General features: G+C 39.7%; 115 protein-coding genes, 4 pseudogenes and 2 riboswitches (1 of these 121 running past the window's edge). Of the genes and pseudogenes, 45 read left to right on the forward strand and 74 right to left on the reverse strand.

The genetic code is table 11. The features are described from left to right. Positions 1 to 286: 286 nt before the first annotated feature. A complete protein-coding gene (locus ACJ004_RS15235; RefSeq protein WP_410893944.1) occupies positions 287 to 904 on the forward strand; it encodes a LysE family translocator in 618 nt (205 codons plus the stop codon). A gap of 152 nt (positions 905 to 1056) precedes the next feature. Here ACJ004_RS15235 and ACJ004_RS15240 read toward each other — a convergent pair whose 3' ends face one another. Beyond that, entirely contained in the window at positions 1057 to 1749 is a 693-nt protein-coding gene (locus tag ACJ004_RS15240; protein WP_410894317.1) for a YheC/YheD family protein, read from the reverse strand. Positions 1750 to 1960: 211 nt separating this feature from the next. Between ACJ004_RS15240 and ACJ004_RS15245 the strand changes: the two genes are divergently transcribed. From ACJ004_RS15245 to pseI, 12 genes are all read left to right on the forward strand, one after another. Beyond that, positions 1961 to 2221, forward strand: a complete 261-nt coding sequence (locus ACJ004_RS15245; protein ID WP_410893946.1) for a hypothetical protein — start codon at positions 1961 to 1963, stop codon at positions 2219 to 2221. A 129-nt stretch (positions 2222 to 2350) separates the two neighbouring features. Next, a complete protein-coding gene (locus ACJ004_RS15250; RefSeq protein ID WP_410893948.1) occupies positions 2351 to 3304 on the forward strand; it encodes an NAD-dependent epimerase/dehydratase family protein in 954 nt (317 codons plus the stop codon). A gap of 247 nt (positions 3305 to 3551) precedes the next feature. After that, positions 3552 to 3983 carry a hypothetical protein gene (locus ACJ004_RS15255; protein ID WP_410893950.1) on the forward strand — a complete coding sequence of 144 codons (432 nt, stop codon included), beginning with the start codon at positions 3552 to 3554 and terminating at the stop codon, positions 3981 to 3983. A 208-nt stretch (positions 3984 to 4191) separates the two neighbouring features. After that, positions 4192 to 5163 (forward strand): CgeB family protein, encoded by a 972-nt coding sequence (locus tag ACJ004_RS15260; protein WP_410893951.1) that lies wholly within the window; start codon positions 4192 to 4194, stop codon positions 5161 to 5163. Between the two features lie 156 nt (positions 5164 to 5319). After that, complete coding sequence (pseB, locus tag ACJ004_RS15265; protein ID WP_410893952.1) at positions 5320 to 6288, forward strand: UDP-N-acetylglucosamine 4,6-dehydratase (inverting); 969 nt, start codon at positions 5320 to 5322, stop codon at positions 6286 to 6288. A gap of 20 nt (positions 6289 to 6308) precedes the next feature. Continuing rightward, positions 6309 to 7481, forward strand: a complete 1173-nt coding sequence (gene pseC / locus ACJ004_RS15270; protein WP_410893953.1) for a UDP-4-amino-4,6-dideoxy-N-acetyl-beta-L-altrosamine transaminase — start codon at positions 6309 to 6311, stop codon at positions 7479 to 7481. Between the two features lie 67 nt (positions 7482 to 7548). Then, the gene (locus tag ACJ004_RS15275) at positions 7549 to 8505 is read left to right on the forward strand and encodes an aldo/keto reductase (protein ID WP_410893954.1); all 957 of its coding nucleotides are present in this window, start codon (positions 7549 to 7551) and stop codon (positions 8503 to 8505) included. A gap of 13 nt (positions 8506 to 8518) precedes the next feature. Next, positions 8519 to 9310 carry an SDR family NAD(P)-dependent oxidoreductase gene (locus ACJ004_RS15280; protein ID WP_410893955.1) on the forward strand — a complete coding sequence of 264 codons (792 nt, stop codon included), beginning with the start codon at positions 8519 to 8521 and terminating at the stop codon, positions 9308 to 9310. 48 nt (positions 9311 to 9358) lie between these two features. After that, positions 9359 to 10105, forward strand: coding sequence for a cytidylyltransferase domain-containing protein (locus ACJ004_RS15285; protein ID WP_410893956.1), 747 nt, complete (start codon positions 9359 to 9361; stop codon positions 10103 to 10105). Next, positions 10102 to 11181, forward strand: coding sequence for a UDP-2,4-diacetamido-2,4,6-trideoxy-beta-L-altropyranose hydrolase (pseG, locus tag ACJ004_RS15290; RefSeq protein ID WP_410893957.1), 1080 nt, complete (start codon positions 10102 to 10104; stop codon positions 11179 to 11181). Before ACJ004_RS15285 ends, pseG begins: the two co-directional genes overlap by 4 nt. Positions 11182 to 11191: 10 nt before the next feature. Next, positions 11192 to 11734 carry a UDP-4-amino-4,6-dideoxy-N-acetyl-beta-L-altrosamine N-acetyltransferase gene (gene pseH / locus ACJ004_RS15295; RefSeq protein WP_410893958.1) on the forward strand — a complete coding sequence of 181 codons (543 nt, stop codon included), beginning with the start codon at positions 11192 to 11194 and terminating at the stop codon, positions 11732 to 11734. A gap of 4 nt (positions 11735 to 11738) precedes the next feature. Further along, positions 11739 to 12794 (forward strand): pseudaminic acid synthase, encoded by a 1056-nt coding sequence (gene pseI / locus ACJ004_RS15300; RefSeq protein WP_410893959.1) that lies wholly within the window; start codon positions 11739 to 11741, stop codon positions 12792 to 12794. Between the two features lie 83 nt (positions 12795 to 12877). On the opposite strand, the gene ACJ004_RS15305 is transcribed toward pseI, so the two are convergent. From ACJ004_RS15305 to ACJ004_RS15335, 7 genes are all read right to left on the reverse strand, one after another. Further along, on the reverse strand, positions 12878 to 14287 hold the full coding sequence (locus ACJ004_RS15305) for a capsular polysaccharide export protein, LipB/KpsS family (RefSeq protein ID WP_410893960.1): 1410 nt from the start codon (positions 14285 to 14287) through the stop codon (positions 12878 to 12880). Beyond that, positions 14284 to 15063 (reverse strand): glycosyltransferase family 2 protein, encoded by a 780-nt coding sequence (locus ACJ004_RS15310; protein WP_410893961.1) that lies wholly within the window; start codon positions 15061 to 15063, stop codon positions 14284 to 14286. Before ACJ004_RS15310 ends, ACJ004_RS15305 begins: the two co-directional genes overlap by 4 nt. A 100-nt stretch (positions 15064 to 15163) precedes the next feature. Continuing rightward, positions 15164 to 15880 carry a sugar phosphate nucleotidyltransferase gene (locus ACJ004_RS15315; RefSeq protein WP_410893962.1) on the reverse strand — a complete coding sequence of 239 codons (717 nt, stop codon included), beginning with the start codon at positions 15878 to 15880 and terminating at the stop codon, positions 15164 to 15166. Between the two features lie 99 nt (positions 15881 to 15979). Then, the gene (gene rfbB, locus ACJ004_RS15320) at positions 15980 to 16999 is read right to left on the reverse strand and encodes a dTDP-glucose 4,6-dehydratase (protein ID WP_410893963.1); all 1020 of its coding nucleotides are present in this window, start codon (positions 16997 to 16999) and stop codon (positions 15980 to 15982) included. A 16-nt stretch (positions 17000 to 17015) separates the two neighbouring features. Next, complete coding sequence (rfbD, locus tag ACJ004_RS15325; RefSeq protein ID WP_410893964.1) at positions 17016 to 17855, reverse strand: dTDP-4-dehydrorhamnose reductase; 840 nt, start codon at positions 17853 to 17855, stop codon at positions 17016 to 17018. 3 nt (positions 17856 to 17858) lie between these two features. Continuing rightward, positions 17859 to 18419, reverse strand: coding sequence for a dTDP-4-dehydrorhamnose 3,5-epimerase (rfbC, locus tag ACJ004_RS15330; RefSeq protein WP_410893965.1), 561 nt, complete (start codon positions 18417 to 18419; stop codon positions 17859 to 17861). A 461-nt stretch (positions 18420 to 18880) separates the two neighbouring features. Beyond that, positions 18881 to 19021 carry a hypothetical protein gene (locus tag ACJ004_RS15335; RefSeq protein ID WP_410893967.1) on the reverse strand — a complete coding sequence of 47 codons (141 nt, stop codon included), beginning with the start codon at positions 19019 to 19021 and terminating at the stop codon, positions 18881 to 18883. 158 nt (positions 19022 to 19179) lie between these two features. Here ACJ004_RS15335 and ACJ004_RS15340 point away from each other — a divergent pair, with 158 nt between their 5' ends. Continuing rightward, positions 19180 to 19347, forward strand: coding sequence for an acyltransferase (locus ACJ004_RS15340; protein ID WP_410893968.1), 168 nt, complete (start codon positions 19180 to 19182; stop codon positions 19345 to 19347). 81 nt (positions 19348 to 19428) lie between these two features. On the opposite strand, the gene ACJ004_RS15345 is transcribed toward ACJ004_RS15340, so the two are convergent. Then, positions 19429 to 19860 carry an SRPBCC family protein gene (locus ACJ004_RS15345; RefSeq protein ID WP_410893970.1) on the reverse strand — a complete coding sequence of 144 codons (432 nt, stop codon included), beginning with the start codon at positions 19858 to 19860 and terminating at the stop codon, positions 19429 to 19431. A 158-nt stretch (positions 19861 to 20018) separates the two neighbouring features. After that, a complete protein-coding gene (locus tag ACJ004_RS15350) occupies positions 20019 to 20183 on the reverse strand; it encodes a hypothetical protein (RefSeq protein ID WP_410893971.1) in 165 nt (54 codons plus the stop codon). Between the two features lie 49 nt (positions 20184 to 20232). Further along, a riboswitch (cyclic di-GMP riboswitch) is annotated at positions 20233 to 20318 on the reverse strand. Positions 20319 to 20606: 288 nt separating this feature from the next. On the opposite strand from ACJ004_RS15350, the gene ACJ004_RS15355 reads away from it, so the two are divergent. Then, complete coding sequence (locus ACJ004_RS15355) at positions 20607 to 21329, forward strand: M15 family metallopeptidase (protein WP_410893972.1); 723 nt, start codon at positions 20607 to 20609, stop codon at positions 21327 to 21329. Positions 21330 to 21410: 81 nt separating this feature from the next. On the opposite strand, the gene ACJ004_RS15360 is transcribed toward ACJ004_RS15355, so the two are convergent. Both ACJ004_RS15360 and ACJ004_RS15365 read right to left on the reverse strand, forming a co-directional pair. Then, positions 21411 to 22589 (reverse strand): toxic anion resistance protein, encoded by a 1179-nt coding sequence (locus tag ACJ004_RS15360; RefSeq protein WP_410893973.1) that lies wholly within the window; start codon positions 22587 to 22589, stop codon positions 21411 to 21413. Then, positions 22586 to 23242, reverse strand: a complete 657-nt coding sequence (locus ACJ004_RS15365; RefSeq protein WP_410893975.1) for a 5-bromo-4-chloroindolyl phosphate hydrolysis family protein — start codon at positions 23240 to 23242, stop codon at positions 22586 to 22588. Before ACJ004_RS15365 ends, ACJ004_RS15360 begins: the two co-directional genes overlap by 4 nt. A 422-nt stretch (positions 23243 to 23664) precedes the next feature. Here ACJ004_RS15365 and ACJ004_RS15370 point away from each other — a divergent pair, with 422 nt between their 5' ends. After that, entirely contained in the window at positions 23665 to 24387 is a 723-nt protein-coding gene (locus ACJ004_RS15370; protein WP_410893976.1) for a hypothetical protein, read from the forward strand. A gap of 162 nt (positions 24388 to 24549) precedes the next feature. Here ACJ004_RS15370 and gloA2 read toward each other — a convergent pair whose 3' ends face one another. Then, positions 24550 to 24936: an SMU1112c/YaeR family gloxylase I-like metalloprotein gene (gene gloA2 / locus ACJ004_RS15375; RefSeq protein ID WP_410893977.1), complete on the reverse strand. Its 387-nt coding sequence runs from the start codon at positions 24934 to 24936 to the stop codon at positions 24550 to 24552. A 172-nt stretch (positions 24937 to 25108) separates the two neighbouring features. Beyond that, a complete protein-coding gene (gene wecB, locus ACJ004_RS15380) occupies positions 25109 to 26251 on the reverse strand; it encodes a non-hydrolyzing UDP-N-acetylglucosamine 2-epimerase (protein WP_410893978.1) in 1143 nt (380 codons plus the stop codon). 236 nt (positions 26252 to 26487) lie between these two features. Here wecB and ACJ004_RS15385 point away from each other — a divergent pair, with 236 nt between their 5' ends. Next, entirely contained in the window at positions 26488 to 27852 is a 1365-nt protein-coding gene (locus ACJ004_RS15385; protein ID WP_410893979.1) for a S1C family serine protease, read from the forward strand. A gap of 114 nt (positions 27853 to 27966) precedes the next feature. Beyond that, a pseudogene (locus ACJ004_RS15390) lies at positions 27967 to 28624 on the forward strand (ZIP family metal transporter). Positions 28625 to 28677: 53 nt separating this feature from the next. On the opposite strand, the gene ACJ004_RS15395 reads toward ACJ004_RS15390, so the two are convergent. The 3 genes from ACJ004_RS15395 to ACJ004_RS15405 are packed head-to-tail and all read right to left on the reverse strand — an operon-like array spanning position 28678 to position 30764. Further along, positions 28678 to 29076 carry a magnesium chelatase subunit ChlI family protein gene (locus ACJ004_RS15395; RefSeq protein ID WP_410894318.1) on the reverse strand — a complete coding sequence of 133 codons (399 nt, stop codon included), beginning with the start codon at positions 29074 to 29076 and terminating at the stop codon, positions 28678 to 28680. A gap of 9 nt (positions 29077 to 29085) precedes the next feature. After that, positions 29086 to 30171, reverse strand: a complete 1086-nt coding sequence (locus ACJ004_RS15400; protein WP_410893980.1) for a YifB family Mg chelatase-like AAA ATPase — start codon at positions 30169 to 30171, stop codon at positions 29086 to 29088. Then, entirely contained in the window at positions 30156 to 30764 is a 609-nt protein-coding gene (locus ACJ004_RS15405) for a transposase (protein WP_410893981.1), read from the reverse strand. Before ACJ004_RS15405 ends, ACJ004_RS15400 begins: the two co-directional genes overlap by 16 nt. Before the next feature lie 338 nt (positions 30765 to 31102). Here ACJ004_RS15405 and ACJ004_RS15410 point away from each other — a divergent pair, with 338 nt between their 5' ends. Beyond that, positions 31103 to 31372: a hypothetical protein gene (locus ACJ004_RS15410; protein ID WP_410893982.1), complete on the forward strand. Its 270-nt coding sequence runs from the start codon at positions 31103 to 31105 to the stop codon at positions 31370 to 31372. An 81-nt stretch (positions 31373 to 31453) separates the two neighbouring features. On the opposite strand, the gene ACJ004_RS15415 is transcribed toward ACJ004_RS15410, so the two are convergent. Further along, entirely contained in the window at positions 31454 to 31897 is a 444-nt protein-coding gene (locus tag ACJ004_RS15415) for a ferritin-like domain-containing protein (protein WP_410893983.1), read from the reverse strand. Positions 31898 to 32264: 367 nt separating this feature from the next. Here ACJ004_RS15415 and ACJ004_RS15420 point away from each other — a divergent pair, with 367 nt between their 5' ends. Continuing rightward, positions 32265 to 32711: a DUF6376 family protein gene (locus ACJ004_RS15420; protein ID WP_410893984.1), complete on the forward strand. Its 447-nt coding sequence runs from the start codon at positions 32265 to 32267 to the stop codon at positions 32709 to 32711. Positions 32712 to 32816: 105 nt separating this feature from the next. On the opposite strand, the gene ACJ004_RS15425 is transcribed toward ACJ004_RS15420, so the two are convergent. Next, positions 32817 to 33314: a hypothetical protein gene (locus ACJ004_RS15425; protein WP_410893985.1), complete on the reverse strand. Its 498-nt coding sequence runs from the start codon at positions 33312 to 33314 to the stop codon at positions 32817 to 32819. A 242-nt stretch (positions 33315 to 33556) separates the two neighbouring features. On the opposite strand from ACJ004_RS15425, the gene ACJ004_RS15430 reads away from it, so the two are divergent. Continuing rightward, complete coding sequence (locus ACJ004_RS15430) at positions 33557 to 35617, forward strand: molybdopterin-containing oxidoreductase family protein (protein ID WP_410893986.1); 2061 nt, start codon at positions 33557 to 33559, stop codon at positions 35615 to 35617. Positions 35618 to 35738: 121 nt separating this feature from the next. On the opposite strand, the gene ACJ004_RS15435 is transcribed toward ACJ004_RS15430, so the two are convergent. The 3 genes from ACJ004_RS15435 to ACJ004_RS15445 form a co-directional block, all read right to left on the reverse strand. Beyond that, a complete protein-coding gene (locus tag ACJ004_RS15435; protein WP_410894319.1) occupies positions 35739 to 36575 on the reverse strand; it encodes a YitT family protein in 837 nt (278 codons plus the stop codon). Between the two features lie 11 nt (positions 36576 to 36586). Then, positions 36587 to 37915: a putative bifunctional diguanylate cyclase/phosphodiesterase gene (locus tag ACJ004_RS15440; RefSeq protein WP_410893987.1), complete on the reverse strand. Its 1329-nt coding sequence runs from the start codon at positions 37913 to 37915 to the stop codon at positions 36587 to 36589. A gap of 136 nt (positions 37916 to 38051) precedes the next feature. Then, complete coding sequence (locus tag ACJ004_RS15445) at positions 38052 to 39320, reverse strand: dicarboxylate/amino acid:cation symporter (protein WP_410893988.1); 1269 nt, start codon at positions 39318 to 39320, stop codon at positions 38052 to 38054. Between the two features lie 251 nt (positions 39321 to 39571). Between ACJ004_RS15445 and ACJ004_RS15450 the strand changes: the two genes are divergently transcribed. Then, positions 39572 to 40297, forward strand: a complete 726-nt coding sequence (locus ACJ004_RS15450) for an SH3 domain-containing protein (RefSeq protein ID WP_410893989.1) — start codon at positions 39572 to 39574, stop codon at positions 40295 to 40297. 133 nt (positions 40298 to 40430) lie between these two features. Here the strand turns inward: ACJ004_RS15450 and galE (ACJ004_RS15455) are convergent, their stop codons facing one another. The 9 genes from galE (ACJ004_RS15455) to ACJ004_RS15495 all read right to left on the reverse strand — a co-directional run bounded on the left by galE (ACJ004_RS15455) (position 40431) and on the right by ACJ004_RS15495 (position 48902). Further along, on the reverse strand, positions 40431 to 41402 hold the full coding sequence (gene galE / locus ACJ004_RS15455) for a UDP-glucose 4-epimerase GalE (RefSeq protein WP_410893991.1): 972 nt from the start codon (positions 41400 to 41402) through the stop codon (positions 40431 to 40433). Positions 41403 to 41546: 144 nt separating this feature from the next. After that, positions 41547 to 42068, reverse strand: a complete 522-nt coding sequence (locus tag ACJ004_RS15460; protein WP_410893992.1) for a PepSY-associated TM helix domain-containing protein — start codon at positions 42066 to 42068, stop codon at positions 41547 to 41549. Between the two features lie 237 nt (positions 42069 to 42305). Beyond that, positions 42306 to 43472: an ABC transporter permease gene (locus ACJ004_RS15465; protein ID WP_410893993.1), complete on the reverse strand. Its 1167-nt coding sequence runs from the start codon at positions 43470 to 43472 to the stop codon at positions 42306 to 42308. Continuing rightward, positions 43450 to 44160, reverse strand: a complete 711-nt coding sequence (locus ACJ004_RS15470; protein ID WP_410893994.1) for an ABC transporter ATP-binding protein — start codon at positions 44158 to 44160, stop codon at positions 43450 to 43452. The genes ACJ004_RS15465 and ACJ004_RS15470 overlap by 23 nt, the downstream gene beginning before the upstream one ends. Then, on the reverse strand, positions 44160 to 45137 hold the full coding sequence (locus tag ACJ004_RS15475) for an efflux RND transporter periplasmic adaptor subunit (RefSeq protein WP_410893995.1): 978 nt from the start codon (positions 45135 to 45137) through the stop codon (positions 44160 to 44162). Before ACJ004_RS15475 ends, ACJ004_RS15470 begins: the two co-directional genes overlap by 1 nt. 211 nt (positions 45138 to 45348) lie before the next feature. Beyond that, on the reverse strand, positions 45349 to 46278 hold the full coding sequence (locus ACJ004_RS15480) for a phosphate ABC transporter substrate-binding protein (RefSeq protein ID WP_410893996.1): 930 nt from the start codon (positions 46276 to 46278) through the stop codon (positions 45349 to 45351). 281 nt (positions 46279 to 46559) lie between these two features. After that, positions 46560 to 46736, reverse strand: a complete 177-nt coding sequence (locus ACJ004_RS15485) for a hypothetical protein (RefSeq protein ID WP_410893997.1) — start codon at positions 46734 to 46736, stop codon at positions 46560 to 46562. A 495-nt stretch (positions 46737 to 47231) separates the two neighbouring features. Then, complete coding sequence (locus tag ACJ004_RS15490) at positions 47232 to 48539, reverse strand: ammonium transporter (protein ID WP_410893998.1); 1308 nt, start codon at positions 48537 to 48539, stop codon at positions 47232 to 47234. Between the two features lie 3 nt (positions 48540 to 48542). Beyond that, positions 48543 to 48902 (reverse strand): P-II family nitrogen regulator, encoded by a 360-nt coding sequence (locus tag ACJ004_RS15495; protein WP_410893999.1) that lies wholly within the window; start codon positions 48900 to 48902, stop codon positions 48543 to 48545. 314 nt (positions 48903 to 49216) lie between these two features. Here ACJ004_RS15495 and ACJ004_RS15500 point away from each other — a divergent pair, with 314 nt between their 5' ends. The 4 genes from ACJ004_RS15500 to ACJ004_RS15515 all read left to right on the forward strand — a co-directional run bounded on the left by ACJ004_RS15500 (position 49217) and on the right by ACJ004_RS15515 (position 54107). Then, positions 49217 to 49720 carry an Lrp/AsnC family transcriptional regulator gene (locus ACJ004_RS15500; protein WP_410894000.1) on the forward strand — a complete coding sequence of 168 codons (504 nt, stop codon included), beginning with the start codon at positions 49217 to 49219 and terminating at the stop codon, positions 49718 to 49720. Next, positions 49717 to 50931, forward strand: a complete 1215-nt coding sequence (locus ACJ004_RS15505; protein WP_410894001.1) for an aminotransferase — start codon at positions 49717 to 49719, stop codon at positions 50929 to 50931. The genes ACJ004_RS15500 and ACJ004_RS15505 overlap by 4 nt, the downstream gene beginning before the upstream one ends. Positions 50932 to 51149: 218 nt before the next feature. Then, entirely contained in the window at positions 51150 to 52613 is a 1464-nt protein-coding gene (locus ACJ004_RS15510) for a sensor domain-containing diguanylate cyclase (RefSeq protein WP_410894002.1), read from the forward strand. Between the two features lie 192 nt (positions 52614 to 52805). Further along, on the forward strand, positions 52806 to 54107 hold the full coding sequence (locus ACJ004_RS15515) for an NCS2 family permease (RefSeq protein WP_410894003.1): 1302 nt from the start codon (positions 52806 to 52808) through the stop codon (positions 54105 to 54107). Positions 54108 to 54162: 55 nt separating this feature from the next. Here the strand turns inward: ACJ004_RS15515 and ACJ004_RS15520 are convergent, their stop codons facing one another. Then, positions 54163 to 54354, reverse strand: a complete 192-nt coding sequence (locus tag ACJ004_RS15520) for a hypothetical protein (protein WP_088089707.1) — start codon at positions 54352 to 54354, stop codon at positions 54163 to 54165. 151 nt (positions 54355 to 54505) lie between these two features. On the opposite strand from ACJ004_RS15520, the gene ACJ004_RS15525 reads away from it, so the two are divergent. From ACJ004_RS15525 to ACJ004_RS15550, 6 genes are all read left to right on the forward strand, one after another. Beyond that, positions 54506 to 54724, forward strand: coding sequence for a DUF1659 domain-containing protein (locus tag ACJ004_RS15525; protein WP_410894004.1), 219 nt, complete (start codon positions 54506 to 54508; stop codon positions 54722 to 54724). A 45-nt stretch (positions 54725 to 54769) separates the two neighbouring features. Further along, the gene (locus ACJ004_RS15530; RefSeq protein ID WP_410894005.1) at positions 54770 to 54988 is read left to right on the forward strand and encodes a DUF2922 domain-containing protein; all 219 of its coding nucleotides are present in this window, start codon (positions 54770 to 54772) and stop codon (positions 54986 to 54988) included. Between the two features lie 61 nt (positions 54989 to 55049). Beyond that, positions 55050 to 55193: a YvrJ family protein gene (locus ACJ004_RS15535; protein WP_410894006.1), complete on the forward strand. Its 144-nt coding sequence runs from the start codon at positions 55050 to 55052 to the stop codon at positions 55191 to 55193. A gap of 405 nt (positions 55194 to 55598) precedes the next feature. Beyond that, positions 55599 to 56399 carry an N-acetylmuramoyl-L-alanine amidase gene (locus ACJ004_RS15540; protein WP_410894008.1) on the forward strand — a complete coding sequence of 267 codons (801 nt, stop codon included), beginning with the start codon at positions 55599 to 55601 and terminating at the stop codon, positions 56397 to 56399. A gap of 146 nt (positions 56400 to 56545) precedes the next feature. Next, positions 56546 to 58072, forward strand: a complete 1527-nt coding sequence (locus ACJ004_RS15545) for an N-acetylmuramoyl-L-alanine amidase (protein WP_410894009.1) — start codon at positions 56546 to 56548, stop codon at positions 58070 to 58072. A 209-nt stretch (positions 58073 to 58281) separates the two neighbouring features. Further along, positions 58282 to 58698 (forward strand): VanZ family protein, encoded by a 417-nt coding sequence (locus ACJ004_RS15550; protein ID WP_410894010.1) that lies wholly within the window; start codon positions 58282 to 58284, stop codon positions 58696 to 58698. A gap of 254 nt (positions 58699 to 58952) precedes the next feature. Here ACJ004_RS15550 and ACJ004_RS15555 read toward each other — a convergent pair whose 3' ends face one another. From ACJ004_RS15555 to ACJ004_RS15595, 9 genes are all read right to left on the reverse strand, one after another. Continuing rightward, positions 58953 to 59966, reverse strand: coding sequence for an SIS domain-containing protein (locus ACJ004_RS15555; protein WP_410894011.1), 1014 nt, complete (start codon positions 59964 to 59966; stop codon positions 58953 to 58955). 200 nt (positions 59967 to 60166) lie between these two features. Next, positions 60167 to 61132: an SIS domain-containing protein gene (locus ACJ004_RS15560; RefSeq protein WP_410894012.1), complete on the reverse strand. Its 966-nt coding sequence runs from the start codon at positions 61130 to 61132 to the stop codon at positions 60167 to 60169. A 13-nt stretch (positions 61133 to 61145) separates the two neighbouring features. Further along, positions 61146 to 62366, reverse strand: coding sequence for an MDR family MFS transporter (locus tag ACJ004_RS15565; protein WP_410894013.1), 1221 nt, complete (start codon positions 62364 to 62366; stop codon positions 61146 to 61148). 60 nt (positions 62367 to 62426) lie between these two features. Continuing rightward, a complete protein-coding gene (locus ACJ004_RS15570; protein WP_410894014.1) occupies positions 62427 to 63260 on the reverse strand; it encodes a TIM barrel protein in 834 nt (277 codons plus the stop codon). A 193-nt stretch (positions 63261 to 63453) separates the two neighbouring features. Next, on the reverse strand, positions 63454 to 64356 hold the full coding sequence (locus ACJ004_RS15575; RefSeq protein ID WP_410894015.1) for a carbohydrate ABC transporter permease: 903 nt from the start codon (positions 64354 to 64356) through the stop codon (positions 63454 to 63456). Between the two features lie 4 nt (positions 64357 to 64360). Then, entirely contained in the window at positions 64361 to 65248 is an 888-nt protein-coding gene (locus tag ACJ004_RS15580; RefSeq protein ID WP_410894016.1) for a carbohydrate ABC transporter permease, read from the reverse strand. A gap of 52 nt (positions 65249 to 65300) precedes the next feature. Next, complete coding sequence (locus ACJ004_RS15585; protein WP_410894017.1) at positions 65301 to 66593, reverse strand: ABC transporter substrate-binding protein; 1293 nt, start codon at positions 66591 to 66593, stop codon at positions 65301 to 65303. Positions 66594 to 66698: 105 nt separating this feature from the next. Continuing rightward, complete coding sequence (locus tag ACJ004_RS15590; RefSeq protein WP_410894018.1) at positions 66699 to 67541, reverse strand: fructoselysine 6-kinase; 843 nt, start codon at positions 67539 to 67541, stop codon at positions 66699 to 66701. Between the two features lie 69 nt (positions 67542 to 67610). Next, the gene (locus ACJ004_RS15595; protein ID WP_410894020.1) at positions 67611 to 68348 is read right to left on the reverse strand and encodes a GntR family transcriptional regulator; all 738 of its coding nucleotides are present in this window, start codon (positions 68346 to 68348) and stop codon (positions 67611 to 67613) included. 399 nt (positions 68349 to 68747) lie between these two features. Here ACJ004_RS15595 and ACJ004_RS15600 point away from each other — a divergent pair, with 399 nt between their 5' ends. Together ACJ004_RS15600 and ACJ004_RS15605 are read left to right on the forward strand one after the other, a co-directional pair. Further along, positions 68748 to 68966, forward strand: a complete 219-nt coding sequence (locus ACJ004_RS15600) for a DUF1659 domain-containing protein (RefSeq protein WP_410894021.1) — start codon at positions 68748 to 68750, stop codon at positions 68964 to 68966. Positions 68967 to 69006: 40 nt separating this feature from the next. Continuing rightward, positions 69007 to 69225 carry a DUF2922 domain-containing protein gene (locus ACJ004_RS15605; RefSeq protein WP_410894022.1) on the forward strand — a complete coding sequence of 73 codons (219 nt, stop codon included), beginning with the start codon at positions 69007 to 69009 and terminating at the stop codon, positions 69223 to 69225. Positions 69226 to 69330: 105 nt separating this feature from the next. Here the strand turns inward: ACJ004_RS15605 and ACJ004_RS15610 are convergent, their stop codons facing one another. Then, complete coding sequence (locus tag ACJ004_RS15610) at positions 69331 to 70128, reverse strand: serine/threonine-protein kinase (protein WP_410894023.1); 798 nt, start codon at positions 70126 to 70128, stop codon at positions 69331 to 69333. 161 nt (positions 70129 to 70289) lie between these two features. Here ACJ004_RS15610 and ACJ004_RS15615 point away from each other — a divergent pair, with 161 nt between their 5' ends. Beyond that, positions 70290 to 70460 (forward strand): hypothetical protein, encoded by a 171-nt coding sequence (locus ACJ004_RS15615; RefSeq protein WP_410894024.1) that lies wholly within the window; start codon positions 70290 to 70292, stop codon positions 70458 to 70460. 47 nt (positions 70461 to 70507) lie between these two features. Here ACJ004_RS15615 and queF read toward each other — a convergent pair whose 3' ends face one another. Further along, positions 70508 to 71008: a preQ(1) synthase gene (queF, locus tag ACJ004_RS15620; RefSeq protein ID WP_410894025.1), complete on the reverse strand. Its 501-nt coding sequence runs from the start codon at positions 71006 to 71008 to the stop codon at positions 70508 to 70510. A gap of 124 nt (positions 71009 to 71132) precedes the next feature. Then, positions 71133 to 71179: riboswitch (PreQ1 riboswitch) on the reverse strand. A 214-nt stretch (positions 71180 to 71393) separates the two neighbouring features. Here queF and ACJ004_RS15625 point away from each other — a divergent pair. The 3 genes from ACJ004_RS15625 to ACJ004_RS15635 all read left to right on the forward strand — a co-directional run bounded on the left by ACJ004_RS15625 (position 71394) and on the right by ACJ004_RS15635 (position 78171). Next, positions 71394 to 74669 carry an Ig-like domain-containing protein gene (locus ACJ004_RS15625; protein WP_410894027.1) on the forward strand — a complete coding sequence of 1092 codons (3276 nt, stop codon included), beginning with the start codon at positions 71394 to 71396 and terminating at the stop codon, positions 74667 to 74669. A gap of 172 nt (positions 74670 to 74841) precedes the next feature. Continuing rightward, positions 74842 to 75765: a DMT family transporter gene (locus ACJ004_RS15630; RefSeq protein WP_410894028.1), complete on the forward strand. Its 924-nt coding sequence runs from the start codon at positions 74842 to 74844 to the stop codon at positions 75763 to 75765. A gap of 252 nt (positions 75766 to 76017) precedes the next feature. Beyond that, positions 76018 to 78171, forward strand: a complete 2154-nt coding sequence (locus ACJ004_RS15635) for a methyl-accepting chemotaxis protein (RefSeq protein WP_410894030.1) — start codon at positions 76018 to 76020, stop codon at positions 78169 to 78171. A 46-nt stretch (positions 78172 to 78217) separates the two neighbouring features. Here ACJ004_RS15635 and ACJ004_RS15640 read toward each other — a convergent pair. The 3 genes and pseudogenes from ACJ004_RS15640 to ACJ004_RS15650 form a co-directional block, all read right to left on the reverse strand. Further along, positions 78218 to 78943, reverse strand: a pseudogene (locus ACJ004_RS15640) (RNA-guided endonuclease TnpB family protein); the annotation flags it as partial. 262 nt (positions 78944 to 79205) lie between these two features. Next, positions 79206 to 81236, reverse strand: coding sequence for a peptidoglycan recognition protein family protein (locus tag ACJ004_RS15645; RefSeq protein WP_410894032.1), 2031 nt, complete (start codon positions 81234 to 81236; stop codon positions 79206 to 79208). 128 nt (positions 81237 to 81364) lie between these two features. Continuing rightward, entirely contained in the window at positions 81365 to 81658 is a 294-nt protein-coding gene (locus tag ACJ004_RS15650; protein ID WP_410894033.1) for a hypothetical protein, read from the reverse strand. A 188-nt stretch (positions 81659 to 81846) separates the two neighbouring features. Here ACJ004_RS15650 and ACJ004_RS15655 point away from each other — a divergent pair, with 188 nt between their 5' ends. Beyond that, positions 81847 to 82473: a GNAT family N-acetyltransferase gene (locus ACJ004_RS15655; protein ID WP_410894034.1), complete on the forward strand. Its 627-nt coding sequence runs from the start codon at positions 81847 to 81849 to the stop codon at positions 82471 to 82473. 65 nt (positions 82474 to 82538) lie between these two features. Here ACJ004_RS15655 and ACJ004_RS15660 read toward each other — a convergent pair whose 3' ends face one another. Next, on the reverse strand, positions 82539 to 83048 hold the full coding sequence (locus ACJ004_RS15660; RefSeq protein WP_410894035.1) for a DoxX family protein: 510 nt from the start codon (positions 83046 to 83048) through the stop codon (positions 82539 to 82541). 206 nt (positions 83049 to 83254) lie between these two features. Between ACJ004_RS15660 and ACJ004_RS15665 the strand changes: the two genes are divergently transcribed. Then, positions 83255 to 83473 carry a spore germination protein gene (locus tag ACJ004_RS15665; protein WP_410894036.1) on the forward strand — a complete coding sequence of 73 codons (219 nt, stop codon included), beginning with the start codon at positions 83255 to 83257 and terminating at the stop codon, positions 83471 to 83473. Between the two features lie 140 nt (positions 83474 to 83613). On the opposite strand, the gene ACJ004_RS15670 is transcribed toward ACJ004_RS15665, so the two are convergent. Both ACJ004_RS15670 and ACJ004_RS15675 read right to left on the reverse strand, forming a co-directional pair. Further along, entirely contained in the window at positions 83614 to 84138 is a 525-nt protein-coding gene (locus tag ACJ004_RS15670) for a YfiT family bacillithiol transferase (RefSeq protein WP_410894037.1), read from the reverse strand. 177 nt (positions 84139 to 84315) lie between these two features. Further along, entirely contained in the window at positions 84316 to 84831 is a 516-nt protein-coding gene (locus ACJ004_RS15675; RefSeq protein WP_410894038.1) for a DoxX family protein, read from the reverse strand. Between the two features lie 180 nt (positions 84832 to 85011). Here ACJ004_RS15675 and ACJ004_RS15680 point away from each other — a divergent pair. Further along, a pseudogene (locus ACJ004_RS15680) lies at positions 85012 to 85206 on the forward strand (BCCT family transporter); the annotation flags it as partial. A gap of 130 nt (positions 85207 to 85336) precedes the next feature. Here the strand turns inward: ACJ004_RS15680 and ACJ004_RS15685 are convergent. Beyond that, positions 85337 to 85582 (reverse strand): hypothetical protein, encoded by a 246-nt coding sequence (locus ACJ004_RS15685; protein WP_410894039.1) that lies wholly within the window; start codon positions 85580 to 85582, stop codon positions 85337 to 85339. Between the two features lie 157 nt (positions 85583 to 85739). On the opposite strand from ACJ004_RS15685, the gene ACJ004_RS15690 reads away from it, so the two are divergent. Further along, on the forward strand, positions 85740 to 85892 hold the full coding sequence (locus ACJ004_RS15690) for a hypothetical protein (protein WP_410894040.1): 153 nt from the start codon (positions 85740 to 85742) through the stop codon (positions 85890 to 85892). Between the two features lie 171 nt (positions 85893 to 86063). On the opposite strand, the gene ACJ004_RS15695 is transcribed toward ACJ004_RS15690, so the two are convergent. From ACJ004_RS15695 to ACJ004_RS15735, 9 genes are all read right to left on the reverse strand, one after another. Further along, a complete protein-coding gene (locus ACJ004_RS15695; protein ID WP_410894041.1) occupies positions 86064 to 87302 on the reverse strand; it encodes a C40 family peptidase in 1239 nt (412 codons plus the stop codon). Between the two features lie 492 nt (positions 87303 to 87794). Then, a complete protein-coding gene (locus tag ACJ004_RS15700) occupies positions 87795 to 88940 on the reverse strand; it encodes an ABC transporter permease (protein WP_410894042.1) in 1146 nt (381 codons plus the stop codon). Next, on the reverse strand, positions 88940 to 90052 hold the full coding sequence (locus tag ACJ004_RS15705; protein ID WP_410894043.1) for an ABC transporter permease: 1113 nt from the start codon (positions 90050 to 90052) through the stop codon (positions 88940 to 88942). The genes ACJ004_RS15700 and ACJ004_RS15705 overlap by 1 nt, the downstream gene beginning before the upstream one ends. Positions 90053 to 90064: 12 nt before the next feature. Beyond that, a complete protein-coding gene (locus tag ACJ004_RS15710; protein ID WP_410894044.1) occupies positions 90065 to 91003 on the reverse strand; it encodes an ABC transporter ATP-binding protein in 939 nt (312 codons plus the stop codon). Between the two features lie 148 nt (positions 91004 to 91151). Beyond that, positions 91152 to 92261 (reverse strand): sensor histidine kinase, encoded by a 1110-nt coding sequence (locus ACJ004_RS15715; RefSeq protein WP_410894320.1) that lies wholly within the window; start codon positions 92259 to 92261, stop codon positions 91152 to 91154. Between the two features lies 1 nt (position 92262). Further along, on the reverse strand, positions 92263 to 92904 hold the full coding sequence (locus ACJ004_RS15720) for a response regulator (RefSeq protein WP_410894045.1): 642 nt from the start codon (positions 92902 to 92904) through the stop codon (positions 92263 to 92265). A gap of 288 nt (positions 92905 to 93192) precedes the next feature. After that, positions 93193 to 93357: a Spo0E family sporulation regulatory protein-aspartic acid phosphatase gene (locus tag ACJ004_RS15725; RefSeq protein ID WP_410894046.1), complete on the reverse strand. Its 165-nt coding sequence runs from the start codon at positions 93355 to 93357 to the stop codon at positions 93193 to 93195. A 177-nt stretch (positions 93358 to 93534) separates the two neighbouring features. Further along, positions 93535 to 94074: a hypothetical protein gene (locus ACJ004_RS15730; RefSeq protein WP_410894047.1), complete on the reverse strand. Its 540-nt coding sequence runs from the start codon at positions 94072 to 94074 to the stop codon at positions 93535 to 93537. A 3-nt stretch (positions 94075 to 94077) separates the two neighbouring features. Next, entirely contained in the window at positions 94078 to 94857 is a 780-nt protein-coding gene (locus ACJ004_RS15735; protein WP_410894048.1) for a hypothetical protein, read from the reverse strand. Between the two features lie 132 nt (positions 94858 to 94989). Here ACJ004_RS15735 and ACJ004_RS15740 point away from each other — a divergent pair, with 132 nt between their 5' ends. After that, positions 94990 to 95523, forward strand: a complete 534-nt coding sequence (locus ACJ004_RS15740; RefSeq protein WP_410894049.1) for an NUDIX hydrolase — start codon at positions 94990 to 94992, stop codon at positions 95521 to 95523. Positions 95524 to 95578: 55 nt separating this feature from the next. Here ACJ004_RS15740 and ACJ004_RS15745 read toward each other — a convergent pair whose 3' ends face one another. From ACJ004_RS15745 to galE (ACJ004_RS15785), 9 genes are all read right to left on the reverse strand, one after another. Continuing rightward, on the reverse strand, positions 95579 to 96004 hold the full coding sequence (locus ACJ004_RS15745) for an OsmC family protein (RefSeq protein WP_410894321.1): 426 nt from the start codon (positions 96002 to 96004) through the stop codon (positions 95579 to 95581). A gap of 319 nt (positions 96005 to 96323) precedes the next feature. Further along, positions 96324 to 97802 (reverse strand): glycoside hydrolase family 32 protein, encoded by a 1479-nt coding sequence (locus tag ACJ004_RS15750; protein WP_410894050.1) that lies wholly within the window; start codon positions 97800 to 97802, stop codon positions 96324 to 96326. A gap of 65 nt (positions 97803 to 97867) precedes the next feature. Continuing rightward, complete coding sequence (locus tag ACJ004_RS15755; RefSeq protein ID WP_410894051.1) at positions 97868 to 99223, reverse strand: glycoside hydrolase family 172 protein; 1356 nt, start codon at positions 99221 to 99223, stop codon at positions 97868 to 97870. Between the two features lie 28 nt (positions 99224 to 99251). Further along, positions 99252 to 100160, reverse strand: coding sequence for a carbohydrate ABC transporter permease (locus ACJ004_RS15760; protein WP_410894052.1), 909 nt, complete (start codon positions 100158 to 100160; stop codon positions 99252 to 99254). A gap of 5 nt (positions 100161 to 100165) precedes the next feature. Continuing rightward, complete coding sequence (locus tag ACJ004_RS15765; protein WP_410894053.1) at positions 100166 to 100981, reverse strand: carbohydrate ABC transporter permease; 816 nt, start codon at positions 100979 to 100981, stop codon at positions 100166 to 100168. Positions 100982 to 101128: 147 nt separating this feature from the next. Next, positions 101129 to 102424 carry an ABC transporter substrate-binding protein gene (locus ACJ004_RS15770; RefSeq protein ID WP_410894054.1) on the reverse strand — a complete coding sequence of 432 codons (1296 nt, stop codon included), beginning with the start codon at positions 102422 to 102424 and terminating at the stop codon, positions 101129 to 101131. A gap of 28 nt (positions 102425 to 102452) precedes the next feature. Further along, positions 102453 to 103472 (reverse strand): LacI family DNA-binding transcriptional regulator, encoded by a 1020-nt coding sequence (locus ACJ004_RS15775; RefSeq protein ID WP_410894055.1) that lies wholly within the window; start codon positions 103470 to 103472, stop codon positions 102453 to 102455. 413 nt (positions 103473 to 103885) lie between these two features. Continuing rightward, positions 103886 to 104512 (reverse strand): YesL family protein, encoded by a 627-nt coding sequence (locus ACJ004_RS15780; RefSeq protein WP_410894056.1) that lies wholly within the window; start codon positions 104510 to 104512, stop codon positions 103886 to 103888. Positions 104513 to 104810: 298 nt separating this feature from the next. Continuing rightward, the gene (gene galE, locus ACJ004_RS15785) at positions 104811 to 105839 is read right to left on the reverse strand and encodes a UDP-glucose 4-epimerase GalE (RefSeq protein WP_410894057.1); all 1029 of its coding nucleotides are present in this window, start codon (positions 105837 to 105839) and stop codon (positions 104811 to 104813) included. 469 nt (positions 105840 to 106308) lie between these two features. On the opposite strand from galE (ACJ004_RS15785), the gene ACJ004_RS15790 reads away from it, so the two are divergent. Both ACJ004_RS15790 and ACJ004_RS15795 read left to right on the forward strand, forming a co-directional pair. Then, entirely contained in the window at positions 106309 to 108249 is a 1941-nt protein-coding gene (locus ACJ004_RS15790; RefSeq protein WP_410894058.1) for a BglG family transcription antiterminator, read from the forward strand. Between the two features lie 324 nt (positions 108250 to 108573). Next, a pseudogene (locus tag ACJ004_RS15795) lies at positions 108574 to 110429 on the forward strand (fructose-specific PTS transporter subunit EIIC). Positions 110430 to 110466: 37 nt separating this feature from the next. Here the strand turns inward: ACJ004_RS15795 and ACJ004_RS15800 are convergent. The 6 genes from ACJ004_RS15800 to ACJ004_RS15825 all read right to left on the reverse strand — a co-directional run. Beyond that, positions 110467 to 111429 (reverse strand): VOC family protein, encoded by a 963-nt coding sequence (locus tag ACJ004_RS15800; RefSeq protein WP_410894059.1) that lies wholly within the window; start codon positions 111427 to 111429, stop codon positions 110467 to 110469. A gap of 28 nt (positions 111430 to 111457) precedes the next feature. After that, positions 111458 to 112243, reverse strand: a complete 786-nt coding sequence (locus ACJ004_RS15805) for an SDR family NAD(P)-dependent oxidoreductase (RefSeq protein ID WP_410894060.1) — start codon at positions 112241 to 112243, stop codon at positions 111458 to 111460. 26 nt (positions 112244 to 112269) lie between these two features. After that, the gene (locus ACJ004_RS15810; RefSeq protein WP_215010381.1) at positions 112270 to 112779 is read right to left on the reverse strand and encodes an aromatic-ring-hydroxylating dioxygenase subunit beta; all 510 of its coding nucleotides are present in this window, start codon (positions 112777 to 112779) and stop codon (positions 112270 to 112272) included. A gap of 55 nt (positions 112780 to 112834) precedes the next feature. Next, entirely contained in the window at positions 112835 to 114139 is a 1305-nt protein-coding gene (locus ACJ004_RS15815) for an aromatic ring-hydroxylating oxygenase subunit alpha (RefSeq protein WP_410894061.1), read from the reverse strand. 103 nt (positions 114140 to 114242) lie between these two features. Beyond that, positions 114243 to 115025, reverse strand: coding sequence for an aspartate dehydrogenase (nadX, locus tag ACJ004_RS15820; RefSeq protein WP_410894062.1), 783 nt, complete (start codon positions 115023 to 115025; stop codon positions 114243 to 114245). A 15-nt stretch (positions 115026 to 115040) separates the two neighbouring features. Next, positions 115041 to 115343, reverse strand: the final stretch of a protein-coding gene (locus tag ACJ004_RS15825; RefSeq protein WP_410894063.1) for an aldehyde dehydrogenase family protein. 1143 nt of this gene lie beyond the right edge of the window; the window shows 303 of its 1446 coding nt (coding positions 1144-1446); the start codon falls outside the window, past its right edge — the gene reads right to left on this strand; its stop codon occupies positions 115041 to 115043.

A 115343-nucleotide genomic window follows, 5' to 3' on the forward strand; every position in this document is an offset into this window, starting at 1 on the left:
GACGGGACAACTTTTATATCTTATCATTTTCATAAATCACTGTCAACAACTTTTTAATATTTTCTTAGAAAAGATTAATAGTTCTGATGACAACTTTTATACTTTATCATTTCCAGATGATGCTGTCAACAACTAATTAAAAAATATGAAGCGTCTCGCTGACAACTTTTATATCTTATCACCCAAGCATATAATAAGGCAACTAAAATTTTCCCCAAAATTAATCTTTCTTTATATATTATGATAGAATGAGATATACTTTATCCATTTAAAGGGGTGCAGAGAATTGCTGTCATTTATATTAGTTGTTATCGTATTGTTTCTTATTCCCGGTCCTGCTGTTTTACTAACCATCTCTCAAACCGCCCAAGGCGGGAGGAAAACTGGCATCATCACCGGCATCGGAATTGCTGTGGGGGATTTAATCCATACGGTTGCCGCCGTGCTTGGCCTTTCAGCCATTCTAATGACTTCAGCCCTCGCTTTTGAAATCGTAAAATATCTAGGTGCTGCTTATTTAATCTTTTTAGGGATTAAGTCAATCCTTGAAAAATCCAAAAAACAAGAGCAGACGGCCTTTAAAAAGAGTTCCACAGTCACATCGTTTCGTCAGGCCTTATTAATAGAATTACTTAATCCGAAAACAGCTCTTTTTTTCTTAGCCTTCTTACCTCAGTTCGTTCAAAACAATGGAACCCCTGTTGTCAATCAGTTGCTTACTCTGGGGCTCACTTTTGTGTTAATGAGCATCTTGTACACCACCCTGCTCGCCTTCCTAACCAGCTCCATAGGTGCACGAATTTTCGCAAACAAAAATGGCAAACTTGCACGCTGGCAAGGGAAGGTTGTGGGCTCTATCTATATTGGCTTAGGGCTGCAGCTTGTACTTCAAAATCAAAAATAACCTTACACGAATAAACAAGAAAAGCGGTACCATCGATGTACCGCTTTTTTTATGTATATAAAAATGTCCACCAGGGATGGACAAACTTATGATTTGTCCATCCGCGGTGCCTGACACCTTAATTGTATTCTTAGCATCCTATTCTTAACATCTTATTCTTTTAATTTCTTAAATAGGCCCCAGCTTGGTTTGAGGTTTGCTTCGATGATGTATAATTTCCCCTTGTCTGTGATTCCGATGTCTAGTCCAAATATTTGTGAGTTTGGGTAGTATTCATTTAGTTGAGAGGCTGTTAAGATTGCAATGATATCAAGATCGTCGCTTATAACTCGAAAGTCTACGTCTTCTAGCAGGCTCGATTTTTCAAGTGCAGCATTTAGTTCAATTATTTCAGGTGAAACGTTGGTAATAAAGTATCCCCTTGCCACCACCTTTACAAGCTTCCCGGTAACACTCCATTCATTCTTCTCCTCTTGACGTTGGACCATTACCCGGATATCAAACGGACGGTCACCCACCGTTGCCAACGGAATCTTTTCTTGGACAATATAAATTTTCCTTCTGTATTTCTCCTTATCTAAAAATTCTGTCAAACCATTCCTCTTACAAATAATCTTCTTGTTGCCACTATGAATTTCAAAACGTTCTTCTCTTAGTTTAGTAACTTGGACAACACCATATCCTTGAGAGCCCTCACTTGGTTTGATGACGACCGCTCCAAATTGGTTTAACATCCTCCAAAAATCCGTTTCTGTTAAAATATGCGTTTCTGGCAAGTATCTAGCAAGCGTATCATTCTCCTTCATAATATGATACTTTGTCCATTTGCCGTATGAATAACTAATAACGGTCCCCTCCTTCCTTTATTAAGTCTGATTTTCTACATTATGTTATTCAAGGCTTGGTTAGGATGTTTGGGAAGATTAAACAATATAAACTTTAATGAAGATTCACCCCATTAAAAATATGGACGAAAAAACTCAATAAATGCCCTGTCCATTTTTTATTATATGAATATATTAAAGTTGAGATTTTTTTTTGAAAGGAGGTGATAAAATGGGATGCCGTGTGGAAAAAAAACATAACTGTTCCTGCAAAAGCGATTGTTTATGCCGAATTTTAAAGAAATTTAAACAAAACGAAGTAACGATTAGAACAAAATCTGGAGATATCATTATGGGAGTATTACTACGTGTTACAAAGGACTGTTGTGTGAAAATTCTTGAACAGGAAATGGTTACACCGTTCGTCAGCGACCGATTAACGGTCATCCGTTGCGAGGATATTGAAAGCTTTTCCGTAGAATTGTTAGTGTAGGAATAAAGCTTTTAATGCAAATAATGCAAGTTTTACGATCCCTTCTATATCTACAATATTAAAACTGACTTAAAGTAGGAGGGATTCCTTTCCATAATATGTGAGTTTTTAAAGAAATCGAGGTGACTCATGAGAAAAAAAGTGCTAATTACCGGAGTAGCAGGACTCCTCGGTTCACACCTTGCGAAGGAATTAATTATAGAAGGATACTTTGTTATCGGTGTAGATTCTCTGACTTCAGGGAAAATAACCAACATTCGAGGCCTTCCAGAAGATCAGTTTATTTTTAAAGAGATGGATGTTTGTTCGCGGAAATTACTTACAGATCCCGACTTAAAAAATGTAAAAGAAATTTACCACCTCGCCTCCCCAACATCTCCAAAACACTTTCAAACTTACCCCTTTGAAACGATTGGTGCTAACACGATAGGAACCAAGAATATGCTTGAATTAGCTAGAAGGTATCAGGCAAAAATCGTTTATGCGAGTACAGGTGAGCTTTATGGTAACACAGAAGTTCACCCGCAGCCTGAAAACACCCATGCAATTGGAAATACGTGGGGGCCTCTGGCTTGTTACTATAGAGCAAAACGGTTTGGTGAAGTCATTTGCTACGAACATTTTAAGCAATATCAAACGAATGTAAGGGTAGCCCGTATTTTTAACACGTATTCTGCCAGAGTAGCAAAGGATGACGGCAGTGTAATCTCCAAATTCGTCTCACAGGCGATAAAAAAAGAGGACATTACCGTTTATGGGGACGGGACACAGACTCGTTCGTTTTGCTACGTCACTGATACAATAAAAGGCTTGAAGCTATTAATGGAAAAGAATACAGCAAATGGGGAGATTATTAATCTAGGAAACCCTATTGAATATTCAATTCTAGAATTAGCGCATCTAATTAAGTCGCTATCAGCCTCTACTAGTAAAATCACCTTCCATCCACTACCCGAGAGTGACGCAAAACGGATAAGCCCTAATATCGAAAAAACAAAAACCTGCTTAGGATGGGAGCCCAAAGTAACACTAGATGAAGGACTTAAATTATCTATAGATGAATACAAAAAAAGAAACAAATAAGCGACCCCAATGAGACTGAACAAAAGGATTAGGGCTATTAATAATTTATATAACCAAGCCATCACTATTATATAAACATAATATAAATCAACGAATTTCAATTCGAACGATTAATAATTTCTATATATGATAAGTTCTTATTTATTTACATTTATTAGTAATATTTTATAAAAATAATACTTTTGACTAAACATTTTTTTGAAAATTGCATTTAATAACAATATCAAATATGAAAGGGGGTGAAAAAATGAGTCTATTAAATGAGTTTAATTCTGCTTCACCACCTAGTAATACTTCTGGAGCAGTTAATAAACCACTACTACCAACTAGACGTGTAATCTCTTCATTAAATGGTCCTAGAACAATGACGATCGACAGTACTAGTAACAAAGTACAACTAGAAGTAGTGGTTGGCTGGGAAGCAACATTTGGTGTTCCAATTGTGGAGTTTTCAATCCTTAGAGATGACCCAAATACAGGAACAGTCATTTTCACAACACTTGAAAGAGGGGATTTCATTTTAAATCAATTTATAACAACTTCTTTTGAGCATGTAGATCTGCCAGGAGAGACTGGTGATGTACTTTATTACTTGGAAGCTAGAGTTGTTTCAGGGGGCACCGCTACAGTTATCGGACCTGTAACGTTCTCAGGTACAGAAATTCTGCCAAATCCGTAGGCTTAAAGCTAGACATTAAAGCCCTACTTCCTTAATAGTATATGGCCAAAGATAAACTCCCTTTGTATACTATTAGGGTTTTTTCATTGTTTGGGCAATTACCATAGCAAAATCATATTCCTTGAATAATGTATTTTGATACACAAGTTGAATTTGTTTAAAGATCTTATCCTAAAGTAACAAAAGGATTAAAAGAGGGCTATTGACGATGAGAATTTTATTCATTTCTTCAGGGTTTTTAGGAATCTATCCATTTTTTGAAGATTCCTTAGTAGAAGCCTTTAAATCATTGAACCATTCTATATCTCTAATTGCTCCGAATTATACAAATGAAACGGTCGAAATGATTGAAAGCTTCAATCCTGATTTTGTATTATCATTTGTTGGATATAAAACCGATTATCAGTTATTACAAGTTCTCAAGAAAAAAGGGATGGCTCTTGGTGTTTGGTTAACCGAAGATCCCTATTACATCGATCAGTCCATGCTCCTAATCGAGGATTACGAATATATATTTACCATTGATCTAGCAGCATACGAATTTTATAAAGGAAGGTTCCCTCATAAACACATTCATCATCTTCCTTTAGGAACGGACCTCTCACTATATCATCCTTCCATTCAAGTAAATCATCCTATATATGATGTATGCCTAGTTGGTTATCCATATCCGAACAGAATCAAATTAATCAAACATATCCTTGACCAAACCCCCTATTCGATAGTAGTCGCAGGACCCGAATGGCATAAATATTTTAATAAAAAAAGTGATAGATTGAACATCGTTAACAAATGGTTGGAGCCAGACTCAGTAAATAAAGTCTATTCTCTCGCTAAAATTATCCTGAATCCCCACCGTTCCTATAACTTTTATAAGAATCAAAACACGCTGGGCATTCAGGGGAAAAGCATTAATAACCGCACGTTTGATATTGCTGCTTGCGGCGGATTTCAACTTATAGAAAATAAAATAGATTTAATCCAACATTTTGATACCTCACAAGAAATAGTACCCTACTGCAATTTTGATGATTGTGTTCATTTAATCCACCATTTTTTATTGAATGAACAATCCCGGCTTTTTTTTAGCAAAAATGCAAGAGAGAGGGTATTACACAATCATACCTTTACTCATCGAGTTGAATTTATCCTTAACCAACTAAATGTGAGCGAAAAGTGACAAAAACGGTTTATCCAAATAAGCAAATTCAGGCGAATATAATGGACAACTATACGCTCCAGAACATAAGTATAAGAAATATCATAATCACTTTGTCCTAAGTTTTATTACATTTCTTAAACCAGATGAAATTTTACAAGTAAAAGAGGGAGAAAATTGTATGAATTAAAAGGAAAAACCATTCTAATAACTGGTGGTACAGGATCGTTTGGGAAAAAATTTGTTAAAAAGGTCTTACAAATGGATGTTAAAAAGGTTATTGTCTTTAGCCGAGATGAATTAAAACAATATGAAATGGCTCAGGAATACACCGATCCTAGAATTCGCTTTTTTATTGGCGATGTACGTGATAAAGATAGGTTAATTCGTGCTTTTGACGGCGTAGATATCGTCGTCCATGCTGCTGCATTAAAACATGTCGGCATATGTGAGTACAATCCATTTGAAGCCATTAAGACAAATATTCATGGAGCACAGAATGTTATTGAAGCAGCAATTACCAGAGGAGTAGAGAAAATAATTGCTTTAAGTACGGATAAGGCTGCAAATCCGATCAACCTGTATGGGGCCACTAAGTTAGCATCCGACAAATTGTTTGTGGCCGCAAATTCTTACGCCGGTGGCAAAATAACGAGATTTGCTGTTGTCCGTTATGGAAATGTAGTTGGCAGCCGTGGCAGTGTAGTCCCTTTTTTCCAAAAAATGAAACAAACAGGTAAAATACCGATTACAGATGAGCGGATGACTCGTTTCTGGATCACCCTAGACCAAGGGGTTCAATTTGTGATTGATAGTCTGAACAGAATGAATGGCGGAGAAATTTTTGTGCCTAAGATCCCGAGTATGAAGGTAACAGATCTCGCGAAAGCAATTGCTCCTGATTGTGAAGTAGAGGTTATTGGTATTCGACCAGGTGAAAAATTACATGAAACTATGATCACGGAGGACGATGCCCGCCGTACCGTAGAATTTGGCACTTACTATGTCATTCAACCAGAATTCCCGTGGTGGAATGATAAATATACAAGCAGCGGCAATCCATTACAGGATGGCTTCAGCTATGTGAGTAATACCAACGAACAGTGGCTATCGGTAGATGAGCTAAGGAATTTAGTGAACGAGTAGATCAAAGGAAGGAGCTTGAAATGGACCATAAACCAATGAGAAATACTTATCTTCCTTACGGCCGACAATGGATTGATAACGATGACATCGAGGCTGTCGTCAATGTATTAAAAAGTGATTACCTTACGACAGGTCCGGCAGTTTCTAAGTTTGAACAGGAAATCGCAAACTATGTGGGAGCCAAATACGCAGTAAGTTTTTCTAATGGGACAGCAGCATTGCATGGAGCATGCTTTGCTGCAGGGATTAGCATAGGAGATGAGGTCATTACAACCCCAATAACCTTCGCTGCCAGCGCTAACTGTGTTTTATATCTAGGAGGAAAACCTATATTTGTAGATATTGATCCTAAAACTTACAATATCAATCCAAAAGAAATAGAAAAACAGATTACCAATAAAACAAAAGCGATTATCCCTGTCGATTTTACAGGACAACCTGTCGATTTAGAGGAAATTTATGCAATTGCAAAAAAGTATGGACTAGTAGTAATTGAAGATGCGGCACATGCTCTTGGGGCCAAATATAAAGGAAAAAAAGTTGGATCGATAAGCGATATGACCATGTTTAGTTTTCATCCCGTAAAACATATAACTTCCGGTGAGGGCGGAATGATCACAACAAACAATAAAGAGTATTATGAAAAAATGCTGCAATTTCGATCTCATGGAATTACAAGAGACCCAAATAAGATGATAGAAAATCATGGTCCCTGGTATTATGAGATGCAGTTCCTTGGATTTAATTATCGATTGACAGACATTCAAGCTGCACTAGGAACCAGTCAGTTGAAAAAGATTGATCAATTTATTGAATTAAGAAAAAAGTATGCAGAAATGTATAATGCTGCTTTTGCAACTATTCCACAAATAACGATTCCTTACCAGCATGCCGAAGCAGAATCAAGCTGGCATCTTTACATTATTCGCTTAAACCAAGATTTATTAAAAGCGAAGAGAAAAGAGATAGTTGAACATTTATTATCCATGAACATCGGTGTAAATGTTCATTATATTCCAGTCTACCTTCTTCCCTACTATCAACAACTAGGATTTCAAAAAGGACTATGCCCACAAGCCGAAGCACTTTATGAAGAAATAATCACTCTCCCCTTATTCCCCAAGATGAGCGAATTAGATGTATCCGATGTCATTCAAGCTGTTAAAAAGATTGTATCCTACTATTCTATCTAACTAAACAATTTCCCGATACTACAGAAAAAAATTAATCCGCAGTTGAAGCATTTTCCCGCGGATCCTGATGAAGAAGGGATTACTAAGCATGGATCACGTAAATCAAAAAAATCACCCTAAATTGACTTTGGGAACAGTCCAGTTAGGACTAAAATATGGTATCGCCAATAAGACAGGTAGGCCCAATGAGCAAGAGTCTGCCGAAATCTTAAACTACGCTCTTTTAAAAAACGTCACAGAATTCGACACCGCTCCAGATTATGGTGAAAGCGAACTCTTAATTGGACGCTTTTTACAGGAACAAAAAAAACATTCACAAAACTCACCCAAAATCTTTTCAAAACTGCCAGATGTAAAAATGGCTGACACTACTTCTTACCCTGAATTACTCCAAGAGGTGGAACGGAATCTTAGAACATCGTTAAATAAATTGGCGATCCCATCGATTGACGGCTATTCACTTCATCATGAACGGAATTTGACATCGCATCAAGGCAAACTGATTGAATGCTTGGTCACATTAAAAAAACAAGGGCTAATTAAAAATATCGGCGCCTCTGTTTATACACCGGAAGCGGTAAGACAAGTAATTGAGTCAGGCTGTTTTGATATGATTCAAGTCCCTATTAACGTTTTTAATCAACAGTTAATCCACGCTGGATTACTGGCAGAATTGTCAAAGCACCACATAAAAATTTATGTGCGAAGTGTTTATTTACAAGGTTTACTGTTAATGAAAATCGATGAATTACCTGACCAGTTAAAATTCGCAAAAAAGTGGCTCGGTTCCTTTCATGAAATTGCTTCAGAAAACAAAATAGACCCTTCTGTACTTGCGTTTTGTTTTATTAGAGATTTACCTCAAATTGACAGCATCGTGATTGGTTGTGAAACATTAAGCCAATTAAAGAATAATATTAATATGATGACATTACCAAAATTGCCAACTTCGGTTGTACATCAATTAATGGAGCTATTCAGAGACGTTCCTGAAAGAGTGAGCAATCCAACGCTATGGAAATAGGAGGCTTAATCGAGTGTCAATAAATGATTTGTTTAGTCTTAAAGGTAAAAATGCTCTGATTACTGGTGGTGCAGGCCATTTAGGAGCAGCGATTTCAGAAGGATTAGCGGAGGCCGGGGCAAATCTTTTTATTGTCAGTAAAAATCAAAAGAAGTGTCAACGATTAGCTGATTTATTAAACCAGCGTTTTCAACTGAACTGCCAAGGTCTATATATGGATGTAAGTGATTCTGACTCCATTGCTGAATGTTATGCGGAGATTCATAAATCAGGAAAAACAATTGATATCCTTGTCAATAATGCTTATTTTGGTTCCGGTGGGACATTAGAGACAATGAAGGATGTGGATTGGTATAGCGGGATGGAAGGAACCATTAATAATGTATATAAATGTACTAGATTAGTGTTGCCTTATATGGTTTCTCAAAAAAGCGGAGTCATCCTTAATGTGGCTTCGATGTATGGCGTTGTATCTCCTAATCCCGATTTGTATACTGGTAATCCCTATAGTAACCCTCCCCAATATGGTGCAGGAAAGGCAGCTATTATCCAATATACACGTTATCTTGCCTGCCATTATGGGAATAAGGGGATAAGAGCAAACTGTATTTCACCAGGTCCATTTCCAAATTTAGAAGTACAGAAAGATACAGAATTTATTGATCGATTAAGTGAAAAAAACCCCTTAAAGAGAATCGGGCAGCCAGACGACCTAAAAGGTGTTATTGTCTTGTTAGCCTCAGAGGCTTCAAGTTATATCACCGGGCAAAATATTTCGATCGACGGCGGTTGGACGGCTTGGTAGATCACCAGAACTCTGGAAATATAAAGTCCTTCATTAGGAGGTGGATGATTGAACATTGTAGCAATTATTCAAGCAAGAATGGGTTCAACAAGATTACCGGGAAAAGTCATGAAAGAAGTTCTGGGTAAACCATTGCTTGAATTCCAAATTGAGAGAGTTAGAAAATCAAAGTTAATTACTCGAGTAGTGGTTGCAACAACGAAAAAGGAAACGGAACAGCCAATTATTGACCTATGCAAGAGGCTGTCAGTGGACTATTTCAGAGGCTCGGAAATGGATGTGTTGGCGAGGTATTTTGAAGCGGCAAATCAATATAAAGCTGATGTGGTGGTCCGCCTCACGTCTGATGATCCATTAATCGATCCAACTATTATTGATAAAATCATTACAGAATTTTTATCCAATCCAAGTAAATATGATTATGTTTCCAACTCGATTGACAAAACCTACCCTCTTGGTTTGGATACTGAAGTATTCTCAATGAATGCCTTAAAGCAAGCCTATCAGGAAGCCAAAAGTCCAGCATTTCGTGAACATGTCACACCATATATACGTCTTCACCCTGACAAATTTAACATAGGAGTTGTTTTACACCCGGTCGATTTAAGTTCTTATCGCTTAACGGTGGATACAAAAGAGGACTTAGAGTTAATATCACGAGTGCTGTCAGAGCTTTATGAAAAGAAAAGGGAATGTTTTACCCTGGAAGATATTATTGTTTTATTACAGCAACACCCGGAGTGGATTTTACTAAACTCTCATATTGAACAAAAAAAGTTAGAGGACGAATTATGAAGGTATATATACGTGTAGACGCCTCATTCGAAATTGGAACAGGCCATGTGATGAGATGTTTAACCCTCGCAGATAAACTACGTGAACAAGGGGCAGTTGTCTGCTTTATTTGTCGTGAACATCCTGGACATTTATGTGGATTAATCGAACACATTGGATATCAAGTTTTAAAACTCCCTGCCCCGCAAATGAATCAACAGATTGCTAAAGCCCCTTTGCACTATCACTGGTTAGGTGTTCCCATAAGTGTCGATGCTGCGCAAACAAAAGAGCTATTGAAGGGTAAAGTCATTGATTTGTTAATCATCGATCACTATTCCCTAAACATAGATTGGGAATTACGTTTAAGAGAAAATGTAAACAAAATCATGGTGATTGATGATTTGGCTGATCGGAAGCACGATTGTGACTATTTATTAGATCAAAACTATCTTGAACATTATCAATATAGGTATCTTTCATTAGTCCCTCTCCATTGTAAAACATTTCTCGGACCAAGCTACGTTCTGATAAGAAGTGAATTCTATAAGCAGGCAAAGCGGTTTCGAAGTGGAGCTGTGCGGAGAATTTTCCTGTTTTTTGGCGGGATTGATCAAACCAATGAAACAGGAAAAGCACTTGCAGCTTTTTTGGAATTAGGCCGCCAGGACATTGAAATAGACGTAGTCGTTGGACACTCCAACCCTTTTAAAAAAGAACTTGCCTCCCTATGTCAATTGCATGATCATCTCCATTTTCATTGTCAGGTAAATAACATGGCAGAATTAATGTCCTATGCTGATTTGTCTATTGGGGCAGGCGGTACAACCACTTGGGAACGATTGTATCTAGGACTTCCTAGTATTGTCATCAGTATCGCCCCCAATCAGGAAAAGATTTGCGAAGGTCTTGCCAAGGAAAAAGTGATTAAATACCTCGGAAAAAAGGAAACTGTTAAGCAATCATTTCTAACCCTTCAATTGAAAAAATTGATTGAAAATGAAGGCGAACGATTGGAAATGGCAAGATTAGCAAATCTTTTGTTCAAAGATGCAAAATTTAACCAACAAACAATGATAAAACAAATACTGGAGTAGGTAGAATCATATGGACTATTTTTTAAGAGAATTAACAGAAAAGGATAAAGATATCCTCTTTCAATGGAGAAATAGAGAGTCCATTCGGATAAATATGTATAATGATCAGTTGATTCCTTATGAACAGCATTGCAAATGGTTTGCGAACGTTTTACAAAATCATGCTGATTTATATCGACTCTTTATTCATCAAAATATGCCATTAGGACTCATCTCATTTCATAATATTAACCAGCAAAATCAAACCTGTTCCTGGGGTTTTTATATTGGTGAAAAAAACGCTCCAAAGGGTGCCGGTACCATCATGGGCTGTTTGGCGCTCGATTACGCCTTTTATCATTTAAAGATAAGGAAAGTCATTGGTGAAGTTTTATCCTTTAATAAACGAAGTGAACGGTTTCATCAGAAATTAGGATTTATCCAAGAAGGATTTTTTAAAAAGGAAATATGCAGAAATGGCCAGTTTATTGATGTGATCCGATTGGCTTTATTTGGAGAGGATTGGCAACTACAAAAACAGCAGTTAAACTTCCAGTTTCCTGCAGAGGAGTGATTAAATGAAGGAGATAAAACTTGGAGATCGAATGATTGGACCCAATCATCCTCCATTTATTATTGCGGAAATGTCAGGTAACCATAATCAATCATTGGAACAGGCATTGAAAATCGTAGAGGCTGCAGCAAAATCTGGAGCACACGCCTTAAAAATTCAAACCTACACCCCAGATACGATGACCCTAAATTTAGAGAATAACGAGTTTAAAATTGATGATAAGGATAGTTTATGGAATGGAAAAAATCTCTATCATCTATATCAACAGGCCTATACACCTTGGGAATGGCATAAACCAATCTTTGAACGTGCTCGTGAATTGGGGTTAATCCCATTCAGTACCCCCTTTGATGAAACAGCGGTAGACTTTTTAGAAGAATTAGACGTGCCTATGTATAAAATTGCCTCATTTGAAAATAACCACATCCCACTGATTAAAAAGGCAGCAGCAACCGGAAAACCTTTAATTATCTCCACAGGGATGGCAACCATTCAAGAGCTGAATGAAACCGTTCGTGCAGCCAGAGACGCTGGGTGTAATGATTTGGTTCTGTTAAAATGTACGAGTACTTATCCCGCCACCCCTAAAAATACAAATATCACCACAATCCCTCACATGAGCGAATTATTTAAATGCCAGGTAGGGTTATCTGACCATACAATGGGGATTGGTGTATCAGTTGCCAGCATAGCCTTAGGGGCAACCGTCATCGAAAAGCACTTTACTCTCAGCAGGGCCGATGGCGGCGTAGACGCTGCTTTTTCCATGGAACCTGCCGAAATGAATGCTTTAGTTTTGGAGACCCAACGTGCTTGGGAAGCTTTAGGAAAAGTAACTTACGGTCCAACTGAAAAAGAGCTAAAATCAATGAAATTTAGAAGATCCCTCTATATCATAAAGGACTTAAAAAACGGTGACGTTCTGACAAAAGAGAATCTAAAAGTCATTAGACCAGGCTATGGATTACCACCTAAATATTACGAACAGCTATTAGGAAAAAAAGTTCAGAAAGATGTATCTGCCGGTACTCCTGTGGATTGGAGTATTTTGAAGGAGTAGTCAATTCTAAAAAAAGTAAGATATCTTATTTTGATATCTTACTTTTTTTAATGGAACATTTATCAACTAAAGCGGTTAAAACTTTACTTAGTAGCGAGTTTTATTAAATTAATTAATTTCTTCCCGGAAGAGCCATCATTATAGAATTTGGATAAATATTGATTTCTAATAGAAAGATATTTTTCTCTCTCCTGATTAGAGTTATAATATCTATTCACAATTTTCGAAAGTGCGTCAGGGTCTGTTTGAATGTAATCTCCGAAACTGTCGTAATAATCATATGTCCGATTGCTAATTAAAAAATTAAAGATAAACACAGGTTTATTGAATAGAATACTTTCTGAAACCACGGTAGATAGTGATGAAACCACCCCATCCGCATGAGAAATTAATTCATATAGATTATCTACTCTTGACGTTAACACTTTAACAGACTGGTATTGTTTTTCAAAATCCAAATATACATCATATTTCCTCTTTCCAATCTCCCATGGATGGGGTTTTATAACGATTTGGAATCTAGGATTATCCACAATATTTTTAATAAGTTTATTGAATTTAATGAAATCAATATTGGGCCCAGTTATCACTAATAACGTCAGCTTATTTGCGTTTAATCCGAAACTTTTTAAAAAAGCTTCTTTATTACCAGGAGAATAGGTGAAAATATCATCATATTTGGGATGACCCACTGCCGCAATTCGCTCTGCCGTAACCCCTCTTTGTAAATACCACGTTTTCTCATACTCTCCATATACACCCACGATTGATGTAAACACAGGCATAAATGCTTCTTCCCCCATTAATATGCCGTGCTGTAAACAAATACTCTTGATCCCTTTTGCCGCTCCAACAATGGCAAGACATCTACTTAGGATATCTTCAGTTGTTCCCACAACGATAATAGAAATATTACTCTTGTTGAAAAGGTTGAATACGGAACTAATCGTTTTAACAATTAAGGGAATTCGGTTTAAAAAGGTCTTTTGAAAGTATTCATTTTCAAATGCAGGATGGCCCTTATATTTTTTAAATATTAGGGCGGCATTTGTTTCTAGTTCTTTTAAAATTTTAGCATTGTCTTCCTGATAATTTTCAATATGTTCAGTTGGAATCCCAAAAACTTGTGTACTTTTTGAACGAGTAAGAATGAGCGTTCTTTGGGGATTAATCCACCTTTTATACGTCAGTGCAGTCATTCGCGTATAATCTGCATTTATTAAAATTTTCCCCGTATTCTCCTTACTAACTATAGGCGCCCTAACCTTTTCTAAAAATGATTCAAAGTAAGGCTGAATCATCGTCTGCTTCATGACTGGAGTTTTTAATTCTGTGTAAAAATCATCCTTCTCCATTTTTGCCTTTAGGGCATCATCGATTTGTTGATAAAAGTTTGTTACCATCGCAATAGGAATACCCCTGAATTTAAGCTCATGAAATGTGTCCATAAACTCTTGATAGAGAGTCCAATAATTATTTAAATAAATGCTCATTCTTTTCTCACCCGCCTCATCACTTTCAGAGATTCTCTCAGTTCCTTACAGGTTCTCTGTTGCGGCATCAGCTTGGCAAATTCATTGGGTTCCTGTTGAAATAATTGAGCATGGATTGATTTAGGAGTGATAAAATTATAATCTAATATCTCATTTAAAGGATAAAATGGCCAAAAGTGATTGATTCTCCAAAAGAATCTTGCGTCTCCCAATCGATAGAATTGTGGATCCTCGTCCCAATTAGAGCCAAACTGTTTTTTTATCTTAGGAAGAATGGACTTTCGATGCATAATGGAACAATGGTCTGTCATACAAGGTGCGAGCCAAGAAACAGTATTTGCAGGTCTAACAGCCGTACGCGTGATTTCGCCCTGTTCATTCAGATAACTGGTTTTTGATGCTGTATATACAACCATCACCTCCGGGTTTTTGTCCAAATAGTCTACCATTTTCTCTACTTTTTCCACGTGAAATACGATATCATCCGTTGCATACATCACATATTCTCCCTGTGCTAATTCTAATGCCTGATTGATTAAAACTGCGTATCTTGTTTTTTCTACTCTTTCCTTTATTGTTTTAATTTCACTCTTATAAAATTTTACTCTTTTATCTTTTAAAAATGGTTCTATCACTCTTAAAGTTGCGTCATTTGAATTATCGTCCATGATAAATAATTCAAAATCACCATATGTTTGGTTTAAAATGGACTGAATAGACTTAGCAACATATTCATGTTTATTAAAACTTGTTAAGATGACTGACACCTTCGGCAAAATTCCCACCCCTTTTTATATATTCATTCTCACGGATTTTAAATTTTTGTAAGAGCACAAAGGATCGAATCGATAAGTTGTCCATTAAGAAAAAATAGTCTCATCCTTCATAGAAATGTTTATTGGCTTGATATAATGCTTCATGGGTTCCTGCATCCATCCACCAGCTAGTTAAAATATCATATTTCAATGCTTTTCTATTAATATAAAGATTATTTAAATCAGTAATCTCTTTTTCTCCTCGACTTGAGGGCTGCAAGGTACGAATGTACTCAAAAACATTTTTATCATATAGGTAAATTCCTGTTACACAGTAATTGGTTTTTGGATTTTTTGGCTTTTCAATAATCGATAGGATTGTACTATTTTTTTCATCCAATATCGCAATGCCGTATCGTTCTGGATCGGTTACTTCTTTTAAGAGTACTCTCGCCATATTTGGTTCTTTTAGAAACTCCTCTATCACCGGACTTAAATCTTCGTCAAAAAGATTGTCACCTAATAAGACGACAAATTTATCATCTACAAAATCCTTTGCACATTCCAAGGCATCAGCAATTCCCCCGCCTTTTTCATTTTGAATGCTATAGGATAAGTGAACGCCTAACTCCTCACCCTTACCAAAAATGTCCTTAAATGAGGCTATATGTTGTCCATTAGTAATAATTAAAATTTCTGTGATTCCAGCCTCTTTTAACCTACTAATGGGCCAATAAATCATCGGGTATGGGCCAACAGGGAGTAGATGCTTATTCACCACCTTCGTAAAAGGCTCCAAGCGGGTGCCTTTTCCTCCAGCCAGTATTACTCCTTTCATCACTACACTCCTTTTAAAAGATATTCTAATCTATTCAAGTTATGAAAAATGTACTGTAATGGGAACAGATTTCGACGTTTATAGTTAAAAATGGTCAATTTACTCGATTGTTTTTTTTAAAGAGGGATTGTTTTCCAACTTACTAACTAATTTCCCCCACCACCAGTTGTTATCAAGGTACCAATTAATCGTCTCTTTAATTCCTGTTTCGAAAACATAGGTCTGTTTCCAGCCTAACTTCTCCAATTTTGTTGCATCAATCGCGTAACGCTTGTCGTGACCTAAGCGATCTGGTACAAATTCAATTAATTCTTCAGATTTCCCTAAGAAGTTAATAATCGTTTTAATCACTTCAATATTTGTCCGTTCATTATGTCCGCCGATATTATAAACTTCCCCATTCGCACCTTGATGAAGGATAAGGTCGATGGCTGCGCAATGATCGACAACATGGAGCCAGTCACGGATATTTTGACCGTCCCCAAAAACCGGTACTTTTTCATTATTTAATACTCGTAAAATCGTTAGAGGAATTAATTTTTCAGGAAATTGGAAGGGTCCATAGTTATTGGAACAACGAGTGATATTGATTGGCAGACCATAAGTTTCATAATAAGCTCGTACCAATAGATCGGATGCTGCTTTACTCGCACTATAGGGACTATTAGGTTTCAGTGGGGTATCTTCCGTAAAGAAGGAGGACGGCTCAAATTCTAGTTCACCATAGACTTCATCAGTGGAAACATGAATAAATTTCTTCACACTATATTGTTTGGCTGCATCCAATAACACCTGTGTTCCTAACACATTGGTCCGGACAAAGATCTCTGGATCGGCAATCGAGCGGTCGACATGACTTTCTGCAGCAAAGTGAACAACGTGGGTAAATTTCTCATTTTTAAAAGTCGAAAAAATTAGGTTCCGATCCGTTATATCTGCTTTTATAAAGTGGTAATTCTCCCTTTTCTCTAAATCACGATGTTTAGTAAGTTCACCTGCATAGGTTAATGCATCCAAATGATAAATTTGATAATTCTCGTATTTTTTCACCATGTATTGGACAAAGTTTCCACCAATAAACCCGGCCCCACCAGTAACAAGAATTTTAATCCTTTCCATAGATTTTCACCTCAGCTTATAAATTGTGTAAAAAACGTTCTAATGAATCTTTCCAGGTCGGCAATGGATTAAATCCCTGCTCCATTAATTTTTGTTTAGACAGACGTGAATTTTTTGGACGAATCGCCACAGTAGGATATTCCTCGGTTCGAATAGAATGGACTTTTACTTTTTTTCCAGTGATTTGAAAAATTTCTTCCGCAAATTCCGCCCAATTGCAATATCCTTCATTCGTTGCATGGTAGATTCCAAATTTGTTCGTTTGAATCATATCTAATAATAAAGGGGCTAAATCCAATGTATAGGTAGGTGAACCAACTTGGTCCCCTACTACATTTAATTCATCCCGGGTTTCCGAAAGCCTAAGCATCGTTTTAACAAAATTGTGTCCATTTATCCCATAAACCCATGAAATCCGGACAATGAACCAATCAGTTAATAAGGACTTTACCACTTTTTCTCCTTCATATTTTGTTAGTCCATAAAAGCCTGCAGGATTTGGTTCATCTGTTTCCTTAAACGGGACCTCGCCGATTCCATCAAAAACATAATCTGAACTTATATACATAAACTTAGCCTTTAATGCTTTTGCAGCATTTACTAAATATCTCGTACCATTCACATTAACATCCCAACAGTTTTCCTGATCACCTTCTGCCTTATCAACAGCCGTATAGGCAGCACAATGAATAATAGCATCAGGGTTAATTGCGTTTACTCGATCATATACCACATGTTCATTCACAAGGTTTAAATCCTTAGAACCAAAACCAATCATGTCTAAGCCACGTTTCAACCCTTCGCGAACAACATCATATCCGAGCTGACCAGTAGATCCGGTTACTAGAATTTTCATCGTTTACACTCCATAGATAAAATTATTGTTAGCTTTTGATAGGGGCGGGGCATTTTCATCTTTCACCGATATTATTGGGGTAAGATCATGAGGCCACTTGATGCCAATCACCTGATCATTCCAACTAATTCCACAGTCAAATTCTGGTGCATATAACTCATCGACCTTGTATTGGACTTCCACATCATCCATCAATGTCATAAATCCATGGGCAAATCCTTTTGGAATGAATAACTGTTTTTTGTTATCTGCACTGAGAGTAATCCCAAACCATTTGGCAAACGTCGGGCTTCCCTTTCGAATATCAACCGCTACATCAAAAATGGCCCCTTTCGTACAACGAATAAGCTTGGCTTGTGCTTTAGGATTCAATTGATAATGTAAGCCCCTTAAAGTCCCCTTAGCTGCGGAAAAAGAATGATTATCTTGTACAAAATTGCAGTCCATCCCGGCTTGTTGAAATATTTGATGACTATACGTCTCCATAAACCAGCCGCGATGATCGCCATAAACCTTAGGATCAATAATTTTAACTCCTGGCAAAATAGTTTCCACCACATCCAAATTGCAACACCTCGTATTACTGTATGCGGACTCCTGCTATTTTGACAAAACATGTCTCAAAAAATATTCCTCTATTTTAAGAAATTTTTTTAAAATAAAAAAGGACCAAAGAGGTCCTTATGTTTTTATTATCCGAACTAGATTCAGCCTTTTTGTTCAACGATGTCTCGTGGGTAGTATTCGAGGATATTAACAACGTTATTAACATTTATTCCAGTGATATCCACATATTTAAGGTGGATATCCACAGTTTCTCAATATTTATACCCAGATAATGTGCATAAATGATGGATTCATCCGAAAGCATCTACAGGCGGATGAAATTATCCACAAAACCCACAGTTTTATCCACAAAACCAACAAGTTTACCCACATTTTTCATGATTATATCCACATTATTGCTGGTTATTATCCACATTTTTCATTACAAAAGGCCTAGCGCAATGACTAGGCCATTGTGATTATCTGGTCGTTTCTTCTTCCGGATTTTCACTTTCATACCGTTCAACAATTTCCGTTAGCTCGCCCGTATCGCCTTTGGCATTAATGATCTCAAAGATTTCATTTAAGCCTTCACTAGTGTTATCCTCATTCTTTTTCATCTCGGGACCCCCTTTTTTTATAGGATGGCCAACGATTAAGGAAACTATTTCTGGCAGAATTATGTCGAAAACATTCTTGTCCATGTTGACAGCATTCTTCTTTTTTCCGCGCATGTTTTTGCTACCTTAGAAGAAATCAGCGATTGGAGGGTCATTGCATGTATTTTGAATGCTTATTAGATGCCGTATTAGGAGAACGACAAATCTTTCATATTATCGATTGCTCTATCTGTGGTTTTGAAGAGATCTATTATGAAAGTCCTGCTGCCAAGAACCTGATTGGACGAGCCTGCTCTCACTGTAACTTTGTTCAGAGATTTGAATAACCTAAGAACGCATTCGCCCATTGTTTGACTAAGAATGCTCTAACTATAAAAGAGCTTGGATTCCTCCAAGCTCTACTTTCATCATTTTACGATGGCTCCTCGTAACTGGTTAATTCCAAACTCCAAATATCCCTTTAGACAAGTCAGCATAAAAACCCAGCCTTCTTTATTATCGATCAGATGACTGATTAATTCATCATCATCTTCTTTAAATCCTTCTTCGGTAATTTCAATGATCGTGCTCGCATGATCCAATTCTTCGAGAGAAATGGTGACAATATTCCCTTCTCCATCTGTCCCCCAACGGTACATGATTTTCTTATTGGGCTCGACCTCGATAACTTCGATTTCGACTTCAGCATTGTATTCCTCATATCTAAGTGTAACGGTCTGACCCTGCTCCCATCGTGCGCCAGATGAGAACCAGAAATTTTTGATTTTCGCAGGGTCCACGAAAGCTTCAAATACTTCATTAGCAGGTTTCTTGATTTTAAATTTTGTAAGATTGTACATTCGAAAAAATCCCCTCTCATTCAATAACGTTTCTATACCTAATGGTTGTCCTCTAGATATATTTTATACCCTTCTGTCTATAAAAAAATCCTAATTTTGCTATGAAAAAGCCAGTATTCATTAACAATACTGGCTTTTGTTTAAATATGTAGTTATGCTTACATTTTTAAAGCAAACTCGACCACTTTACTATTATGATAACTGGCTTTAACTTTTAGCTTTGCTAGTAATTCTTTATCAAGACAATCTTGCTTTAAAAGCTCGTTGTGGCGGTGCTGGATTAAATGATAGTAATATTTAATCTTTATAAACATTCTCAACACAAAAAATCCCCCTTACTAGTTATTGACATAAATCGCAGGAGTTATCGTGTTCGGTAACTGGCAAGCATCGTTATTAAAACCTTAGCCCCTGTAGTTTTGCGTCACCACTTTTCAATGGTTTTGCCGTTTCGTACGATTTATGTGTTTAATATGAATATAATCAACTGTTTTATAAATTAAAAGTGTCTTTGGACCCACAATTTCTGAATAGTTGATAAATTAACTTCCTTTTCAGCTTTATTTCCAGTCAATTTCTACCAGCAACTGGAGGACTGAAACAGCTTACGATTCACAAGCGTTTATGCATATGGGGAACACAGTGTTTAGAATGAGGTTTTAAAGCCTTTATTCCTGTCCATGATGTTACTGAGGTGAATTTTTAAGCGAAGGAAGTTAATTATGTTAAAAATACGATTCGTTTTTTTGTTTCTTATTGTTATTGCACTCTCTTTAACAGGCTGTGCCGAGACATTGCATTTTTTGCAGGACGAAGGAAACTTGGCCAAAAATGCTGTTCCTCGTAATGAAAAACAGCAGCAGGATGCCAGCAACCAAGTGGCTCCCCCTCCAGAAGCTATACCAGTACTTGTTAATAAGAGCAATAAACTGCCAGATAATTATCAGCCAAGCGATTTAATTTATCCTGATATCCCTTTTACGTTTAAACAGAAAGCAGAAAAACGGCAAATGAGGGCCGAAGCAGGCGCTGCTGTCGAAAGATTATTTGCTGGAGCAAAAAAACAGGGAGTGAAGCTGTTAGGTGTTTCTGCCTACAGGTCCCATGATTCCCAAGCGGCATTGTTTAACCACTATGTGAACCAGGATGGGTATGAGGCGGCTAGAAAATATAGTGCCGTTCCTGGAACGAGCGAGCATGAAACCGGTCTTGCCATCGATGTGACGGGTGGAGATGGGAAATGTGCGGCCAAAGACTGCTTTGAAGGAACACAAGAGGCGAGCTGGCTCCAAGATCATGCAGCGGAGTACGGTTTTATTATCCGCTACCCTAAAGGCAAAGATAAGATCACCGGCTATCAATACGAACCTTGGCATCTGCGCTACGTTGGAAAGGCTGTCGCCAAAGAAATCACAAACCGCGGCATCACACTCGAAGAATATGTTCATGCCACCGTTGTGAATAACTAAAATTTTCTGGTGCCTGACACCATAAATATTAATACCTAAAAAGCCCTCGCTGCACTTATTTTAGAACAGCGAGGGTCTTTTTTATTTCCCTTTTATCTCTAATAGCTTTAGTCGAAGGTCGTTTTCCATCGATGCCAGTTCCTGTTCGGCTTGACGGCGCTTATGACGCCCTTCTTCTTGGATTCGCATCGTTTCTTCAAGAGTAGTGATCAGACTTTCCTGGGTTTTCTTTAAGGTTTCAATATCCACAATACCGCATTCGTTTTCTTTCGCGGTCTCAATAGTATTTGTTTTTAGCATTTCAGCATTTTTCAAAAGGAGCTCATTGGTGGTTTTCGAAACTTGCTTTTGCGCCTCGACTGCGTGACGCTGGCGAATTAAGGTCAACGCAATCGCCACTTGATTTTTCCATAAGGGAATCGCCGTCATGATAGAGGATTGGATTTTTTCCACTAACGCCTGATTCGTATTTTGAATCAAACGAATTTGCGGTGCGCTTTGAATGGTAATTTCCCGGCTTAATTTCAAATCATGAAGACGCTTATCTAATCGATCGGCAAATTGAATCATATCGTTGACTTCTTGAAACTTCATTTGATCATTGGTCTGTTCCGCTGCTTTTTTCAGCTGCGGAATCGTCTTTTCCTGCATTTCCTCCAGCTTGATCTCCCCAGCGGCAATATAGACATTAAGAGCATGGAAATATTCTTTATTCGTTTCATACAGCTGTTCGAGCAATTTAATATCGGACATTAGAACATTTTTGCTGCGATCTAGTTTTACACTGATTCGGTCTATTTGGGCGCCTGTTTTTTGGTATTTGGAAAGCACTTCTTGAACGGAGCTTGAAATTTTTCCAAACATACGAGCAAATAAGGATGGCTTCCCATCCTTTAGATCATCCGGATTGACTTCATCCAATCTCTTCATTAAATCACTAATGATTTGCCCGATTTCGCCAACATCCTGTTTCTGCACATGTTCAAGCATCGTATGTGAGAATGACAGCAGCTTTCCTTGGGCTTGGGTACCGTATTGAATCATCGACTGATGGTTGGTCGGATCGATTTGCTCCGCTATCTGATAGGCCTTTGCGCGATGTTCCTCCGGGATGACATCTATTAATTTAACAGGTTTTGCTTGGCCTGTTTGTTGGATTGGATTTTTAGCCGTCTCCAGTTTATCTCCAAAAGGGTCAGATAGAATATCATCTAATAAATTACCAGATTTACTTGGTTGAATTGGGTTATTTTCGTTCATTTTAGCCACCTATTTTCTTCTGGGTATTTAGCGTCCTTTTTCTTATTGAGGGTATGCTTTGCGACGTCAATTTCAAAATTCAAGTGATCAATGTCATCTGAAATCACTTTGTATAAATCCTCTTCCAAAACCCTAGTTAGTTCATTCAGTGTATGGCGGGTTTCGATCAGTGATTGGCCCATCTCCATGTTCTTCTTTGGCTGAGAAGATAAGAAACTGTATTTCTCGGTTAGTTCAACAATGGAGTCTAAATGAGAAAAATAAAACTGCTCCGCTTGGTAAAAACGCTTCGGTTCTTTGGTTGTCATCTTTTGTATTTTCTTTGTAATTCTGAGAAGATCAATTCTTTGTTTTACAGATGAAATATCACGGATGGTGAAAAGGTTTTTATTTAAACGATTTATTTTTTGTTTGGCTTCCATTAGGTTCTTCCTAATGTATCGATATTCTTTTCGTGATATTTGATGCTTTTTTAAAAAGCGAGTGTTCAGCACAATGCCGAGAATGAAATGGATTAGAATCCCTGTAGTTAGTGCTATCCCGGTTGACGGCCAAAACGCTTGGTCCAAAGGAAGATAGCTGATTAGCCAAGTGAGTACAGTTATTGGGACAGCTACAAATGAGCGGATAAGAAACGACAAAATCGGGTTCATAATTAATCGACTCCTGACTTAAAATAAGACATCTTTATATTCCTACGAATAAGTGCAATGGAATGTTCATTTCCCCCAAAAATATATACCAAAAAGAAAATTATTTCCATTTACTACTTCCACAATACACGAAAAAACTCCTCCCTGCCATAGACCTCAAACGGAAAGAAATCTAGGACCTGAGACGTATTTTTCATTTGGGGGTGCGTTGTTGGAACGTTGGGGGTGCGTTGTGTTTCATTGGTGTCAGGCACCGTTCGTGGACAGTTCGCACAATTTGTCCACGCCACGCGAACACTTTCATTTTCCTTCAAGATTACAGGTGCTACCACGGATATTCTCAATTGTGTGGGCATCTGCCCAGGATTTCGTGGGTAGGATGAATAGGATAGATACGATAGTAAGGAGAGAGGAGAATATCTATGTATAATCCTTATTATATGCCGATTGAGTATCAAAATGGATTAAATCCTGTTAATCATAGTAGACAATATCATGGTGGACAACAACACCATGGAGGACAACAGCATCATGGCGGACAACAGCACCATGGCGGACAACAGCACCATGGCGGACAACAGCACCATGGCGGACAACAGCACTATGGCGGACAGCAGCACCATGGTGGACAGCAGCACTATGGCGGACAGCAGCACTATGGCGGACAGCAGCACCATGGCGGACAGCAATACCATGGCGGCATCCAACACCATCATGGCGGACACGGTGGACATTCAGGTTCAAATTTTACCCTTGGAACATTGGGTTCTAGCTTACTTGGGCTTGGCTTAGGTTATTTAGGAGGAGCAGGGCTAGGAAATGGAGCAAATCTAGGAGGATATGGATTGGGTGGAAACGGCGTCGGCTACCCTGGATATGGAGGGTTTGGTGAAATCGGAGGGTTTGGTGAAATCGGAGGCTTCGGTACCGGACCTGGTCAGGGTTACACCCCTTATGGGTCAGGAGCTGGTGGAGGATTAGGCTTTCTTCCTTTTGGGGGTCAAGGATACACAGGTATAGGAGCAAATTTGAACATGTACGGACAGCAATCCCTACCAAACCCTGGTCTTAGTGGTTATGGTTCATGGTCACCAAGCGAATATGGTCTACCTAGTCCAAGACCGGGAATGGCAGGTATATACTAATTCAATCCAATATCAGCTTTAATTTATGCGATTTACACACACAAAAGAGAGCAACAATGTGCTCTTTTTTGTGTGTGTAATACTAGTTTAACTTTATAAGTCACACGAGAAGATTTATATAGATGCCATTTAATGAAATGAGTTTACCCTTTAATACAAATCCTAGATCTCATAAAGTTCAATCGGCAGCCCGTCTGGATCAGCGAAGAAGGTGAATTTCTTGTTAGTTACAGGGTCCACACGAACGTCCTCAACCTTTACTCGATGAACTGTCATATATCGAACCGCTTCTTCGATATCATCTACTTCAAAGGCAAGATGCCTTAATCCAGCTGCTTCAGGATAGCTGGGCCGTTCAGGTGGGGATGGAAACGAAAAGAGCTCAATCTGGTATTGACCATTCACCTCTAAATCAAGCTTATAAGAATCTCGTTCCTTCCGATAAACTTCGTTAACAGGAGTAAGCCCAAGGACTCGCACATAAAAATCCTTGGATTTTTCATAATCCGAACAAATTACAGCAATATGATGAATCTTATTTAACTTCAATCATCTTCAACTCCTTAATAAATCAAACTCAAACAAATACCCCTTGCCTATCTAGACAAGAGGTTCAAATTAAACTACACCAGTCCACCCCAAATGGACAAAACATTAAAAGTGTCCACGCTTGGTGCCTGACACCACACTAACACCACACTAACACCTCACTTACACCACACTATTTTCCTAAGTCCGATGGCCGTTCTTCTTTTCCGAAGTGGTGGAGGATGGCTTTGACGATTCGTTCGGAGGCGTATCCGTCTCCGTAAGGGTTGGATGCATGAGCCATTTTGTCATGTGCAGCTGGGTCTGACAACAGTTCATCGGCAAGTCCAAAGATTGTTCCCTCATCTGTTCCAGCTAGTTTAAGCGTGCCTGCTTCAATTCCTTCTGGGCGCTCGGTGGTATCACGCAAAACTAGCACAGGTACACCCAAGGATGGCGCCTCTTCCTGTACACCACCAGAATCCGTCAAAATCAAATAGGCCCTTGAGGCAAAGTTATGGAAATCAATCACATCTAACGGCTCGATGAGATGAATTCGATCGTTTTGGCCAAGGATGCGATTGGCAATTTCACGAACCACAGGATTCATATGGACCGGATAAACCACCTGCACATCCTCATGCTTTTCAACCAAACGGCAAATCGCACGGAACATGTTTTCCATAGGCTCACCAGTATTTTCCCTGCGATGGGCCGTCATAAGAAGCAACCGGTCGTTCCCAAGGCGATCTAAGACAGGGTGAGAATAATTGGCTCTCACCGTTGTTTTTAGCGCATCTATAGCCGTATTTCCAGTGATATAAATTGACTCTTCTCGCTTATTTTCTACCAAAAGGTTCTGCTTCGATTGTGGTGTTGGCGAAAAGTGAAGATCAGCCAACACTCCCGTTAACTGGCGATTCATTTCCTCAGGGTAAGGAGAATATTTATTATGAGTCCGGAGTCCAGCCTCCACATGTCCAATCGGAATCGAATGATAGAAGGCAGCCAAGCTTGCAACAAACGTGGTCGTCGTATCACCATGAACCAGGACAATATCCGGCTTAACGTCGGCAAGAACTTGATTCAGTCCCTCTAAACTCCGGGTGGTTACTTCTAGCAAGGTTTGCCGTTCCTTCATTATATTTAAGTCATAATCGGGGGTAATTTCAAAAATTTGCAACACCTGATCAAGCATTTCGCGGTGCTGCGCTGTTACCGTAACAATCGGTTTAATTTTATCAGGATATTTTTCTAATTCTTTTACCAAGGGAGCCATCTTTATCGCTTCCGGTCTTGTTCCAAACACAGTCATTACCTTCAATTGATTCTCCATAGCGACCTCCAACTATCTCTTCAGTCCAATAAAATTTTCATTCACAAACATGATACCAAAGATTACACATTTATGAAAAAGGCGAACTTCCCTGAATTGTCACCAAAATTCCTAAACTTTCAATGACACCTTGTTATTTTCTAAAAATTTTATATGTACAATATTACTTTTCTCGTCAGGACGAATATAGTGCAGAGTACATTTTTAAAATATCCGACCTAGGAGTGAATTTTATTTTGAAAAAAAGGGCCCTTATTACCATACCTATCAGCTTGCTGCTCATTGCAGTCATGGTGGCTTCCATTTTCCTAATGAATCTCAAACCAGCAGCTGGGAAAATAGCTCAAGCCCATAAACTTGCGGAATATTCTAAGCCAGCAGTTGTCCGAATCCTCGACTATGCTGTTGTACAATGGCAGTTTAATAACCCCGATGATCCGGAAGTCATCGCCATATTAGAGCAGCTAGATAACCAATCCATAGTGGGCAGCTCAGGGTCAGGGGCCATTATTAGCTCGAACGGCTATATCGTTACAAATGCGCACGTGGTGGAAGTGACTCAACAGGACGACGAGGATATTGCCAATGCCGCATTTGAACAATTAGTAACGATTATCGCGGACTATTTTAAGGTAGACTATGAAACTGCCTATAAGTATATGGTTCAATACACGCAATACACAGGAGTTCAAAAGGCTCTAAAAGTAATTTTACCAGGAGGGGATGTCCTTGATGGTGATGTAAAAAGCTACGGAGCCCCTATTAATGAAGGAAAAGATGTTGCTGTTCTAAAAATTGAGGGCAAAAACCTGCCCACTTTACCGCTTGGGAATTCTGATAATATCCAGAACCAAGGTAATGTTTGGGTTAGCGGATATCCGGCTGCTGCAGATTCCGACTTATTATCCCCCGATTCATCATTAGTTTCTTCAATGAATGCAGGTCAAATTTCGGCTACCTCCAAAAAGACAGACCAAGGAAGCCCGGTTATCCAAATTAACGCGGCAGCTACACATGGGAATAGCGGTGGGCCAGTCATCAATGAAAAAGGCGAAATCATTGGCTTACTCACGTTTAGAGGCGACATGGTGAACGGTCAAGAAGTCCAAGGCTTTAATTTTGCCGTACCCGTCAATACCGTCAAAGAATTTGTGAATCAAGCTGGGGCGAAAAATACGAAGAGCGACACGGATAAACTTTATCAAGAGGGACTTAACCTCTATTGGGGCGGCTACTATAAGCATGCGTTAGAAAAGTTTGAGGCGGTCCAGCGGATCTATCCAAATCATTCCGAAATCAAACAATATATTGCAAACACAGAGAAAAAGGTTGGCAGCAGTAAGACACTCTGGTCGGATTACACCACAATCTTCTACATCGTGGATGGTGTTTCCGGAGTACTCATCATTATTCTCTTGCTGTTCACGTTTGCCTTTAGACCGAAACAGCCAGCAGTTGCAGCAGCATCGGCAGCTCCAAACCCACCAACGGTGCCTGAAAATACACTTACCGATCTAAATAATGATGGAAAAATCGACGTTCAAGATATCCTCCTCGCCCTCCAAGAAGCCCAGAAAAAGCAGAAAAAAGACGAGGAATAATGTAGTGCCTGTCACCAATATATTGAGATATAAACCTATAGAAAAATGGGATGTAGTTGAGACTACGTCCCATTTCTATAATACGGGATAAATTTCTTTAAGGAGTGATTGCAGGTGACTGAAAATCTAATATTAGCCTTTGGATTAACATTATTTGCAGGGCTTGCCACTGGAATTGGCAGTGTTCTGGCCTTCTTCACCTCACACACCAATACAAAATTTTTATCCATAACTCTTGGATTCTCTGCAGGTGTCATGATCTATGTATCGATGGTTGAAATTTTTGTAAAGGCCAAAATTGCCCTTGTCGATGCCTTGGGAATTGGATTAGGAAACTGGTTAACCGTCGGAGGATTCTTTGCTGGAATGTTGTTGATTGCCTGCATTGATAAATCTATTCCCAAGCAAAGCAACCCTCATGAACTGAAGAAAGTCGAGGATATGACAACGGGTGAAGGTACTAGTACTTGAGAAAAGTCAAATTTGTTAAAAATGGGTACATTTACAGCCCTAGCCATTGGAATTCATAACTTTCCTGAGGGAGTTGCAACTTTCACATCAGCACTGCAGGATCCTGCACTCGGGATTGCCATTGCCGTTGCGATTGCAATTCATAATATCCCTGAAGGCATTGCAGTCTCAGTACCTGTCTATTTTGCAACGGGCGAAACTATTGCCTGCAGCCAAAAGATACGATGAGGCACATCTATCAATCTACGGACTAATTGGCGGAATGACCGTAATGGCCCTCAGCTTGTTATTATTTATATGACTGGTGTCAGGCACCATGTGAACTTTTCACTTAGTGCCTGACACCTAATCCGTTCACACCTCGTTCAATTTAATGGCGTCGCAAATACTTTGGTCCGTTATGGCAGGGCTTGCTTGTAGATCCGAGATGGTGCGTGCGAGCCGGATGATTTTGATTTGGGTGCGGTTACTCCAATTTTTCTTAATTGCTATTCGTTGCAATGACTGTTGTTGTGCATTTGAGAGAGGGCTTTTGCTTAAAAGCGTTTCATATGGGATTCTGCCGTTGCAAACCTCCCCTCCATAGCGATCATACTGCCTGCTCCTTGCATCCTCTACTCTCTTCCGAAAAATTCTTGAGGACTCCCCTTCCTTTTCATTTCCAGCACCGTTAAAATCAATTGGTCCTAAAGAGAGATTAATATCAAACCGATCCCGGAGTGGGCCAGAAAGCTTATTTTGGTAGGCAAGAATCTGCTTCTTCTAGCAGGTGCAATAATGACTAGTTGACCCCTCATAGCCGCACGGGCATGGATTCATCGCTGCAATTAAAATAAACGATGCTGGATATGTAATGGTCGCATGCGTTCTACTAATCATAATTGACCCATTCTCTAATGGCTGCCGAAGCATATCTAATGTTTTTTTCGAAAACTCTCCGATTTCATCGAGGAACAAAACGCCACGATGTGCTAACGATATTTCACCTGGTTTTGGGTATTGTCCTCCCCCGATAATAGAAACCCCTGAAGCAGAGTGATGAGGATTACGATATGGCGGCATGGTGGAATGTGGATATGAATTTTGACTCAGTTGATACAGGCTGATAACCTCAAGTAACGACTCTTTTGTCAACGATGGTAAAATGGACGGAAAGGATTCCGCTAACATGCTTTTCCCACAACCAGGTGGACCTGTCAGTAAAACATGATGCTCTCCCGCCGCAGCTATCTCTAAAGCATATTTTGCTTTTGTATGACCAACAATTTGCTGCATATCTAAATAATTAATGCTGGTAACTCTCTCATCCTTTTGCTTTTTTTTAAATGGAGGAACCCCTTGCCCCGAAAGATGTCCGATCGCATCCTGCAAACTAGAAACATAGATGATTTTCATCGGGTCAAGTTCTAATACTGGCAGTTCTTCATTAAACGGGATATAAAGCTTTTCAATCCCTAGCCTCTTTGCAGCAAGGACCGCGGGCAGCATTCCTTCAACTGGCTGAATAGATCCATCCAATGATAAGGACCCTAGAAACCCTGTGTCCTCGGCAACCATTACTTCAAGTTCATGCAAGCTTTGCAGTACAGCTATCGCCATCGGCAAATCAAACATAGAACCGTATTTTTTTTGATCTGCAGGTGATAGATTAATAGTTATTTTCTGGCCTGATAGATGATAACCTAATGTTCGAAGCGCTGAAATTATTCGCTCCTTAGATTCCTTCACAGCCGCATCAGGAAGACCGACAATTTTAAACGAATCGTTCCCGACATAAGATCCAACCTCGACATGTACCCGATATCCTTCCATCCCTTTTAACGCGATACTCGTTACCTTAGCCCACATGTCAATTCCTCCTTATCGAGCATGTGAATTTTTCCATCTTCCCAAAAGAACTTGTCTGTGGGCACTGCATTTAGATATTTTTCATAGTGTTGTATTGGCGGGTCGGGAAAATACGAAAGAAGTAGTTGGGGGTCAATTAGGGAAATACTTTCACCGAAGATATAGGCACGGCAGCTGCTCCATGGATAATTCTCAGGACTTACCACTATCCCTGCTGAAGTGGGATTTAAATGAATGTATTTACTTACGTCAATCTCATATTCGGGAGAATTAAGGAGCTCTGCATTATAACGCTTTTCAAACACATGGCCAGAGAAATCGTACTTCTTATTAATGTACTTGGCAAATTTAGTGTTGAGGTTTTTCATGATCATACTTAGAGGGGTTTCTAGCGTTTCAAGCTGCAGATGGGTATGATTCGACATCAAGCAGTAGGTGTGAAGGTTAAAGGGATATCTCTCTTTGGTTTCTTCTAATAAAGCGAGGTACTTCTCAAAATCATCATTGTCGAAAAAAAGTGTGCTTCTTCTAACTCCTCTGCTTGTAACATGATACTTCGCACCTTTGAACCAAAGGCGAGCGCTTCGGACCATTGTAATCACTCCTTAAAGTTTGTGGGTAAATTTCGAACGGGGGCGAGGGGAAAAATGGGGATCGTATGAAAGACTGTTTCCCCAAAAGACAGGAAAAGCAAAGATAAACCACTAATATATTCGACACCCTCTCCCAAAATCCTGCGCAACACGCCAAAATTCATGACATCGACGAAAAACTTCAGTGTTATAATTGTCCTCCCAGAGAGGACAAACGTACACGAGTGGTGCCTGACACCATTTATCACAATGACACCTCAAAAATATGTATAAAAAGTCATATGGGCTAATATTTATTTTGTATGGCTTTATTTTTCTTACTTTCTATTTGGGGGTGGTTGTCTCTGAACGCGGTAAGAATTATTCAATGGCTATTGGGTGGTTTGCTTCTCGTCTTTGGGATCTATCTTATTTTTGGAGTGCAGGAGTTCTTTGGAACCTTAGCGATAATCGCGGCGTTTTTAATCTTACCTAGTATTGGAAAAGGACCAAAAAAATCTTATAGCAATGATTATCAGAGTGATTCAGACAACTCTGATGACAATGGTGGTTCCGATTCTGGCGGGGATTCAGGTGGAGATTCCGGAGGAGACAGCGGCGGGGATTAATTATGACAGATAGCGCACATTGAAAAACACCCTTGCCTCTAAAGACAAGGGTGTAATTTTTGTTGGTAACAATCTTAATCCTTACTTATTTTTAGAATAATAGTACAAAAACCACACCGCATGATTCTGCTCATCTGCCGCCGCTCTTCGAAATGCCTCTTTTATGGATGAATCAGAAGCCCCATCAGCCACTTCCAAATAAAAATCCACTGTTGTTTGCTCATCTTGTAAGGCAAACTCTAATCCTTCTAAATAGCCTTTTGGACATTCCTCGCTAAGTGTTGGTTTTTGTGGCCTTCTTCCAGTTAACTTAGTATAGATCTGTTCAAATTGTTTATGGTGCCTTCTTTCATCTTGGCGAATTTCAAGGATTCGACTTTTTTCCTTCTCATTAGGAGCTAAATTTGCTAATTGGGTATAACAATTGATAGCATTGTACTCACCAGTCATTGCTTTTTCAACTTCTCTAATCAATTTATTATTTTGTCTATATAAGGCATCGTAATAATTCGTGTACGGATACATAGTAAAACCTCCCCGTTTATTCTCATGAATATCCTACGTGTGAAGAGATTACCGGGTGCTTACTAATCTGTACTTTCCCTTAAAACATTTTGCATTTAGCAGCAATGGTGCCTGACACCGTTTAGGATTGTTCACTTTAAGAAAGAATGGTTTATGGGCTCGCTTGCAAAACAAACGGAATTCTGGACAAAGTTCTTACTATTTTTATTGATATTAGCTTTCTTAACTGCTTATGCCAAAGAAACGAAACAAAACTTTAACTATATTATGATGATAGGTTTTTTTAAGAACGTAGATTCAATTTACATCATTACAGCCCTATTAACAAACCAAACTCCACCCACAAAAAAAAACGGAGGTTTTTCACATGAAAAAGAATGTATTAGTTTTAGCCGCAGTTATAGCAATGTTCCTGAGCGGCTGTTCCCTGCTCAATGATGCAAAAGATACTCTAGCGTATGTGAATGATGCAAAGAACTATTTAGATAAGGCAACGTCTTTTGCTAATGATGCTCCTTCTATTGCGCAACAAGCAGTTAGCGACCAGCAGGCAACCGCAGAACTCAAAACGATGCTTCAAAATATGAAACAAGAAATCCAGGCATTTAATAAACTTCAAGCCCCAGACATTGCTGCTGACTTACACCAGCAAATCGTTGACCAAAACACCAAACTTGTTGCTGGGATTGACTTGTATTTAAAAAATATGAAGAATGGGTTACTCGACCCTTCCGTCCTTGAAAATACAGAAATCTTTCAAAGTGTCCAAGAAATCAACGGCATTCTCGATCAAATAAAACAGCTCGGTCAGTAACTAATAACAGTAAAATCGATTCCTCGTATGCTAATATCCAAAGGGGCCACATTGAATTGAACTTCTCAATGTGACCCCTTTTCATTTCTGCATTCTCTTAAAAGCTTAATGATTTTGTGGTACATAATATAATATTAAATTCCATGTTTTATTATCGATATTTCGGAAGGTGATCCGATAATCTTTTTTTTGATACACGAGGGTTTTTCCTGTTTTTTTCCCTTCCGTGGGGCTGCCCCTCTTTTGTAATATTTCTTCTCTTGTGATTCCAATCTCGACCTGAAATATATAAAGTGTCTTTAATTCCTCTTCATCAATAACGATTCGCCGATTTTTTATCGTATAGATATAGGTATGAATATCCTCATGATCATGCATTTCTTCATATTTACCCCAAACCTTTTCGACATCCGCTAAGTAAATTTTTTTATCCAATCGTAACGGAGTTCCTACAAGAATCCCATTTTCTAATCCTTTTATTGTCTCTTTATTTAAAACAATCACATTGTCTTTGGCCGTATTAGTGTTAGGAATTTCTTTCGCACAAGCTGTCATGAGCGAAATCAGCAAAATCAAACATCCTAGCATTCTCCTTTTCCTCATAAAAAATCCCCGCCTCTCAATGACCTATAAAAATAGCTTATCATATTTTTTCAAACCGAAGATTTTGATGTTATGATAGTAGCAATATTACATATTCTTGTTAAAGCTTTGGGGTTACAATTGTCCTTCTACAAAGGACGCTTGTCCACGTTTGGTGCCTGACACCAAACAATGTCATGAAACAACAAAAACAAATACCACTATAGTAATTACACGAAACACGAAGGGAGATTGGTTAGGCTATGGCTTCTTTTATAGAGGAACGTGATGGTGTTTTTCATGCGGTTTGTCCGCTGGATTGCCCGGATCAGTGTGGATTACTTCTACATAAGGAGAACGGGAAGATTATTAAAGTGGAAGGCGACCCGCAGCATCCGGTCACCCAAGGGCATATTTGCAACAAAGTCCGGAATATGACAGAACGCATCTATGATAATAACCGCTTGAAATACCCACTAAGACGCATAGGCAAAAAAGGTGAAGGCCAGTTCGAACGAATCAGCTGGACGGAAGCAATCCAGACCATTACTTCCCGCTGGAAGGAGTTGATCGATTCGGACGGCCCGGAAAGCATTCTTCCTTACAGCTTTTACGGCAACATGGGCAGGCTTAGTGCCGAGGGCTTGGACCGCCGATTCTTCCATCGCCTCGGGGCTTCCCGCTTAGATCAAACGATCTGTTCAGCAGCCGGCTCTGTCGGCTATAAATATATAATGGGCGGCAGCATCGGCATCGACCCTGAGGATACGATTCATTCTAAGCTATTCATTTTTTGGGGGATTAATGCAGCGAGCACCAATATGCATCAAGTCGCCCTCGCTCAAAAAGCCCGTAAACAAAACGGCGCCAAAATCATTGTCATCGATGTCCACAAAAATCAAACTGGTAGATTAGCAGATTGGTTTATTCCGATTTTACCTGGCACCGACAGCGCCCTGGCTTTAGGGATGATGCACGTCTTATTTGCCGAAAACCTGGTCAATCAAGACTTTTTACAAAAGTATACCGTCGGACATGAGGAACTGCGTGAGCATGTCATTCAGTACGATCCGATCACCGTTTCAGCGATCACAGGTGTGCCAGTTGATGATATTTACAGACTTGCCCGGATGTACGGTGAAACATCACCATCTTTTATTCGCATCGGCAATGGACCACAGCATCACGACAATGGCGGGATGTTCGTCCGGACCGTTGCTTGCCTTCCTGCCCTCACCGGCCAATGGCTGTTAAAAGGCGGCGGCGCCATCAAAGGAAATTCGGCCTATCTTGCCACGAATACAGCACATTTGCAGCGCCCGGATCTATTGAAAAACAAACAAACTCGCGTGATCAACATGAACGTACTCGGCGACACGTTACTCTCACTATATCCGCCAGTGAAATCACTTTTTGTGTACGGAGCCAATCCTGCCGTGGTTGCACCTGAGGCCAATAAGGTTAGAAAAGGGCTTGGTCGGGAAGATTTATTTACGGTAGTGCATGATTTATTTTTAACAGAAACCGCCAAATACGCGGATATTGTTTTACCCGCGACATCCTCCTTCGAAAACACAGACATCTATACTTCGTATTGGCATCATTACATTCAACTGCAGCAGCCGGTTATCGAACCATTTACTGAGTCGAAGTCCAATGTCGATGTGTTCCGATTACTCGCGAAGGAAATGAGCTTCACTGAACCACTTTTTCAGGAGACAGAGGCAGAAATGATTTCACAAGCCCTAGATAACCCGCACAATCCTTATTTGGAAGGAATTAGTTATGAATCTTTAGTGGAGCAGCGATTCATGAAAGCCAAAGTAAAACCGATTTTCCCTGGAACACTTCCAACTCCTAGCGGTAAAATCGAATTATTTTCCGAAAAGATGAAAGAAGATGGCTATCCCCCATTGCCTACCTATGTTCCATTAGTAAACGACGGGGACCATCCCTACCAGTTTGTGCCTGGCCCGAATCATAATTTCTTAAACTCTACCTTTTCCAACAATCACAAGCATCTCACGTTGGAGAAAGAGCCAAAATTGTTTATGAATTATCAGGATGCTCTGAAGGCGGGGATTAAGGATGGGGATAAGGTTCGAATCTGGAACCATCGCGGTGAATGCGAGCTGAAGGTTTCCGTGGGTGAGCAAGTCCTCCCTGGAGTCGTCGTCACGCAAGGACTATGGGCGGATTCCGCTGACCCGTCCCATCCACAAGCCGCAAAACAGCTAGTAAACGTCCTCACTCCTGACCGTATCGCCGATATGGGCGGCGGCGCCACCTTCTTCTCAGGAAGAGTAAGTGTGGAAAAAATTTAAATAGTTATACCTGAATGAAACCAGCTGTCCACTCCACACGGACAAAACGAAGATTTGTCCACGACGAGTGCCTGACACCCTTGACAACCCCCATCGGTTGTCAAGGGTGTCAGGCACCAAATTAACTAGCCTTATAGCCATGCCCAAGCATTTCATGGACATTGTGGACGGTTACGTAGGCGTGATCATCCGTTTCTTTGATAATACTTTTTAGTTGGACGATTTCTTGTTTATTGATGACGATGTAAAGGACTTCTCTGTTCTGTCCTGTGTAGCCGCCGCGGCCGTCAAGCACGGTTAACCCGCGTGACATCCGATTGGTGATGTTGGCCAATACCTGCTCAGGGACATTCGAAATAATCATAACCGCAACCTTTTCATCGAGCCCTTCGACAATGAAATCAATCGCCTTTGCCCCGATAAACACAATCAACAGCGTATACATGCCCTTTTCTAGGCCAATGATAAAAATCGATCCTAACACTACTAAAATATCAATTATCAGCATACCTTTACCAATACTCCAACCTAACAATTGATTGGCCAATCTGGCTAGAATCGTCGAACCCCCTGAGGTTCCTCCCGTCCGGAAAATTAGCCCTAACCCCGCTCCGACTAGTAAGCCCGCAAAAATTGATGCCAAAAAGGTATCCTCGGTTACCCGATGCCCGAAATCCTCTGTTAAAAATAAAAACCCCGAACACGCTGCAATCGAAATCAGCGTATAAACAAACGTTCTTTTTTCAAAAAATTTATAGCCAACTGCTAACAGCACCACATTCAGTACAAAATTCACGACACCCGGCGACCAATCAAACAAGTAGTGTGCAATAATCGTTATCCCTAAAATGCCTCCCTCTGAAAGATGATTGGGGATCGTAAAATAATTGACCCCTAACGCAAAAATAAGTGAGCCTAGTAAAATATAGAAAATATCCTTAATTGTTCTCTTCATAATCATCCATCCTTTTATTGCTCCTTCTCGCTTGAAAAGCCTACCGCAACTTTCTTCTCCATATCACCAATTGACGTGGTTAGCTCCTCAAACGAAATCGGTTTACTTATAAAATAACCCTGAATGATATCACAATCGAGATTCACCCATTCGACAAACTGACTGTAATCTTCAATTCCTTCAATAATCACCTGCAGGTCCAAGTTATGGGCCATCTGAATAATCGGCGTAATGACGCCTTTGTGTTTTTTATTTTTCAACAGACTAAACACAAAATCCCGGTCGAGCTTAATGAAATCAATCGGCAGCTTAATAAAGTCTGAGAACGAGAAATAGCCATTTCCGAAATCGTCCAAGGCGATTGTGAATCCCATTTCTCTTAATAAATGGAGTTTCTCATTCACCTTCCGAATCGTATAAATCTCAATATTCTCCGTAATCTCCAAGGTAAGTTGTGCTGCTGAGACAGAGTACCGATTTAGAATATTCGAGATATCTAGAATAAGAGAATCAAGTAAAAGTTGATTCACAGACAAGTTAATCGAATATTTCAGCATCCGATCCTTCTTGCTAGCCATCTTTTTACACACCTCTTCAAACACCCAGAAAAAAAGCCCGTTTAGCATGCCGGCTTGCTCCGCATAGGCGATAAATTCCCCTGGAGAAATGGCACCTAAACTAGGATGGTTCCAGCGGATTAAGGCTTCCGCTCCGACGATGGCCCGTTGCTCCAAACAATACTGAGGCTGGTATTCAACATAAAGCTGCCCTTTTTTCAGCGCATACGGAAGGTCATTTTCAATTAGCACTTTCCGATAGGCGGCAGGATTTAACTCCCCTTTATAAAAAGAAATACCATTTTCTAAGGCCTCTCCTGCCTCATACATTTGCGCCTTTGCCAGAGTTTTGAGTTCATCTGGGTTTTCAGAGCCATAGGGATACATACAAATCCCCATACTGCTGTTTATTGATAAATAATTAAAATCAATCGTATACCTGTCTGCAATCGAAGCCATAACCCGTTCACAAATCACCTTGCAATCATGCTCCGTAATATCAGCTATTAAAATAATAAAATCGGTTTTATTTATCTGGATAACGGTATCAATATCTCTAATAGAGCGACGGAGTCTTTCTGAGATTTTATTCATGAGAACCGTTTCGATTTCATTTTCTTTATGCTGAGAGAATTCCGGTGGCAAAAATAAACGAAGGTAACAAACTGCGGTTGACATTTGATATCTCTTGCTGAAGGCTAACGTTAACTGGAGGCGTTCATTTAGTAAATGGACGCTCGATAACCCAAATAATTGATCTTCCCGTTCCATATTTTTACCATCCATCAAAAGAACCCCTTACCGATCAAACTTTTTAATAACCTAATCTTACCCTACAAACTACAAATTTTGTCCTCAAAAAACAAAAAAGCTGCAAGAACATAAATATTCTAAACAGCATTTCATAAACTATAAGTTGGTGTCAGGCACCCATTTCCCCGTTTCTAAAGGCTTTACTCAGCCAGTTTTTCCCTTCGACCAAGCGTGTGACCAGCATCGCGCACACGGTGTTACCAGTTGAATTAAGCAATGTTGCTGGGGCATCAATAATTGTGCTGATCACGGCAATAATTGGCAATGTTTCTGGCGGTAAGCCGTACACGCTGATAATTAACATCTCACCGATCATCCCCCCACCAGGAATCGCGCCCATCACGGCACCAACTAAAAAGGCAACCGCCAAAATACTTAAAATATTAGAGATACTCGTTATATCCTTGCCGAACAACGCAAAGAGGAAGACAATTTTCAGCACACCGCCAAACACAGATCCATCCTTATGCGTATTGGCACCAAGCGGAATAATCGTTTCGGCGATATCCTTTGGCACCCCCATTTTTCTGACTGTTGCTAAATTAACAGGAATACAGGCGGCACTCGAACATGTGGCAATTGCAGTAACCGAAGGAGTGATGGCATTTTTCCAAAACACCTTCACTCCGTCTTTTCCCCCGGCAATAAAGGCATACAGGGTGAAGAACCCGAAATAATAAATGACGGCAAGTATCAGATATAAAACAAACGAGCGGGCATATCCCTCTAAAATTTGCGGGCCAAGTTCGCCTATCACCGCGGCAAAATAACAGCCAAGCCCAATCGGAGCATAGTACATGATAATGCTGACCATCTTCATCATTACTGCCGATGCTGCTGATAAAAAGGTAGCCACTGGTTTCGCTTTTTCCCCCACCATCGCGGTTGAAATTCCAAATAAGAGCGAGAAAACAATCAATTGCAGCATATTATTTCTTGATAGTAATAAATTGAAGTCCGATACCGTGAAGGTAGCAACAAGTCGGTCAAGAAACGACATTTCCTCGGCATCTGTCCCCACCGCTGAATGGTTCATCACTTCTTTAATCGAAGCAATATCTGCATGTTCAATCGGATGAATAATCGACGCACCGGTTAGGCCAAGGATTGCAGCCACTAAAGCTGTTACCAAGAACACGACCAGGATGCTGCCCATGATCTTTCCAAGTCGTTTCATCCCATTCATATTTGAAATCGCCGAAGTGATGCTGAAAAACACCAATGGGACGATCATCATGAACATTAAATTTAAGAATAAATCCCCAAACGGCTTTACAATAGAGGCCTTTGGTCCAAATATCAAACCTGCCGCCCCGCCTACGATAATGGCAGTTAGTAGGATAAATGTGAAGCGATAATTTTTATAGAATAGTTTCAAACCATCCACAGCCTTTCAATTTGTAACTATGAAAAACATACCCAAGTTCGTAATCCAGGTAAATGAGCAAATAAGTCTAAACATTGAAATTTTACTATAAAAACAGGATTCTACACAATTCGCCACTGACCCTAAACTTCTACAAATTCTGAACGAAGACAAGCTCGGATATTGTCTATATTTTTGTATTTATATTCATTTATTAATAGAATTCCCTTCCATACAATTAAAGTAGAAATGGAGGGATAATTTTGAAAGTATTCATTAAAGTATTAATCGCACTTACACTGGTGGTAAGTATCCTCATGCCTTTTCAAACGACTTCCTTTGCTGCTTCTATTACTTCTGCAACTGTCAATACGAAGGCTCTAAATGTAAGAGAAAAGCCTACGACTCACTCCAAGATAAAAGCTGTCCTAAAAAAAGGAACCAAAGTTACGGTTTATTCGAAAACAAAATCAGGCTGGTCACAAATTAAATACAAATCCAAAAAAGCATATGTCTCCACCAAATATTTGAAGTTTATTTCAAAAAAGGTTAGCTTTCTGCTCAACACAACCAAGGTCTATACATATAAAGGGAAGGACGGAATGTATCAATTAATCCCGACCGGAAAGAAAGACGATTTTTCCTGGGACATTTGGTATTCCTCTTCCCCATCTGGAAAACAAAAATTTATTGTCGGAGAAGACAGTAAAGGACTCTATACCGGGTATATTGACTCTGAATATTACATCGACATCAAATATCCTGCCAAGGTCGGCCAAAGATGGGATATCGGCTATGAAGGGGAAGGGCAAGCATGGATTACTTCGCTGAAAAAAACAGTCAAAACTCCTGCTGGTACATTTAAAAACTGTATCGAGGTAAAAGAAGATTCCGGGTATATCACCTACTATGCCAAAAATATTGGGGAGGTCAAAACAGTTCAAAACGGTAAAACCGTTACGGAGTTAATAAGTTTGAAGAAAAAATAATTTCTTGGAGCAATTTCAATTACCCCAAAGCAAGGTAGAATTGTTTGTTGATTAATAAAAAAACTGGCCCCACAGAGTTTAGTGGTGGCCAGTTTTTTTTAAGTATGGAAGTGTTGTCAGGCACCACATTGTTTTAATACTGTTGTTTTTGGTGCCATCTCCAAGCATCAGCAATAATTCGTTCCAAGTTCCGTTCTGCCTTCCAGCCAAGTTCGGAATGAATTTTTTGCGAGGAAGCCACAAGCATGGCTGGGTCTCCCGCACGGCGGTCCGCCATTTCAACATTCGCCTCTATACCGGTTACTTTTTCACAAGTTTCAATGACTTCCTTCACCGAATAGCCAAGTCCGTTGCCAAGATTATATATCTCCGTTGATTTTTTCCCGGTTAATAGCGCCTCAAGGGCAAGAATATGGGCACTCGCTAAATCAGTGACATGGATATAATCACGAATACATGTCCCATCGGCCGTATCATAATCCGATCCAAAAACGGCTACTTTTTCACGCTGCCCTAACAGTTGTTGAAGAACAATCGGGATTAAGTGTGTTTCTGGGTCATGACTTTCTCCAATCACTGCTGATTCATGAGCGCCTGCTGCATTGAAATAGCGTAAGATCACATAGTTTAATCCATAGGATTTGGAGAAATCAGACAAAATTTGTTCAATCATCAGTTTCGAATGTCCATAGGGATTAATCGGTCTAGTTGGAGTAGTCTCATCGATCAACTCCACATCAGGAATTCCATAAGTAGCGGCAGTAGAAGAGAAAATAAAGTTTTTTACGTTGTTTTTGATCATTACTTGTAACAAGGTAAGCGTGGCTGCCACATTATTTTGATAATATTTCAAAGGATCTACCACAGACTCCCCTACCAAGCTAAAAGCAGCAAAGTGCATTACAGCCTTGATTGGATAACTTTTGAAAATCATTTGTAAATCTTCTTCATTACCTAAATCACCTTCAACAAAGACAGCACGACTGTCTACCGCTTCACGGTGACCAGTTGATAAGTTATCGAGAATCACCACTTCTTCTTTTTCAACTAATTCCTTTACAAGATGGCTACCAATGTAACCTGCTCCGCCAACGACGAGAATCATATCCATTTCCCCTTAGCTAGAATTTCAAATACTTTTCTTATTATAACATTTTGTCGAAAAAACTACATAATTTGCATCTTGCATTGGAACAAACGGTGAAAAAAAGAGTGTCAGGCACGTTTTGGTGCCTGACACTCTTTTGTTTTATGCTACTTGCCCATCTACTTTTCTACTTTTTCTCTTTTTATCCGCTTTAAGGACTTTCATGGATAAGAAAATACCTGAACCGGTTAAGAAAATCATTGCTATTGCAACTAGGTCAACGAGCCATTTCACATTCGTTGTACCGATTTTGCCTTCGTGAAGACCTCTGATGATACTGGTAATCGAACCAGTACCGCCTTCTCCTCCAAGGCCGCCAGTTCCAGGCCGGCCAGGGAATTGACCGGTTGCATTGGATCCAGTTTGACCGTTAGCGATTACTCCATTTTGACCTGGAGTTTGACCTTGAGCTTGGCCAGTGGTTTGACCCGAATCGGTTGCTGTTCCTTTTTGCATGGCACCTTGATTAAACTGTCCTGGCTGGAAATTACCACGATTGCCTTCCATTTCTGTCTGGCCGATTAACCAGGGTTCATTCATCAACAACCCCGTTACTGACTCGATTAAAATAAAGATGGAACAGATTAAACCAATCCATAAGTGGGCTTTTCTCGTTTTTTTCATATAGAATCTCCTCATTTTCATTGATTTAGGTAGATCATCTCGTGTAAAGCGCCCCATTGAGCAGCTTTTTTATTAAAAAAGTTAATTTATTTGCGAATGAATCGGGTTTATTTGCGAAGCTCCGGCTTTTATTTGCGAAACTCCCGGGTTTATTTGCGAAACTCCCGGGTTTATTTGCGAAACTACCGGTTTTATTTGCGAAACCAAAATTTTGCGGTCTTGACGGAAAGCAAAATCCTACTGATACCGGAGTGCTTGAATCGGATTCAATTTGGATGCCTTGTTCGCTGGGAATACGCCAAAAACGACGCCGACCACAAGTGAGAATATGAACGATGATAGAATCACGGATGGTGAGTAGGCGATGCTTAAACTCATCAATGATGAAACCATTTTTCCTAAGCCTAGTCCAAAAAGAATTCCAATTAAGCCGCCCATCGAACTCAACACGACGGCCTCAATTAAAAATTGTAAGAGCACATCACGCCGTTTGGCACCAATTGCTTTTCTGATCCCGATTTCTTTGGTCCGTTCTGACACCGACACCAGCATGATATTCATGATACCAATCCCGCCGACCAATAAGGAGATACTTGCAATTCCACCTAGCATCATGGTCATCGTGTCGGATACAGAACTCATTGTGTCCATCACGTCCTGCTGGTTAGTTACGCCATAATAATCACTTTTACCAGGATACATGCTGGCAAGTGACATTTTGACTTCATTCATGACGAAATCCATTTGATTTTTGCTTTTTCCTTGCAAATAAACAGTGCTAATCGTCGTATTGCCAACTAAACGCTGACCCGTACTCAATGGGACGATAACGACATTATCGCCGCTCTGCCCGAGTGAACTTCCCTTCGAAGCTAGGACACCAACAACTTTGAACGAGGTGCCTGACACATGAATATATTGCCCAATCGGATTCTCGGTGCCGAAAAAGGTGGTAGCCGTTTCTGATCCCAGCACGACAATCTTTTGGCGGTACTCGACATCTAAGTCGGTAATAAAGCGCCCTTGACTGACCTTTGCATCACGAACGTCAGAATAAGCCGCATTCGTTCCTGTTAAGGTAATTTGTGAAGAGGTCCTGTCTTTTTTTAGATATACCCGGCCTGAAACAACCGGTGCGACAGCTTTCACACCACTGATCTCACTTAACTTACTAATTTTATCTTCGGTTAATTCAATATCGGTACTATAGGTGTTCACTGTCAAAAGGTTGGTTCCTAATTGATTGATTTGACTCGTGACGTTTTTAGCTGACCCTTGAGTAATCGATACCAGAACAATTACGGAGGAGACCCCAATGATGATTCCGAGCATTGTCAGGACCGCCCGGAGTTTATTACTCCTGATACTCCGAAGGGCCATTTTAATGGATTGCAAGATTCCCAAGCAGGACACCCCCATTCTCAATGAGCTGGCCGTCTTGAATACTGACCATTCTTTTTGCTTGTTTTGCGATTTCCAGGTCATGTGTGATTAAAATAATCGTATGTCCTAATTCATTCAATTCCTTCATTATAATGAGAATCTCCTTGCTTGTTTTACTATCAAGAGCACCGGTTGGTTCATCGGCAAGGAGAATGGCCGGCTGGCCAACTAGAGCTCTCGCTATCGCAACCCTTTGTTGCTGCCCCCCGGAGAGCTGGGTTGGCAGGTGGCCGGCGCGATCCTTCAAGCCCACCTTATCTAATCCTTCTAATGCCCGCTCGCGCCTTTCACGTGTGGGTACACCTGCATATAGCAAGGGTAATTCCACATTTTCGAGTGCTGAGAGCTTAGTTAACAAGTTAAAGTTTTGGAAAATAAACCCAATCTTCCGATTCCGAATCGTCGCTAAGCTGTTATCATCCATTTTTCCAATATCTTTGCCATCAAGGTGATACGTGCCTTTATTAGGGCGATCAAGGCAGCCAAGCATGTTCATTAAAGTGGACTTCCCTGAACCGGAGGGTCCAATAATCGCTAGAAATTCACCCTTTTGGATTTCTAATGACACATCATTGAGGGCATGGACCGTTTCACCGCCAAGTTTATAGGTTTTCATCATATTTTTAATTTGAATAATCAGTGTACTCATTAATTGCCACCCTTTCCGCTTTGCGCTCCTTGTCCATTTCCACCCGGAGGCATGCCGCCAGTCATTGCACCCATGCCGCCCATGCTGCCTCTCATCATACCGCCTTGGCTGTTAGTTGAATTACTTGTTGCAAGTTCAGGTAATTGAATCGTTTCACCTGCAGTTACACCTTCTGTTAGTTCTACATACTCATCAGTAGAAATTCCTGTTTTCACTGTCTTTTGCTGACTTGTTCCTGCTGTTCCGCCGGAACTCGTATCGGTTGAAGCTGAGGTGACAATCACATACTTCTCGTTATTATTGGTATAAACCCCATCAACTGGAACATAGAGAGCATTTTCCTTACTCTGGGTTAAAATACTTGCTTCGGTACTCATCCCGACTTTTAAGTTCTTAGGCTGGTCAATATGGATGGTGACATCGAAAGTCGACGTTCCGTTCGCAGATGTCCCCTCTGCCGCAATCTCTGTTACCTTGCCAGTAAAGGTGCTGTCAGGGTATGCACTTACGGTTAAGCTAACCGTCTGCTTCTTTTTAATTTTCGTAATGTCTAACTCATCCACCTGTACCACTGTTTGTAAATCCTTGTAATCAGTAAGATGGGCGACCACTTGACCATTGGTTACCCGTTCACCTTCTAAAACAGAAACCGTCGTAATTGTCCCGTCAGCGGGTGCTGTAATCGGATCACTATCATCAGTGAAGGTAATTAATTCATCACCCTCGCTTACTTTGTCACCAGCTGAAACTAACACTTCATCAATTTCATCATTATCGACCGTCGATTTTATATCTTCACTAGTCACTGGTTCAACTGTACCTGAACCACTAATCTTCACTTCGAGCTTGCCTTGTTGTACCACTGCTGTTCGAGTTTGAGCTGCTGCCTCCGTACTCACCGTTTTTGATTTATAATACTGAAATCCGACAAACCCAATAACCACAACACTGACAAGAATCCAAATCCACTTCTTCATCTATTTCTACTCCTTCGCTCCCCGCTGCAGTTACGACCTCAGCCAACAGGGAAGTTATTTATTTGATGAGCCTATTATCTTGTCCGTTCCTTAACTTATCCTTAAGAAAAAAAGAAGGGTGTCAGGCACCATGTGAAAATTTCACATGGTGCCTGACACCCTAATTGTGTTTCTCTATCTACTAAGCATAATGAATATAAAAATATTAGTCTTAAAGATCTTTCTGATTGCCTTGTGCGTCACGTTCTACTGTCATTTTTGTTACAGGCAGGTATCCTTGTTCTTGTAATAAATTATTTTGAACATCCTCACTCATCAAATAATCGAAGAAGGCTTTTGAAAGCTCATTAGGCTCGCCCTTTGTATAAGAATGCTGGTAGGCCCATACCGGGAATTCACCGGTTTGTACATTTTCTGCAGTTGGTTCCACACCATCAATAGCAAGTGGTGTGACAGATTCATCAGTAAAATAAGAGAAAGCTAGATAACCAATGGCACCATCAGTTTCATTAATAATCTTTTTAACAGTGTTTGAAGAATCTTCCGTAATTCCTTCAGCAGGTGTGGCTCCATCAAGAGCAAACTTATTAAATACTGCACGTGTTCCAGAAGAGTCAGGACGGTTTACTAAAACAATTTTCTGATCAGCTCCGCCAAGTTCTTTCCAGTTGGTAATTTTTCCAGTGAACACTTTAATTAAATCTTCTTTCTTAATATCTTTAATACCAACTTTAGGGTTAACAGCAGCAGTCATACCTACAACAGCTACTTTATGGTCAACTAGCTGATCCGCTGGAATCCCTTCTTTTTCTTCAGCAAAAACGTCTGAGTTACCAATTTGAACAGATCCTTCAGCAACTTGTGATAAGCCTGTACCAGATCCACCCGCGTTTACTTGTATATCAACCTTTGGATTTTCACTCATAAATTCTTCAGCTGCAGCTGCTACTAAAGGCTGCATCGCAGAGGAACCAGAAATAGTTAATGAGCCAGAAAGTTCTTTTGTTTCTTCAGTCTTTGCCGTTTCTTTCTTCGCAGTTCCTTCTGTCTTGTCTGTAGAAGTTGCGCCTCCACATGCAGCCATGACAACCATTAACGCTGCTAGCAATGTAAGTAGGCTTAATTTTTTCAAACTTTTCATTTCTTTGAATCCCCCTATTAATTTTGATGTTGTTTACAGGTTTAAGATTAATCCTTATTTGTTAAGGGAGTGTTAATCCATTGTATAGTTTTGTAAAGAATTGATGTAGTTTGTAAAATTTTGTTGATTCCGCCGTCCTTTTTTCTTAGAATCCAGCTCTCTCATTAGTAGTTTTAGCACACTCCACATATGTCGGAGTGCCCGGAAAAATAGACAAAAAAACAAGGTGCCAAAAAATGGCCACCCTGTATATAACTCTATCAAATTCGGCAAATTTTATATTATTGCCCAGATTCTTCTGACTCTTGATTAGATCCGCCGTCTTGGGAACCAGTATCTCCATTATCTTGATTTTGTTCTGTATCCGCATCTGTTTTTGTATTGCTACAACCTGAGGCTACTCCTACCAACATGAAAGACGCCATTAAAACTACAACCCATTTTTTTAAATCTTTCATTTTCATCTTCCTCCTTGATTGTTTCAAATTTGGTACAATCCCATAATATAAAAATTCGAGAGGAAAAGAATATGAATTACTCATTCTTTACAATTATTAACTAATTATCAATAATTTTCACAATATTTTAGCGAAATATTAAAGTTAACTAGTCCATTTCGTCCTTTCCTTTTTTCATTAATGCTTATTTCACTGCTTTAACAAGATTGACAATAAATTTACAATTAATAAATACAGACTTAATAAACAAAGGATATGATATCAATTGTAATAATCAATTCCAAAAAAGGAGTTGTTAAAATGTTAGAGATGTTGATTAGACTAGTTATCTTGACTACCTATTGCACTCTTCATTGTCCTTAAATAATAAACAATTATTACTAGATTTTAAGTACGCACGTTTGTTACTTTTTATTTATATAATAAACCAAACAAAAAAAGACAAGTTCTACATATGAACCTGTCTTTTTTTGGCTTATTTAGATGATAGTTCCATCAAACTACCTTTTCTTTCCGACTAGCAGGAGAAGCAACCGTGATACCTGTTGTTTCTTCAAAATTAAACAAACTTGTCGGCAGGTCGGTAAAACGCTCTAATTCATTGTAAGCAGGAATGCCATGGTAGGACATATCCAAGCCTTCTTCTTCTTCCTTTTCTGTTGCTCGGAAACCGACTGTTTTTTCGCACACCTTCGCAATAAAAGTACCGCCAATTAGCCCCCAAACAATCACGACAACGGCACCTAAAAGTTGCACTTCTAATAGGGAGACATTACCTGTTGTCAATAATCCTTGAGTGGTATCAAACAATCCAACCGCAATGGTTCCAAAAACCCCGCCGAAACCATGCACGGCTACTGCACCAACAGGATCATCCACCTTCAAATAATCAACAAAGAGAGTGGTATAAATAACGAGCACACCACTTATCGCGCCAATGAGAACCGCACTCCACTCCGTTACAAAGGCACATCCTGCTGTGATCGCTACTAATCCAGCCAACACACCGTTAATCGTCATACTTGGATCGGCTTTTCCAAACTTTTTCATCGTCATGAATAATGCCGCCGTTCCTCCACTTGCTCCAGCTAACATCGTGTTGATGGCAATCGGCGCTAGCGCGGAACTGGAAGCATCTAATGTACTTCCCGCATTAAACGCAAACCATCCAAACCAAAGGATAAAGGCCCCGGCGGAAGCTAATGGAATGTTACTAGGCGCAAACACATTAGAGCTGCCATCAGAATTAAATCTTCCTCTTCTTGGTCCTAACAGTTTTGCCATCGCAAAAGCAGCAAAGCCACCAACTGCATGAATGGCTGCCGATCCCGCAAAGTCCTTCATCCCTAACTTGGCTAACCATCCCTCGCTATTCCAGATCCAATGACCAGAAAGAGGATAAATTAAAATACAGATGAGTGCCGCGGTGACCACATAGGCTTTAAAATTCATCCGTTCGGCAACTGCCCCTGAAATGATTGAAACACATGCTACCGCAAATCCCATTTGAAAAAGCACGAAAGCAACACTAGGCAGTTCGATTGAAAGAGCAATTTTTTCGGGGCTTCCAAATAAGTTCGTCCCAATGAATCCAAATGCATCTTTTCCAAACATGACTGCAAAGCCGATGAGCCAAAATGCTAAAGCACCAATAGTTAGGTCTACAAAAATTTTCATTGTGACATTGACGGCATTTTTTGTTCGGACTAAACCAGCCTCCAGCAAACTAAATCCGCCTTCCATAAACAATACCATTGCCGCCGCGAGGACGACCCACACCGTATTAATGTACATTAATTCCACAAGTCATCCCTCCTTATTAGCTAAATCCTCGATATCATAATCTATTGTCCCTGTCCGAATGTTATAGGCCTCCAAAATCGGGTAAACATAGATCTTACCGTCGCCATCTTCACCAGTTTGGGCAGAATGCACAATCGTCCGGATCGTCGATTCCACCAAATAATCCGAAAGAACAATCTCCAGTTTTACTTTAGGATGCAATGTTACCTGATAATTTTTCCCACGGTAGACACCCTGCGTATCTTTTTGTTTTCCTCTGCCAACCACTTGAGAAACAGTAAAGCCTAAAATACCCATATTTTTTAATCCCTTAATCGTGTCCGTTAATCTTTCAGGTCGAATAATCGCTTCTATTTTTTTCAAGAGAACCGGCCCCTTATGTCATGTTATATTATCTAACATCATTTTGTTACAATATATAACACAACCAAACCCGCCGTCAATATATTTTTATTATTATCAGTAAATTTACAATAATCTTTACTCTTTGTTGTGGTGCCTGACACCTAAAAAATATACCTAGATTACCAGACAATTAAGCGATGAGCACGTCCAAAATTTAATTTGTTCAATCGTTAATTATCAAAAAAGGGGGAATAATCCCAACACTTTCATTTGAGTTAATAGCCATCCTCCTTTAAAATCATTAGTATGAAATATAAATCAGGAGGCACCTTATGAAACTAAGTAATGAAGAACTGGAAATATTAAAGCTAATCGAAGAAAACCATAAAATCTCCGAAGAAACAATTGCCTTAATGGTGATGAGCAGCGAAGAATCAGTCAGAAAAACCATAAAAAAATTAGAAGAAGAAAAGGTGATCGTTAGTTATCCCGCTCTCATCGATTGGAGCAAAGTCGAAGGGCAGGAAAACATCATCGCAATGATCGATGTAAAGGTAACACCAAAACGCGGTGTGGGTTTCGATGAGGTTGCCGAGAGAATTTATCGTTTTCCAGAAGTAACGTCTCTATACCTTATGAGTGGCGCCTATGATTTGTCGATCACGATTGAAGGGCAAACCATGAATCAAATCGCAACCTTTGTATCGGAAAAACTTTCCACGATTGAAAATGTCATTTCCACCACGACGCATTTTATGTTAAAAAAATACAAACATGATGGTGTGATTTTTGGTAGTACCGATGATAAAGACCGGAGAATGGTGATTACACCATGAAAAAGGATTATTCCCACTATATATCTGAAACCGCTAAAGAATTACAGCCCTCTGGGATAAGGAAATTTTTCGATCTAGCCGCCAGCATGAAAGACGTCATTTCATTAGGGGTTGGCGAACCCGACTTTATTACCCCCTGGAACATTCGCGAGGCGGCCATCTTATCAATGGAACAAGGGTATACCGCTTATACCGCAAACCCAGGTTTATTAGAATTACGGCAGGAAATCGCTAATTATCTTGGAACTAGATTTGCTGTCAATTATGATCCAAAAAATCAAATCATCGTCACAGTCGGAGCAAGTCAAGCTATCGACCTAGCGTTTCGGGCCATTTTAAACCAAGGCGATGAAGTGCTAATTGTGGAACCAGCGTTCGTTTCTTACGCTCCCTTAGTTGCGATTGCCGGCGGGACACCTGTCGCCATCTCTACCTCACCTGCCAATGGGTTTAAATTAACGGCAGAACAACTAGAAGGAGCCATTACCGAAAAAACGAAAGCCATTTTGTTTTGTTCACCTAACAATCCAACAGGCAGTACCTTAAATAGAGAAGAACTCATGGAAATTGCCGCAATCGTTGAAAAGCATGACCTAATCGTTGTCTCCGACGAGATCTATGCGGAGTTAACCTACGAAGAAACCTATACAAGTTTCGCTGCGATTGAAGGCATGTACAAGCGAACCATTTTAATCAATGGATTCTCAAAAGGCTTTGCAATGACCGGCTGGCGCTTAGGGATGCTCGCTGCCCCTAAGGAATTTATTGAGGTCATGTTGAAGATTTTTCAATACACGACCATGTGCGCACCAACCATGCTCCAATACGGTGCGATCGAGGCACTAAAGAATACATTTCATGAAGTAGAAGCTATGAAACGAAGCTATCGGATGAGACGAAACTATGTCGTGCAAACCTTGAATAAAATCGGGTTGGACTGTCATACACCGGGAGGAGCCTTCTATGTCTTCCCATCAATCAAGGCAACCGGCCTCAGCTCCGAACAATTTGCCGAAGAACTATTAATGAAGGAAAAGGTTGCCGTCGTACCGGGTAATGTGTTCGGGGAAAGCGGCGAGGGTTATATTCGCTGCTCCTACGCAGCCTCAATGCCGCAGCTGCAAGAAGCCCTAAAGAGAATCCAGCGATTCCTCGAGTCTAGGGGCATTTACGGCGAAAAACGGACGGAAGAAGTCCCATTAAAACAATAGAACTAGTCGAGAAAGAGCCCGATTCTGTTGGTTTCATCTGCAGAAATTGGGCTTTTTCCTTGTTTGAATGGTGCCTGACACCAATCTTTTGTTAGTGCCTGACACCCACTCTTTTTGTGACAGGCCTCCCGAATTATGCTAAAATACTCGGGGGAAATGGGAAAAAAGGGGTGATGTGTTTGAGGTTTTTTGCAAGTAATCTTTTTAAGAGAAAAGTTATGAATTCTACTTCTAATCGCGAGTTTATTAATCATAACTACGAGTTATTATATGAGCGAATTAAGCTCGTTTCTTATATGTTAATTTTCACCTATCCCTGTTTTTTCATTGTCGACTTTTTCCTTTTTAAAGGCCTAAGCAACCCTACGTTCAAATTCATTCTTTCAGCCGTTCACATCACAGGCCTAGTTATCTCCCTTATCTTTCTATTCATTTATCATTTTTACACAAATATTTCTAAGGGGTACGTCGTTACTAGTTATATCCTTTTCTATTTAATCATCGGGGCTGTTTCTTCTATTAATAGTCAGTTATTTACTGGAAATATCTATGCCTATATTATTATATTACTAGGAGTAGCCGTTTTCCTGCCGATTCAGCCAAGACACCTATTGATTCTATATTTTGGAATCCATTTGATTTTCTTAACGGGTTTATATCTTATCGAAGAAGACCACTTCTCGTTTTTGTCAAAATTGATTAACTCGACAGGAACCGCTGTGATTTCTTTCATGATTGCTCTATCATTATTTTCATTTCGTATGAATGATTATTTAAATAAAATGAAATTACGCAGGAATGAGGAAAATTTCCGGCGATTATTCAATATGAATCCGAACCCAATCATTCTTTCCAAGCTACATACTGATGAGATTTTATTAATGAATAAACACGCAATTGAATACTACCAACTCCAAAGTAATGACACTGCACAAATTGACGGAAAATTCTTATTTCAAAATCCTGAGGAAAAATTAGCTATCCTGAAACGTCTGATAGAGCAGCAAAGTATTAAAAACTATGTGATGGAGCAACAAATAACTGCTAAGATCAGAAAATGGGTCATGTTGAGTTTAGAATTGGTGGATTACTCGGATGAACCTTGTATTCTTATCGGTGTTACCGACATCACCGATCTGAAAAAAAATGAGGAAGAGCTATTTAAACATGCTTCGATTGACATGCTCACTGGGGTGTTAAACCGAAGAAGTGGAATGGAAATCCTCAATCAACAATTATCCGGCGGGTCAGAATCTCAAGAATTTATTATCTGCTATATCGATATTAACGATTTGAAAAAGACAAATGATCGATTCGGTCATTCCACTGGTGATGACCTTATCAAGACTTGCTGTGACACGATCAATCGTCATATCACGAATATGGATATCTTATTCCGATTAGGCGGGGATGAATTTATCATTATCTTCTTTCAAAAGCAAATAAATGACGTGCAGGAGTTGATGAAGACCATTAAGTATGGTTTTGAGGAGATTAATAACACGCAACAAAAGCCTTATTCTATCTCCGCCAGTTATGGTTTTTATCACTATCAACCCGGTACTATCATTACACTTGAAAAAATTCTCGAAATGGCCGATCAGGAGATGTATAAAGAAAAGAACGCACACAAAAGTATGACCTCCACTTTCGATTCTATGATGGAAAAGTCGTTAATTTAATTTTTTAAGAACCACCCCTTTACGAACCAACACAGGGTGGTTCTATTTTTTGAGCCCGCGGAAAGCTGCGGGTTAAATAACAACAACCTTTACAAAAAAAGTACAAAATAAGCTGTTCCTCTTGAAATCTCATCGAAAAACGAATAATATAGTTTAGTCTTATTAAATTGTTCGTATTTTGGAGGAACAACCATGTTTAAATTAATAGAAAATCATACCAATACAAAAACGGAGCTGCTTGCGGGTCTCACTACCTTTTTTACGATGGTCTATATTGTGGTCGTAAATCCGGTCATTCTCGCCGACGCCGGGGTTCCGTTCGGGCAAGTGTTCACAGCGACAATCATCTCCGCAGTCGTTGCAACATTATGGATGGCACTTTTCGCCAATTATCCAATTGCCATTGCCCCCGGAATGGGACTCAACGCCTATTTTGCTTATTCTGTTGTGGGTGGCCATCAGGGGATAACTTACCAAACTGCCTTTGCCGCTGTATTTATTGCTGGCGTTATTTTTGTCATCTTATCGCTAACTCCCCTTCGGGAAAAATTAATTGACGCCATCCCGGAAAACCTAAAACACGGGATTACCGCAGGAATCGGGCTGTTTATTGCCTTTATCGGACTGCGTCTCACAAAAATCATTACAGCACACCCGACTAATCTTGTTGGTCTCGGCGACCTTCATTCTGCTTCTGCTCTTTTAGCGCTAGTAGGGCTGGCGATCACACTTGTATTGATGACACTCCGAGTCAACGGCGCGATATTTTTTGGAATGGTCATTACCGGGCTAATTGCTTTCTTTACTGGTCAGCTTGAATTCAATCAAGGTTTTATGGCGCTGCCTACTCTGCCAGAGGGACTAATGATTGCTAATCCAGTGACGGCACTGACTGACGTTATTCAGCACAGCCTTTATGCTGTTGTCTTTTCTTTCATTTTAGTGACTATTTTTGACACGACTGGAACGATGATTGGGGTTGCAAACCAAGCCGGTTTAATGAAAGGCGGCAAATTGCCGCGAGCGAAAGAAGCTTTACTCGCCGATTCTGTTGGTACCGCAGTAGGTGCTATGTTTGGGACGAGCCCAACAACAGCCTATATTGAATCTTCGTCAGGGGTCGCAGCTGGCGGTCGGACTGGTTTAACTTCACTTACAGTTGCCATCCTGTTCATCTTGTCCGCCTTCTTCGGACCACTCGTCAGCTCTGTGTCTGGGATTTCTGCGATTACCGCACCTGCGTTAATCATTGTCGGCAGTCTAATGATGGGAAGTATTGCGAAAATCCGCTGGAACGAATTGGATGAGGCCTTTCCGGCATTTTTGACAGTCTTGAGCATGCCGCTAACATCAAGTATTGCAACGGGAATTGCCCTAGGTTTCATCAGTTACCCTCTTTTAAAGTTAGTAAAAGGTAAGTGGCGTGAAATTCATCCACTGATTTACGTATTCGCCATTCTATTCTTTATTCAATTAGCATTTTTACAGCATTAATAAAACAAAAGAGTGTCAGGCACCAGTGCGGTGCCTGACACTCTTTTTATGTTACCTACTTTTTAGGCAGATCCAGTGCCTGGTAGGCTAATTGATACTTTCCGCCGTCTGCCACTTCTGAATGGTACAAAGCCTTTAGAGCGGTATTTTTCTCGAGGCCGTGTTCTACCTTCAACTCTTTTAAGCGTGTATGCAATTCTTTATTATCCTTAATTAGCTGCTGCATTTGTGATTTCAAATACTTCATATGATGATAACTCCCTTCAGAAACCAAATCCGTTCCCCAAGTATAGCATTAATCAACCTTATTTAAATAAAACATCCAGTATTTATTTTTACTGACCCTGTCCTTTTTACCAACTTTTTTCTATATAGAAGGTGAAAGGAGGTGATTGATCATGGCCCAAGCATTACTTGAAGGCACGAAGCTTCGTTTGGTTTTCGAAGTTGGCATGGATGAAGATGGCGAACCCATCCTTCGAGCAAAAACGTTTAGCAATGTTAAAAAAGAAGCAACGGTAGAACAGTTCTCTCAAGCAGCACAAGCAATCACTGTTTTGTGCAAGGACACGCTAAATAAAGTGGAACGAAATGACAGTTCAGAAATTATTGCCTAGTTATCTTAGAGATTAATCAATCTCAATAGTTAGGAGGTGAGAAATATGGCAAAGACCTTGGAATTACAGTTTAGTACGGAGTTCGGAAAAACAGCGAGTTTATCGGTTGAAAACCCAAAAGAACCAATTGACGAGTCAGTCGTCAAGCAATCGATGGCACAAATCATTGCATCTGGTATCTTCACTACTGCTAGTGGAAATTTTGTAGCTGCTAAAGGAGCAAGAGTTGTCGACCGAAATGTAACAGAATATGAACTAGTATAATAACGGAGAGGCCGATTCCCCCTAGGGACGGCCTTTTTTCATAAAGGAGGAGGTGAAAAAAGTGGAGCAACTCATTCCAATCATCAGCGAGGTTGGCTTCCCCATCGTCGTGACCCTTTATCTGCTTTACCGCATTGAGTCAAAGCTTGATATGGTCGTTACCTCGATCCAGAATCTTCCCGACCGCATGAAGGAACGAACATAACTGTCCGTACAACCCATGGCGTAAGCGTAAGGATTGTTCTTTGTTACCGAAAGCTTATTATCTATGCCGTATCGGTCAAATAAGGGCTCTCTATGTTACCCTTCCCACGCTCCATTTACGGTTCCGGTCACATAGGGGCTCTTTATGTTACCCTAATCATGCTCCGTTTGCCGTTTCGGTCACATAAAGGCTCTCTATGTTACCCTTCCCACGCTCCGTTTACCTTTTCGGTCACATAGGACCACTCTTGTTACCGAAAGCTTATTGCGTTCAAAGTTTCGGTAACAAAGGAATATTATTTGTTAAGATATTCTATCAATGACATCGTGACAAGCACCCGCACATAGTTGTCCATATTTACATAGGATGTATATGTAATCAATTTTAGGAAATGGAGATGATAAAATGAAGCTTTATTTAGATCCGGGTCATGGCGGACAAGACCCTGGCGCTCAAGGTCATGGATTGGATGAAAAGGATTTAACATTAGCTATCGCGCTCAAAATACGGTCCATTTTACAAAATGATTATGAAAACATTGACGTAAAAATGAGCAGGAGCAGCGATACCACTAAAAGCTTAAGTCAGCGATCCAGTGAGGCCAATGCTTGGGATGCCGACTTTTTCTTAAGCATTCATATCAATGCCGGGCCAAGTTCCGCACAAGGTTATGAGGACTATATTTACAGTGGTTTGTCTAACTCTTCTAAGACAGCTCAATATCAGGATATTATCCATGCTGAAGTCATGAAAGTAAATCAACTACAGGACCGTGGCCAAAAAAAGGCGAACTTTCATGTTTTACGCGAGACAAATATGCCAGCACTCCTAACGGAAAATGGATTTATTAGTAATGATCATGACGCTGAATTAATGAAACAACCATCTTGGATCCAAAAAGTAGCACAAGGGCACGCCAATGGAATTGCCAAAGCCTTTAGCTTGAGGCGAAAACCAATTGAACCGCCAACCGGAACACTTTTCAAAGTGATTGCTGGTTCATTCAAATCAAAGGAAAATGCGGACGAGCGAGTCGAAGAGCTGCATAAAAAGGACATCGAATCATTTGTTGATACCACAAAAATCTCAGGCGAAACATGGTACCGAGTTCAAGCTGGCGCCTTTTCCAGCCGCGAAAACGCAGAAGACCGATTAGCTGAAGTAAAAAAAGCGGGAATCAAAGACGCATTCCTCGTTGCAGAATAAACACCGTACAAAAGACCTCTTCTTAACGAACAAATAGGAGGTCTTTTGTATGGTTTTTGTCTTTATACTATTCAGATTGAGTCGACTGGATTGGATTTTCCATATCATATAGATGAACGCATTTTACACGGAATGGAGGAGTAAGTATGAAGCTATTTTTAGATCCAGGTCATGGCGGTGAGGATCCCGGTGCTCATGGAAATGGGTTAGATGAAAAAGATCTTACCTTAGCTATTGCGCTTAAAATACGAAATATCATCCTCAATGATTACGAAAACGTTCAAGTGAAGATGAGTCGTACAAGTGATACCACCAGAAGCTTAGCACAGCGTTCAAAGGCAGCCAACGCATGGAACGCAGACTTTTTCTTGGCAATTCACATCAATTCAGCAGACAGTTCCGCCCAAGGTTATGAGGATTTTATCTACAACGGCTTATCTGATTCTAGTAAAGCAGCCAAATACCAAAAGATCATCCATGCCGAAGTCATCAAAGTAAGTCAGCTGAAAGACCGCGGCCAAAAAAAGGCCAATTTTCATGTCCTCAGGGAAACAAACATGCCTTCTCTATTAACAGAAAACGGCTTTATCAGTAATAAACATGATGCCGCACTGATAAAAGATGCATCCTGGCAGCAAAAAGTCGCCCAAGGGCATGTCAACGGAATTGCCAAAGCCTTTGGACTGAAACGCAAAGAAACGAAAGAAACACCCAAAACATCAACCACACCGAAAACCACCACATCCGGAACAAAAACAGTCTACACAGTCTATGTTGGTTCCTATAAATCGAAAGAAAACGCACAAGACAGGGCCGGAGAACTGAAGAAAAAGAGTATTAAATCATCGATTGTGTCCACAAAAATATCTGGCGCCACTTGGTACCGCGTGAAGGAAGCCACCTATACAACCAACGCAAAAGCAGAAAAACGCCTAAAAGAAATCGAAAAAGCAGGATATGATGATGCCTTCATTATTACCGAAAAAACAAACACAACGGTAACTAAAACAGAAACCAAGAAACCTACATCAAGCACAAGCAAACCTTCAACAACAACCAGTAAACCTACAACACCCAAACCCACAACAGGCACAAATCCAAACACAAATACCAAAGGCAGCACGAACACGAGCCCAAGCACTACTCCAACCAACAATACTAATGAAATCCCCATCATAGCTGACCCCGTTCAATTTACTGTTTTAGGCCCGACCTTCCTATCGCCGGAACAGATGAATCAATTTGTGAAAAAGGTCAATCCTAAAGCGCCCGAATTAGGTGAGTTTTATCAGACCTTTGGAAAATATTACGGGATTCGCGGGGATGTAGCCTTTGCACAAGCCATTCACGAAACAGACTATTTTCGGTTTACTGGAGTCGTCCAACCTGAACAGAACAACTACGCAGGAATCGGAGCAACCGGAGGAGAAATTCGCGGTGCACGTTTTGACAATGAAGAAGAAGGGGTCCTTGCCCAGCTTCAGCACCTGTACGCGTATGCGACAACTAAGCCGCTACCTAGTCAATATCCATTAGTTGATCCCCGTTTCCATCTTGTCGACAGAGGTTCTGCTCCAACTTGGACTGCTTTAAACGGAAAATGGGCTGTTCCTGGTACAACCTATGGGCAATCCATTCTAAGCCTTTATCAAAAAATGATTCATTCAGGATAATGAATAGCTGGAGGCTATCCAAAAACTCCACCCCTTCTCAGATGGCTTATCCCCCACCTTACATGGATGGTTTCCTGCCATCCCCCCCTAAGAAAGACCTCTTTATCGTACGAAAGAGGTCTTTTCCTTTGTCGATTGTTGAATTCCCACTTATCCGGTATAATACCGAAAAAATGGGACTACACTGAAAGGATATGGGAGGGATTTCAATGCGGAAATTTTTTATTTTATTATGGGCTCTAGCCATCTTTATTTTTACCTGCACCGCCAGTTTTTCAGGATTAATAGAATCAGGTGAAGTTCGCTTTGAGTGGAACAGTCACCCCAATTTTTTTGAACTCATATCCCCCTTACCGCTTGACCTTAGCCGCGACTTCCTGCTTCAAAAATGCGGTCATGTCCTTGCCTTTCTCATTTTAACCATTTTGTTACAATCCAAATTCCATTACAAAGCAGTGACTCTATTTCTAGCAATTTGTTTCGCTTCGCTAACGGAAATTCTTCAATTATATTTTACTCGGGACGGGAGAATTTTTGATATAGCCATCGATCTAATCGGCATTCTTATAGCATCGGGTACAAGAAGTCTGCTCTCCGTACCTCAATCCAGGCAAACCCATCTTTGATGGAATGGCTGGATTTTTTTAAAAAGCCCCAAAATATCCGGAACAGCCAGGGTTTATCTTACTGTCCTCTGTCTGAACATGGGGGAACCGATACGTATCAGCCCTCGATTTTAATTATCGGTCTTACAGTAAGTTTCTTACTCCCATCCAGTTTGAAAGCGACAACACTCATTGTTGAACAACGACAAAGAAACAGCCCTCACTGAGTGAAGGCTGCACGCGAAACTTTCAATTATTCTATTAAAATGGACCTTTTAATAAGCCATTTTACGGTAATATCTGCGAGTCTCTAATGGATGATTTCTTTCACGCTCAAGGTATACACTGATTCGGCCAGTTAGTGCCCAGTTCAAGCAGATAGCAAAGTGCTTTCTGAATTCTTCACTAATTCCTTCCAAGCGATAATCTTTGGTATCCAAAATGAACAATTCCTTTGTGATATTTTCAGCGAAATTTTCCACACGTTCCATTAACGGACGAGTTTCATCTTCGCCTTTGAATAAAATAACACTTGTATCCTCCTCCAACAGTTCAAGAGTGCCGTGGAAGAATTCTGCAGCATGGATCGATTTGGACTTAATCCATTGCATTTCCTCTAGGATACACATTGCGTAGGAATACGCATTTCCCCAAAGGTTCCCTGAACCAACCACCATGTGGTAATCAGTATTCTTATGCTTGATGGCAAATTGCTCCGCTTGTGAGTCGAACTGCTCTAGTGCATCAACGATCCCTTTTGGTAAGAGAGAAATTTCTTTAGCCAACTGGTCATATTGCGGGAACTCATCATTGTTATGAATAAAACGGAAAGTAAGCAGCTGCAAATGAATAAAGAATGTATCAAACGAATATTTTTCGTGACCAGTGGTGATGCAGTAATCAACAGCTTCTGCTAATGGTGTACCAGGCTCAGCCACTAATCCAATTGTTGTCGCACCCTTGCTCTTACAGAACTCAGCTGCAGCAACTGTTTCTTTTGTTGTTCCAGTAACTGAAGCAAAGATACAAACAGAATCCTTTGTCAGGTGGCGATTATTCATCACAAGTAGTTCAGCCGCAATCTCTGCATGAACTTCAACAGATGAATTGGATTTCAGGATATACTCATATGGATACATCATCGCAATCGTCCCGCCAGAACCAATCAAGAAAATATTCTTAAAACCCTTTGCGGAAATTCCATCAACAACCCTCTCTATTTCTTCTCTCTTTGCAAGCGCCTCTTGACCAACTAATTGTAAGTATACTTCAGCATCGAATTTCAACATTTTTCATTCCTCCAAATTTATATTAGAATTTTTGGGACTACAATAGTTAATGGTGTTTTTTATGGTACCGTTCACCCTTTGTGGACATCTGTACACACACAGTGCACACCCAAAAGCAAGTATTATAATGTCTATCCAGGATGGACAAACTGCCTATAGTGTCTTTCTTTGGTGCCTGACACTAACGTTTATACAATCTTTTAGTAAGGAACTTTCCACATATATCTTCTGGTGCTTAGTGGGTGGTTGCGGATCTCGGCTAGTTGTTCTGCGTATTGGCGCAGGATGGCTTGTAGGACGAGTGGGGCGATGTAACCTTTGACACTTTCGGCCACTCCTGTTAGGTCAAACTCCTTCGCATCGAGAACAACGAGTCTTTCACCATATTTTTGTGTAAATTCCAATGAACGCTCTTCTAATGGACGCGTCTCATCTAAACCTAATAGCTGAATCACTGGTACGTCCTTATCCAAGACTTCAAATGGCCCGTGGAAATACTCCCCCGCATGAAGGGCGTGGGAATGAATCCATTGCATTTCCATCAACAGGCAAATTGCAAACCAATAGGCAATGCCATAATTGGCGCCGCTCGCCATCGTGTAAATCACTTTTTCATCTTTATAAGATTGGGCAAATTCCTTGGCCGAAGCTAAAAACTTTGCTTTCTCCCGAACTAATATTTGATCTAGATTTTCTAAGGAGGAAAGCAGCTCGGAAAATTTTTCATTACCTTCTTTGATCGCCAGAAGTCCAAATACAAGTTCTAACATCACAGATTGCGCTTCATTCAGATATTTCGCATCTCTCCCATCCTCATAAACAATCACATGTTCAGAAACTTGAGCAAGCGGTGATTCCGCATCAAATGTTAACGAGACGGTAATTGCTCCTTTTTCCCTTGCAAAGCGGGTAGCCTCTACCGTCTCCGGTGTTTTTCCAAAGTGCGAGCACGAAATCACAAGTGATTTCTCATTGAGTTTCTGCGGATTACGGTGCACAAACTCATTGGAACTATAAAGGTCAGAGTCAATGGTTTCACTTTCACGGTCTAATACGTATTTACTTGCATACATAAGGGAAGAAGAGCCCCCGCAGCCTACGAAATAAACACGATCAATAGCCTTCTCTTTAAAAACCTCCAACGATTTTTGTACGTCAGCTAACATTTTTCATCCTCCTTTATTTATTGACTTTTACGGTTGATACTTCTTTTTGTATATATTGGAGCCTTTGATATGTACCAAAACAAATCAAGGCAAAACCACAAATAAAAATACATGAATACAAGAGTACCAAGGGCCCGAAACCATCAAATAGCAAACCTCCAAGTAAAGGTCCAATCGTCCTGCCCACATTAGCAGCACCACTTACTAAACCTTGGTACATTCCTCTTCTATCAAGGGGTGCCAGCCGATCCGCAATCGCTGGCACGGCCGGAAAAATAAGGATTTCTCCGATCGTCATAATCACCATCCCCGTTACAAACCCGCCATATGACTGATTTTGGGATAGAAGGGCGAAGGTAAGTATGAAAAAGATAACCCCGGATAGAAGCTGCCACTTCACCGGACTCTTAACACGGTCCATAAACCATTGAAGTAAGGGCTGACCCAGTAAGATGAGTAAACCGTTGATTGTCCACAACGCACTATAGGATGACAACGGAAATCCTAGCAGGTGAATATAAGTAGAAATACTTGTTTGCCATTGAATATAGGTAACCCAGCAAAACATAAATCCTAAACAAAGAATTAATAAGGAATAGAAGCTCTGGAGTGGACGGAATTCTTTTTTTGGTCTGGGGTCGAGAGCCTTCTTTTGCGCTGCTTCATAAACTGGATCAGGCTCATCAAGTGCCCTCCAAACAATAAATATAAAGAGCAGATATGTGAACCCATTGACCCAAAAGACGTATTGGAATGAAAATTGTGCAACGATACCACCTAAGGCCGTACCTATGGCGACACCAAAATTTAGAACGAGATAAATAAGATTAAAGCTCTTTCTGCCGCCTTCCTTCCATATACTACCTGCAAGAGCATAAATAGGAGGAAATATGGTTCCAATCCCTAAACCAAGCAGAATCATCATTAGGATATAAACCGGCCATGATAGACCAATCGAGATAATGAAAATGAAACAGGCTGATGATAGAACGGCTAGGAGAAGAGTTCGTTTCCCGCGTATGCGATCATACAAATAGCCACCAAGAAAACTGCCAATAATTTCAGCTGCTGAGTGAAGCATCATCACAAACCCTGCTTCAGATAAGGTTTTCCCCATCCCTTGCGTAATGTAAATGGTGTGCAAGGGCCAAAGAAACGCCATTCCTGTTGAATTGACCAGCATCGCGAGCAATAAAACTTTTAAACTCCTTGGATAACTCCTCCAAATAGACATAGGATAAAACTCCTTTTATCACTGAACTTGTCACCCGATTTTGAACCATTCCTCCACCCTCTAAACCAGAAAGGGTGCTAGACTTCGCAGTGATTTTTCAATCGCCTCATCTGGATTTAGCAAATATTGCGAAGAAGTAAATTCCAATGTGAGGGCACGGTCGTAATTAAAGTCTGCTAAGGTTCCCATGTATTTTTCCAATGGAAGGACGCCGTCCCCCCAAGCTAAATGTCCACTTGGGTTCCCGTCGATAAAGTGGATATGGACAAAATCATCCTGTAATTGTTCAAAATAGCTTGCCAGCTCCTCACCTTCAACCGCAAGTTGGATTGTATCCACCATTCCTTTCAAATAAGAAGAAGGAATTGAATCGAGCATTTCTTTAAGTTCAGGCAAGGTAGTAATCAGATTGGACTCAATTTTTTGCAGCGGTTCGAGCGCCAATATGATTCCTTGTTTTTCCGCATAAGCCGTCAGCTGTTCCAAAGAATCTTGGGTTCGCCTCCAGGCTTCCTGCCTGTTTTCATTGCGGTACCCCCAGCCTGCTGTTACTAACACCATCGGGACTTCTAGTTCAATCGCGGCATCCACCGATTTTTTAAAGTAAGCCACACTTCTTTCACGAATCGCCGGCTCTGTTGCCGCAAGATTAATTGGATACATACATTGTTCGGGAGTAAAGCAAACAATCTCTAATTCGCGCCGATCTATATCTTTCTTGATTCCACCGATATCAGCTAAGGATAAGTCCTCCACATACAGGTGCGGCGCAGCCCCCCACAGTTCAATTTTTTCAAATTCATATTTCACCATGGCATCTAAAAAATAGTTGAGCGGGTAGTGCAGATAGTGAAAGTTCATCCCTGTTATTTGCGACCGTTTGATTTTGTTCATTCAATCCCTCCAACTCTTCGAAAATCAGCAAACCCATTTTTTACCATTTTTTAACATTTGGTATATACCATTTTAACCAGCAGGAAATCCCACTAATTTGGAATCAGAGTAGGAAAGCCAATCAACCTTTCCTATTCTGTTCCATCACTTTAAAATAACCAATCAAATGAAGCAACATCCTTTAGGGGAAAGATTATCCTTTTACACTTCCAGCAGAAAGTCCACGGACAAACTGCCTTTGAAAAACGATATAAGCGATAATCATTGGCAGCGCCGAAATCGCTAATCCCGCCAATTGAATCCCGAAGTTGGTATTCAGCTGACTTCTCAGATTCATTAATCCCACCGGAATCGTCCTTAGCGAGGAATCCTCGACAAATACTAACGCAAACATGAATTCATTCCACACATTCATCCCTGTTAATAAAGCACATGAGGCAATAATCGGTTTAGCCAACGGTAAAATAATATGCCGATACACCTGCAAGATATTACACCCATCAATAATCGCCGACTCCTCCAGTTCTTTAGAGATCGACAGAAAATAGGAGCGCATTAGGAAAATCGCAAACGGCAATTGAAACGCAACATAAGGAAGAATTAACGCCCAATAAGTATTGTAAAGCCCCACTGCCTGCAGCAATTTGTACAGTGGAATTAAACTGACCTGCGGCGCAAGCATCAATCCGCTGAGGATAAGGACAAGGAAAATATTCTGTCCCTTAAACTGAAAGCGACTTAACCCAAAAGCGGCCATCGATCCAAGCAATAATACCGAGACGACTGACACCACTGTTATGAACACACTGTTTATAAAAAATTGGCCAATCCCTGCATCCCATGCAGCCTGATAATTTCCCCACAGCCATTCCTCTGGCAGGGACCATGTGTTCAAGAAAAAGTCAGCATTTGATTTTAGGCCGCTCAAACCGAGCCAAATGATTGGGTAGATGATAATCACTGAAAAAATCCCAAACCACAAAAGGACGGCAGACTGGAAAATTCTATCCTTGACCTTTCTCACAGAAAGCTTCGAACTGCCAGTTGCAATTTTTTTTAATTCATTCGCATTTACCACCGGACTATTATTTGCCATTTCCTTACACCTCCTTTCCCGATTTCCCTAATTTCAGTTGAATTAAGGAAAGGGTTAGGGTAATGACAAAAATAATGGTCCCAATCGTAGAGGCATAGCCCATTTCATCGTTACGGAAGGCGGCTCGATAAAGCATCGTTCCTAAAACCTCCGTCGAACGGCCTGGTCCCCCATTGGTCATAACATAAACTTCATCAAATACTTTAAAGGCACAGATAACAGTAATGATCGTACCTACAAGAATCATTTCCTTCATCTGAGGCAGGGTGATAAAAAAGAACGTTTTTATCTTAGAAGCGCCATCAATCATAGCCGCTTCATAATACTCGAATGGAATTTTTTGCATCGCAAGCAAGAACAGCATCGTCATATAACCGGTGTACTGCCATTGCGATACCGCAACAACGGCATAGATAGCAGTTTTACTGTCCCCCAGCCATGATAGGGCCCATTCTGATTGACCAATGGTCTTTAACACCCCATTCACTAAACCAACTTCCGGGTTATAAAGCAGCTGCCATAACAAACCAACGACTGCAATGGAAATAACAGAAGGGATAAAAAAGACAGTTCGGAAAAAGGGCTGAAACCGTCTAATCAATTTATCTTCTAAAATGGCTGCAATGATTAAGCCCCCGCCCACCTGAAAAATTAATGAAATGACGGCGTATAGAGAATTATTTTTCAATGCAGTAAAAAAGACTGGATCCTTAAAAAGCCTGCCATAATACTCAAAGCCAACAAAAACTCTTCCAGCCTCAAAGGAATTCCACCGAAATAAACTGTTATAGAGATTTAATACAATCGGCAAAAATACAAAAAATAGGATGAAAAGGAGCGCTGGCGAAATAAAAAGTATGGCGGTTCGACTGTTACGAAATGTTTTTGTCATCCCTGCATCCTCCTAGGAGGGGGTAAGCAGTACCCTACCTACCCTTTCTCTTTTATTCCACTTCACTTTGTACTTGCTTGGCAACTTCCTGAACCTCTTTGATAATTTCTTCTGGTGATTTTGATCCATCAAGCAACAGCTGGATATTGGATAAATAGACATCGGCTACCTTCGCATGGACGTCTGTGTCGAGCCATTCGGCCATACCTTCCGCCTTCTTCATGTAATCCACACCTTCAGCTACTTCCTTCAGGGCTGTATCTGGGTTCGTGGCCCCATCAATCGGACTTGGCCAGCCAATTTGCTTTACAAGCTTCAAGGCGTTTTCTTTACTTGTTAGAAACTTCAAGAATTTAATCGCTTCTTTCGGATGCTTGGTTTTCGAAGAAACGATAAATCCATCCGGTGCCCCAGTAATGAAACTCTGACTTCCCTTACCATCTGCAATGGACGGCATTGGGAAGAAGCCCCAGTTTCCTTTCATATTATTTTCAACTGTTGCGAACTCTTCTAATTCCACATAGAAGATCGCTCCCTTACCTGCAGCGAATAATTGTTGTCCCATATCATGGGAACTAGAGTTAACATTCTTCATAAAATAACCCTTTTTATTTAAGTCTGCTAACATTTGCATTGCCTTCACATAGCCAGGATCGGTGAACTCTCCTGTTTTAGGATTATAATCTTTCATTCTGACATCCTGTGCGACCATCTTTTGGTTTAAGCCTGTTAAGTAATGGATCGCTGCCCATGGGCCTTGGTTTCCGAGTATAATCGGAGTTTCTCCGCCCTTTTTCAAGGTATCAAGCACTTGGATAAATTCATCCCAAGTAGTTGGTGCCTGCAGTTGATATTTATCAAAAATCTTTTTGTTGTAAACAAAGAATTTTCCATTGAAACGTAGAGGAATACCGTAATTTTTTTCGTTAGATGTGAAAGGCTGAAGTGATGCCGGAATAAAACTATTCTTCCAAGCTGTATCTTCATTTAAATATGGAGTTAGATCTAAGGCTGCATCGGCACGAACGAATTTCCGGGCAAATTCACCCGACCAGGAAAACATAATGTCTGGAACTTCGTTTCCGCCTAGAATAACGCGGAGCTTGTCTTTAATCGGTTCATCTGCAATCGCTTCCATTTTAATCTTGATATCTGGATTTTCCTTTTCAAAGGCATCGACCACTTCTTCAAAATAAGGAGCGTATTCTGGCTGCGGCCACTTATGCAAAAACTTTAATACGACTTTCCCCGACTCTTCATTGCTCGAAGAAGAACTAGAGCATCCTGTCAGGGAAAGCGCAAATACCAACAGAACTGCTAATAAAACGTTTAATTTCATCCTCATTTCATTAACCCCCTTATTTTTTTAATAGATCACCAATTTTAGTAAAATCCTTTCCCCCCCCCTAATCTTCTATGAATGGTTTATATTTTTTTCCCTTTAAAGAAATTAAAAGGGAATCCCAAAACCAAAAGCACCATCAACTAAACAGGTTTTTGCTGCAAACTTTGCCGCTACCTCCAAACTATTTTTTAACAGAGTGAATTCCTGCATATCAGGGTCATTCTTTTTTTCAGAAAGATAATGTAAGATAAACGCGGTAAAAAAGGAATCCCCTGCACCAAGAGTATCAACCGGCTCCACAAAGTGCGGCTTCTGACGGTAAAAGTCTTGCCCGTTATATATGATTGATCCGCGTGAACCCATTGTCCCTAATACTAATTTACTCCCATAGGAATTGACTCGTTTTAATAGACTCTCCACTTCCTCATCGGCTAACTGCCCACAGCTCAACAGACTTATATCTATATGGGGGCAATTCTTTTCTAGTAATGAATCGGTATAATCACTTGAAAAATCATAGGATAATAGAATCCCGGATTCTTTTAACTTATGTAACTCTGAGTCCATATTACTGTAGATGCTGCTATGGGCAATATCAAAGCTCTTAATATATTCCATGTCTTCTGAATGGAGGACGACCGGATGGGCTATTTGCACACCACCCCCATTTCCGCCAATGAACACACGGTCTCCATCCACTAAATCAACAGCGGCAAAGCCGTTTTCACCTTCATGTTGCCTGCAATGAGAAATATCGACTTCTAAGCTTTTTAAAGTGGCAATAATGTGTTCGGCTGCCCGATCATTGCCAAACACACCAAGATAGGCCGCTTCAATTCCTAATTGCTTGGCATAGACACTGAAGTTCAACGAATTTCCACCTGGATACATTGTTTTTTTATGAACATACTTATCAACCACATTATCACCAACACCAATTACCTTCATGAAAAAAACCTCCTGGGATTATTAATGGTATATACCATTTGTGGTAAAATTAAACTGAAATGATACTCCTCATCTCAGTTTTAATTCCGAATAAAATTTCACAATGTCACTTCTTGTTAACGAAGTAGAGAATTCAATTTCCTGCTCATTTTTATCAAAAGCCACTGCTTCTTGAAAGATACACGGACTCTCAGAACGTATTTTTAATAGCTTACTCTCACTTTCATCTGAAACAGTAACCTGCATATACTCTTTTGCCATGACAAGGACAATCCCGTACTCTCTTTCTAATAATTCATACAATGAATCATTTTCAGTAATCATATCATTAAGTCCCGGGCAAAGTTTCTCTGACAAGAACGATTCTTCAATAGCGATGGGTGTTTCATTAACAAGTCGCAAACGTTTAATAGCGAACATCATATCTCCCTGAGCCAACTTTAGCTTTTGAGCTAAATTAGCAGTTGCTTCCATTTTTTGAATGGACAGAATCTGTGTGCTCGGAATTAACCCTTTATTCAGCATGTTTTTCGTGAAACTGTTAAATGTAACAAAGTCCATTTCAATTTTCTTATTATTGATAAAGGTGCCTGATCCCACACGCCGTTCAACCACACCTTCCCTTTCCAGCATCGACAAGGTATGTCTCGCTGTCATCCTGCTGATTTGAAACTGCTCTGCCAATTCCCGCTCCGAAGGAAGTTTATCGCCTTGCTTAAGTTTACCGCTCTCGATCTCATCGAGAATTTTATTCCTTAATTGTTTGTAAAAAGGAACATCCTCATCATCTCTTATCATTCTACTCATCTCTAATTTCTCCCATTTATGCAGATATTCAATTCTTTATATACAAAGGATATATTATTTCTTCTTGTTTTGTAAAATTCTTGTTTTTATATTGGTATATACCATTTAAAACAAGGTTAACGTGAATATTTTGGAAGTTAGAGACTAAGGATTATAGAAATAAAACGCTTACAGTTAGTTTAATATAAAAACATTTCTTGGGTGTATTTCATCATTGGAGAATTGCAGAATGAAGATATTCAGATTGTAAAATTAAATTATGGATAATGCGATAATGATATCTGAATATTTAATTAATTTTAGGATATATCATATTTCGATGCTTGTCAATAATTTTTTTCCACCCTGTCCTTTTGGCCGACTTTCTTCTATATAGAATGTAAAAGGAGGTGAGGGACAATGGCACAATCACTTTTAGAAGGAACGAAGCTTCGTTTAGTCTTTGAAGGGGGTATGGACGAGGATGGCGAACCGATCCTACGCGCCAAAACGTTTAGCAATGTCAAAAAGGATGCAACAACGGATCAGTTATTTCAAGCAGCAGTAGCCATTTCCGTTTTGTGCAATGACATGTTAAACAGAGTAGAACGAAATGACAGTTCTGAAATTATCGCTTAATAGGGTATGAAGTTAAAACTAAGGAAGGAGGTAGAAGAATATGGCGAAAACATTAGAATTACAATTTGGCACGGAGTTCGGAAAGACGGCACGTTTATCCGTTGAGAATCCCAAGGAGCCAATTGACGAAGAAGTAGTAAAGCTATCGATGACACAGATTATTGCATCTGAAATTTTCACAACAAGCAGCGGCAGGTTTGTGTCTGCAAAAGGGGCGAGAGTCGTCGACCGCAGCGTGACGGATTATGAACTAGTTTAATAAAAAGACTTGAGGCCACGTTATTGCTGGAAATTGAAGCCTTTCCACGATAATGCCCTGAAGCGGTTCATCTAAGATGAACCGCATTTTTTTTAGAATGTATTTTCAAAAAAGAGAATAAACAGCTAGGATTAGCACGCCTAGCATCACTGTACCAAGGATCATCATGATTGCCCCCCACTTCTTACCCTGTTGGGCTTTTCTACGTTCACGTTCCTCTGCTTCTGCTTTTTGAGCCTTGCTTTTTCTTTCAAAAAAGGCAGCGAGCTTATTATCTTCACTTATTCCTATTTTACTTTCCGCACGAGTTAGAAGCTGTTCTAATTCCTCTACAGTCATAGGTTCTTCTAGGTGAAGTCTTTCCAGAATTGACTCGCTTAAAGTAGAAAAACTCTGGATGACTGCAATCAATTGCCGAAGATCAGAAACGGCTCCTAAGCGGGGCTTCCCTTCAAGGACCTTTGCCTCCCCAGTACCATTTAAAATGACTCGTCCTTGATTGGAAATCCAAATATTTTCGGGAGAAATCGATCCATGAATCATCTTATGATCATGGAGATGACGAACAGCAGCAACGAGCTGTTTTATTTGATCAGCCCCAAGTGGTCCTTTTTCAATTAAGGGTGACCCTTCTTCCCCTTCCAAAAGAGAATATAAGTGATCTTCATCGACCTTTGCCACCTGCTTAATACGCGGCAAATGGCTAAAGTCGGAGATCACCGTTCGGTACTCTTCTTGCAGCTGCTTCCATTGCGCCTTCTTAAAATCCGTTGATTTGTTTGAAAAATCAACTAACCTTAATATAAACGTTCGGCCTGTTTCGGTTTCTTCTACTTCAAAAACACTTAGACCAAAATCATTGGAAAACAACTTCCTTTTTATATCAAAACCACCAATATCCACTGTAACACACCATACTTTCTTATTATGTTAAGCGATAGAAAAATCAGTAGGAAACCGCTTTTCCATTTTATCATTTAGCGACGTGTTTTTTTAATCTCATCTCCCCTAACTATTATAGTCATGAGAAAAATGGCAATGATAGTAGTGGAGGTGAAAAAACAATGACAAAAGACCCGAATCTTCGAGGAGATATGCTGGATGACGAATGGAATAGTGAAGAAGTCCAAAATGAAATGATGTTCACCGGCATCACCCACGACGAATGGCTAGTAAACAGACTAATAGATGATGATGACATTCAGGAAGAAGAACATGATGATTACGCTTGGTAGTCCAGACGCAAAAAGCCACGGGAGCCCCGTGGCTTTTTAGCATTACATTAACGATTATCGACTTTTTCCGGATAAAGATCATGATTCATCAAACGGAAATTAGCCATTTCCTCGTACTTGGTTCCTGGTTTCCCATAATTGCACCATGGGTCAATTGAAATCCCGCCGCGTGGAGTGAACTTTCCCCAAACCTCGATATACCTTGGGTCAAGAAGTTTAATTAAATCATTCATGATGATATTGACACAATCCTCATGGAAATCCCCATGGTTTCTGAAACTAAACAGATATAACTTCAATGACTTACTCTCGACAATCTTTTTGTCAGGAACATAGGAAATATACATCGTCGCAAAATCAGGCTGACGCGTCAACGGACAAAGACTTGTAAACTCCGGACAATTAAATTTAACAAAATAATCACGTTCCGGATGAAGATTATCAACCGCCTCCAAAACCTCCGGCGCATATTCAAATGAATAGGTAGTCCCTTGATTACCTAATAAAGTTAAATCCTTTAAACCTTCTTCATGGCTTCTGCCAGACATAAAAAAACCTCCTTGCATGATGACCCACACTTTTCCAAGAAAGAGTTTCCACAGCCACTCTACTTCTAAACTAAAAGAATCCATCAAAAAAGCCACGTCCGATATGGACATGGCTTAAAGTCATGTATCCATAGTTTTTTATAGAGGGTATCAGCTATGAACCTCTCCCGCAAGCACGGGTATTCTCTTCTTCATATATTATAGAACACTTAGCCAATCGTCAAATGAAAATTATTGTAAATTATCTAATCAGAACAGCTAACAAATATCTACTATTATCGCTACTATAGTATTATTTGGTTTTGACTAGTACTATAGTAAAATATGGTTTATATAAGAACAAAAAACTACTTTTTATTTTTACTAGAAAGGGGTTCGGTTAGATTTGTTTCCAAAGAAAGCAAGCAAAGGGCTTGTGTCGTTACTTTCCTTTTTACTAGTCCTCTCTCCTGCATGCACGAACATTACTTCAGCTGCTGAAAAGGACCCATCGCAACCAGCAAGCCAATTACACAAGAAACGAATTACGCAAACTGCTAGTTTTACCCCAAAAATCAAGAAAGACTATAAAGCAGATGAATTAATTATTAAGTATAAGAATTCCGTTTCTGCAACCAAACTTAAAAATAAACATTCTCTGAAAACAGAAAAGAAATTCAAATCCATTGGTGCTGAAGTTGTTAAAGTGGAAAAGGGTTCGAACATTGAGAGTTTAGTAAAAACGTTAGAGGCTGACCCCTCCATTGCGTTCGTTCAGCCAAACTATATGTATAGAGCGGCAGATGTTCCTAATGATCCTTCGTTCAACAAACTATGGGGTTTACACAATACAGGGCAACAGATTAATGGTGCAGTCGGAGTCAACGACGTGGACATCGACTACCCTGAAGCCATACAAGAGTTTAGTAAGGTGACAAACCAACAGCAAGTAGTGGTTGGGGTTATTGACACCGGAATCGACATCAACCATCCGGAATTAATCGATAGTATCTGGACAAATCCTGGTGAAATTGCGAATAACGGCATAGATGATGACGGAAATCGCTACATCGATGATATCCATGGCTGGGATTTCTATCACTCTGATAATTCTGTGTTTGATGCAGAAGATGGCGATGACCATGGAACACATGTGGCTGGAACGATTGCCGCTAAGGGTGGTAATGGAATCGGCATAACAGGGATCGCTCCTAATGTGAAAATTATGCCGTTAAAGTTCCTTGGGGCAGACGGCTCTGGGTACACTTCTGATGCCATTCTGGCGATTGAATACGCAAAAAAAATGGGGGTTAAAATCACCAATAACAGCTGGAGCGGTACTGATTATGACCAAGCCCTTAAAGATGCGATCGACCAAGCGAACATGCTTTTTGTAGCAGCGGCGGGCAACGATGGTCTTAATAACGATCAGCAGCCTGGATATCCAGCAAGCTACGACAGCCCCAATATAATATCCGTCGCTGCAATTGATAACTCTGGCAAGCTAGCAGACTTCTCAAACTACGGAGCAAGCAGCGTGGACATCGCTGCACCGGGAACGAACATTTTTAGTACCGTTCCTAGAAAAATAGAGGAAGGAACAGCTGCCCAAATTAACAACAGCTCCTACCATTATAAAGCGATTTTCAATGGGGTTGGTTTTGAGAATTTTGCAGCGACGGACAAACAGGCAGCCTTTGCGAAGGTCGTAAGCTATTTAGGCCTTACTTCCGCTTCAAAAATACTTTTAGTACAAGATGATGAAGCAAATATAGGGAACGTAAATTATCTATCAACCTATACATCCTTATTAAATAATGCAGGACTGCCTTATAGTATCAAAACCGTACCGGCTAATGAGAATGGCCCAAGTCTCACCACACTTTCTGGGTACGATACCGTCATTTGGTTTTCAGGAAACGCAATGGGTCAAGCCAATCCTAATTTGACCTCTACTGACCTCAGTACGTTAGAGCAATTTTTAAAAAAGGGCAATAAATCGTTAGTTTTGAGTGGCCAGGATCTTTTGTATCGCAATGAAGATTCGTACTTTGTCAAAAATATTCTTGCACTTACAATTAAAGGAGAAGGGGAAACAAGGACAAAGGTGACCGGGGTAGCCGGGACCGTTTACGATGGATTATCGTATAACGTTGCATACGCCCCATACGCTGATTTTATTAGTAGTAACAATGAAGCAATTACGAAAATAAACTTGAATTTCTCTGCGGAAGCAGCCTATACAAATGCTTATGCCTATTTAAATGGAACATCAATGGCAACACCTCACGTTACAGGTGTCGCAGCACTTTTGGCTGGCAAATACCCAGATATTGAGCCAGGCAAATTAAAAACAATAATTCTGGCATCCGGGGATACGGCTGCGGCATTATCCGGCAAAGTTCAAACCGGAAAAATACTGAATGCACGAAATGCCCTAACCTATAACACCAAACCAATCGTCAATGATATAACAGATATAGATACGGCAATTACTGGACAGGCGGAAGTTGGGGCCAAGATTGTGGTCACAGGTAACGGTTCAATCCTTGGTGAAGGGAACGCTGGAACCGACGGCACATTCACTGTGGTGATTCCAGTGGAAAAGGCTGGAACGGAGTTAAACATTACGGCAACTGACAATAACGGAAACGTCAGCGAAGCTGTTAAAGTAGTGGTGAAAGATGTGACAGCGCCTGTGAAGCCAGTTGTGAACGGGATTTCTGACAAAGATACTGAGGTAACAGGTCAAACAGAAGGGGAAGCCAGGGTTGAAGTAAAAGTTAATGGTTCACTGATTGGTTCGGGGACAGCGGAAGCTGATGGCCACTTTACAGTGAACATTCCCTTACAACAAGCCGGAACAGAAATAGCTATTACAGCTACTGATAAAGCTCGGCATATCAGTGAGGCCACCACAATAGTTGTAATCGACAAAACAGCTCCAACCTTATTAACGATTAATTCAGTTTCAAACAAATCGAACGTAATTACAGGCACAACGGAAACTGGAGCTATTGTTACAGCCTCAATTGGTACGAAAAAATATACAGGTTTTAAAGCGGATCTAAAAGGTTACTATAAACTAACCATTCCCCTTCAAAAAGCAGGTACAAAGATATCTGTAACAACAAGGGATGCAGCAGGAAATCAGAGTCCCTCCAAAGTTATTACCGTTCTCGATAAAATTGCCCCTGCTGTTCCAACTGTTTACACGATTTCAAACCTAACGAAGGTTATTACTGGTAAAGCAGAAGCCGGAGCATTCATCACCATTACAATTAGAACGAAACGGTATACTGGAAGGGCAGATTTAAAAGGTTACTATAAAGTAACGATTCCGGCTCAAAAAGCGGGTACCAGGTTAACTATGACAGCAAAAGATGCTGCTGGTAATATCAGTACTGTTAAGTATATGACCATAATTGATAAAATAGCTCCATCGGCACCCGTTGTCAAAACTAAGGTAAAAAGTACAACAAAGAAAGTCTCAGGTACTGCCGAGGTATACTCTACCGTAACCATTAAGGTTGGCAAAAAAGTAATTGGTACCGCCAAAGCAGACTCAAAGGGTAAATATAAGGTGAAAATTAAAGCACAAAAGAAGAAAACTGTTTTAAGTTTGACAGCTACAGACAAAGCTAAGAATGTAAGTAAATCCAAGACTATTAAAGTAAAATAATTGATCCCTCCTTAATGGGGGGTTCTTTTACTCATGTAATTGTCTCAGGGTAAACTTTTACAGCATCGGTGCCTGACACCATGTGATATAATAAAAGAAATTTGCCAAGACTTTCGGATTGCGAAAGTCTTATTTTATGAAGAAGACCTGTTACAAGGCATAGGGGGATATGATGAAACAAAAAGAGGGTTCAGTATCGATCGGCCTGCCGCTTACCATTTCAATTATCGCCATCTCCTTTTCGGCAATTTTTATTAAATGGTCAGACGCGCCGGCCTCCATTTTGAGTATGTACCGGATGTGGTTTGCGAGTATCTTAATGGTGCCCATCGTCTGGAAAAATCGGAATGATTTCAAAAAAATAATCAATAAGGATTGGTTATTCTTATTTTTTTCCGGCCTTTTTTTAGCACTGCACTTTGTCCTTTGGTTCCAGTCATTAAAGCTAACAACGGTCGCAAGTTCAACTATTATTCTAGCTTTGCAGCCGATTGTCTCACTGCTCGGAGGCTTTCTTCTTTTTAAAGAACGAACAAGCTTGTCCGCATTAATGACGATGGGTATTGCCATCATTGGGGCAATGATGATTGGCTGGGGGGATTTTGGTTTAAGTAAGGATGCGATGATGGGAGATTTATTTTCCTTTTTTAGTGTTATCTCTGTTGTTGGCTACTTATTGATCGGTCAATCCATCGTTAAAAAGATTTCTCATTGGCTTTATAGCTTTTGTGTATTTTTCTTTGCTTCGATTGTATTAACAATCTATAACGTGTCAACCGGCGTTTCTCTAAGCGGTTATCCAGCCAAGGAATGGGGAATCTTCCTTTTACTCGCTACCGTTCCCACTGTCAGTCATGTAATAAATAACTGGCTTTTAAACTATGTCAATGCAACAACCATTTCGATGAGTATTTTAGGCGAACCAGTCGGCGCCACGATTCTAGCGGTTATTTTATTAAATGAGCATCTCGTCACCTGGCAAATTGCCGGCGGCCTCCTTGTCCTTCTCGGAGTCTTTTTCTTTTTAAGCCAGAAGCAAAAGCCGGTCACTGAAGAGGTAAAAAAAGATCGGAACATTGAACCACTTCAACCTTAAGTTAACCGTTCCATCAAAACCTACTAATAAACTAGTAGGTTTTTTCTATTTCAATTTTCTATGTATATTATGAGTTTTCTATGTCATTTCTAAAAAGAGCAAATTTCCAGGTGGATAAATGTGACATTTATCATAACAACCCCTTCGAATTATCTATATATTTGGTAAAGTAAGTGGTTTATTTTACCTAGAAACTAGTATTTTAATATAGTTACAACCCAGACAAACATATAGAAGGGGAGAGCAAAAATCATGTTTAAAAATGTGTCAATGAATGTGAAACAAATGGGCAGTTATATTATCATCATCCTATTTTTTATCGTAATAACAGATGTATCCTATAACAATGTACTCCACCTTAGAGATCAAACCATTACGATTGGGAAAACGGATGTCCCTAAGATTGTTTTAGTTGGAAACCTAAAAGAAGAATTTTCAAGGATTGGTCAAAATACAACTAAGCTCGGATTTGAACGTAGTGTAGATGAAAAGGTAAAAATAGAAAAGCTGATAAATGAAGACATGGCAAATGTAAAAAAGAATGTAAATGAGATGAAGAAGCTCGAATACTCCGACCAAGAGGAAAAACTACTGACCGAGTTTAGCAACAATCTCGAACAATACAACGGGAATCTCTCCTCATTTTTTGACATATCAAGAACAAATAAATATCAATTAATACATACACAGCTGGATGCAATAAATCTTATTAGTGAGAAAAACTATAAGCTTCTAAAAGAGCTCTATCAAACGGCAAAAGATAATACCAATGCAACCATCGATGAATCTTATAAAGACTCAAACAGGTTCAATTATGAAATTCTCATCCTTTCTGTTATTGCATCCTTGTTTAGTTCATTCATTGCCTTCTTTACGACTAAACTTATTTCTCGTACTGTCAGAGGCTTTGTTAAAAATGTCGACATAACGAATAATTCTGTTTCAGAAATCAAAAAGTCGATTGATAAAACGTCGATAAGCGCACAAGAATTAGATACCTCAATGACCAAGGCTAATAATTCTGTCAGCGAACTGGTTGCTTCTATAAATCAAGTGGCCGGAAACACCAATATTACATCTTCCGGGGTAGATGAGATCTCAGCTGCTGTGGAACAAATGAACGCGACGATCAACATTGTTGCAGGTAGTGCAAACACACTTGCTGCTTCGGCAGAAGAAACTTCTTCTGCCATTGAAGAGATGATGGCATCGATTGAACAAGTTGCAGGAAATGCAGGGAATGCAAGTGTGGGTGTGGAACAAATTTCTGAAGCCATTGAAGAGATGAGCAGGTCGATAAAAGGTGTCAGTGATAATGCCGTTGCATTGACCGACACAGCTGAACAAACTTCTGAAGCAGTGGAGGAAATGGTCTGTTCCGTCAAACAAATCGCCGCCAGTGTCCAAACCGTGAACTCTCTTAGCAACTCGGTTAAGCATGATGCCCATGAAGGAACCCTATCTTTAAATGAAACATTGAATGGAATGAAAGAAATCTCTAACGTGATTAACCAAGCAAGTGATATCATGCAAAAACTTGGAAAAAGCTCAGAAGAAATCGGGAGCATTGTCGAAGTCATAGATGAAATTGCCGACCAAACCAATCTACTGGCCCTCAACGCGGCGATTGAAGCGGCACGAGCTGGTGAACATGGAAAAGGATTTTCCGTTGTCGCTGAAGAAGTACGAAAGCTGGCGGAACGTTCTGCCCAAGCAACAAAAGAAATTGCAATCCTTATCAAGGGAATTCAAACTGAAACTGCTGTTGCCGTGACATCGATCAAAGAAGGTGCCCAAAAAGTAAAGGTTGGCAATCAACTAGCAGACAAAACCAATCAAGCAATCAAGAAGATTTCTAAAGGTATCAGTCAAGTGACAGAGGAAATGAACCAAATTGCTAGAGCTACCAAGGAGCAAAAGAAGAATAGTGAATTTATCACTACCGCGGTTGAGAAAGTGACGATGCAAACCATAGAAATGACGCATTCTACGAAAGAACAAGCGACCACGGCTGCCGAGATTGTTCAGGGAATCATTGAAACAAAAGATCAGGTTCACCAAATTTCGATTGCTACTCGGGAACAGGCCAAGGGCGGACTTGCCATCGTAGAAGCAGTAGGAAATGTCACAAAACAATCAAGCTCTGTAACGATTGCAACAAATGAACAGGCACAAACCTCTGATGAAATTGTTCAAAATATCACCAGCATTAAAGAAAGCGTAAACCAAATGATGGTTGCCATAAACGAACAAGCTAAATACGGTCAAGACATTGCTTTAGAGGTCGAAAATGTGATGAAGCAAACAGGCGAGTTAGATGCTAGCATTGAAACTCAAACCAAAGAAGTAAAAGATGTGGCAAAAGCAATTAGTGAGGTAAATAATCAAGTTAAAATCTTAGGTTGAACTACTCACCACTTAACACCCTTACGGTTCGTTTGAAGTGGGAGATGATACATTCGTGGAATTTTGCAACCTTGATACGTTGTTTGTTCCAATTTGAACCACCCTTTGTACGTCTGGAAAGAATACGCTGTGCTTTTGCTAATTTCTCTTCGAGCTTACGAAACCATTTTGGGTTAGAGAATACCTCTCCTGTACTCAAAATAGCAAAGTTTTTCAGCCCAACATCAACACCAACAGAAGAACCTGTTTTTTCTAATGATTGCACTTCTGTTTCTGCAAGAACAGAAATGAAGTATTTTCCGCTGGGATTACGCCTAACGGTTGCGTTAAGAATACGCCCTTCTACTTCACGACTTTTGGCAAAGCGAACAAGACCCAGTTTAGGCAATTTAATTTTGTTGCCTACAATGGCAATATTTCCGTTTGTTTCCTTTGTTGTGTAAGACTGTACTCGATTTTTTTTAGACTTGAAGCGAGGTGCATTGTTCTGCTTTTTAAAGAATCGTGTATACGAATCGGCAAGGTTTTTCAGTGAGGATTGAAGGGCAATGCTATCAACTTCTTTTAGCCATACTAATTGTTTTTTCAACTGTGTCAATTCAGCAGAACATGAATTGTAAGTTAATCCTTTGCCTGTTTCTTTGTAGATATCATTCCATTGTGCTAAAAAGCGATTGAATACAAAACGACCACATCCGATTGTTTTAGCAATTAAGATTTCCTGTTTTTTTGTTGGATAGATACGAAATTTGTATGCTTTGTTGACTAACATTACTTTTCACCTCACTCAAATCAGAACCTATGTTCCTATTATACCATATTGAGGAAAGTTTTGGCTATCGCCAACCGACATTCATCCCTTCCCTACTCATTAGGCTTCGCCCTTCACATTCCTTGAGGAAGGGGTATTCTGTCGGAAGGATGATAAAAACTAAGAGGAGAATCTCTAGGTTAAATGAATAAAAGGAGCTAAGATTAGCCCCCCTTTCGTCCCAATCCCCTCCACAAGTGTGAAGGGGATTCTTTCTTGTAAACTACTTCATCAACCAAACTGTCTTTCCGCCCAATGTCCCGCGGTACCAGTTAGTGGTTCCGACTTTAGCCGTAAGCTCCGCTGTGAATTTCTTGTTTTTATATGAAGAAAGTTTCTTATACACGACGTCCGTCTTACCGCCCCATGCTTTGCTATAGGCACTGCCGGTTCCTTCAAGATAGATTGTTTTGGCTTTTTGACTTACCACCGAATAGCTAATGTCGGATATCTCGGAGGATTTAACCCAGCCAACTGGACTTGTACCAGTAGAATTTTTACTAATTAAATAGTAGGTTTGACCACCGAGCAACCCTTTTCTCTTAATATAGTAGACCTTATTCGTATAAGTGGACCCCGCCTTAAAGTAGGAAATTGACCCAAGCTTCGGATAAATTTTGACGCTGGTCTTTTTGATATTGCCTAAACGGCTCGTTGTACTTTCCAGCGTCTTCGATAAATAGCCGCCATGAATCCAAACCGTTTTTCCAGCCAAACTTCCACGATACCAAGTGTCATCGCCGACTTTTTCAGTTAAATTGATTTTAAATACTTGGTTTTTATTTTTCGAGAGATCTTTATAAATCAGATCCTTCGTACCGCCCCATGGTTTGCTATAGACGCTTCCTTTACCCATGAAATACATCGTTTTTGCATTTTTGTCATAAGTAGTATGAGAATAATTAATGAGATCGGAGGATTTGACCCAGCCGACTACGCCTGATACACTACTAGGCTGTTTACTAATTAAATAATAGGTTTGATCGTTGATGGTTGCTTGTTTCTTAATGTAGTAGACGGTTCCGGTATTGGCCGATCCTGCCTGAATCGCTCCAGTTGAAGTGCCGACTGTTTTATAAATCATGACAGTCCCATTTTTAATCTGGCCTAACCTGCTGGTCGACCGCTCCACTTTTGATGCCAATCTACTTGAATAGATCCATACGGCTTTTCCGTCCAAATTCCCACGGTACCAAACCATATTCCCAACCTTTTCTGTAGCATTCACCTTAAATTCCTGGTTTTTATATTTTGACAGAGAAGAATAGATGACGTCCTTCTTCGTGCCCCAGGCCTTGCTATATGCGCTTCCTTTGCCAGTAAAATACAACGTTTTCGATGTTGATTTTACACTTGATTCTGGATACGACAGCAAATCAGAGGCCTTTGCCCAGCCGATCGTTCCTTCCACACTGCTTGGCTCTTCACTTAACAGGTAATAGGTTTGTCCGCTAATAAAGGCCAATTTCTTTATGTAAAACGTTTGATTCGTATACCTTTCACCTGCCGAAGAAGCAGATGCGGTATTTTTATAATCTCTATAAATCTTTACTTTGCTGCTTGGGATTTGCCCTAAACGATTGGTATTTTCTGTTTTAGTAGGGAGTGTTTTATATTTCATCGTGACTAACTGGATAAATTGATCCCAGCTATAGCCCCACTTTTTGAAATAAGCATGCGGATCCGTATGGGTCGTGCCGCCAAGGTACTTGGTGACCGCAGCATGCGACCATAGTGTACCTTCACCTGTCTTTTCGGCACTTACTAAAGGTAAATTATAATCATAGAGCACCGATGCAATGTAATTCCCATAGTTATTGATTGAACGTGCAAATTTGTCAAAGGACTTCTCTCTGACTAGTTCAATATGCACAAACCGTGTATTTGCATAAGGTCCCGCACCCCATGCTCCATAATTTGGGTTATGGATTTCAATCACCCGCGAACCATCAGCGAAGGCATGAACAAAGGCATTTTGATGGTTTCTCGACATATAGGCAATTTCACCTGTAATTGTCGAGCTGTTATTTGCCGTTTCATGGGCAACAACGCCCTCAACCTCACCATATCCATTACGATAAGTAAATTGGGGAAACATGCTTTTGTGTTGATCTTCTACTTTCGCAGGTACCAGTTTCTTAGAAATGATATAATCATTAACTTTGGGATAGGTCGTTCCCGCTGCGCTCATAAGAGAGGGATGGACTAAAACAAAAATCAAAAGTGACAAGACAGTGATGACTACTTTCCTCATTTTTCCTCCTAATATAATAGTTTACATGTCTGATAGACTCATTAAGACTATTATACTACGACCTACGAAGGATTCTAAGAAAAATTTAGTTTTACTAAATAATTTTGAAAATTCAAAAATTACTGGTGTTATAGCTTCCAAGTTGGGAAATCAGTTTCTTTTTCTTTTTCATACTCTTTCATTCTAGAGTAGGAGTTTGATAGTTTCGAAAGAATGTATCCCTGCGGGCTTTGTGTGTCGATTTGCTTGCTTAACTCTTGAATTTTTATATTCGTAAACATTTTTGAAACTTGAGCTAGATGCTCGATCGTGTCCATTAGTTTAGGGTTATCGTTGTAATTGCTTTTTGCAATAAAGTAAATATAATCAAGTTTGTTCCTAATATTCTTTAACGTTTCGAGATCAAATGGTTCAGTTGACATTATATTCACCCCTTATCCTTAAGCATATGGAACAAAAAGTTATTTTGAACAAAATTCAAAAAATAAATTTTAGCGACATAAATTGAAGTAGCATATAACCACGCACTTGAAATTTATCCAATCGTTTTCAATATGAATTTGTTAGGATATTATTATCTGTGAACCTCAAAAAAAGGTAGGAAACCTAAATGGACATCAGTGAAATGGAAATATTAGAAGGCAATCTAAGTGATTTAAAAAATGTTTATCTCCGTTTATTAACTGACTTCGCGGCGAATGAATTAAAAGATTATGAGCATTTGGAATCACTTTTGCGAAAAGAGAAATACAAGTTACTCTTTGCAAAAACCAAAGAAGAAATTATTGGCTATGCTTTAATTTATGAAATTGAACATCTACCGGTGCTCTGGCTTGATTATATGGCAATCGATAAGCGATTCCAGAATGTTGGGTTTGGGAGCTGCTTTTTTAATAAAATTATTCAATCAAAGCAGGATGGATTGATCGGAATGTTTATAGAAGTGGAAATACCCGAAGAGGATGAAGGCACAAGAGGCCAACAAATACGAAGGATAAACTTTTACGAAAGATTGAGAGCAAGAAGGTTAAGTATCCCGTATAAACTCCCCACAATTGATGGCGGGTTTCCAATGTACCTCTATTTTAGACCTTCTTCTAATATACACCGATTGCCAAAGGAACAAATCCAGGCAGCCATCGCAGAGGTTTTTGATTATATCCATTCCGATATAGTTGATCGAGATGACATTTTCGGTGAATTCTCAACGTTCATTGAGGATGTATATTTTGATTAAAATAAGAAAAGCAGAAGTTTAGCCCTTGAGCTCCTACTTCTGCTTTTCTTTTTATTAATGAAATCTTATGCTTTTACTTTCTCGTGATTGGTACCTTTTTTGCTCATTTTTCTTACGAATGGAACCACCCAGCGGTCTAAACCGATTCTACCTGCATTGTAACCAGCTGTTAGAATGATGAAGCCTAGGAATATGTCTCTTGGATTATGAGATACAGTACCTGCTAGGAAGAAACTAAAATTCATGACTAGACCAAAGAACATCGCTGTAGTTGTTAAGCATCCCAAGATTAATCCCAAGCCGATTAATGTTTCGCCCCAAGGAACGATGACGTTGAATATATCCACATTTGGTAAGGCAAAGTGTTTCAAGAAGTCTACATACCAGCTAAATACCATGGCTCCATCAGGACCTTTTACCGGATTGGCAATTACTCCTTTTAAGAATCCAGCAGCATCAAAGCCGCCTGTTAATTTATGAAAACCGGCTGTGAACCAAGAATAACCGAGGTATAAGCGTAAGACAGTTAAGATAGCCGCTGCAATTTTGTTTTCTCTTAAAAATTTGTTAAACATAAATGATTCCCCCTTACAAATTTTGTTTGTTCTTTATGATTACACTATATTCCTTTTTTCTGGTAAACAACATGGGTATAGTGACAAGTTCACACTTTGTTTGAATTGTTTTGACGAACTTTTGAACGGCCTAAAATGGGACCCTGCGAACAAAAAATAGAAGTTTAGCATATAGTAAGATATTAAAATGCAAAGGATGTTTTTCTATGTCAGAATTTCCAATTCCAGTGAAGATTGATACAGTCAGTGGCGGAATTGTCCAATTTGGCAATTCATTGTTTATTTCTCCGAAAAGCGCCTCAAAAAGTGCCCTTGGATCAGGTTCTTCCAATACAGGGGTGCATATCACAACGATTAACGGACAAAGTACAAACACTGCAGTCAATTCCGATTTATTTGACCAACCCATCGTTCATGATAACTAAGACGATTTTTTCTAAAATTCCTTGTGTATTATAGACAGTAAGATTTGTTAATTCAGACTAAATGTAATTAAAACGACAGAGATTGATATGAATTCAAAAAAGCTTGGTGGGGTGTCCCACCAAGCTTTTTTGTAAATGATTCATGATAGCCAGTTCATCCTTCTGCCCAAATTAGTTATATGGGCAAGATGATGTCGGCCATGCCATGCGTAGATTCCAATATTTCTTCCGACAGAAACATTACCGGACTCTGGATGGGTAAATGTTCTTTGCATTTCCTCAGGACTTAGACTTCGCAGCAGGTCAACCAAGCGAGTATGCAGTGCCTCAAGTAACGAAAGCGAAATACCCACAGACAATTTGGAATCTGATAACTCTGCCCACTGTCCTTCATCATAAGGCTTTATTACAGGACATTCCTCCGTAAGTGCCAATTTAAAACGGATATAGGCATTCATATGACTATCAGCAAGGTGATGGACGACTTGTCTAATTGTCCACCCGCCCGCACGATAAGGGGTATCGAGCTGTTCATCGCTTAGGTGCTTCACTGCATCACGCAATAACCTCGGTAATTCCTCCATCTCCTTGATCCATCCATCAACCACATTTGAAGTAATCTCACCATCAAATTCAAATCTTCCAACTGGGTATCTCTCATCCATTCCCATTCCTCCTCTTAACCGTTTATCATAATCGTGATCCATTCAGGCTCCTTGAATTTCTTACAATCTATTCATGCCTATGCACTTTATTCTACTTGATTCCCTATGTACTTTACGAATCAAATACAAAAAACGATTCGGAAGGAGGCCCGAATCGTCCTTTGATTACTGATTCATTTACGCACTTACTTTTGCTTTTTCGTGCCCTGCACCTTTTTTGCTAGTCTTTTTGATGAAAGGAATAACCCAGCGGTCTAATCCGATTCTACCTGCATTGTAACCAGCTGTTAGAATAATGAAGCCTAGGAATATGTCTCTTGGATTATGAGATACAGTACCTGCTAGGAAGAAACTGAAGTTCATGACTAGACCAAAGAACATAGCTGTTGTTGTTAAGCATCCTAAAATTAATCCTAAGCCAATTAATGTTTCGCCCCAAGGAACGATGACATTGAACACATCCACATTTGGTAAGGCAAAGTGTTTTAAGAAATCTACATACCAGCTAAATACCATGGCTCCATCTGGGCCTTTTACTGGATTGGCCATCGCTCCTTTTAAAAATCCAGCAGCATCGAAGCCGCCTGTTAATTTATGAAAACCGGCTGTGAACCAAGAATAACCAAGGTATAAGCGTAAGACAGTTAAGATAGCCGCTGCAATTTTGTTTTCTCTTAAAAATTTGTTAAACATAAATGATTCCCCCTTACAAATTTTGTTTGTTCTTTATGATTACACTATATTCCTTTTTTCTAGTAAACAGCATGGGTATAGTGACAAGTTCACACTTTGTTTGAAATGTTTTGACGAACTATTGAACAGCTTCAGGAAGCAGACGATTTTAGGAATCATCTCCTAAAAAATAACCAATTTTTCATGGTCGTAGCCATTTATTATATTACGGTTGCCGATACTGCCACCTTTGTATTAGGGATGCTCAGTGAAGGTGGAACATTAAATCCTTCGAATAAAATTAAAATGACATAGGGGATCATTCAATCTGCACTGGCAGCTGTATTACTTTTAGCCGGCGGTTTGAACGTATTGCAAACAGCTTCGATTGCAGCGCTCTCCCTTTTGCGAAAATTGCCTTGAAGCTTAGTAAATGACCCATATTAAGCTTCAAAAGCAACAAAGTTTACGAAACGAGCCTTATTAAGAGGTAATTAAAATAAAGCATATCAAAAATCCCAGCTGGTTAGCAGCTGGGATCATTTGTTTCTGAATCGAGTGAAAAAATGCCACCAAGATATTCGGCATGTTCAAGATATTGGATCACAAAGTCTGTTAGTGTCATCTGGATATTTGTATCTTCTAACCAATAATCATAACTACTCGCCAGCGTTTTTTTGATCAGGTCGTTATGCATCCAGTTAGGGGCCAGTTGATGATCAAGACTGGCAAGGATCGCAGCAATTTCCTCAATTGTGGTTATGTTTAACACCTTCCTAGAAAAATGTTCATCTCACCTTTTCTAATCTATGTGATTATTCTCCCCAAAAATGCTATTTATGTACAGAAAACAAAATACCCACATACATAAATAGTCCCCAATTGGTAAAAAATGATAATATCTACATGCAGTAAAAGGGGGATGAGTCATGTTTCAGACGAAACGAAAGAAACTCAATACTATTATGGGGATGGGAGTTGGAGCAGGTGTGCTTACAACTATCTTCACTGCAGGACTCTTTGCATTTGCGATAACAATCCTTAATAAATTAAATATAATCAACCGAAAGCTTGGAAAATAACCGAGCTTTTTTGTTAAATATGCAGTAAGGGCCTGAAGTTATGTAATAAGTATCCGTAATTATGCTGTAAGTCCCCAAAATTATGTAATAAGTGCCCATAATTATATTTTAGGTCCCAACAAATAAAAAAAAGGCTTGGAGTTTTCCTCCAAGCCTTGGTTTCTATTCATTTTAATGTAATACTCTTGTTGCAGTTGTAAAATTACCAGGATTATAGTCTCTAATTCTTACCACATCACCCGTTTGCGGAGCATGAATATACTTGCCGCCTCCAATATAGATGCCGACATGATAGGCTGGGTTACCCCTAAATACCAAATCACCTTTTTTTACATTGTACGGAGAAATTTGCGTTCCAACATCCTGTTGGTCACGAGAAACCCGTGGAAGGTAAACACCAACCGAACGGAACACATATTGAGTTAGCCCTGAACAGTCAAACCCACTTGGAGATGTTCCGCCCCAAACGTAAGGAACTCCCAAAAATTGTTTAGCGTAAGCTACAACTGCATCAGCCTTATCAGAGTTAGTCGCTCCATCATCCGTTGGAACGGTAACAGTTGGTTTGCTTGCCGAAGATCGTGGTGCCTTTTGTTTTGGAGCTTCAGGTGCTTCTGGTGCTTGCTGCTGTTCTGGTGCTTCTTGACGTGCCTTATCTTGTGCTTCTTGACGTGCTTTTTCCTGTGCTTCTTGGCGTGCTCTTTCTTGCGCTTCTTGAATTGCTTTATCTTGAGCATTTTTTAATGTTTGTTGACTAGCTAGTTGCGTTTGTTGCTGCTTTAAAGTATCTTTTGATTCGGCCAATACCGTATTCATTTCTACTTTATCCGCTTCTACCTGCTTCTGTTCAGCAGCTAAATCGGCCTGGCTCTTTTTTAATTGCGCTAATTCGTTTTCAAGCTTTTGCTCTGCACTTGTTAAGGAATCTTCTTTTTTAGCTAGAGTCTTCATGATATCGGTATTGCTATCAAGAATTTGCATAATTGCAGTGGAGCGAGTTAACAGCTCTGATAAACTATCCGACGAAAGAATAAATTCTGCGTAGGAGATCATTGGCTGTTGCCCTTGTTCCTGCATAGTTTTTAGTCTTGCAGTATAGTAGGCTTTGTTCTGTTCTAAGTCTTTTTTTGCTCTTTCAATTTCAGCCTTTGTTTCTACAATTTGACCTTGTTGTTGTTTAATATCATTGTTTAGTTGTTTGCTTTTTTCCATTCCGATGATGATTCGGTTATCTAGTTGTTGAATCTTTGTTTCCAGCTCTTCAATCTGTCCTTTTGTCTCGTCGATTTGTCCTTTTGTCTCATTGATTTGCCCTTGGGTAACAGTTGGACTTGCAAAAGCAGGCGCTGCTTGAAAGACAGAAGTTAACAAAGCAACTGCTACAGAATATATTAATATTTTCCTTTTCATACCTTACTCACCTTTTCTTCAAGAAAATTTTTCCGACTTATATAGTTATAGTTTAAGTTTCCAGGAGAATAATAACAATGGAACTGGGGAAATTGTAATGAATTTGTAATGTTATGTAGAATATTCATAGAAAGAGTCGAAAAAATTGGACTCAGTATTTGTCAAAATAACTATTTTTTAGTTCTAATTACCTAGTTTAATAAAAAAAAGACTATCAAATTTTTGATAGTCAAATTGTCGAAAAACCCTCGTCAGCCTTTTATTCTATTGAACCACTCAAAAATTAACCACGTTAATTCATCATAATATTATTGGTATTTAGACTTTTAACAGGCCCATTTGCAGGGACAATCAATAAGTATTTAGCTTCTGATAAAATAAAAAATTGCCGAGAAAAATACTCTTTCTCGACAATCTGAGACTATCCAATTTTTGATAGTTTTTTTCTTTCCATGTATTAACTTTTTAATAGGAACAACCTTACATACTTATTTAAACAAAATTCTGTGTTGTATTGTTTCGACTGAATCGATAAACTGCAATCAAGAAAAATGCGGCGGCAAAGGCGAAGAGGATCATGAAATTTAAGTACAAATCGCTAAACACCTTTCCTTCCTGAAGCTTCGTTAGTGTATCCAATGTCCAGCGCTGCGGCAGGAAATCGGCGATTTTTTGTAATGATTTAGGCATTACTTCGACTGGCCAGAAGCAGCCGGAAAGCATCACGGTCGGGGTGATAATTAAATTCTGCAAGGCACCCGCGGCACTGCGGCTGTTTGAAAAAGAAACAATCACTAACGAGATTCCCACAGCGATCAATGAAAACAGTAACATCACGAAGACTGCGGACCAAAACGACATGTTCATTCCAATATGGAAGATGTTTTTCATAATGGTTAACGTAATGAACACCTGAATCGTCATCACAATCATGTTAACCATGACATTAGAGAAGATATATTTTCTGGCGTTAATCGGTGTCGAAAGTAAGCGATAATAGGTACGGTTTTCTTTTTCCAACAGAATAATCTCCGCCATATTCCCTGCAGACATCAACATGATCATGATCAGGAAGCCAATCGTTTGGTTGGTCATAAACTTGTTTTTTGAAGAGTCTTCTAAAGCATTTGTAGTCAGCTGATAATCTGTTTGTTGGTAATCCTGATACATCTGCTCAAAGATCTGTTGATTTCCGCCCGCCACATAACTAATCGTCGCAATATTATCGATATACTGATGTAAATAGGACTTCATGTAAGCCGTAATTGCTGCACCCTTGATCGAGGTTAACTGGATATGATCTGGCTCCCCAGCCAAGACACTGTCTGCATATCCTTTTTCAAAGGTAATCACACTGTCTAGATCACCAGAAGAGATTTTATCCTGGACTTGCCGAGCTGAAATAGTAGAAATCTCGACATTTTCTAATCCCTTTAAAAATTGGATCGTATCCGAGGTAATCTCGCTTTTGTCCTCATTAACGATCCCTACATGCAGGATCGTTTTTTGATCACCGCCATAGACGAGCAGGGAAATAAAGATCCCAATTAACGGCATAACAAGATACATGATAATGTTTTTCTTTTTTCGAAACGTCACGCCTAGTGTGTTCTGAATTAACCAGAGGATATCCTTCATTATAATCCCTCCCGTCGTTGCAATGAGATAATCGCCACAAGTAAGAAAAGAAAAGCCCCGGCCAGGTTGATTGAAAGAGCCGGAATGGCTGCCGCAAAGTCGTTCGCATAAATAATCTTAGTCAGCGCGGTGTTCATCCAGGTCAGCGGCGAAAGATCCGTAATCAACTTAAAGATGCCTTCTGGGTTGTCAATTTTAAAATAAGCGCCGCCAAAAAAGGACGATAACTGCACAAACAGCATGATGATCACTTTCGGACCTGCGTTTGTTTTTGACAGGAAGCTGACGCCAATCCCCATGCTGACCGCAAACACCACTTCTGTCAGCAGCACGAGGAAAACCAATCCTAAGTGATCGCCCCAATTCGCTTTAAACATAAGTTTGCTAAAGAAGATGACGAGCAGGATACAAATGCTGTTACTGACGAGACTCCCGAGTACTTTTCCGATAAAAATTTCACTCTTTCTAACCGGGGCAGCAATCAGGCGGTCTGCCGTCTTTCGGACTCGTTCACTTATGATTAATGAGCTAGACGACATCGCCCCGTACAGAATAATCATTGTCGTAATCACAATTGCATAATAATCCATTGAACCTGGCTGTTTATCAGGAAGCAACGAGGTTTCATTAATAAAATCAGCTGGTTTCTCACGAGTGAAGGCACTTGCTAGCTTTTCTGGCGCAACCTTACTAATTTCGGTGGCGATATTGTATTGATCGACAAAAGAGGCGAGCATGCCTTGAAGGATATTTCCTTCGATACTGGTCCCATTATTGACATAGAGCTGAATCCCTTGATCGGTTACTTCTACATAGCCATCATAGGTACCTTTCTTCACTTCTTTTTCGCCATTGATCGTTTCCGATGCTTTTTTAAAATGAAGTCCTGACTTTTCGGCCTCAGTGATAAAATGAGGAAAGTACTCCCCTTTCGTCGTATCTTTATATAACACATCGATATCATCGATGCGGAGACTGGTTGTAAACGTGTTCGACAGTGCCGTTCCAAGGACGAGCATTAATAAAATCGGGAAAGCTAACATAAAAAACAAAGTTCGGGTGTCCCGGAAGTCAGTCTTAATTCCTTTCCATGCGATATTGAGTATATTCAAAGTGAATCCCCCTTATTGGTCACGCAAATTTCTGCCCGTTAATGTTAAAAATACCGTCTCCAGGTTCGGTGCTTTTTCTTGTAAGGAGCGGATTTCTATCTGGCTGTTCATAAAATGCTCAATGATTTTATTTAAGTTATTCACCCCGGTATCGGAGTTGATTTTGATAAAGTTTTCATCAACGGAAACAGCCTCAACGCCATTAATTTTTTTAATCGATTCAAGTTTGACGTTTTCGGTTGATTTCACTTCAATCCATACATCCTTCGTATTGGTAATAATCGATTTCAGCTGTTCCTTCGTTCCTTCGGCAATGATTTTTCCATGATCAATGATTGCGATCCGCGAACAAATTTCCTCGACTTCCTCCATATAGTGGCTTGTGTAAATGATCGTGCAGCCCATTTCATTTAACTTGCGGACAGAGGTAAGAATATAGTTCCGGGATTGCGGATCAATCCCGACCGTTGGTTCATCCATGATGATCAACTTTGGGCGGTGGGCGATCGCACAAGCGATATTGAGGCGGCGTTTCATCCCGCCGGAAAAAGCTTTTGGATAGCTTTTATGCTTATCCTGGAGTCCAACGAATTCAAGGGCTTCCTCAACTCGCTCATTTAATTCGGCGCCACGCAGGCCGTAAAGACCCGCAAAGAATTTCACGTTTTCATAGGCGGTCATATCTTCATAGATCGCCAAATCCTGTGGGACCATACCAATATTCATTTTGGCAAAGCGGCTGTGTTTGGCACTATTTTTCCCAAGAATCTTAATGGTTCCCTCATTGCTGCGAAGCAGGCCGGCAATCATATTAATCGTCGTACTTTTCCCAGCTCCATTGGCACCTAGAAATCCAAAGATTTCTCCTTCTGCTACGGATAAACTCATATTATCTACTGCAATAAAATCAGCGAATTTTTTCGTTAAGTTGTTAATTTCTAAAACATTCATTGTTTCACCCCTAGATCGTTTTTCTATATTTCCAGTATAAAGAAAAAGAATGAACGCGCATAAGTGCAATCGTTCATTCTTTTCACATGAGATTATTCATATTGTCAGCGTGAGATTCTCATAAGGACAAGCGGGCAGCTAGGATGAACTACAGCACGACCAGCGGCAGGAGAGTGGTAACAGAGAATCCATGCGTGCTGTCGACGATGATCTTTCCATTCACAGCAGCGGTCCGCTCCTCCATACCGATGATTCCTAATCCCTTTTTAATCGTATCGGTTCCCACCCCATTATCCTTCACTTCGACTCGAAGCACTTTATTTAACACCTTTAGATCGACTGAAACTTGGGTAGCATGAGAATATTTCAACGCGTTCGTCAGTGCCTCCGTGACATTTTCATGGATAATTTTCCATTGGATCGGCTCAATAATGTCTAAGTTGCCTTCATGTGTGAGGACCGTTTTGATTTGTTGTTTTGCGTTAAAATCATCAATTAACAGCTTCAAGCGGTGAATCCCCACTTGCTCCGTCGGGGGCTTCATATTCTTTAACGTGAGGCGAATATTTTCAATCCCCTCCTTTGAAATGTTGATCGCATTTTGGAGGAGTTCGGTTGCCTTTTGCTGATCGGTCAAAAGCAACCGTTTCGCCGCTTCCATTTGAAAAAGAGCCCCCGTCATCGAGTGGCCAATTTTATCATGGATTTCCTGTGAGATTCGGTTGCGTTCCTCTAATTTAAAAGTGTATTCGGACTGCCGTATGTATTCGGTATTTTCATTAATATTTTTGGTGAGTTTCTGTAGCTTCTTTCGCATCGAATCGATCTGCGCTTCATTTTTCGCCAGTTTTTCCCCATAAATTGACGTAATTTTAAAAATCAGAAAAGAGAGACAGGCCACTAAACCGTAAATCGGCTGCAACGATGCGTTTATATACAAGATGGGAAGCAAAGATAACAGCAAAATCGTTATGTTCCTGTTGATAAAGCCGGCCGCTAATTCGGCGATAGAAAGTGGCAAAAGCAACCCAAACAAAGGGTTGACACCGAGATAGGCCACAATTGCTATGACGATTGACAGGAAATAAAGAATCCTTTTAGCGGGGTTATTTTTAAAAAGATAAAGGGTAATGTTAGCACAAAAATAAATCAAAAACGCAAGAACCACCCAGGAGATATGGCTGACATTTGCTTGTACACTTTGAAAGGCAATATAGACAAGCAAGGCTATTTTCGTAAAAATAATCCAAAATTCCATCTTAGTCGACTTTCCCGGTAAGGTAATAAATGGCGATTTGGGTTCGGTGTTCAAGACCAGTCTTTCCTAAAATAGACGTGATATAATTCGCCACTGTCCCTTCGGAGATAAATATTTCTTTGGAGATGGCTTTATTGGAATATCCCTTCGCAATCAATGAGAGGATATCTCGTTCTCGTTCGGTAAACTGATTGAGATCCATTTTTGTATCAGGTTCTTTATTGGTCGAAGACAAATTGGACTTTATTTTTTCAAGAATGACATCCTGAAGAATGTTGTTTCCATTAAACACACTCTTCATCGCATCACGGATTTGTTCCGGGTCATTATTCTTTAACAAATAGCCTTTCGCTCCATTTTTAATGGCATCCAGAATATATTCATCATCATCAAAGGTCGTTAAAATAATCGGCTTGGTGCTCGTTTGCGCTGCAATCAGCTTTGTTGCTTCTACCCCGTTCATATTAGGCATGCGCACATCGAGCAAGGCAATATCAACTTCATGGGCCAAGCAGTAATCGACTGCCTCTTTTCCATCACTCACGGTGTCGAGCACTTCAAATTCCTCGTAAGTAGATAAAATAATTTTCAAACCTTCTCGAATAAATGAGTTATCATCCGCGATGATGACCTTTATTTTCATACGCTGGGGGTCCCCTTCCCTCTGATTCACACGATCTACCTGCTATTATAGCAAGAAACAGGATGGTGATTGAATATCAACAGGCATGAATTTTCGTGCAGCTCCCATTCATTGGACGAATAACTTGCATACAGTACAAATGGGAGTAAGATTCCACTTGAAACAAAGAGTAAAAAAGCGTAAAGATCCTTTCCACAGGACATTTACGCTTTTTTACTGTGAGTAATCACTTTTGATTAGGTGTCATACTTTCCTTTATCAATATATCAGATAAATCCCAGTATGTATTTAGGCAGAAATCTTCGTAAGTAACCCCATTTGTAAGTTAATTAATTTATCAAGTCTTTCACTTAAACTTACAGTTTCCACGGAGGTAAACCCTTTCGATAGCCCCACTCTTACCATTTTTATTCTCAAATTTTCGATTTGTACAAAAAGATCCTCGTTAGTCATTATCACTTAACTCCTTATATATTTGAACTAAGTTTATCAATTGAAAGCGGATACAAGTAACTAGTTTTCATCATCAAATCTCGACATTTATTACCATCTTCATGATGCTTATGACAATTAATTCTGAATGGTTCCTCAGAATATGCCGAATACTGGATTACTTTGTGTTAAAGAAATTTACTTCCTTGTCAAACGATCAAAAACCACCTCTTGTTTTTCTTCCATACTATAGCCGTGTGAAGGTCTAATCCCATTGTTTATTCTTGTAATCCCTAAAGCCGTATGATCCCATAAAATTTTTTCAATGGTCTCCCATTGATGTTCTTCACAGCGAATCATTAAAACAATTTCTGCTGTGATACTCTTTGCACCTCTTTGCTTGTTTTTCACTAGGAGCATTTTGATTAGAAAGCCTAAAAGTAACCCACTGACCGCACCAATAATTCCCCAAATAATCGGGCCCCATTTTAAAACATATCCGTAAATGGCGCCAAGCAGCATAAGACAAGTTCCAAGCATAGCTGCTCCATCAAACAGACTCAGTCCATCCGCTCGGTGGATCGTATCAAACAACTGCCTTGGTTCCGAACGTTTATCAAGCGGGGCAGCTAAGATCTTTTCTTTTGGTATCCCCTTTTGTTCAATGGCAGAGATGGCCAACTCAATAAATAAGGAATTCTCGAAAGTGGCAATGACATACAATGGACTAACACTCACTTTCTATAAAGGGAAAATATAATCTCTACTTTGATATTTTTGCCGTAGATATTTTGAGATTTCTTTTTCAAACAATTTGTTGTGTTCAATGGCGGAAGCATAAGAATCATAAATAATGAAAAAGTAAATAGACGGAAAATAAAGAGCCCATTGCATATCGAGGACTTCCTTCGCATGAGCAAAATTTCCAGTCATCGAGGCATGGATTGCAGGAGGAATATGCCCCAAATAAGTGATAGCCACGGCATAAACAAAAATAAAGAATCCAGTAATTACATGATGGATATAGAGATGACCGAGGCCTGGGAATAACGCTGACCATATTAACGCAATGACAGGTTTTCGTTTATCTAAAAAGTTGGTATCCCATGTTCCCATTTTAATGTTTAGGATGGGCGCGTCTTCTCGGTCTGCCAAGACATACTGCTTGTTGATATCAATGGTTGTCCGATAACTATCCCATATTCCGAACATGTATATAGCCAAATACAAAATTAACCAACGGTCATCGAGAACGTCCTTCGCCTTCTCAAATTGGCCTATTAAGGTATAGAAAATTCCAAGGTTTACTTTCGCCCGATCGTTAATAAAGGTCTCCCACAGAATGAGAATATACCCAACCATGTAGCGATGCAGCATGATATGTCCAAACCCAGGATAAGAAAAAGAAAAAAAAGCGGAAATCCACGGATTCTTTAAATGCAATTGTCCCGTTGTAAATTGGGATAGATAAGATCTTTGTCTGCGAAACGGAGGTATTTGATTCACTAGATGTTCCTTCACCCCCCTTAAAACGTATGTCTTTGACTATTCTTTACAAATAATGGGATTATTATCCGAACTGGCTAGAATTAGCCATTTAATAAAATGAGTGTACAATAGGTTTATGATGATGAAAGGTTGAGGTGAAGCAAGTTGGTTTGGAAGATTAGTAGTTCACGGAAAGAACAGGTGGATCGTTTTGGGGTCGTGATTGAAAAGGTTATCGTCCCAAACGGAGAGGAAAGGAACTTTTCCTATTTAGATTTCGCTAAGGGAGTATGTATCCTTCCAATCACGGAGGATAAAGAAATCATTTGTTTAAAACAATATCGACATGCCATCAAGAGCTGGGAATGGGAGCTGCCCGCTGGGATGATCGACAAAGAAAGTGATTCTCCCATTGAGACCGCCAAAAGAGAGCTGGAAGAAGAGACCGGCAATACAGCGGAATATTGGCTGGATTTAGGAAGCTTTTATCCTTCCCCCGGTTCAACAAGCGAGGAAATATATTTATTTGCAGCCACTGGCCTTACCGCTACGGAGCAAAGATTGGAAACCAGCGAACAAATTGAATTACATAAATTGACGATGCACGAAGTGAAAACCTTAATTGAAAAAGGCGAATTCAAGCATGGCGCAGGGCTCGCAGCGATATTGCGGTATATGTTGATGACGGATAATGGGTAATTAACTATCAAAGGTAAGAAGTAACACCCGCTTGGATGTTACTTCTTATAAAAGGTTATATCGCTTTTTCCCCTTTCACCCCATTGAGCGAATAGCTCACGGTGATTTCTGCATTCAAGGAATGGGAGACGGAACAGTATTTGTCTTTCGACAATTGAATCGCCCGGACCACTTTATCTTCAGGCAGATCTCCGTCTAACGCATAATGGATATTAATCGTTGTAAAGCGCTTCGGATGCTCCTCGGCCCGTTCTCCTTTTACATCCATTTGAAAGGCAGTAGGCTTAAGACGCATTTTTTGCAGGATCGAGATAATATCAATCCCTGTACAGCCGGCAACCGCCTCGAGCAGCAGCTCCGTTGGTCGTGGACCTGAATTCTCCCCTCCGACTTCAGGTGCTGCATCCATAGTAAATTCATGCCCGCTCGGTGTTACCCCCGAAAAGGCCATTTTCTCTTTCCAGTTAATTGTTAACTCCATACTCATATGCATTCCCCTTTCATCTGTTTATCTTACCCATCCATCACTTCCTTATTTTACATATTTTTTTTGATAATAGTATTTAACAGGTTGCCAATGTTTCCTCAAGGGTAGGTATGGTCGAAATGGCACCCACTTAACATTCTCCAATACAAATTACTGATGAATTTAAAGACATTTACATTTCCGGTCAACCGACCTTTTAATAAGTTTATAATAACGCACTGTCGTATGTAATCGCTGTGAGGTTCCTCCATTCCTGTTATGATTAAAAAACAGAACTCTAATCATTTTCATTCGATTAGAGCTCTATCTTTATTTATTTCCACACAGAATCAAGCTTCCATGTTTCAATGCTATTTACAGACACCTTGCCGCCCTTTGTAAAAAGGTTAAACTGTCTACTAGCTTCGTCTGGGAAGATTCGATTAGTTATGACCTGCTCTCCATCATTCACAAAAAGCTCAATAGAGGTAGTATCCATAAAAATATGGAGATGAATGGTGCCATCTTGCTTTACTGCCAACGGTGCTTTACTCATTCCTTTTTCACCACAGCCAGCTTGCTCCCGGTCCATGACAACCTCTTTATTTTCCAAATCGAGAAGTATTTCCGTTCTTTCTTTTCCATCTGCTGAACATCTTAATTGAATCCCAAAGATGGAAGCCTCCGTCTCGTTGACATTAATATCAAGACTGATCTCTGCCACGGATTCTTGTTGTTCATATACGGTTACTTTATCTGTTACTTCAAGCGCATCTAGTTTCTTGTAGTCAGATCTCAATTCTGCAAGTTCTGGAACCGGCATTTGCTTTAGGATATCTCCTTCCAAGAAAAGCTCTCTTGGTATTGTCATCGCCCCAGCCCAGCCAAACTCTTGAGAAGGCATCTTTGTTAACCATTTTTCCATCCAAGCAATCATGATTCGACGCCCTTTTTCATCAACCAGAGTTTGTGGGGCATAGAAGTCAAACCCATAATCTAATGTCCTGTTCACACCTTGAGTAAAAATGCCTTGATCATAGTCCATCTCACCAATCACATAAAAAGGCTTTTCATTTTGTGTCCCATACATAGGCGAAACTATTAATGCATGGTTCTGATTGATTGGAAATAGATCGGGACACTCCCACATATCTCCTTGGGTGCCATTACTCTCTGCTGTTACTCCTTTATATATCCAATCCTTTAAATCATCCGAAACATAGAGTACTGCTTTCCCTTTCCCATCATTTTTCGTTCCAACAACCATATACCACTTGCCATCATGCTGCCAAACTTTAGGATCTCGAAAATCATGCGTACCATCGACTGGGAAGTGATCCACAACAGGATTTTGTGTATATTTTTCAAAAGATATTCCATCGGTACTTGTAGCAATATTTTGAACCTGTTGTGGCATGTTGCCATCAACATGCCCAGTATAAATTAGCACCAATTCATCTCCGTCTACGACTGCACTACCAGAGAAACAACCATACCCAGTGACGTCACCGGAGTCATATGACTCTGATGGCGCCAAGGCAACCGGTAAGTGCTCCCAATGTACGAGGTTCTGACTTTTTGCATGTCCCCAGTGCATCGGTCCCCAACTAGAAGCGTAGGGATAAAATTGATAGAATAAATGATATTCACCCTTATATTGAACTAAGCCATTCGGGTCATTAATCCAGCCAGTAGGAGCCATAAAGTGATACTGTAATCGATATCTACTCTTTGCAATCCTATCTTTCTTGGCTTCAATTTCTTGGTTTGCTCGTTCAAGAGCTTCTAAATGTTTTGTATTTAAACTGTTCATAAATATCTCCTATTTTTCACTATTAAAAGCGGATATAGATTGATAGATACATTAATACCGAAATTTTAATTCCATTTACCCTTAAGGCTTTCTTTTACACGTTCGGCATGCTCTTTATTACCAATAGAAGATTCTCTTGTTTTGTTGTATTTGATTTCCATTTGTTTCTTCTTCTCTTCTACATAGAAGACTTCTCTTTCTTTTGCTGATTCATATGCCTTTTTCTGCTCTTCATTTAATTCCTTCTTAGCCTTTTGTTTTACTTCTGGCATTTGGGCCACATGCGGGAGTCTGTCTTCGACTGGCAGAATATCAAGTTTTGGTGATGGCAGAGTCTGATACCAATAAGCAGTTGACGACCAATCATCCGACAAGTGGTTTGCATGACCATGCTCAATTGTAACCTTAATGCTTTCAGAAAAATGAATCGGATCTGCAATGTGGAATCGATAGGAAACCTGGTATCCAGGTTTGTCACTCTCATGAATAATAGAGCCGTTATATAAGAAGGCATTCTTTTGCATTCCCCACGCGTGTCCAAAGTAATCCTCAGTACCTGTTCCATCAATACTTGGTTCTTTTTCACCATCGATGAAGATCATGTCATCGCCTTCCCCCCACCAGCTTCCCTGAAAGTGATTTACTGATAAGTTACAACCCACATAATGCCCCTTACCTTCTGTTTCTAAAATCACATAGTTATCTTCACCTGTTAGATTCGATACACTCTGGACAGCAGGGCTATTTACTTGAAGGTCATTTCCCCAGCCTTCGCATGGATTTTCACGGTGCCAATTCGCATGGAAGTAAACAGTTTCTTTAGGCAACTCTTCTTTATATAGCTCATAATCGATATAGAAATACAGACCAAACGGTAATGTGTTTTCGTTCACGATCTCGATCTTTGCCTTTTTATTAAATGGCATTGGGAAGTAGCAGTTTAAGGCAGCAGGCGCACCGAACTTATTTGCTTCCTCTGGTTTAACCGAAACGTTGAATGGTACGGATTGAAAATTACCCGGTAACGAATGGCCTACACAGAAGAAATCTCCAAATGGCGCCAAAACGCTTGGTGTATCTTGATCGTCCCAAGTAATTTTAATTAATGCTTTACGGTAATAGAATGGATCTTGTTCTTCCCATGTTACACCAAGCGCATTGTGGATTTCGTTAACTGGTGCTACATTACTGCCTAATACTGGATCCACGATACTTGGCCCCATAATTTTTCTGCAGAAGGATGTCATCCAAAAGTGTGTTAAACAGCCTGGTCCCTCGATTTCCCCTAATACAACTGTCTCGTTCGGTGGAATCAACCAATAATCTTGGTTTCTTCCTGATTGGTCAGAACTTGAAAGTCTTGAAGATCTCACATCAGAATGTCTAGTTAAATTTTGCATTAGTCCATTAGAAATTTTCATAATAAAGTTGCCTCCATATCATTTGTTTTTATCCTTTAACCGCTCCTGCAGTCATACCCTTAATAATGTGTTTCTGGAAAATACCGTAAAATACCAACTGCGGAATGATAAATAATAAACTTGCTGATACAATTCCACCGTAGTCTATGTTGTATCTTCCTTTAAATTCAGATATCGCAAGTGGAATCGTCATATGATCAGGATCACTAATTAACGTGACCGCAAAAGGGAATTCATTCCAAATATAAAGAATATTAAAGATAAAGATCGTCATGACGACTGGCCTGATTACTGGGAATACCACTTTTGTACACAGTGTAAATAAGTTACAGCCATCAATTACTGCTGCTTCTTCAATTTCAGCTGGGAAATCCTTTAGAAAGCCCGTAAACAATAACGTATTAAATGAAATCGAAGTAGCAATATACGGTAAAATAAGTGATAGATACGTATTTTCAATTCCTAGCGAAATAGTAATTCGGTAGATTGGAAACAATAAGATAAACGGCGGGATGGCAAGCCCAATAATAAGAAAATAGTACAAGCCATTTTTTAATTTTTCACGTTTATATATTAATCTACTAATGGCATAGGAACTCATAAAGGTAATGATCATTTCTAGGAATACCGATACAACGGCAATAATAAAGGTATTCTTATATAGCAAGCCCATATCTAAGGTTTCAAAGGCCCGCTTATAGTTATCGAAATTTAGACTATCAGGTAATGAAAATGGATTTGTAAGGATCGTCTGATTATCTTGAAAGGACAAGATAATCATCCAAATAAAAGGAACCATTACAAATAATGTGACTACATAAGTAAGGATGCTTGATAGCCTATTCCATCTAGTTTCTTTACGATTCAATGATGCAATCGAAGTATCTTTTGACACCGTTGGCTTCATTGGAGCAATATAGGTATCTTCTGACTTCATCCTCCTCACACCCCTTCCTTATTATTCAGTCTTTTACCTACTGTAAAGATACCTAGAAAAACACCTGCAAATAGAATTGTTACGAGTAATGAGATTACTGCTATCGACATCCCATAACCATACTCCCCTGAGGTAAAGGTGGTACTATACATAAACGTTACCAAAACATCTGACAAGTGATTCGGTCCACCATTTGTTAATTGGAGTACAGTTTCAAAGATTTTAAAACATAGGGTAATAACTAAAATCGTGTTTAATTTAAATGTTTCATTTAGCAAAGGGATGGTTATGTTCACCAATTGCTTAAATTTACTTGCCCCGTCCATTTCAGCTGCCTCATAGAGTTCTGCTGGAATTAATGTTAATCCTGCTAAAAATATGGTGGCTATGTAACCTAAACTTTGCCAACTTTGGACAATGGCAACTGAAAATGGAGTTAAGGTATCGCCACCAATCCACTCAAAAGTAAGGGAATCCATGCCAATTTTTCCTAAAAAGGTATTCACCAAACCAATTTGAGGATCTAAAATAAATACCCAAATTAACCCAACCATGATTGGAGCTATGATCGAAGGAGAGTAGTTAATTGCTCGTAATGCACCTACACCCTTCATTTTTTTATTTAGTAATAGAGATAGCAAAAATGCACCAGGGATTAGAATAACTATGGTAACCAATAGTACGATAAAGGTATTCTTAAGTGCGATTATAAATATTGGGTCATTGAATAATCTCTGATAGTTAGACAGTCCCACAAACTGGGGTACACCAATACCTGTAAAACTTGTAAAACTATAATAGGTTGCAATTACTATTGGCATCATAATGTACATTAAATAAACTAGAATTGTTGGTAATAGCAGGATTATTTTGTTTTTATTATTACTAAACCATCGCATTTTTCCACCTACTTTATGAGTTGGCTAATGCAATAAACAAATCTATTACATTAGCCAATTACTAAAAAATTATTTAATTGCCGAAATTTTTTCATCCACAATTTTTGCCGCTTGCACTGGGGTGTAAGTGCCATTAATTACTCCATAAATACTGTCGTACATGGCGCTTCCGATTGCTTCAGGAACCACAAGGTCAGGTTGGTTTTGTTGACTGTTCCAACCCTCAAGCTGGACTTGATCAACTAACTTTTTAAACAATGGATGTGCTGCTTCATCTACATTCACAGTGGCATTCGTCATTGGAGCCACTTGGTTATCTACCATAATCTGAGTTCCTTTTTCACCATAGTAAAACTTCAATAATTTTAAAATGGCTTCTTTCTTTGCTTTGTCCTCTCCTGCTTTTTTACTAACCAACAACGGAGCTGAAGGTACAACTGAACTTACTTTTTGGTCGCCCACACCATCATTAAAGGTTGGTCCCCACCAAAACCCTACATCTTTTCCAATAGGACTTTGTTCAATTTTTTGAACATCCCACATACCCGAATCCAACATTGCTGCTTTACCAGCTAAGAATTGCTCAACAGCTTGGAAATAGGTTTGTGTAGTAACGTTTTTAGGGAACGCACCTACTTTTCGTAATTCATCGATTTTTTTGTAGTAGTTAACAAAGTCAGCATTGTTATAGCTTTCTTTTCCTACAAGGATATTATCGATTTTGTCAAAGTAGCCATATCTTGAAAGCATTGTTAAAAAGGCCCATACGGAGTAATCATCTTTAGCCCCTTTGGAAATCGTGGTAATACCGTTCTTTTCAAATACTTTTGCTGCTTCTGCTAAATCCTCAAAAGTTTCAGGAATTTTCACACCGTATTTATCGAAAAGAGCTTTGTTATAAAATAAGCCCGTGATCAGTGGTTGATATGGTAAGCCGTATTGGCGGCCATCCTTGTTAAAAGAATTGATCATGTTTGGTTTTAATGCACTTTTAATATCTGGGTTATCATCAAGAAATCCGGTTAAGTCCATTAACATACCAGCCTTTTCTAACTCAGCTGCGGAAGCAGGCAGCATCCAGAATACATCTGGAAGTTTATCTGATTGAGATTGCATTTTAATCCCTTTCACATGTTCTTGTTGTTCTTTCCCAATAAGGTTGACTTTAATATCTGGGTTTTCCTCTTGGAATTTTTCAATTACTTTATAAAAAGCAGGCTCTTGTTCCTTTGGATTCGCTACATGAATCGCAAAATCTATAGTTGTTTTACCATCTGCAGATGTTGCAGACTCTTCTTTGCCACAACCAGCTAGAATCAACCCAATAAGCATTACCAAACTTAAGAGAATTTTAAATTTTTTCATGCGGGACCCCCGGCCATTTATTTGATTTTTATAAAGAATTTCTAAGAACGATTGTCGATTCAATACAAATTTCTTCTGCTTCTTTGGTGTGATCTTCCAACCTCTCTAAGAGAAGTTTTGCTGCGGTTTGCCCCATCTCAAAAGATGGTTGTCTAATAGTTGTTATGGATGGCTCTGTTAGTTCCATCCAATTAAAGTCATCATAAGCAATGAATGATACCTCTTCTGGGATTTGGATCTTTTTTTCCTTAAGTACCTTGTACACTCCCATGGCAATAACATTATTAACGGCGATAATACCATCAACACTTTGTGAAGAAAACAGTTCTTTTGCCATTTGATATCCTTCTTCAAAGGATGACTCCCCTACAAATATTAGGTCTTCATTCAACGCAATCTGGTACCTTCTTAGGACATCTTTATATGCCTCAAAGCGCTCAATCGTACTGGATACATCAATTGGGCCAGAAAAGAAGGCGATTTTTTTCTTATTCTTCTTAACCATCATTTCAATAGCTTCATAGGTAACAGAATAGTTATTAGAATAAACGGTATCCACCTTTTTCAATGAGTTCGGCTTACGGTCGACATAAACCGCAGGATATCTATTAAACACTTCGTTAGATTCGTTTCCAAGATTTGATGTCGGAGCAATAATTAATCCATCAATATACTCAATAAATTGTGTATTAAACATATTAATTTGCTCTAATTCATTATTTATATTTTCACCAGAATTGCTAATAACCAATTTGTATCCTACTTTATTTAAGACACTTTCAACACCATTCGAAAGCGAAAGGAAAAAATCTGCGGACGTATCATTAGGAAGGATCGGAATAATTAACCCGATTACCTTCGTATCTTTTCCTTTTAATGACTTTGCTACCGCACTGGGGGTATAATTCAACTCTTCCATGGCTTGAAGGACTCTAACTCGAGTTTCTTCTTTTACAAATCTTGAAGAATTCATTACATTCGAAACAGTAGCTGTTGAGACATTGGCTTTTTTAGCAACATCCTTTATGTTTGCTCTTTTAGTTTCCAAAAAACTACACTCCTAATTAATTCTCAGTTTCTTTCGATTAGTATACTTAACTTTTTTAAAATTAATTAGTTGATCCCCCCTCCTATTTAAACGATTAAATCTTTTTTAAAAAAATTATGATTTAATCGTTTAAATGAAATTCTAAAAATGCACTCTTTTCCGACTAAATCATGGATTTCTTATAATTTAATCGATTTATTTAATGGTAAATATGTAATAACCTAGGTGTTTTACTGACCATTTAATCGATTAAATAAACGGTTAAATAAAAAAGAAGTCCCTTTATCGAATTTTTATTTAATCGATTAAATAATTAATGAAATAAAAAAGGTTATGTTACCACCTTATCTAACCGATTAAATATTGGAGTTCCCTTTTTATGTAACCGCTTTAATATTACTAGTTTAATTAATTTATAATTTTCTGTCAACATTATTAACAAAGTTTTTTGCAGTTTTTTCTACAATCAGTAAGACGATTAAACTAAATACGGATCCAGAGAACAATATCGATAGTCCTGCGATCTTTACTGACAAGGTATGCAGCAATAATAACCCTGTTATGATATATAGGTTTGTCATCGGATTATTCATTAAAATATAAACTGAGCTCTTAACTATCCATTTTTTGTTTCCGGAGCCATCGATATAAACAACAAGGCTATATAAGAAAATCATGCCTAATGCGAACAACAATACATAAAATAATTTAACTACTAAGTTAGTAAAGGCAAAATCCAACGAAGAAATAAAACGGATATCCGCAGTAATAATAATAACTAATAAAATAAAAGGGTAGAATTGTAAATTGCTCTTTTTGAATTCTTTTTTATAAAGTATAGTAAATTCCTTGATAATACTGAAATCACTCTTCTCCAAAAACATTCTTTTAATAATAAAAAACATAGCGATGGTTGCAGGAAATATTCCTAATACTACTCCACCTAAAAAGGTAAACGTCAGCCAAAGAATATTAATATAGGCTAAATTGGAAATCAAGTTAGAAAGACTGTGCAGCTTGTTTAAGATAGCATTATTCAACTTTAACACCTCCTTTAATTTTGCAGACAAATCCAAATTATAAAAATTTAAAGTTTAATTCAATTTTAAGACCTACGAAACAGCTTTGTAAAGTTCTTAATTATTCAATGGATTCGAAAACAAGAATTAGGGCTTATTTGTGCCCGTCTCCTTTGAAAGATCGGGGTGACGGTAACAATTAGAGTTATTCGTAATCGGCCTAATTGAAAAAAGCCCTTATCGGGTACGATAAGGGCTTAATACAGTATTTACTAACGAAACAGTTCTTTACAAAAAATTACAATTTTTTCACAAAAGATTATTTTGAAATTACTTTTGTATCATATCCATCGGGATTCTTTTTCTGCCAGCTCCATGAATCTCGGCACATCTCCTCAATTCCTCTAACTGCCATCCAGTCTAGTTCCTTTTTCGCCTTGGACGGGTCTGCATAGCAAATGGCCACATCTCCTGGTCGCCTCGCAACAATCTTGTATGGGATTTTCACCGCAGCGGCTTTTTCAAAAGCAGCTATCATCTGTAATACACTATAACCTGTTCCGGTCCCGAGATTAAAGGCATCTACACCTTTTGAGGACATGACTCGCTCAAGTGCTTTTACATGTCCTTGGGCAAGGTCAACGACATGAATATAATCCCTTACCCCCGAACCATCCACCGTCGGGTAATCGTTTCCAAACACCAGAAGTTCGTTCAATTTCCCAACAGCTACCTGCGTAATAAACGGCATTAAATTACTTGGGATTCCGCTTGGATCCTCGCCAATCCTGCCGCTCTCATGTGCGCCAATCGGATTAAAATATCGTAATAAGGAAATGCTCCAACTTGAATCTGCGACAAATAAATCACACAAAATTTCCTCGATCATCAGCTTGGTCCGACCATAGGGATTGGTTGCACTGAGTGGAAAATCTTCAGAAATCGGTACACGTTCAGGCATACCATACACGGTTGCCGATGAACTGAACACCATATTTTTCACACCATATTCTTTCATGACATCGCAAAGAATCAGCGTTCCAGTAATATTATTATGATAATAGTGAAGAGGGAGGGAAGTCGATTCGCCTACCGCTTTTAATCCAGCAAGATGGATCACAGCTTCGATAGGATGGTTTGAAAACACATCCCTAAGGCTGCGACGGTCAAGCAAGTCTACCTTGTAATACGGAAAGTCTTTCTCCGTTAGCTCTTTTACTCGATTGAGTGATTCTGGTTTACTATTTGAAAAATTATCTAGAACTATAATTTCATAGCCAGCCGCTAGTAGTTCCACACAAGTATGACTTCCAGTATATCCAGCACCACCTGTTACTAAAATAGCCATTAACAACAACTCCCCTTCATTTCCATGAACAAGTTCTTTGCTGCGTAATTTCACTTATGTTAAACCGTTCATGTTCTTTAAAAATCACAACTTTCAGACTTAAAAAGGTGTAAACAACCTTTTCATCAAAGCAAGGATCCAAAAATTTTTCATAGGACTAGTTATTAATGACTATTCTTTACAATCTTTTTTATAACCCCAAAAATAATATTTTTTAAACCTAAGTAGTTTCAAATCACCTTCTGTACCTTATTCCATAGGAAAACACCCAATCATTCTAATTCACGAAAACCACACATTTCTCTCGCTTTTTGCTGGTGACAATCACTGGACAATATGTTACTATTCAACCAATTCGACAGAATTTGCACGGTCTACAGGTAGGAAATTGGTGTCAGGCACCACATACTTTTATTCCAAACTGGGTGTCAGGCACCTAAACCATTCCCCCAAAAGCGAGGTGAACTCAATGAATGGCCGCCAAAAAAGAATGCTAAAAATCCTCTTGGATTCGACCTCCGATTTTTTATCGTCGCAGCAAATGGCGGACCAGTTAAATTGCTCGGAGAAAACGGTTCGCAACGATTCAAAGATTCTTGATCAATGGTTAAGCAAACATTCCACTGCAACACTTACACGAAAGCCAAATATCGGTTTCCGCCTTGAGATAAATGATCAAGCAGAAAGAAATTCTCTGTTAAACTCCCTTTACAATGTTCAAACAACAACCTATGAAGTGGAGGAAAAAGATCGATTAGCTAGCATTCTAGAACTATTGCTATTAGAAAAAAAGCCAGTAACCCTCCAAAGGCTATCGGAACAATTCTTCATTAACAAAGCAATCATTAAAAAGGATATCGAAAAAATTGAGGCTTTTTTAGCAACAGCCAACCTAACCTTAACGACAAAAAAGAAATTAGGAATCGAAGTCGAAGGCCCTGAGCAAAATTGGCGCTTGGCGATCTCCAAGATCCCTTTGATCAAAGAACCTAATGAACAGAATCGCAGCAAGTTTTGGGAGCAATTGTTCGAAAATCAGGATATTCATGCTGTAACCCAATCTCTTGAGGAAGTTAATCAGCAGAGCGCAAATCCCTACACGGATGAAACGCTCCAAAGCCTCCTTGTTCATATTCTAATTTCCATTAAACGGTTAAAACTAGGAAATACCATCCATCTTCCGGCAGCAGAAGTCGCTCAGATCAGCGTGAAAAAGGAATTCTCGATTGCCTTAAAAGCACTGAAACAGTTAGAGCCTCATTTCGCGTTGCGTTTCCCACAAAATGAAATCGCTTATATTGCTCTTCACTTTATGGGCGGAAAGGTTCAAAACGTGATTCATGAAAAAAATGATGTCGATGAAGAAGTGAAAATGATCACCAGGGTGCTCGTTCAGCAAATCTCAGCAATGATCCATATTGATTTTTCCGAAGACGAGGATTTAATACAAGGTCTATACGTTCACCTTCAATCATCGCTCAACCGAATTTGGCATGGATTAAGCGTGACTAATCCCATTCTGGATCAAATTAAACGTGTGTACCCTTACTTATTTGATACCATTATGAATGAGTTAGTCCTCTTAAACAAAGTACGCAAGCTAAACATTCCTGAAGATGAAGCCGCCTATTTGACTCTTCACTTTCAAGCATCCCTTGAACGGTTGCAACGAAGGAACGGCAGTAACAAAAGAACGATTATTGTTTGTCCAATGGGGATTGGTGCCTCAGTCTTGCTACGGACAAAACTCGAGCGGAAATTCCATTCCTTGGATATCATTGATTCTGTTTCGATCCATAAAATCAATCAGTACTCTCCGGCAGAAATTGATTTTATAATCGCAACTGTTCCAATCCAGAATGCACATGTGCCGGTTATTGAGGTGACACCTCTTTTATCACAGGAGGAGCAAAACAGGCTCCAAGCGTTTATTGAGGCACTAAACGACAAACCCGTCCATCAAACGCACCAGGAAGGCAATTTTCCTTTTTTACGAGAATTAGTCAAAGAAGAACTCATCATCGTCGACCTTGATTATAGTCATCCCTATGAAATCATTGAAGCACTGGCCACCAAACTGGTCCAACAAGGGTATGTTAGCGAAGAATATATTGAATCAGCCATTATCCGCGAACAGCATTCCTCCACCAATATTGGAGGCGGCATTAGTATCCCGCATGGCGATCCTGTGTTTATAAAAAAATCAGGCATTGCAGTTGGGCTGTTAAAAAGGCCGCTCTTATGGGGAAAGGATTATGTTTCGCTCGTCCTGATGCTGTCCACGAAACAAGAGGAATATTCGAAAACGAAGGAATTATTCACTGAAATCGGTCAATTATGTGATCATCCGAACATGATCAATAACTTAATCAAACAAAAAACACCCGAAGAGTTTATTAATAGTCTATAAGGAAGGCTCTTTTCGTAAACTTTGTTTCTATTGGAGCTTTATAAGGGTCATAACTTAAGTTTCTGGGCAATTTTCGCAAAAGTTCTTATGAAAAGATGCCACGAAGCAAATAGTTAAACAGGTTGATGGACTTATACGAAAAGCAACAATCTATGCAAAAATAGCCATAAGGAAAGGCCGTCAAATCAACGAAATTTGACGGCTTTTGTAAATTAAAATTACTTTTTCCGTATATTACGGTAAATATCCGGCCTTTATGGAACCGATTTCAGCTGTATAACTAATACATAAGGAAAATTACTTTAACAGGAGATGAACCCTTACATGAAGCTATTAGCCATCACATCTTGTCCAAATGGTATTGCTCATACGTATATGGCAGCGGAAAACTTACAAAAAGCCGCTGAAAAACTAGGGCACCAGATGAAGGTCGAAACACAAGGCTCCATCGGTGTAGAAAACGAACTAACCGAACAAGAAATTCAAGAAGCAGAAGGAATTATTATTGCAGCTGATAAAACGGTTGATACATCAAGATTTGCTGGTAAAAAATTATTAGTCACAGGCGTACAGGACGGTATTCGTAAACCGGAGGAACTGATTACTAAGGTATTAACGAGCGACTTTCCTATTCATCAAGAAAGCATGAAATCCGTTGACCAATTAAAAAAAGAACGAAAAGATAAGCAGAATCCAATCTACCGCCACTTAATGAACGGTGTATCCTATATGATTCCATTCGTAGTTGTTGGCGGTATCTTAATCGCCTTAGCATTAGGTCTCGGCGGTGAACCGACAGCCAAAGGAATGGTCGTTGATCCCGATTCGATTTGGAACTCCGTTTTAAATGTTGGGTCTGCATCGTTTGGGTTCATGGTTCCAATTTTAGCAGGATTTATCGCACTGAGTATTGCTGACCGCCCTGGACTAGTGCCTGGTATGGTCGGAGGTTATATTGCAGCTCACGGAGAATTCTATAACAGTGAAGCAGGCGCCGGGTTCCTTGGGGGAATTATTGCGGGTTTTATCGCTGGGTATGTGGCAAAATACATTAAAAGTTGGAAAGTACCAAAAATGGTACAGCCTATTATGCCAATCCTAATTATCCCAATTTTATCAAGCGTCGTGGTAGCAGCGGTGTTTATCTTTATCCTTGGTAGCCCAGTGGCTGGAGTATTTACAGCCCTTACCGATTTCTTAAATGGTATGCAAGGAACAAGTTCAATTTTACTAGCGTTACTATTAGGTGCAATGATTTCTTTTGATATGGGTGGTCCAGTCAATAAAGTTGCCTTCCTATTCGGTTCAGCGATGATCGCTTCGGGTAACTACACAATTATGGGTGCCATCGCAGCAGCCATCTGTATCCCACCAATCGGAATGGGTCTTGCTACAATTATTAATAAGAAGAAGTATGAAGAAGCAGAACAAGAAGCCGGAAAAGCCGCATTCTTCATGGGCTTATTCGGAATCACTGAAGGTGCGATTCCTTTCGCAGCAAAAGATCCACTACGGGTAATTCCAAGTATTATGGTCGGTTCTATGGCTGGTGCGGTCATAGCGATGTTAAGCAGTGTTGGCGATCACGTTCCACACGGGGGACTAATTGTTGCAGCTTTAGGAGCAGTTGATAACGTAGTCATGTTCTTAATTGCCATTGTGGTCGGAGTCGTCGTCACAGCATTGATGGTCAATGCATTAAAAAAGAATGTGGAGTGATTTAGATGAAACTAACAGATTTAATCAGCTTAGAGCTTATTGAAACAGATCTTAAAGGTAATACGAAAGAATCTGTTATAGATGAAATGATCGACAAACTTGACCAAAATGGTGCGATTAAATCCAAGCGTAAATTTAAAAAAGCCATCATTAACCGTGAAAAAGAAAGTACCACCGGAATCGGCATGTCGATTGCGATTCCCCACGGAAAATCGAAAGCGGTCGTTAAACCCACTGTTGTATTCGGTCTAAAAAAAGCAGGCGTTGACTGGGAAGCATATGATGGCACACCAGCAAAATTAATCTTCATGATTGCCGTACCAGAAGAATCTGCTGGAAATGAACACCTGAAGATTCTTCAAATGCTCTCTCGTAAACTGATGAATGAAGAATACAGAGAACAATTACTCTCAATCGAGACAAAAGAACAAGCTATTGAGCTTTTAGGTCAAATTCAATAAAAAAACGGAGAGTCCATGGGCTCCCCGTTTTGTCTTTTCAAAACCTTTCAAGTAATTCTATGATTACTTTATATGTAGACATCGTGTCCATATAAGCGTATCTACCTTTACCGTTCCAGAAATTCCCTCTTTGAATAACGAAATAACCCATGTCCTCTAGTAATCTCACTTTTTCCTCGATATCATTTACGACAAAAGAGATATGGTGGACACCTTCGCCTTGTGTTTCGAGGTGCTTTTTCCAAGTGCTTGGTGAATCACCCGGCTCAATTAATTCAATTTGAAGTAAAGGGGTATTTATAAACATGTATTTTGAGTCAGCCTCAGTTGGCTTTCCTTCAAAAACGACTTGAGTAAGCTCACTAGGACCCGATTGTATTACCGGAGGTTTTCCCACACCCAATAACTTACAATATGCCTCTGCAGCGGCATCCAGATCTCTCACCACAATTGCCAACTGCTCGATTTTATTGGTTCCTAATAAAGGGGTGAAGATATCTGTGGTAGGGGCCGTATCCCTCGGAACAGCACTTTCTAGGAGTTCCATTAGTGTCTTATGACTTTTTAACGTATCCACATAAACATATCTTCCATCACTAGACGTAAATTCCCCGCTCTGTAGCAATGGATATCCGTTTTCCTCAAAAATAGGAAGCTTCTCTTTAATAGAGTCCACATCAAAGGCGATATGATGGATTCCTTCCCCAACTGTATCCAGAAATTCGCGCATCGTGCCAGGTTCCTGGTTGGGTTCAATCAATTCAATTTGCACAGTTGGGGTGTTTAAAAATACTAGTTTACTACGGGAATCAGTTGGCTGACCGCGAAAGACCACTTTAGAAACTTCGCGATCTCCTGTTAAAAACCATTTAGGTTTCGGTATCCCAAGAAGTTTCGCAAATGCTTCTGAAGCTTGCTCAATATCATGAACAACGAATGCAATTTGGTTAATGACGTTATTTCCAGCTAACGGCTTTTTTTCCGTCAATGATTCGGCCATTTATATTCCCCCAATTATTTCATCCTATTTAACCAAGCCCGCGAACAGCCAAGCCTCCATCACTTGAAATGACTTCACCCGTAATCGCACGTGCCTGATCAGAAGCAAGCAGTAGGTAGGCCCCAACATGATCTTCAGATGTCATCGCAATTTGCAGCGGGTTCCGTTTTTTAATGCTTTTCTCTTTCGTCTCATTATCGACCATTTTTACAAAAGGCTGCAGTGGTGGAATAACATTTAATGCTGTTAACGTTCCACCAGGCGCCACCGCGTTCACCCGGATTTCTGGTGCTAATTCAAACGCCAGTTGGCGCATTAGTCCAATTTGAGCATGCTTGCTTGCTGTATACCAAACTCCGCCGCCATCCGGATAGAACCCGGCACCTGAGACAGTGAAAATCATATTTCCTGCTGTTTTCTTTAGTTCAGCAGTGGCTGCTTTTGCCCCATTAAAATATCCTTTTACATTAATATTGAACAGGAGGTCATAAGCATCTGACATGGCTTCCGGTGTGACGGTTTCAAATTTGGCAAATCCATCGAATACACCTGCATTAGCAACAAAGACATCTAATTTTCCATAGGTTTTTGTGGCTGTTTCCACTGCTCGTACATGATCATCATAGATCGTAACGTCGCCTTCAATGCATTGAACCTGCTCACCATATTGCTGTTTGAGCTCATTTAATCCTGCTGCAGACCGATCAAGGATGGTCACAACGGCACCCTCTTTTACAAATGCCTCGGTGACAGCCCTACCAATCCCGGAGGCACCTCCGGTCAAATAAATTGATTTCCCACTAAGCTGAGCCATCAAGGTGCTCCTTTCTACTTTGGCTTCTATACAAATATAGCCAGATTTCTAGTATTTAAAGTCGTTTGATCTACAATGAATACACGCTTAGAAAGCTTCCATTCCCCGTCAACATACGTGAATTCATCCTGACGTTCACCTGAAATTAAATCGTGATGAATATCGGTACTTCGGCTGCGATAAATCGTTAAATAGCTGTTAACAACCGCTTTTTCATTGGGAACATACTCAAGAAGTCTCACATTATTGACAGACCTTCGTGTACGAGACGGCGGGATTTCAGCCCAGGCGTAATCTGTTTTTAAACGGTCCACGCGAATTTTCAATAATTCAATGTCATCATTAAAAGCAAACATATCGAAGGAATAATCGGGACGTTCAATCCCTTCCTTATTAACCCTTACCGGCATTTGATAAGAAATGTCTGGGTGCAGCAAACTAAACCAGCCATCAAAATCAATATCATCGAGAAACTTCGCTTCCCGGTATAACCATTGCTCCATTTCAAAGGTTGCTAGCATCTTCTCTAAACTCATCATGACTCCTCCAATCTTTTTTTGTACGCGCTTTCCCTCTTCAAAAAATAAAACCTTAAGAAGTCATGAGATCGAGCCAGTAACGATAAAAGTTCCTTTGATTGGCCTCGGTGAATTTATCATCAAAAACGACACCCGGGCCAATAAAATCTTCCACAGGCTTTCGATGTAAGCCCATCGTATAATTAAAGGTCAGCTGCTTTACTAATGGCATCGTTCCGGAGGCTGCAGCAGTAATATCGGTAAATACCTCTGTGTCATCTTGTTCAAAGATTCCTGACGGGCTGAAGGTCAAAACAAACGACTCACGAGAACGTCTTTTCCAATCGGCTGAAGCATTTTTCTCCACTAAAAACCAAGTGATCACTTCCATTTTATCGACACCAACCGGCCGCCATAGACGAACCGAAGTATTCGAAATCAACTGGCCTTTTACCTTCGTATGAGAAATTAAGAAAGATAGATTGGGAAAAATATTGCCAATCATATTTTTTAGATTAGACAAAACGTCATACTGCTCTGCTGTTAAATTAGACTTATATTCTTCTTTAAGTTCCTCTGGAAAAGCAAAGTCAAGATTTGGCGTACCAAGATTTAAGCCATGTCCATTGTTGGTATAGATTTGATAACCCTTTTTGGAATAGGTAGCACTAGGTACCATTCCCAATTTGACAATCGAACCATGCGTAACCATGGTATGATACGAATCACCCACAAAGTTATCCGCGCCAATTTTCCAGTTCGAATGAATAATAAATCGTTGCGGCGGCCCCAATACTTCCATTTCCGCCCGGCCTGCCAAAATATCGAGATACCATTTAAAATCGCCTAAGAAATCTTCTAATGGTTCAGCCTCGTCATTCCACGTCCCGAACATAAGACCCTTGTAGGTTTCGATTCTAACTTGATGAAGCCCTAAACCAGATTTATCAAATCCCTCACCATAAATATCTTTTTGCAGCGGTACCCCAACACAATCCCCATTGTTTTTAAAATTAAACCCATGATACGGGCAAGTAAATAAAGATTTATTTCCTGCATCCGCCCGGCAAAGCTTCATGCCGCGGTGGGTACACATATTATAGAGGCAGCGAATTTCACCATCAGCGCCTCGTGTAATAATGACGGAATAACCAGCAACATCTCTTGTAATGAAATCATTTTTATTGGGAATTTCTGATTCATGACCAACAAATATCCATGTTTTTAAAAACACCTTTTTATGTTCAAGATCATAGATTTTTGGATCTCCTAATAGAGAGGCAGGAATCGCGCCAATTTCCGGCTGAACGGATTCACTTAAGTATTCAACTACATCTTTTTGCGACATGTCTTCTAGATTTATGTTTGTTTTAACCATCAACTATTCCCCCTAACACTATTTTTCTTATACCTTTTCCAGGAGAATGAGATCAAAAATCTTCGGGTTTCCCCTGTTTTCTTCCATATAATAATTTTAACACTTATCCCACTTTAATGACCGCATCTATATTTTTCAATGCGGACAGCACACTTAATGCAGCCAAGTAACTTGTTTTGGGATTATTAGGCATCGGATCATTTTCCACCTTTAGTGATAGTGTTCCGAATGAACCAGTCGCCTCGATTGAATGACTATTCTTCATCACAGCTGGATCAGAAATAATTTTAACACCTGTTTGATCCGATCCAAGCCCTGCTAATGACAAGATGATCGATACATTAATATTTTTCGGGAATAATTCAATCGCTTCTGCCGCAGAGCCCTCGAATATCACTTGTTCTCGATCGGCAGGAGCACCAGGCAATGCTTGTGGCGGTTTTCTAGTAGTAATAGAAACAGCTTCTAGTTCGCCAATGGATTTCGCCGCTTTTAGGACATCTAATCCGCTAATGGCACCTGATGGTAAATAAATTTTTGTACTGCTTTCTTTACATATTCTTTCTAGATTTCGAAAAAAATCTACATCGGCTAAGGCGCCAACACTACTTAACACTAAATCTTTACCACTTGCTAAGATCGCCGCTGCATAATCTTTCACTACTTGAATGGTCGCCGCTTCAACAACAAGGTCAATATTAGACTGGATGAGTGATTGAATATCCGAATAGTTTTCTACTGCAAACTCAGCAGCAAGCTCCCCGGCTGCGTGCTGATTCCGTGTATAAATACCTACAATTTTACCACCTGAAAGAAGACCCTCAATATTGATGCTTTGAAGGAGGAACTTTCCAATATTTCCCCCGCCAATTAATCCTATTCTCATCTGATGCCCTCCTTCTTAGTTGGCTAAACCGTATGAATCAGCAAAATATTCGAGTCCGCAATGTCTCGTTTCACGGGACAAGCCGCTTTCTTTTAGGCCAGGAAAATCAAGATGGAGATCTTGGAATACCGTATGATTATTATGAAAGACGGCGCCTGCTTCTAATCGATCAGCTAATTTCACGGCGACTAATTTATCCTCCGTCCAAACAGATGCTCTTAATCCGAATTCACTGTCATTGGCGAGCCGCACTACTTCATCTACATCTGAAAACGGTAAGATCGGAATAACCGGGCCAAATTGTTCGGCACGAACGAT

Origin of the sequence: Neobacillus sp. 204 (assembly GCF_046562815.1) — a bacterium.
Classification (GTDB): Bacteria; Bacillota; Bacilli; order Bacillales; family Cytobacillaceae; genus Neobacillus.

Bases quoted from the DNA above. Each gene is read 5' to 3' on its own strand.
- ACJ004_RS15700 (WP_410894042.1), bottom strand. From the start codon at position 88,940: ATGAAGGATATCCTCTGGTTAATTCAGAACACACTAGGCGTGACGTTT.
- rfbD (WP_410893964.1), bottom strand. From the start codon at position 17,855: ATGAAAATTCTAGTAACCGGATCTACTGGTCAGCTCGGATATGATGTT.
- pseC (WP_410893953.1), top strand. From the start codon at position 6,309: ATGGACCATAAACCAATGAGAAATACTTATCTTCCTTACGGCCGACAA.
- ACJ004_RS15710 (WP_410894044.1), bottom strand. From the start codon at position 91,003: ATGAATGTTTTAGAAATTAACAACTTAACGAAAAAATTCGCTGATTTT.
- ACJ004_RS15765 (WP_410894053.1), bottom strand. From the start codon at position 100,981: ATGCCAATAGTAATTGCAACCTATTATAGTTTTACAAGTTTTACAGGT.
- ACJ004_RS15510 (WP_410894002.1), top strand. From the start codon at position 51,150: ATGAATTCTACTTCTAATCGCGAGTTTATTAATCATAACTACGAGTTA.
- ACJ004_RS15430 (WP_410893986.1), top strand. From the start codon at position 33,557: ATGGCTTCTTTTATAGAGGAACGTGATGGTGTTTTTCATGCGGTTTGT.
- ACJ004_RS15695 (WP_410894041.1), bottom strand. From the start codon at position 87,302: ATGAAAAGGAAAATATTAATATATTCTGTAGCAGTTGCTTTGTTAACT.
- ACJ004_RS15600 (WP_410894021.1), top strand. From the start codon at position 68,748: ATGGCACAATCACTTTTAGAAGGAACGAAGCTTCGTTTAGTCTTTGAA.
- ACJ004_RS15460 (WP_410893992.1), bottom strand. From the start codon at position 42,068: ATGAAAAAAACGAGAAAAGCCCACTTATGGATTGGTTTAATCTGTTCC.
- ACJ004_RS15665 (WP_410894036.1), top strand. From the start codon at position 83,255: ATGTCAGAATTTCCAATTCCAGTGAAGATTGATACAGTCAGTGGCGGA.
- ACJ004_RS15595 (WP_410894020.1), bottom strand. From the start codon at position 68,348: ATGAGTAGAATGATAAGAGATGATGAGGATGTTCCTTTTTACAAACAA.
- galE (WP_410893991.1), bottom strand. From the start codon at position 41,402: ATGATTCTCGTCGTTGGCGGAGCAGGTTACATTGGTAGCCATCTTGTA.
- ACJ004_RS15485 (WP_410893997.1), bottom strand. From the start codon at position 46,736: ATGAAAGATTTAAAAAAATGGGTTGTAGTTTTAATGGCGTCTTTCATG.
- ACJ004_RS15340 (WP_410893968.1), top strand. From the start codon at position 19,180: ATGTATTTTGAATGCTTATTAGATGCCGTATTAGGAGAACGACAAATC.
- ACJ004_RS15345 (WP_410893970.1), bottom strand. From the start codon at position 19,860: ATGTACAATCTTACAAAATTTAAAATCAAGAAACCTGCTAATGAAGTA.
- ACJ004_RS15545 (WP_410894009.1), top strand. From the start codon at position 56,546: ATGAAGCTATTTTTAGATCCAGGTCATGGCGGTGAGGATCCCGGTGCT.
- ACJ004_RS15655 (WP_410894034.1), top strand. From the start codon at position 81,847: ATGGACATCAGTGAAATGGAAATATTAGAAGGCAATCTAAGTGATTTA.
- ACJ004_RS15420 (WP_410893984.1), top strand. From the start codon at position 32,265: ATGAAAAAGAATGTATTAGTTTTAGCCGCAGTTATAGCAATGTTCCTG.
- ACJ004_RS15520 (WP_088089707.1), bottom strand. From the start codon at position 54,354: ATGAAGTATTTGAAATCACAAATGCAGCAGCTAATTAAGGATAATAAA.
- ACJ004_RS15335 (WP_410893967.1), bottom strand. From the start codon at position 19,021: ATGAAAAAGAATGAGGATAACACTAGTGAAGGCTTAAATGAAATCTTT.
- ACJ004_RS15315 (WP_410893962.1), bottom strand. From the start codon at position 15,880: ATGAAAGGAGTAATACTGGCTGGAGGAAAAGGCACCCGCTTGGAGCCT.
- ACJ004_RS15425 (WP_410893985.1), bottom strand. From the start codon at position 33,314: ATGAGGAAAAGGAGAATGCTAGGATGTTTGATTTTGCTGATTTCGCTC.
- ACJ004_RS15770 (WP_410894054.1), bottom strand. From the start codon at position 102,424: ATGAAAAAATTTAAAATTCTCTTAAGTTTGGTAATGCTTATTGGGTTG.
- ACJ004_RS15690 (WP_410894040.1), top strand. From the start codon at position 85,740: ATGTTTCAGACGAAACGAAAGAAACTCAATACTATTATGGGGATGGGA.
- ACJ004_RS15675 (WP_410894038.1), bottom strand. From the start codon at position 84,831: ATGTTTAACAAATTTTTAAGAGAAAACAAAATTGCAGCGGCTATCTTA.
- ACJ004_RS15400 (WP_410893980.1), bottom strand. From the start codon at position 30,171: ATGTGGGCTAAGGTAACGAGTATCGCGTTAAAAGGGATGGAAGGATAT.
- ACJ004_RS15745 (WP_410894321.1), bottom strand. From the start codon at position 96,004: ATGGAGTTAACAATTAACTGGAAAGAGAAAATGGCCTTTTCGGGGGTA.
- ACJ004_RS15525 (WP_410894004.1), top strand. From the start codon at position 54,506: ATGGCCCAAGCATTACTTGAAGGCACGAAGCTTCGTTTGGTTTTCGAA.
- ACJ004_RS15615 (WP_410894024.1), top strand. From the start codon at position 70,290: ATGACAAAAGACCCGAATCTTCGAGGAGATATGCTGGATGACGAATGG.
- ACJ004_RS15810 (WP_215010381.1), bottom strand. From the start codon at position 112,779: ATGAGTTTAGAGAAGATGCTAGCAACCTTTGAAATGGAGCAATGGTTA.
- ACJ004_RS15790 (WP_410894058.1), top strand. From the start codon at position 106,309: ATGAATGGCCGCCAAAAAAGAATGCTAAAAATCCTCTTGGATTCGACC.
- ACJ004_RS15750 (WP_410894050.1), bottom strand. From the start codon at position 97,802: ATGAACAGTTTAAATACAAAACATTTAGAAGCTCTTGAACGAGCAAAC.
- ACJ004_RS15635 (WP_410894030.1), top strand. From the start codon at position 76,018: ATGTTTAAAAATGTGTCAATGAATGTGAAACAAATGGGCAGTTATATT.
- ACJ004_RS15250 (WP_410893948.1), top strand. From the start codon at position 2,351: ATGAGAAAAAAAGTGCTAATTACCGGAGTAGCAGGACTCCTCGGTTCA.
- ACJ004_RS15670 (WP_410894037.1), bottom strand. From the start codon at position 84,138: ATGGATGAGAGATACCCAGTTGGAAGATTTGAATTTGATGGTGAGATT.
- ACJ004_RS15515 (WP_410894003.1), top strand. From the start codon at position 52,806: ATGTTTAAATTAATAGAAAATCATACCAATACAAAAACGGAGCTGCTT.
- nadX (WP_410894062.1), bottom strand. From the start codon at position 115,025: ATGAGAATAGGATTAATTGGCGGGGGAAATATTGGAAAGTTCCTCCTT.
- ACJ004_RS15760 (WP_410894052.1), bottom strand. From the start codon at position 100,160: ATGAAGTCAGAAGATACCTATATTGCTCCAATGAAGCCAACGGTGTCA.
- pseG (WP_410893957.1), top strand. From the start codon at position 10,102: ATGAAGGTATATATACGTGTAGACGCCTCATTCGAAATTGGAACAGGC.
- ACJ004_RS15660 (WP_410894035.1), bottom strand. From the start codon at position 83,048: ATGTTTAACAAATTTTTAAGAGAAAACAAAATTGCAGCGGCTATCTTA.
- ACJ004_RS15755 (WP_410894051.1), bottom strand. From the start codon at position 99,223: ATGAAAATTTCTAATGGACTAATGCAAAATTTAACTAGACATTCTGAT.
- ACJ004_RS15505 (WP_410894001.1), top strand. From the start codon at position 49,717: ATGAAAAAGGATTATTCCCACTATATATCTGAAACCGCTAAAGAATTA.
- ACJ004_RS15605 (WP_410894022.1), top strand. From the start codon at position 69,007: ATGGCGAAAACATTAGAATTACAATTTGGCACGGAGTTCGGAAAGACG.
- ACJ004_RS15405 (WP_410893981.1), bottom strand. From the start codon at position 30,764: ATGGTCCGAAGCGCTCGCCTTTGGTTCAAAGGTGCGAAGTATCATGTT.
- ACJ004_RS15575 (WP_410894015.1), bottom strand. From the start codon at position 64,356: ATGGCAAATAATAGTCCGGTGGTAAATGCGAATGAATTAAAAAAAATT.
- ACJ004_RS15275 (WP_410893954.1), top strand. From the start codon at position 7,549: ATGAAGAAGGGATTACTAAGCATGGATCACGTAAATCAAAAAAATCAC.
- ACJ004_RS15360 (WP_410893973.1), bottom strand. From the start codon at position 22,589: ATGAACGAAAATAACCCAATTCAACCAAGTAAATCTGGTAATTTATTA.
- ACJ004_RS15370 (WP_410893976.1), top strand. From the start codon at position 23,665: ATGTATAATCCTTATTATATGCCGATTGAGTATCAAAATGGATTAAAT.
- wecB (WP_410893978.1), bottom strand. From the start codon at position 26,251: ATGGAGAATCAATTGAAGGTAATGACTGTGTTTGGAACAAGACCGGAA.
- ACJ004_RS15570 (WP_410894014.1), bottom strand. From the start codon at position 63,260: ATGAACAAAATCAAACGGTCGCAAATAACAGGGATGAACTTTCACTAT.
- ACJ004_RS15565 (WP_410894013.1), bottom strand. From the start codon at position 62,366: ATGTCTATTTGGAGGAGTTATCCAAGGAGTTTAAAAGTTTTATTGCTC.
- ACJ004_RS15480 (WP_410893996.1), bottom strand. From the start codon at position 46,278: ATGAAAAGTTTGAAAAAATTAAGCCTACTTACATTGCTAGCAGCGTTA.
- ACJ004_RS15415 (WP_410893983.1), bottom strand. From the start codon at position 31,897: ATGTATCCGTACACGAATTATTACGATGCCTTATATAGACAAAATAAT.
- ACJ004_RS15590 (WP_410894018.1), bottom strand. From the start codon at position 67,541: ATGAAGGTAATTGGTGTTGGTGATAATGTGGTTGATAAGTATGTTCAT.
- ACJ004_RS15815 (WP_410894061.1), bottom strand. From the start codon at position 114,139: ATGGTTAAAACAAACATAAATCTAGAAGACATGTCGCAAAAAGATGTA.
- ACJ004_RS15805 (WP_410894060.1), bottom strand. From the start codon at position 112,243: ATGGCTCAGCTTAGTGGGAAATCAATTTATTTGACCGGAGGTGCCTCC.
- pseI (WP_410893959.1), top strand. From the start codon at position 11,739: ATGAAGGAGATAAAACTTGGAGATCGAATGATTGGACCCAATCATCCT.
- ACJ004_RS15645 (WP_410894032.1), bottom strand. From the start codon at position 81,236: ATGAGGAAAGTAGTCATCACTGTCTTGTCACTTTTGATTTTTGTTTTA.
- ACJ004_RS15650 (WP_410894033.1), bottom strand. From the start codon at position 81,658: ATGTCAACTGAACCATTTGATCTCGAAACGTTAAAGAATATTAGGAAC.
- ACJ004_RS15260 (WP_410893951.1), top strand. From the start codon at position 4,192: ATGAGAATTTTATTCATTTCTTCAGGGTTTTTAGGAATCTATCCATTT.
- ACJ004_RS15550 (WP_410894010.1), top strand. From the start codon at position 58,282: ATGCGGAAATTTTTTATTTTATTATGGGCTCTAGCCATCTTTATTTTT.
- ACJ004_RS15500 (WP_410894000.1), top strand. From the start codon at position 49,217: ATGAAACTAAGTAATGAAGAACTGGAAATATTAAAGCTAATCGAAGAA.
- ACJ004_RS15725 (WP_410894046.1), bottom strand. From the start codon at position 93,357: ATGACTAACGAGGATCTTTTTGTACAAATCGAAAATTTGAGAATAAAA.
- ACJ004_RS15530 (WP_410894005.1), top strand. From the start codon at position 54,770: ATGGCAAAGACCTTGGAATTACAGTTTAGTACGGAGTTCGGAAAAACA.
- ACJ004_RS15470 (WP_410893994.1), bottom strand. From the start codon at position 44,160: ATGAGTACACTGATTATTCAAATTAAAAATATGATGAAAACCTATAAA.
- queF (WP_410894025.1), bottom strand. From the start codon at position 71,008: ATGTCTGGCAGAAGCCATGAAGAAGGTTTAAAGGATTTAACTTTATTA.
- ACJ004_RS15255 (WP_410893950.1), top strand. From the start codon at position 3,552: ATGAGTCTATTAAATGAGTTTAATTCTGCTTCACCACCTAGTAATACT.
- ACJ004_RS15555 (WP_410894011.1), bottom strand. From the start codon at position 59,966: ATGTTGAAATTCGATGCTGAAGTATACTTACAATTAGTTGGTCAAGAG.
- galE (WP_410894057.1), bottom strand. From the start codon at position 105,839: ATGGCTATTTTAGTAACAGGTGGTGCTGGATATACTGGAAGTCATACT.
- pseH (WP_410893958.1), top strand. From the start codon at position 11,192: ATGGACTATTTTTTAAGAGAATTAACAGAAAAGGATAAAGATATCCTC.
- ACJ004_RS15585 (WP_410894017.1), bottom strand. From the start codon at position 66,593: ATGAGGATGAAATTAAACGTTTTATTAGCAGTTCTGTTGGTATTTGCG.
- ACJ004_RS15800 (WP_410894059.1), bottom strand. From the start codon at position 111,429: ATGGCCGAATCATTGACGGAAAAAAAGCCGTTAGCTGGAAATAACGTC.
- ACJ004_RS15365 (WP_410893975.1), bottom strand. From the start codon at position 23,242: ATGAACCCGATTTTGTCGTTTCTTATCCGCTCATTTGTAGCTGTCCCA.
- ACJ004_RS15720 (WP_410894045.1), bottom strand. From the start codon at position 92,904: ATGAAAATAAAGGTCATCATCGCGGATGATAACTCATTTATTCGAGAA.
- ACJ004_RS15560 (WP_410894012.1), bottom strand. From the start codon at position 61,132: ATGTTAGCTGACGTACAAAAATCGTTGGAGGTTTTTAAAGAGAAGGCT.
- ACJ004_RS15245 (WP_410893946.1), top strand. From the start codon at position 1,961: ATGGGATGCCGTGTGGAAAAAAAACATAACTGTTCCTGCAAAAGCGAT.
- ACJ004_RS15540 (WP_410894008.1), top strand. From the start codon at position 55,599: ATGAAGCTTTATTTAGATCCGGGTCATGGCGGACAAGACCCTGGCGCT.
- ACJ004_RS15630 (WP_410894028.1), top strand. From the start codon at position 74,842: ATGAAACAAAAAGAGGGTTCAGTATCGATCGGCCTGCCGCTTACCATT.
- ACJ004_RS15715 (WP_410894320.1), bottom strand. From the start codon at position 92,261: ATGGAATTTTGGATTATTTTTACGAAAATAGCCTTGCTTGTCTATATT.
- rfbB (WP_410893963.1), bottom strand. From the start codon at position 16,999: ATGGAAAGGATTAAAATTCTTGTTACTGGTGGGGCCGGGTTTATTGGT.
- ACJ004_RS15475 (WP_410893995.1), bottom strand. From the start codon at position 45,137: ATGAAGAAGTGGATTTGGATTCTTGTCAGTGTTGTGGTTATTGGGTTT.
- ACJ004_RS15305 (WP_410893960.1), bottom strand. From the start codon at position 14,287: ATGAGCATTTATTTAAATAATTATTGGACTCTCTATCAAGAGTTTATG.
- ACJ004_RS15580 (WP_410894016.1), bottom strand. From the start codon at position 65,248: ATGACAAAAACATTTCGTAACAGTCGAACCGCCATACTTTTTATTTCG.
- ACJ004_RS15440 (WP_410893987.1), bottom strand. From the start codon at position 37,915: ATGGATGGTAAAAATATGGAACGGGAAGATCAATTATTTGGGTTATCG.